We start from the raw sequence: 115,343 nt of genomic DNA on the forward strand, positions 1-115,343 counted from the left end.
ATCACCATCAAGATTAATTTCATCCTGAGATATACTCGATATAGAACCAGGGTCCGTTGTTGTGTACAGCGGATTCTTTACAGACGTATAACGGCCAAATGCTGCGGCCCTGAAATGCCGTTGCAAACTATCTATGGATAGGAACCGGTATTTTGCATAAAAGCCAAAGCCCTCGATCTTTTGAGATTTCTGATGCAAGTCTGAAATGTAGAAAGACGAATGAGCCATCAGGTTTTTTGATATGCCCAGCATGATTTCCGGGATAGTCCGGAGCCCCAGATCAGGCCCGGGAACCAGCTCGGTCGTCAGGCGCAGCCCGATCGAATTCCGGGGCATGTTGCTCGCGGGTTCGGTTGATACGTAGAGCTCCTGTGCATCCAGCTTCTGATTGAAGGCCAGATGTACTAATAAAAATACTAACAGCTTCTTCACACTAGATGGTTACATGGTAAACCCTCGCGCCGCCTAGCTGGCCGGTTTTATATCCGGGAGCTTTATTTCGGAAACATTCTTTTTAAAATTGTTGTCGGGAATGAAGCCTTTGTCAAGCAGCGTTATACGTGTCAGCCCATTTAAATTTTTGGCAGGGACATTCACAAACTGGTATGTATTCCCCCGATATTTATACTGGAAATTATTTGTGATTTTTACATCATCGAAGTTTACGGTGGCCACCAGTTTGCTGACGGAGAATCCGGCTCCTTTAACCTTGTTTTTTATCTGATCAAGATTTACATTTTTGTCTTTCTTAAACGTGACCACGTAAACGTTCTTGTTAAGGTCAGGTTTGATGTCGCTTACAAAGTCAAGGGTTTTCAGGGCCTTTTCTGTAGCAAGCTGACACATTGAACAGGTTAAACCGCTTACCTGTACATCTGCTTTAATAAATTGCGCCTGGGCGCTGCCAGCGATAGTCAATACTATCGCAATGGCGTATATAATATATTTTTTCATGATTATGATTTTATTGAATTAAACAATTAGTGTACAATGGTATACTAGTGTAAATCAATAAGATCAGATCCGGAAAACGCAGTTTTGGATGGATAGGGGGATTTGTAATTGAACAGGTGGTCCGCCGTACCGTAGCTTTGACGAAAGACGGACGGTTTCTCCATGAAAAGCAGAGATCCGTTGGTTAAGTATAAGAAGATCCAGGTTTGATACTGCGGGAGCTTTAGCAGGCTGGATATTCTGCTGTTCATCAGAGATCTTGATTTGAATATGCTCGTCTTTACAGCAATTATCAGGTTTGGTCCCTGATTCCGTAGGACAGCAGGGTTTTGGAGCCGTACGGTTGATACCAACATTGGAAACCTTTAACCCGCAAAAATGCAAGGTCAAAGCAAATCCGGCAGCTGTACTAATGTACACCAGCAAGAGGCTCAAAACTGCAATCTTCCGGATCATGATGCAAAATTAGTAAAATATGCAGGTTAAATATAATCTACAGGTCATAAAAAACCCCGCCCGGGTGTCGGGCAGGGTTGTAACAGATATATTATTGGTTTTATTGTCCGCCTGCACGCGCATCAGCTTTCATAGCTTCGTTTGCAACGATTACGATTTCCACCCGGCGATTTTGAGCCTTTCCGGAATCAGTGGTGTTATCAGAAATAGGTTCTGTTTCACCACGGCCCTCAGTTGTTAATCGTGAAGCGGAAATGCCTTGAGCCACCGCGTAACTTTTAACTGAAGCAGCGCGCCGTTCTGATAACCTGTAGTTATAAGCGTCGGTACCTGTTGCGTCAGTATGCCCCACGATCAAAATATTTGTTTGCGGGTTATTCTTTAAGGAGGTTGCGAGACTCTCTATATTAGCTCTAGCCTCACTTTTAAGTGCAGACTGATCGACATCGAACAGTATCCCCGAGTCAAACTTAACAATGATACCCTCGCCCTCGCGGATTACTTCTGCGTTTGGAACGGTTTGTTTGATCTCTTCAGCCTGGCGGTCCATTCTACGACCAATAACAGCGCCCGCTGTACCGCCGACGGCACCGCCTATAATAGCGCCGACTGCAGTATTACCTGCCTTCTTACCTATTATTGCTCCAATCGTACCACCGGCTGCAGCACCAATCACTGCACCTTTCTGGCTTTTAGTAGCAGTTGCGCAGCTTTGAAATAACATTGCTGAAGTTGCAAATGCTAATCCTAATGTTGCTATTTTAATTTGTGTACTTTTCATCTTATTGTTTTTAATTTTTAGGTTAATGGGAACTAACATGATCTCATAAATCTTTCATCAGGAAAGTTTCACCGTCAGGTTTGTTAATGTCATATTGAAATCAAAGTCAGTGCCAAAACTCTTTGAACGCTTAAAGAGTGTATTTTTGTGAAAATCTCATGAGCGACAAAGTCACGATTAGTATATTAGGTTGCGGGTGGTTAGGCTTCCCTTTAGCAACGAGCTTAATTGCAGAGGGTTTCCATGTTCGCGCCACAACTACTACTCCGGCTAAATTGGCGGTTTTTGAACAGACGGGGATTGACCCATATTTAGTACAGTTTTCGTCCCATGGAGAGCGACCGGATTTGAAAAATTTGTTTGCTGCGGATATTTTAATAATCGCTGTTCCACCGGGCAGGCGTGATCCGGCCGGCTTTGAAAATTATAGGGAAATGATTAAGCAAGTTTGCAGCTGTTTACCCGGAAGCAGAGTGAGCAGGATCATCTATATAAGTTCTACAGCTGTTTATAGCGATAATAATTCTATCGTAGACGATTACACCGATGTGGCACCCGAGTCTGAGTCAGGGAAATTGATTGTTGAAGCCGAAGCCCTGTTACGACAACAAAATATTAGTTTGGCAGTACTCAGGCTATCGGGCCTGATTGGACCAGGCCGCATGCCAGGTAAGTTTTTCGCCGGTAAATCTGAGATTCCCGGTGGGTTGGCGCCGGTAAATCTTATCCATCTGGATGATGTCATAGCTATTATCAGATATTTCGTGCTTAACCCTAAGACGGCAGGTGTTTATAACGCATGCGCACCGTCACACCCCGACAGAGCCAGCTTCTACACCTTAGCGGCCAGAAAGGAGGGCTTACCACTGCCACAGTTCATTTTAGAAAAAGAAAAGTGGAAGATAATTGCCAGCCATCGCCTGAAGGCGGAAACGGGTTATATTTTTAAAGTCCCGTCACTTATGAACTGGCTTAATTCCCTTCGGGAGGATCGTTAAGCTTGTGTTACTTGGAACTGCTATTGTTACCCGGCAATTGGTATAGTTTGTTTAATTTTGTAACATAATATATTATAGGATGAAAAAGGTATTTTTTTTAATAGCATTATTATTCGCCATTAAATCAGAGTCAAAAGCCGCACTGGCAGACTCCCTTGTAATCAAGAAAATAAATGAAACTGCCCGGCAGATCCAAAAGAAATATGCTCCGGATAAACGAACAGAATACTTCCAGATAAAAATTGTCAGTGAGGAGCCCTTGGTTTATATTGCGGAGACAAGCAAGCCCGAAGCTATTACTGAGATCAAAACAGTTTTTTCAGCAAACGGGATAAAGGCACAGATAGAGGAGGAGGTGTTCCCGTCGAAGGATCTTGGCGGAAAGATATATGGTGTGGCAAATATATCAGTGGCGAACAACCGGTATGCACCCTCACATTCTTCAGAAATGGCCACGCAAACGCTGCTTGGCACGCCGGTAAAACTTCTAAAAAAGGAAAAAGGTTATTATTTTATCCGGACACCGGACAATTATTTATCCTATTCTGAGTCAGCAGGGATAACTCCGATGAGCAAAGCGGAATTTGAAGCATGGCAGGCTTCAGACAAAGTTGTGTATACAACTGCTTATGGTCATGCATTTTCTGAGCCCTCAGAAGAATCCGCTACGGTATCCGACCTTGTTTCTGGTAATATTCTTCAGGTTCTTGGTCAGTCACGCGGTTTTTACCGGGTTGCATTTCCGGATAAGCGCATAGCTTATATCCCGGTGACAAAAGCACAATCTTATGTACAATGGGAGAGAAGGCCAAATCCAGATGCGGAGCAGATTCTTAAATCCGCCAGAACAATGCTGGGTGTACCCTACTTATGGGGAGGCACGTCAGCGAAAGGCGTTGATTGCAGCGGATTTACCAAAATCAGCTTCTTCCTGAATGGAATTGTTTTGCCACGGGACGCTTCGCAACAGGCATTGGTGGGTGAAAAAGTAGATATCTACGAGGCCGACACAGTAAATATAGCTAAGAGCCTTAAAAACCTGAGACCTGGAGACCTGTTGTTTTTCGCCGGGGATAAACGGACGATGAGAGTTACACATACAGCTCTTTACATCGGAAACGGCGATTTTATTCATTCTGCAGGCCTGGTAAGGATCAATAGCATGATCAAGGGATCCGAAAAATATGCAGATTTCGAATCAAGAACCTTGGTTAGTGCCAGAAGAATGTTAACTTCAATAGGAAAATCTGAAATTACCAGAGTAGATCATCACCCGTATTATAAACAATCTGCAGAATAAAGTTAAACTAACCAAACACACATATGAATATTTTTGTTGGAGGCCTTCCATTTAAGGTCGATGAAAATGAGCTAAGAGAGCTTTTTGAGAAATATGGAGAACTTACCTCGGTTAAACTGATCATTGATAAGCAAAGCGGCAGAAGCAAAGGCTTCGGTTTCGTGGAAATTGAAGATGACGCAGCTGGTCAGCAGGCGATAGATGAACTCGATGGAACCGAACTATATGGCCGTACTATCGGAGTGAGAATATCCGAAGACAAAAAACCGGACAGAAGATTTTGATCGTTTCGCATTCTCATGGCTGATGCGAGTGGTCGCTAAGCTCTTTAATGGGTGACGAAAAATATAAGATTGGCCGAATTTACCTGAATGTTGGTGTAGGATTCTCAGAAATACGCTTTAATTCCAAAGCCAAGCTTGAAAATATCCCGTAAGGGGAGATGTTCCCGGTTCTTAAACCAACTAACCGCGTAAAGTTCGTTTGTATTGAATTCGCCATACAACGCTACCTGTTCAATCCCGGTTTTTAGCAAGTTTTTGGGTGTATTTATCTTAAGTTCGGTGCTTGCAGACAGATGGAACCTTACAGCAGATGACCACCAATAATATCCATCCGGGTATTGATCTTTATTTAGCGTAGTATGAAATTTCCCGCCAGGGTGATGAGTAACAAAAAGACCAGGATTTATTGCGCTCCATGTTCCGAAGTTTCTAAGCCGGATGTTAATAGGACGGTAGGCGAACTTTGCAGCAAAAATATCTTGCCGTCCTCCTTTTGATTTTGGAACGTAGCCCCAAGCCAGATCAAGGCTGCCGTTTTTGTTTGTAAACAAATTATATCCAACGCCGAAAGCATTATAGCCGATACTACCAGCCCGCTGAACCATTGCTGTTTCAGGTATAAGGAATCGTTGCGCCATCAGGTCGGGCGCAGCATATAACATTATACAAAAGAACGAGTAACAGGTTGTTTTAAAATTCAACATCATAAAATTTAAAATTGTTATTAACTACCTCGACTACAAGGAAATGCCTGTTATAGATTGAGTTCGTGGTAATAACCGGCAGGTTTGGAGTATAGGGATATTTAATGCTTTCTTTATCAACATGTGCATTTAACACCGCATAGACTTTCCCATTGTCGGTGAGGATCTTGCCATAGTCTGCAAACAAATTACTATCGAAATCGCCGCTGGTAGGTGGTACATGTGCAATAGCAAAATATCCTGTCACCCCGGCTTCGGGCTGGAACTCTTTTTTAAGAAAGTTCAAATCCGGGACGGTACCGTTAAAATTATATTCCCTGCTGTTCGTATTGTGACAGACGAATTTTACACCCTTATAAATGAAGCTGAAATCGAGCTTTTCGCTATACATGCGCTGATAGACATACACGCCGTTGGCAGAATGATCATGGTTTCCTATCACCGCCAAGTATGGAACTTTAAGTTTTGCGTAGTAGCTTTCGATCCATTTGAATTCCTGAAGTAGTCCAAAGTCAGAAATGTCGCCGTTCAGTATTACGAAATCAATGCCTGGCGTGGCATTTACTTTATCGATGAATGTACCCAAGTCATCATAGGCTCTTTGCGAGTCTCCACTTAATACAAATCGGATCGTGTCGTCGCCGGTATTCTCCGCAATGCGTTTCAGATTGACGGCGTTGATATTTGAAGGGCTATATTTATCGAACTTCTGATTAGGGCTGTACTCCATCTTGCGGCATGAAGAGCTAAGCAAAACAAGAAGTGCGAAAAGGAGGTGCAAATTCAATCTCATTGTAAAATTATCGTTTGCTATTAAACTTCTATCTGTGATAATAGTTTTACCTGGGATACGTTAAGTGTTTCGCTGCCGTAACATTTTGATTATCATTTTGATAAAAAGGTGCATTGGAAGTGGAAATACTTATTTTTGTAAAACACAGAGATTTTATATCTGTTAAAAAAATAGATATCTTTATCTCATAACCAGTTGAAAAAACAATTTAACCACATGAAAAAACTAATCATTCTTTGCGGAGTTGTCTTTTTGTTTGCCGCGGTTGTCGCTTTTAAAGTTGATGCTCAGGCTGAGTTTAAATTCGAAAAGGAAACACATGATTTCGGCAAGATACCGCAAGGCAAACCTGTCAGCGTAGAGTTCAAGTTCACTAACATTGGCGACGAGCCCTTAATAATTAGCAACATTGAAAGCGTTTGCGGATGTACCGTTCCAAAGTATACGAATACACCGATATTAAAAGGCAAAACAGGAACCATAACCGTGACCTATAATGCGGCTGCATTGGCTCCTTTCAGCAAAGGTCTTACTATCAGGTCGAATGCAAAAACGCCGGTGAAAGTGATTTATATAAAAGGCGAAGTTGTAGAAGCTGCAGCCGAGTAAAGATCAGTAATATATGTTATTTGAAGGCATCCGCTCGTAACGGATGCCTTTTTGCATTATAATAGATACCGGCGTCACCCTGGTTCTCTTACTCATTGAGATCCCTTAACCTTCATTTGGAGCGTATAAACCGAAATATTCGATGTTATAAAAAGGAGATCTCTATTCACTCCACCGAAGCATACGTTGGCCGTCCATCCCGGCAAGGGAATATTTATAATTTTTTTACCCTCCGGATTAAAGACGGTTACGCCCTGACCGGTGATATATAAATTTCCCTTATTGTCCAGGGTCATTCCATCCGAGCCCATCGGAACGAAAAGCCGTCGGTTAGATAGGGTTCCGTTTTTGTTTATGTCGTATTTATAGATCTTCCGGTCGTTAATATCAGCAACGAAAGATTCTTGCCATTCGCAGAACCGATAATTCCATTTGGCCTGACGAGATTGCTATCAACCACCATTGCCTCTTTTTTTCCTCTTGGCAGATAGTACACTCGCTCGTCACTCAACTCCGGCTTTTTTCTGCCCCAGTAAGGACGTTGGTAGTAAGGGTCCGTAAAAAAAATACCACCCTTTTTATCAATCCAAAGGTCATTCGGCCCATTGAGCCGCTGGCCTTTATACTTATCTAATAGTATAGTTATCTTTTTATCCGGGCTTATCGACCAGAACTGGTTTTTTTCATCAGCTGCAGTTATCAAATTGCCTTTTTTATCAAAATACATTCCGTTTGAACGGCCGCTCTTTTCAAGGAAGACAGAAAGTTCGCCTTTTGTATCAAACTTCCATATCTTGTCGTTAGGCTGGTCGGTGAAGAATACATTTCCCTCCCGATCAACCGCGGGGCCTTCTGTAAATTTGAATTGCGATGAAATAAGTTTTGGTTTTGCTCCATCAGCAACCAGGTCGTCTAGCGTGTCCTGTTTGGTCACAGCGGACGCGGGCTCGCCGACTTTATAATTATCAAAGCCGATTGTATACGAACTAAGAGGTAATAGTAAAACTAAAAGTGCGTTTCTAACCGTATTCATCTTTTGGTCTTAAAGGCAGGGAGTTTTTCCCCCGTCAACCGGGACATTTATTCCATTTATGTAAGAAGCTGCGGGACTCGCCAGAAAGGCAATTGCTGCAGCAACCTCATGAGGTTCAGCAATGCGGCCGGCAGGAATTGTGCTTATCATGTCTTTTTGAACTTCTGTTTCGCTTTTTCCCTCTTTGTTCGAAATATTGCCAATTAATGACTCAAGCCTGCCGGTCATGGTGTAGCCCGGCAAGACATTATTTACCGTGATGCCAAAAGGTGCGAGTTCCATCGCCAGGGTCTTAGCCCAGCTGGCAACTGCTGCACGTACCGTATTCGAAACTCCGAGATCTTTCAAAGGAGTTTTGACTGAGGTAGAGATAATATTTATTATCCTGCCAAAGCCATTATCCTTCATTCCCGGGGAAACCGCCTGTACCAGTATCTGGCTGCAGATCAAATGGGAGTTAAAAGCCCTCAAAAACTCATCTGTGTCGGCGTTGATGGCGGGGCCTGCAGGGGGGCCGCCGGTATTATTTATGAGGATATCGATCTGCTTGTCATTTACATATTTTGTAATCACCGATCGAAGCTTCTCAGGATCAGAAAAATCAGCAACCAGATATTCATGTCCAAGCGTACCATGATCCGGGATATCATGTAATGTATCGTGCAGTTTTTCCTCGTTCCGTGCCAGCAAGGTTATATCTGCTCCCAGCAATGCAAGTTCTATTGCTGCGGCCTTGCCTATTCCTTGTGTGCTGCCGCAAACAAGGGCTCTTTTTCCTGTCAAATCTAGATTCATAGTTTTACGATAATACTGAGAAATATTCTTCAAGCTCGCTGAGCGTATTCGAATTAGTTGCAATATCCTTGATGATCCTGCCTTTCTCCATTAATAATATTCGCTCACAAACATCCGTCACATGATTCAGGTCATGGCTTGAAATAATTGTTGTGAGGTTTTTTCCACCACTCAGATCCTTTACCAGATTTTTGAGCCTGATCTGAGTACTCGGATCGATATTGGCGAATGGCTCATCCAGCATGAGAAGCTCTGGCCTTTGAAGAAGGCATGAGACAACCCCTACCTTTGCCTGGTTACCTTTCGAAAGGTCGCGGATGTATTTACCCTTGTTCAAAATCTCTCCGTTAAAGAATTCTGTGTAATTAAGAAGCTTCGAATCGACATGAGATTTACTTAGACCATACAGGCTCCCTATAAAGTAAAAGTATTCCTCAGGTGTCAGGTAGTCAATAAGAAAACCCTCATCCAGGTAAGAGGATGTATAATTTTTCCATTCCTCGGTTTCCGCAACATTTTTACCCTTAGATAATATTTCACCGCCGTCAGTCCTGATGAGGTCTAATATCATCCGGAATAGTGTTGTTTTACCGGCTCCGTTATTCCCGATAAGACCGACAGTTTCACCAGAACGTATCACAAGTTCGGTAATGTTAACGACTTTAACACCATTATATACTTTCTGTAAATTTTTTACTTCGATCATATTATTGATTCCTGAATCCTTCTGCAATGATGTAACGTTTGCGTTTAAAAAGATTAGCCAGCCTGGTCAGCCAAAGGTCCCGGGTCAAAATAAATGCCAGCCCGGTAACTCCAATCAAACCAAGACCTGCTTCGGGATAACCTAACAAACTGAACGGTAGGTAAATTATGTATGGCGCTATTAACAATGGTATAGAAAGAATAAATTGCGATGCGCCCACTCCTTCCCAGTTCATTGCACTACCTTTCGTTAAATCGATCCTTTTGTAATTCTGGTTGGCAAAATATAAGATCAAAACGGTATTAACACCCAGATTCCATACGTACATGATAAAATGTACAACGATAACCTTCCATCCAAAATAAATATAAGGGATGGTCAGGAGAAAGCAAACAGTTGAAAATATGCTGAAAAGCAAGAATTTCGATTTAAAAAAGTCTCTGGCATTCACTTTACTTGCCAGCAGGCCGTCAAAATGCCCGCTTTGCCAGCTAAACATAAACTGTCCGTAATTGATAATAAAGATCCCGGTCATGAACATACCACAAAAAATAGTGGACGCATATCCAAAGCCCGGTTTGGTGTAAAAGACTAGTCCATAAAGCATGAACATCGCGCACATAGTGATTACAGACTTCGATCTCTTATTTCGCCAGATGAGTTTGAGCTCATTCGCCGCCAGGTCGCCAACCATGCCAAAACGATCCAGGTAAGGGATTTCGGTACTCGATTTTAGAGATGTCTTAGACGATTGAAGCTCCTCAACATAAAGATTGCTTTTCAGGTAATTATGGTTGATTACAAACATCGCCAGTGCAAAAAAGACGCTTATGGCAGAGGTTAACGGCCGATCAACTATTGTATTAAACAGATCTTTCGAAATAGTTGAAAGGGTAATAGCCTTAAAATAAAACTCGAGTAGCCACACCACGAGCAAGATTGCAAAGAAGCCCAGCATCCAAAAACCGTTAAGGTTAACCTTGCGTTTCAGCCATAGGCTGAAGAAATGGTTAAACAAGGTGAAACCCAGAATACAGACAGCGTAACCCCAAAATGGTGGCCAACCATACTGTGTTACAAGTATTTTAAGCAGGAATGGAATTGTTAGAAGCAGCGGTGTAAGATTGAAGACCGTGAATAACGAAGTGATGGACAAGTAGTTTACTATTTGATTTTTCTTGATGGGAAGATGTAAATATGGCCTTACGCTCAGGGTAGGTAACTCCTGAAGTTGAAAACGAGTGAGTAAATCGATTAAAAAATAATAAAGAATAAAACTATTAAAGACCTGTAATGGGTCCTCGCCCGGATGTGTCTTTGTCAGGATCTTGTCCATGAAAAAGGCGACTACCAGGACGTTCAGTAAGAGATAGAACACCAGGACCGCCATTGTGGCCCTGATCGCTAAGCTCTTGCCTTTGTTCCTCGATCTCCAGAACGCTATCCACTGCTGAGATAAAAAACTTAAAGTCATTCCGAAAATTAGGAAAATTTCACGGTTTAGTTGTACCATTCAGAACGAAGACGATCGGCTAATAGTCTTGTTGCCCCGGGCTTAATACTTGTACTTCCCCTTCCAGAGAAACTTCAAACGTTCCCTGAGTTTTTCTTCCGCCGGATTTTTACCAGGGTCATAAAGCAGTGTGCCGCTCAACTTGTCAGGCATGTATTCTTGTGCAGAAAAATTATTTTCATGAGAGTGCGAATATTCATACTCCTTTCCGTATCCTATATTCTTCATAAGTTTTGTAGGTGCATTGCGCAAATGCAAGGGCACCGACTGATCGCCGGTCCGGGCAACCAGCTCCTGGGCTTTTCCAATCGCCTCATAACTGGCATTGCTTTTTGGCGACGAAGCAAGGTAAGTTACAGTTTGTGATAATATGATCCTTGATTCGGGAAATCCTATAACGTTAACCGCCTGAAAACAGTTGTTAGCAAGTAGCAGTGCATTTGGATTTGCATTTCCTATATCCTCCGAAGCCAGAATAAGCAGGCGCCGGGCAATAAATAGAGGGTCTTCTCCGCCAGCGATCATTCGGGCAAGCCAATATACAGCGGCGTTAGGGTCACTGCCTCGGATCGACTTAATAAATGCTGAAATAATATCATAGTGCTGCTCCCCGGCCTTGTCGTAAATGGCCATGTTCTGCTGAACATGTTTAAGAACAAGTTCGTTAGTTATAACGATTTCAGGCTTGTTTACTGCATTTACTACGAGGTCGAGCACGTTCAAAAGCTTGCGTGCGTCACCGCCCGAAAGTCTTAACAGCGCTTCATGTTCTTTGATGGAGATCTTCTTCGTCTTTAAATACTCATCTTCTTTCAGGGCTTTGTTTAAAAGCTCAACCAGGTCACCTTCCGAAAGATTTTGTAAAATATAAACCTGGCTCCGGGACAGCAGGGCTGATATAACTTCAAAAGAAGGATTTTCTGTCGTAGCGCCTATCAGTGTAACAAGGCCCCGTTCTACCGCGCCCAGCAACGAATCCTGCTGGGATTTGGAGAAGCGGTGAATCTCATCGATAAACAAAATGGGCAGGTTTTCATTCTCATCCTTGAGCCTTGACGCCTTTTCAATTACTTCCCTAATGTCTTTTACGCCTGAGTTAATCGCGCTAAGACTAAAAAACGGCCGGTTTAGTTGCTTTGATATAATAAAGGCCAGGGTTGTCTTTCCAACTCCCGGCGGACCCCATAGAATGAGGGACGGCAGGTTACCACTCTCTATCGCCAGGCGCAGAATAGCGTCTTGGCCGACCAGGTGCTTTTGTCCCACATAGTCGTTTAGACCCGTTGGACGCATTCGTTCTGCAAGAGGAGGAATAGTTGCCATTTACATTCCCATTTCTTTATCCTGGTAATCCTGTACATGCTTGAGGGCATTGGTTACCGAATCTGATATAATTGAGATAAGGGATCCCGGTGTTGCATTTTTTATAGCATGTTCAAAAGCCTTTTCACCCTCATTGATCACGGTTATATTAATGCCGGGTTTTATCTCACGCAGTCCTTTAGTTATGAGGGTGACCATATCTTCACGGGTCCTGCCACGCATGTATTTTTCCTGACAGATTATCACTTCGTCAAACATTTTAGCAGATATCCTGCCTATCTCGCAAATGTCATCATCCCGCCTGTCGCCTGTCGCAGAAATAACTCCGACACTCTTTTTGATATCGAGCGTGGATAGAAATTCACGTATACCATTCAGACCATCCGGATTGTGCGCGTGATCCACCAGAATCCTGAACTCTTTCATCTTAAACATATTCATACGTCCGGGTGTATGAGCTGTTGATGGTATAAATGTCTCAAGAGAAAGCCGTATGTCCTCAATTTTGAATCCCCAAACAAAGGCGGCAAGACTTGCTGCGAGGGCGTTCTCGGTCATAAAGCCAACGGTTCCGTTAAAAGTGATTGGAATGTGCGTGACCTTCTCTATGCGTATCTTCCAGTCGCCTTTCATAATTGTTATGTATCCGTTTTCATAAACAGCGGCAATGCCGCCTTTACGGCAGTGCTCTTTAACAACCGGATTTCTTTCGTCCATAGTGAAGTAGGCGAGGTTACAATGAACATTTTTGCCGATTTTAACACAATATTTGTTATCAGCGTTCAGAATTGCCCATCCCTCGCTCCTGACCGATTTTACAATCACTTCTTTCACCCTGGAAAGATCTTCAAGAGTATGTATATCGGAGATACCCAGATGGTCTTCCTGTATGTTGGTGATCACAGCGATATCACAGTGTCCAAAGCCCAGGCCGGAGCGCAGGATACCTCCACGTGCAGTTTCAAGGACAGCAAACTCGACCGTAGGATCTTTCAGAACGAACTCAGCACTTAAGGGGCCGGTGGTATCACCCTTAAGCAACATGGAATTCTGGATATACACTCCATCAGAGGTAGTATATCCAACCCTATATCCATTATTTTTCACAATATGTGCGATCAGACGTGTTGTTGTAGTTTTACCGTTAGTACCGGTTATTGCTATGATCGGGATGCGGGCTGATTTACCGGGCGGATAAAGCATGTCAATTACCGGGGCCGCGACGTTTCTTGGAAGCCCCTCACTCGGGGCCAGATGCATTCGGAATCCTGGTGCGGCGTTTACCTCGAGTACCACACCGCCATTGTCGGTAAGCAGTTCTGTCAGGTTCTCAGCCATAATATCGATTCCGCAAATATCCAAGCCGATTACGCGGGCAATTCGTTCGCACATGAAGACATTCTGAGGATGCACAAGGTCAGTCACATCAATAGACGTACCGCCGGTACTCAGATTGGCCGTTGACTTCAAGTAGATGATCTCACTGGCACCTGGTATACTTTCAAGAGTATATCCTTTTTTTTCAAGCAGGTCAAGCGTATCGCGGTCCACGCTAATTTCCGTCAGCACGTTCTCATGTCCGTATCCCCGTCTTGGATCGCTGTTTTCCATGTCGATAAGTTGCTGGATAGTATTTGCCCCGTCACCAATTATATGAGCGGGCACACGCTGGGCAGCCGCAACCATCCGGTTGTCTATAACCAGGACCCTAAAATCGTGACCTGTTATAAATCGCTCGGCAATAACCCGGTGAGAGTATTTCTGAGCAAATGCGAATGCAGCCACAGCTTCTTCACGCGTCTTGACGTTAATACTGGCCCCCTTACCGTGATTGCCGTTTAGTGGCTTAAAAACCAGCGGAAAGCCTATATTTTTTATAACCTCGTCGAGGTCTCCCTCTGAGGATATTGTAGAGCCCTTAGCCACAGGTATTGCCTGTTCGGTAAGAATACGCTTTGTTTCATCTTTATTTCCTGCAATATCCACGGCTATGCTGCTGGTCTTGTCTGTCATGGTAGCCCTGAACCTTACCTGGTTTTTCCCATAGCCCAGCTGGACGAGCGAACTGCTGTTCAGGCGGATGAAAGGAATGTTCCGGGCAACCGCTTCATCTACTATCGAAGCTGTGCTGGGACCAAAGCGTTCGCGTTCGCGCATTTTTTTCATCGTCATGATATCATGGTCAATATCATAATCAGCGCCGTCTATAACCGCCTGGGCAATTCTCACCGAAGCTTCCGCCGCATAAACACCTACTTTTTCTTCGATGTAGTTAAACACAACATTATAGATTCCGGAGGTTTTGGTCTCCCGCGTCCTGCCAAAACCCGTTTCCATCCCAGCAAGGGTTTGGAGTTCAAGCGCTATATGCTCAATGACATGGCCCATCCATGTTCCTTCTTCAACGCGTTCGAAAAAACCACCTTCATGACCCGGCGAACACCGGTGCGTATATAAGCTCGGGATAAGTTTTTCAATCCTGTCGCGGAAACCCTCAATCTTATTAGTCGGACTTTGCTCGAGCTCCTCAAGGTCTAAACGCATCTGAATTAATTTCCGGCGTCTCGCTGACCAAATGTTCGGACCTTTTAGCACCTGTATACCTAGTATTTTCATCTTTTAAAATTGTCTTCGGCTTTAACATACCTGTCGGTAGGAAGGATGTGCCCGAGCTTGCTTGATTTGATTTGTAATGATTAGTTAAAAAATTTCACACTATTTCCCGTTGGAATGGTTGTTGGAGTTAGATAAGTATGAAAACCAGTGTTAAGATATAAAGTTTCACCTGATAATGAAATTTTAAGAGGAAGATTTACGAGTCCCGAATAGAGCTTGGGGACCGGGGCTTCTAATAAACAGAGTCATATCTGATATTATATCGCTCACGCCTGTTGTGATTGTGGAAAAGTTTAATAAGTAATGCTTAAACTTCTTATACCCTGAATTTATATTTAGGTTTTTCTTTTGATAATATGTAATTACTATGGTTCCAAAGGGCAAACTCGTTATTATAGGTGGTGCAGTAGATCTGGGAAGTTCATTAAGCTATAACGAAAACATCAGCCACCCGCATTATATAAAGTTCTTTGAACAGGGGATACTCAGGCGTGTAATTGTTGAGTCAGCAAAAGCAGAAGATTCTGTTGTTGAAGTTATCACCACCGCGTCTCAAATCCCCGATATCGTTGGTACAGAGTATATTAAATCATTTAATCAGCTTCAGGTCAATAATGTAAACGTTCTTGATATCAGATCACGCACCGACGCCGCCAATCAGGAATATCTTGATAGGATAAGCAAGGCCGATGTTGTTATGTTTACCGGTGGCGATCAGCTGCGGCTTAGCTCGATATTTGGCGGAACAAAATTTCTCCAGATCCTTAAAAAACGTTATCGGGAAGAGGATTTTCTTGTAGCCGGTACATCTGCTGGTGCTGCTGCGGCTTCTACGAATATGATCTACCGGGGAAGCAGCAGTGAAGCTCTTGTTAAAGGCGAGGTGCAGATAACAGCCGGGCTTGGATTTATCGATTCAGTTATTGTGGATACTCATTTTGTTCAGCGCGGACGTATCGGGAGGCTTTTTTACGCTGTGGCCAGCAATCCCGGTATGTTGGGTATTGGCTTGGGCGAGGATGCCGGCCTTCTGATTACAGAAGGTAACTGGCTTGAGGCGATTGGTTCGGGCTTAACCATTCTTGTTGACGGACGATATATTAATGAAACCAGTATTTACGATGTCGAAATCGGATCGCCGGTTTCAATTGATGGCCTGCGTGTTCATGTAATGTCGCTTTTCGATAAGTATGATCTCGAGAAGCATGAACTGGCGATTAAGAAAGCATTAAAAGTTGAAGAGGGTGTGTTCCTGAAAGTTAAAGATTACGATAGTTAATGGATTCGAAGGTTATTATACATGGTGGGTTTTTCAGTGAGTCGCTTACAAACCAGGAAATCAAAGCGGCTAAGCAGCAGGCGCTTGGCGATATTGTGAAACAATCTTATGAATACCTGCAGACCCATACAGCTTTAGAAACATCGGTCTTCGCCGTTTCCCTTCTTGAGGACTGTGATCTTTTTAATGCCGGCCTGGGATCACAGATTCAAAGCGACGGCAAGATCAGGTTAAGCGCCAGCCTGATGGATGGAAAAAGCCAGAAGTTCGCCGGTGTTATAAATGTAGAGGATGTTAAGAACGCAATTCAGGTTGCTGAAAAGCTAATGTTTGAGGAAGACCGCGTTCTTAGTGACAATGGAGCACTAGAATACGCCCGTCAAAATGGCTTCGGCTATTTTAATCCCGAAACACCGCAACGCCGCAGAGAATACGAGCAAAAGCTGAATGCCTCAATTGGTTTAGGTACAGTGGGCTGTGTTGCATTAGATATCGAGGGGAATATTGCAGCCGCAACTTCAACGGGTGGTAAGGGGTTTGAGATACCCGGCAGGGTAAGCGACTCTGCTACAGTAGCCGGTAATTTTGCCAATACCATGGCCGGTATCTCCTGTACCGGTGTCGGCGAAGATATTGTCAGCGCTGGCTTATCAGTAAAAATTGTTACCCGGGTTACAGATGGAATGAGCCTTGAAGAAGCATCCCGAAAGTCCTTTGAGGAACTCAAACCATATAATGGCTTTGCAGGCATCATAGGCATAACATCGCGAGGCGAAATGTATCACACCGACTCCCATCCTTATATGGTATGGGCATCTTACGACACTGAATTGTCAGTTTTTAGCTGATTTTTCTACCCCGGATAATTTTAAAATTCTTCGTACGTTTGATAGGTTCAGTATTGAACTGAAATTGAGAAGATTAATTCCCGGCTGACCACCGGCTAACCATTAGTATTTCGTAATGAAACTAAAAATACTGGCCGTATTTGCCATCACACTCCTGGTTCTTAGTATTTCAGCCCAGGCATCAGCAATCGGCCCGGGCATGCAGCCTTCTTTAAAGGAAAATGAGCACTGGAGTATTAAGCCGAGGAGTTCAGTGTACGATTCACTTAAGATCGAAGTTAAAAAGACCGTATTACCTGCGAATGCAGATGCGCTGAAAGAATATATTAATGCGTTGCAATTCAGGGAGCTTTTTCAGGCCTCAGACAATCCTCTTCCGCCATTTCCAATTTCAGCCGGTATCTATAACGGATCTGTGGTTTCAGATTCATTAACTGCCGACGATCAGCTGTTATTATTGTACCGGAACCTGGGCGATCGCAAAGGAGAAGCGGGAATACTAAGTTCACTTGGAACACAGGCTGCTGTGAATGGTGAGATGGACAAAGCCCTGATGTTCTTTTACGATGCGCTTAAGATCAATACTGAATTCGATGATAAGCCGGGGATGATTAAAAACTACTTTAGTCTTGCCCGGATACACAGATACCGGGAAGATCTGGCTGAAGCCGTGAAGCTGAATGAGCTTATCGTGGAGCAAGCACTTGAGATTCGGAATAGTCGCTACCTGGGTGAAGCCTACTTAAACCTTGCCGGCTTATGGAATGCGCAAAAGAAACATAAGGCTGCAGAAGCTTTGATGCTTAATAAGGCCCTGCCCCTGTTTTGTTATAAACTACAGGACAAAGTGGGTGCGATGAAATGTTACGATCTGATGGCTGAGATTTTCCAAAGCCAGAAGCGTTATTCAGAAGCTAAATGGTTTTGCATCCAGTCGAATATGGTAGCGCGAAAAATTAACAACACATCGGGAATAGTTAATTCTTTGGTAAGTCTGGCGCATGTCAAAATGTCAATTGGCGACCATCAGCTTGCCCTGTCTGATTTCAGGGAGGCCGAGCGGCTTTCGATCTCAAACAAATACCAGTATAAACTGGTTGAAATAAAGAATGACCTGTCGAAAGTTTATACTGCAATGGGAAACACGACTGCCGCCAGTTCGGCATTAAATGAGTTTACCGTATTAAAAGACGCCATTTTGAAGAATGCGCTTTAGCGGAACATTTATTTTAACCCGTCTTCGCAGTCTTACCGGCATTTTGTACATTACACAAACATGTTACACGCTTTGAATATCAAATAGGTATTTGAGGGCGCTATATTTAAAATTTGGTACCAAATTAGATACCTTTTATTCTGCAATGGATTTTAAATCGTTTAAAGAGATGTTAAGAAGAATATCCCTGGCATTTTTACTTGTAGCTGCATTAGCCTGCCAGGCTGATCCGCGTATTACTGCCGCAGTTTCAGAAAATGACCTCAAACCTGATATACAACAGTCGGTCGAATCAAAATCAGTAGTTGAATTGCTCGAGCATTTTCATTATAAGAAAGTCGTAGTTGACGATGCCCTTTCATCACTTATTTTTGATGATTATTTAAAGGCATTAGACCCGGGAAGAAGTTATTTCCTGCAAAGTGATATTAATGAATTTGAAAAATACCGGAATACGCTCGATGACGATACCCGTGCGGGTGACCTCAGTGTAGCATTCTATATTTTTAATGTTTATCAGAAGCGGTTCAACGACCGCGTAAACTTCGCTTTAAAGCAGATAGATAAGAAATTTGATTTTGCTACGAATGAAAACTATACGTATGACCGTGAAAAGATGCCATGGCTCCAATCCCAGGCAGAATCCGATGATTTATGGTCAAAACGAATAAAATATGAGATTCTGAACCTGAAAATTACAGGTACTGATCCTGCTAAGGTTGCAGAGACTTTGAAGAAGAGATACGCCAACCAGATATCCCAGTCATCCAAGTTCAATAACCAGGATGTGTTTCAGATTTTTATGAATTCGTTAACCGGTTCAGTCGAGACTCATACCAGCTATTTTGTGCCAACCAGGGCCCAGGACTTTAACGAAGATCTCGCACGTACATTCGAAGGAATCGGTGCCCGTTTACAGCTTGAGAATGAAGTTGTCAAGGTAATGGAAATTATTCCTGGCGGCCCGGCATTTAAGGCCAAAACACTGGATGTAGGGGACCGTATTATAGCTGTTGCCCAAGGTAAAGATGGTGAATTCGTAGATGTAATAGGATGGAGAATTGACGTTACGGTTACTAAGATCAAGGGTCCGAAAGGAACAACCGTTCGCTTGAAAATTATACCCGCGGGTCAGGAGTTGTCCTCAACTCCAAAGATCGTAACGCTTGTGCGCGATAAGGTAGTTCTGGAAGACCAGTCGGCCAAGAAGGTTATCAAAACGGTTAAGTCGGATGGAAAGTCTCACAAAATAGGTATCATTCAATTGCCGGCGTTTTATGCGGATTTCAGAGCTATGCAGGCAGGCGACAGAAACTATAAGAGTACTACACGTGATGTAAGGATACTTCTCGACAGTTTGAAAAAGGAAGATGTGGATGCGGTAATTATTGATCTGCGGAGTAACGGCGGTGGTTCACTTCCCGAGGCTATTAGTCTGACAGGTCTATTTATCGAAAAAGGCCCGGTTGTCCAGGTTCGTGACAGAAGGAATAAAGTCGAGATCGACGAAGATGAGGATTCAACGGTTGCCTGGTCTGGCCCTCTGGCTGTTATGGTAGACCGTTTCAGTGCCTCCGCGTCGGAGATATTTGCAGGGGCTATTCAGGACTACGGACGGGGTATAGTCATTGGAAATCAGACCTATGGTAAAGGAACAGTTCAACAGGGTATCAATATGGAACGGGTTATTGGCGCAGCTGATAAGCTGATGCTTAAGGCTGCCCAGACTGCTAATAACAATAATGGCGGCGGTGCAATTGCACCTAATAAAGGGGTTGTTCCTGAGTTCGGGCAAATTAACCTGACCATGGCCAAGTTTTACCGCGTCAATGGAAGCAGCACCCAGCATAAAGGCGTGCTCCCTGATATCGAATTCCCCACTGTTTTTCCTAAAGATAAATATGGCGAGAGTTCAGAGCCGCGTGCCTTACCGTGGGATACAATAGCACCGAGCAATTATACTGTTGTTGCGAACCTTGAGCCGACAAAGGCCAAGCTTCTTCAACTGCATAATCAGCGGATGAAAACTTCACTCGAGTTTAAGAACCTTCAGGAGGATATTGCCGAATATGCAAGGCGTGACGCTGAAACTACTATTACTTTAAATGAAGATCAGCTTAAAAAGGAGCGTGATGCACAGGAAGCGAAGACATTAGCCCGTGAAAATCAGCGGCGTGCTGCCAAAGGCCTGGCACCTCTTAAAAAAGGCGAGCCAAAGCCGAAAAATGAGATAGATTTCATTCGTGATGAAAGCCTGCAGATCATGGCAGACTACCTCAACTTAAAATAAATGGAACCCCGCACGTGCGGGGTTTTTCATTGTAAACTATGTTCCTTTCCACCAGGTTCTAATCAGCATGACTCCGGGCCAGCAGATAATTTCAGATTGGTTTGCTGCGAAGCAGTGGCAGCAATTTCCTTTCCAGAAGGAAATGGAGAAGACCTTTCTTAAAGGCTATTCAGGTCTGCTGAATGCGCCAACCGGCAGCGGTAAAACCTTTGCGATGTTCCTGCCCTTTATATCAGACTATATCAACAAGCATCCGTATGATTATAAGGACCGAAAAAATAACGGCCTGCAGTTGCTGTGGATCACGCCTCTCAGGGCGCTTACCAACGATATCCGCAAAGCGATGCAATCGGTAGTGGATGACCTTGGTCTGCCATGGAAGGTAGGAAGCCGCACAGGTGACACCTCGGCAAAGGAAAAACAGGAATTACGAAAAAAACAGCCGGAAATATTGCTGACTACGCCTGAAAGCCTGCATCTGATGATCGCTCAGAAAGAATATCCTAAGCTGTTTGAGAATCTTCAGGCTGTTGTTATTGACGAGTGGCATGAACTTCTGGGGAGTAAGCGGGGTGTGCAGGTGGAACTCGGTTTATCCCGTTTGAAAAATCTTAATTTTCCCGGAAAGCCGAAGTTGAAGATATGGGGAATATCAGCAACTATTGGCAACCTGGAACAAGCTGCCGAGGTTCTTCTCGGTAACGCTTTCGATCCCGGTCAGGTCCGGCTTGTCCGTGCGAAACAGGACAAAAAAATAATTATCGAATCGGTCATACCCGCGAATATTGAGGAGTTTTCCTGGGCGGGTCATCTGGGTATCAAATTGCTCCCCCAGGTAATGGAGATCGTGGCAAACAGTAAAACGACCCTGATTTTTACAAACACACGGTCACAATCCGAGATCTGGTATATGGCTATCCTTGATAAGTATCCTGAATATGCCGGCGTTATGGCTATGCACCACGGCTCGCTCGACAATGAACTCCGTAACTGGGTAGAAAATGCACTGCATAATGAGATGCTACGGCTGGTTGTGTGCACCTCGAGTTTGGATCTCGGTGTTGATTTTCGTCCGGTTGATTCCGTTGTGCAGATCGGCAGTCCTAAGGGTGTCGCCCGTTTTATGCAGCGGGCCGGAAGGAGCGGGCATCATCCGGGCGCTACATCGAAAGCCTGGTTTGTTCCAACACACTCTCTCGAATTACTTGAGGGGGCAGCGCTGAAGCAGGCTATAGCAGATGATGTTTTCGAAAGCCGGGACCCAATACTCTTAGCTATGGATGTACTCATGCAGTATCTGGTAACTCTGGCGGTTTCTGATGGTTTTAAACCCCATGAGGTATTCAGGGAAATCAAAACGACCTATTGCTATGCCGATATGGAAGCCAGGGATTTTGGCCAGATGCTGGACTTTATAACCAAAGGCGGAAAAACCTTGTCGGCATATGACGAGTTTCTGAAGGTGGAGATCGAAAATGGCGTCTATAAGGTAAACAGCCGGAAAGTTGCCATGAGACACCGCTTGAGTATGGGTACGATCGTAGGAGATGTGAGTATAAGGATACGCTTCTTAAGCGGCGGCTATCTTGGATCAATAGAAGAGTATTTTATCACCAAGTTAAAAATCGGGGACACCTTTTGGTTTGCCGGAAGGAGCCTGGAACTTGTCAAGATTAAGGACATGACCGCTTTTGTACGCAAGTCGTCAAAGAAAAAGGGTATAATACCTAGCTGGATGGGTGGCCGGATGCCCCTTTCATCACAGCTGTCTGCAAAACTAAGGGAGAAGCTGAATGAAGTCGGCATCCTTATAAATAAGGGCATGGAGGGTAGAATGAAAACATCCAGAGGTCTGGACGTCGAGGTTAAAGCTCTCAAGCCCCTGTTTGAACTGCAGGCCAAATTATCCCGCGTTCCCTTAAGCTCTGAATTTTTGATCGAGAAGTTCCATTCGCGGGACGGATATCATTTATTCTTTTACCCCTTTGAAGGGCGACTGGTGCACGAAGGGATGGCTTCGCTCTTTGCCTATAGGATATCTCAGATCAGGCGCGCAAATTTCTCCATCGCCATGAATGATTATGGCTTTGAATTGCTTACCGACGACAGGATCTTGCTGGAAGAGGCGCTCGCAAATGGCCTTTTTTCTATCGACAACCTGCTTGAGGACATACAAAGGAGCCTTAATGCTAACGAAATGGCTCGCCGCCGGTTCAGGGACATAGCACATATTGCAGGTCTGGTATTTACTGGTTTCCCGGGTAAGGCTATGAAAAGCAAACACTTGCAAGCATCAACTTCATTGCTGTTTGAAGTTTTTAATGAATATGAAAGTGATAATGTCCTGGTCCGGCAAGCTTACCATGAAGCCATGCAGTTCCAGTTGGAAGAATTCCGGCTTCGGGCAGCGCTGCAGCGAATTCAAACCTTGAAAGTTGTCATTACAGAAAGCAAGCGCCCCACCCCCTTTGCTTTTCCAATTCTTGTAGATAGCCTGGGCCGGGAAAAGCTGATCACTGAAACACTCGAAGAAAGAGTCGCTAAAATGACCCTTATGTACAATAAAGATTAAGTCTCTTTTTCGTCGCCGATAATATTCATCATCCTGTTAATCATTGAGGTTTAGAAATCTGCCACTACTTTGTTCTTGCTACCTGAAAGGTAGGCAGATCTTTTCTACCGAAACGCAGACTAAACCCGTAGTAAACGTGGACTAAACGCGGACTAAACCCGGATATATCCCTGCTTACTACGAGTTTAACACGGGTTTATAAAGACATTATTTCAGGTTTTATATTGAAGCTTCCAGGGCGTTAATCAGCTATGATGCAAATCGATTTCAGGCTGCGTAACGGCCAATGGTCAATCTTCCGCTCAACACGTTACAAAATATCCCTCAAATTTTTACATTTGATAAAATAACCTTGTATTATGAAAATTAAACCGGTCTTATTATTCTCTGCCGGGGCATTAGCTTTTGCTTCCTGCAACACTGATAAGAAATCTGAAAATGATGTGCCTGTAAGGACCATCTTTTTTGAAAAGTCAGGCATGGACACAACCATCAGCCCGGGCGAGAACTTTTTTCTTTACGCTAACGGCCAGTGGATGAAAGAAACTGATATTCCAGGCGACCAGACAGGCTGGGGTTCTTTTTATACGCTTTATGAGGATAATCAGAAGAATTTAAGAGAAATAATCGAAGATGCCATTCAGGAAGACAACGCAAAAGGCTCTGCCGGGCAGAAGGTGGCCGACTTGTATGCCAGTGGAATGGATACAGTGGCTATTGAAAAATTAGGTTACGACCCGGTCAAGCCCTTACTTGAAAAGATCGATGCTGTACAGGATTACAAGCAACTGGTAAATCTCTCGGCTGATGGTTATAAAGATGGTGATGGCTTCCTGTTCGGTATCTACGTTGGTCCCGATGATAGGATCAGCACGAAAAATGCTGTAAATTTTAACCAGGCGAGTTTGAACCTTCCTAACCGGGATTATTATTTTAATGCTGATTCTGCCACGGTGAACATCCGTAAGGAATATTTGAAATACATTACGAAATTGTTTACCCTGACAGGTATAGATGCTTCGACCGCCTCGAAAAACGCAGAAGCTATCCTGAATCTCGAAACGTTGATCGCAGCATCCCATTCTACTCCTGTAGAACTCCGTGATCCAGTGCGGAATTATAACAAGTACGCTGTGGCTGATTTGCAGAAGGAACTGCCAGATATGAACGTTCGGGATATTTTAGACAGAATGCTTATCAAAACCGATACCGTCCTGGTGGGACAGCCGAAGTATTATAAGACCTTAAACGATCTCCTCAAGAACCAGCCGATCGATGTGTGGAAGGCAAAGTTAAAATTTAAAGCCATAAGTGATGCGGCACCCGCACTGAGTAAAAGCTTCCGTGATGCACGGTTCGAGTTTTATGGAAAAACCCTTAGCGGACAAAAAATCCAGACAGAGCGCTGGAAAAAGATGGTTGAGACAGTGGACGGCGGTCTCGGTGAGCTATTGGGGCAGTTGTATACCCAAAAATATTTTAAGCCGGAAGCTAAGGAGCGGATGCTCTCGCTGGTAAATAACCTGCAAAAGGTTTATAAATCCAGAATAGAGAAGCTGGACTGGATGAGCAACGAAACAAAGCAGCGTGCGCTTGCTAAACTGGATGCATTTACTAAAAAGATCGGTTATCCGGATACGTGGAAAAAATATGATGATGTAAGTATTGATAGAGGAGATTATTATAAAAACCTGCAATCTATTGCCCAACACGATTATAAAGAAATGGTTGCAAAGATGGGCAAACCGGTCGATAAAACGGAATGGGGTATGACCCCTCCGACTGTGAACGCTTATTACAATCCAAGTTTCAACGAAATTGTGTTTCCTGCCGGGATTTTGCAGTTTCCTTTCTTTGATTTTGGAGCAGACGATGCCATCAACTATGGGGCTATTGGAGCAGTGATCGGTCATGAGATGACACACGGCTTTGATGATCAGGGCCGGCAGTACGATAAGGATGGAAATCTTAAAGACTGGTGGACACCCGCTGATGCAAAACTGTTTACAGCAAAGGCAAATGTAGTTGTCGACCAGTACAATAAGTTTACGGTGCTGGATAATCAAAGGGTTAACGGCAGTCTGACGCTAGGGGAAAACCTCGCGGATATTGGTGGTGTGGCCATCGCTTACGAGGCGTTTAAATTAACTGAGCAGGGTAAGGGCGATGAGAAGATAGATGGATTTTCACCTGATCAGCGGTTCTTTTTGTCGTATGCGCAAGTCTGGAGAATTAAAAACAGGGATGAAACCCTGAGAATGCGTATTCAGGTAGACCCTCACTCACCAGAGATGTTCAGGGTAAATGGTCCTCTGTCAAACATGCCGGAGTTCTATAGGGCCTTTGATGTAAAACCTGGTGACAAGATGTATAAGGCCGAGAGTGAGCGGGTGAAGGTCTGGTAAAGAAATCAGGTAGCCTTTCGGATCTTTTTTTCAGCTATCTTTTTATCCTGCTGATCAGCTGTCGGTTCCTCCTGGACCGCAGCTTTTTCTGGAGAGAATTGCAGTTTGATGTAAATTGGAAAATGATCCGATCCACAACTTGGCAGTCGTTTAATATCAATCAGCGTAAAGTTATTAGAGCAGAATATATGGTCTAAAGGAAATCTTAGAAACAAATATTTCGCATGAAATGTATTAAAGAATCCGCGGCCTTTACGTGGGTCGAGCAGCCCGCTTATCTTTGAGAATAGCTCAGTTGTATAACTCCAGGCCACATCATTGAGGTCTCCGGCCACGATCACCGGGAGCTTACTTTTCTTAGCCTCTTTTCCAACCAGTAAGATTTCCTGATCGCGTTCGGTTGTGCGGGGATTTTCTGTCGGCACAGGTGGAGTAGGATGAAGGCCGTAAAAATTCACCTTGTCACCGGAGGGTAATTCTATAGTGGCATGAACTGAGGGTATATCTTTTTCGACAAGATATTTGACTGTGCCATTATGCAATTTAAACCTGGATAACAGCATCATCCCATAAGTATTTTCCAAAGGTACAAACAAATGGTAAGGGTAGATTTTATGCAATGATTCAAGCTGAGCAGCCCACCATTTGTCTGTTTCAACGAGCATGACTACGTCAGGATTCCTTGATTTTATGCAATTCAGATATTCCTTTGTTTTCTTATTATGCTGATAAACGTTTCCGATGAATAAGCCGATCTGTCTATCCGGATAGCTTTCGCTGGTGCCTAAGAGCTGTTTTTTACTTAAAATGGTGAAAGGGAAGACCTGGTAAGTCAAATGCAAGGTATTTAAAGCTAGCATGACAGCCACAACCTTGTCATGAAGAGATACAACTTCGAAAGTTAGTAACAGTAGAAGAAGTAAAACCACATTAATAAACAGTTTCTGAAGCCTGGGGTACTCGCAAACGCGGAAAATCCAGTAATCCTGACGAATTAGCGGAATAAGGGATATAATAATGACGACGTAGCTTCCGCCGATAAGCAGGCTTTTAGATGTTTCCAAAATAAGGTTTATAGTCAAACATACAAATAACACTTCGTATCATATTGTTTTCTCATGGCAGGCAAATTGCTTTAAATGTTTAAACAGAAAACTATGAACGTAAAAAGAACATTCGGGACTATTTTAACGATTCTGGGAATAATAGGCTTAATCTATGCTGCGGTTGGATTTGTACAGAATTCTGAAGGAGCGAAGTCTTTAATCGTATTCGCTGTGCTCGGAGTAATATTTTTCTTCACAGGGATAGGCCTTGTAAAAAATACTACAGACGTAGCGAAATAAAAAAGCATCGTACTAAAAAAAGTACGATGCTTTTTTATTGTGAACCAGATAAAATAATTATCTGGCGGATTTCTTATTCTCTTAAAGAAGCCAATAAACGGCCTCCTTTATAATAATATCTTCTCCAGTAGCTTTCATCCAGGTCGCTTATCATCACACCCTTACTGCTGGATGCATGTGCGAACTTATTATTGCCCATATAAACGCCAACGTGTGTAATAGAACGGCTCCCGATTTTGAAAAATACTAAATCTCCCTCTTTCAGCTGATCTTTATTGATAGGGTTGACCATGCTGAAAATATTTCGCGAATTGTTCCCGATAAGGGTACTGAAAACTTTATTGTATAGTTCGAAGGCAAATCCGGAACAGTCGATGCCTTTTTTAGATACGCCGCCTAAACGGTAAGGAGTTCCGATCCAGTCGTAGACAAATTGATATAACTTTAAGTTCGACGTCGCAGAAAGTGCAATGCCCATGATCTGAGAAAAATATTCGGTAGCCAGATTATCGGGATCCTCAATCTTTACTGTAGATTTTGGGTCCTTATTATTGGTTTGCGCCTGTACTGACACAAAAGAAATCATAAGTAGCATCGCTACAATTACTTTTTTCCCCATTTATTCCTCTTCGTTAATAGTTAAAAACAATACAGACTATGAACGCCCTTATACTGATAATATTTTCAGAATGTTACAATAGTAGGGCAAATTGTTTAAAAAAGCAATTATTAGTTCGTTTTTTAACACTTTTTTACATTTAGAATCTTCGAAAAAGGGCGTAACAAAGCCATAATGCTATTCTTTTTTTAGGAAGATATGGTTAGATTTGTCGTCCCTTGCGAGGGGTAAACAAAACAGACATCATCAGGAATGAGTGCAATAGAAATAACAAAGGAAACCTATCTTCAGTGGTACGAATCAATGCTGTTGATGCGGAAGTTCGAAGAGAAAGCAGGACAACTTTACGGGCAGCAAAAGATCAGAGGATTTTGCCATTTATATATTGGTCAGGAAGCGGTTATGGCTGGAGCGATGTCAGTACTTCGTCCGGACGACTCAATGATCACTGCTTACCGTGATCACGCACATGCCCTTGCAAGAGGAATGAGCGCAAATGAGGTCATGGCTGAACTATACGGCAAGGCAACCGGCTGTTCAAAGGGTAAGGGCGGTTCTATGCACATGTTCAGCAAGGAAAAGAAGTTTTTCGGCGGCCATGGCATTGTTGGTGGCCAGATCCCTTTAGGAGCAGGTATAGCTTTTGCTGAGAAATACAACGGAACGGATGCGGTAAACGTCACCTATATGGGCGATGGCGCCGTTCGCCAGGGCGCTCTTAATGAAACCTTCAACATGGCCATGCTATGGAAGCTTCCGGTAATTTTTGTTTGTGAGAATAATGGTTATGCTATGGGTACCTCGGTAGCCCGCACTACCAACATGACCGATATCTACAAAATAGGCCTGGGCTTTGATATGCCCTGCGCCCCTGTTGACGGTATGGACCCGGTTGCTGTTCATAATGCGATGGATGAGGCTGTACAACGTGCCCGCCGGGGCGACGGTCCTACTTTTCTTGAAATGAGAACTTACCGGTACAAAGGGCATTCTATGTCTGACCCGGCAAAATATAGAACTAAGGAGGAGCTCGAAGGTTATAAAGCTAAAGATCCTATTGAAGTTGTGAAGCTTGCTATCGAAGAAAAGAAATATGCTGACGAAGCATGGTTCGAGGAGATCGGTGAAAAGATCAAAGCCATTGTTGATGAGTCGGTAAGATTTTCTGAAGAATCACCTTGGCCTGATGCTTCCGAACTTTATAAGGATGTGTATGTTCAAACAGATTACCCGTACATACGCGACTAATTTATTTAATGAGACCCAATACTAATCTGGAATAAAGATGGCTGAAGTAGTTAGAATGCCCAAAATGAGCGATACGATGACGGAGGGAGTGATCGCTAAGTGGCATAAAAAAGTTGGTGATAAAGTAAAATCGGGCGATCTGCTGGCCGAAGTGGAGACCGATAAGGCCACGATGGATTTTGAATCTTACCAGGAAGGTACATTATTATACATAGGCGCGCAGGAGGGTTCTGCCGCACCGGTTGATTCGGTTATTGCTGTAATTGGTGCTGAGGGCGAAGATTATAAAGCTGCTTTGGAAGGTGAAGCGCCTGCTGCCGGGAAAGAAGAAAAGCCTGCCGCTGATGCGGCTCCTGAAAAGGGTGCGCAGAAAAATGAAAAAGCGGTTGACAAGCCGGAAGAAGCTGAAAAACCGGCTGAGGCCGCAGCAAGCCAAGATGCTTCGGCTGAGGGGGGTGATCCGGATGCGGCAGCTGCAGCTGTCGGTGCAACGGTTATACGTATGCCACTTTTAAGTGATACGATGACCGAAGGAGTTATCGCTGAATGGCACAAAAAAGTTGGTGACAAAGTAAAAAGTGATGATGCTCTTGCCGACGTGGAAACCGATAAGGCTACTATGGAGGTGATAGGCTACGCTGACGGCACCCTGTTGCATATAGGTGTAGAAAAAGGCCAGGCAGCCAAAGTAAATGAGATCATCGCAATTGTGGGTAAAGAAGGAACTGACGTTGCTCCTTTATTGAAAGGCGGTTCAGCGCCGAAAACTGCTGCTAAGCCTGCTGATACCTCCGAAAAGCCTGAAGAGGCGAGGGAGGACGCCTCCGCTAAACCTACGGCGTCTACGCAGGAAGTTCAAAGTGATTCATCTTCACGGGTAAAAGCTTCTCCTCTGGCGCGAAAAATTGCTAAAGACAAAGGCATAGACATTGAGCAGGTTAAGGGCAGTGCAGAAGGCGGCAGAATTGTTAAGAAAGATATAGAAGGCTTTACGCCATCAACTAAACAAGTTACTGAAGCGGCACCTTCAGCCACTCCATCGGCGTCTGATAAAGCAACTTCTGGTGCGGCGGCTGTAACCATACCTCAGTTTATCGGCGAAGAAAAGTATACGGAGAAGCCAGTTTCTCAAATGCGTAAGGTTATTGCTAAACGTCTTTCAGAAAGCTTGTTTACTGCACCACATTTCTACCTGACCATGGCGATCGACATGGACAGTGCGATTCAGGCGAGAAATAAAATCAATGAATTTGCTTCAGTAAAGATATCGTTCAACGATATCGTATTGAAAGCGGTAGCCATTGCGCTGAAGCAGCATCCAAATGTAAATTCATCGTGGCTTGGAGATAAGATCCGTTATAACGAGCATGTAAATATCGGAGTAGCAGTAGCCGTTGAGGACGGGCTGCTGGTTCCTGTTGTGCGTTTTGCCGACGGTAAATCACTTTCCCATATTTCTGCTGAAGTAAAAGACTTTGCGCAACGTGCTAAAGCTAAGAAATTGCAGCCTGCTGACTGGGAAGGGTCGACCTTCACCATTTCCAATCTCGGAATGTTTGGAATCGATGAATTCACAGCGATCATAAACCCGCCGGATGCCTGCATTCTCGCAGTAGGAGGTATCTCTCAGGTTCCGGTTGTTAAGAACGGACAGGTTGTTCCCGGTAATGTTATGAAAGTAACTTTAAGCTGTGATCACCGTGTTGTCGACGGAGCAACAGGCTCGGCATTCTTACAAACTTTGAAAGCATTGCTGGAAGAGCCGGTGAGGTTGTTAGTTTAGGTGTTAGGCAATAGGCTTTAGGGCTTGATATAATTCAAATGGAAATGCCGCTCATTTTGGGCGGCATTTCCATTTAGGTTTGGTTGGTCCTAAAGCCTATTGCCTAATCCCTATTCCTATCCGCGTAAGCAAATACCTTTTGCAAAAGCGGCGTGCTTCGTGCAGATATTCTGGTTCTTATTTTCAATTCTTCCTGTGCAATTTCAAAGAATATTCCGTCAATAGCTTTTCCGGTCACAAATGAACTAAGATCAGGATTAACCTTTCCCACCAAAGGAATTTTATTGTACGCTGTTATAGCATCTGACCAGTAACGGGTGGCTCCTACTTTCTGAAGACTGCTTTCAATGATCGGCCTGAAACGATCCGCAAGCTGTTGACTGGTCACTCGTTTAAAGTATAATGTCGCCGCATCCTGCTGGCCGCTCAATAAAATATTAGTAGCATCAGAGAAGGTCATTCCTTTAACAGCTGAGATAAAAATCGGCTTGGCTTCTACGGCTGCGGCCTCAGCAGCACGGTTAATGCTCAGGATCACATTATCGGCTAGTTTATTCAGCCCCACGCTTCTTAGGGTACGTTCAACTTTTTGAGCTTCTTCGGGGAAGAGTATTTTAACTGCAGCATTGGCAAAAAAGCCATCCGTTGCTGATAATTTATCCGAACTTGCCGATGTGCCGAATTCGAGAGCTTGTTTTAAACCCATAGAGATTTCAGTTGCAGTAGGATTTCCGAGACCAGCCTGGCTCAACACCTGGCCGGCCTGATTAAGGGTATCGCAACTTGTAAAAAATAATAATGCAAAAGCTGGCAGTGTGATCTTAAGGGATTTCATATTGTTTTTTTAAGAATAGTTCCAAGTCTGTTGGTGCGAAGGATCCATTAACGTTATCAATAACAGGTAGCAAATCTACTGCCATAATCCACAAATATTTTTTATACTTTAGATAATAAAGGCCTGAGAGATATTGAAGTTTATTCGAAATAAGTCCGGAAGCAATGAATTGAATGAGCAAGAATTGCTTCTTGAGTATCGTAGTACAGGAAATCTGGAGATCCTGGGCCAGCTTTATGAGCGATATATGCCCCTGGTGTTCGGTCTTTGTCTAAAATATTTCAAAGATGAGGAGCGGAGCAAAGATTCGGTCATGCAGATCTTTGAGGAACTGGTGAAGAAATTAAAGATCCATGAGGTGAGTAACTTCAAAAGTTGGTTGTACACCTTGTCCCGGAACTATTGCCTGATGGCGATCAGAACAGCTTCCAAACATGAATTTGTATCGATAGAGGAGAACATTATGGAAAACGAAGCTTTTGTGCATCTAGATATAGATGAGACGCGTGAAAGTAAACTCCACGTTATGGAGAAGTGTATAGAGAAGCTTCCTGCCGAGCAAAAAGACACCATCAGCCTTTTTTACCTGGAACAAAAATGCTATAAAGACGTTTCCGATATTACCGGGTATGACCTTAATAAAGTAAAGAGCTATATCCAGAATGGTAAGCGGAATCTCAAAATTTGTATAGAAAAGAACAGTGAAAACTAACTACTCGGATAGCTTAATGATTCAGCAATACCTGGAGGGTAAGCTGGACCCTGAGGTGATGCACCAGCTTGAGAAGCAGGCTCTGGAAGATCCGTTTTTGTGGGATGCGCTGGAAGGGTATGCTGAGTATAAAGATCCGGCTGCAAATCTGAGTATTCTTCAGCGGCAGCTCCATGAGCGGATCGTTCATCTGCAGGAGAATAAGAAAGTCTTCGATCTTAGCTGGCAAAGGTTAAGTATTGCCGCTGCCGCTGCTGTCATGTTCATTTCTGCAGGAATTTTGTTTTGGATGAACGGTTCGAAACCTAACGACAAACTGGCGTCAGAATCGAATAAGCCGGTTGAAGTTAATGTGATCGACAGAGATTCTGTTGAAGCCGTAATAAAGGCAGCAGACCAGAATGAAATCGCCGCGGTAAATAAGGGCCAATCCACGACCGAACAGCCGGGCGTGTCAGCATATAAACCTCGGGGCCTTCAGGGAAGAAAAACGGTTATCTCTCCAGAAGCAGAAAGCCAAGCTCCAAAACAGCAGGATATTCCTGATACCGCACTGATGGCACGGACCATGTCTTCTGCAACGGCTTCGGTGAGCGCCCGCCGTTCTGAGACGGCTGAGGTATCCGGTGCGTTAAACAAAGCGCCTGTCGGTTACACTGTTCAACCCAAGACCGGTTGGGAGGCCTACGGGCAATACGTTAGCCTGAATGCCGGGAAATTCAAATCAGAACCAGTATTAAAGGGTACAGTCTTACTTTCATTTGATATCAGCCCGAGCGGTAAACCCTCAAATATTAAAGTTATACGTGGTTTAAATGACGCTTATAATAAAGAAGCGATACGTATTGTTGAGAAGGGCCCTGATTGGTTATCACCGCCTGAGGGGAAAAAGATCGAACAACGTATTGAGATAAAGTTTGGGCCGTAATCCTTAGCTTTGATTTAAACTTACCGGTTATAAGATAATCACGACCATATCTTCACAAGACAAATCAAGATATTTGTGAAATTTTCCTTCGCCGGTATAAGATAAATTGGAACTAATGAAAAAACTATTGATCCTGATTCCGGTGCTTTTTGTAATTGCGTGCCGGCAAAAAGCTCCCGTTGAGACGAAAAATGTTATAAGGGGGAGTAAAGATGCTCATTCCTTTGCCAGGCCATCAGAAGCGATCGTGAAGCATCTTGATCTTGATATTAAGGTGGATTTCGAAAATAAATTGATCTCGGGTAAGGCATCGTGGTTAATTGATAATCTCTCCAAGGGCAATCAAATTGTTTTTGACACCAGGAATTTGGAGATCCGCAGGGTTACCCTGGGTGATGATGAGACAGAAACGACTTACAGTCTTGGTAATGACAATAAGTTTATGGGACGATCGCTCAATATTAAGATAGCTGCAGGTACATCAAAGGTTAATATTTATTATACAAATTCTGCCGATGCGGCGGCCGTGCAATGGCTGAATCCACAACAGACAGCAGGGAAGAAATACCCTTTCATGTTTACACAGTCGCAGGCTATTTTAGCCCGCACGTGGATTCCATGCCAGGACAGCCCGGGCATACGGTTTACATATAACGCAACAGTTGCGGTACCTCAGGAATTGCTCGCAGTAATGAGCGCAAATAACCCCCAGGCAAAAAATTCTAAGGGCGTTTACACATTCAGCCAGAAGCAGGCTATCCCTTCATATCTTATGGCGCTCGCAGTCGGTGATATCGCATTTAAAGCAGTGGATCATCGTACAGGAGTGTATGCGGAGCCTGTCACTCTACAGAAGGCGGCTTATGAACTGGCTGATATGGGTAAGATGACTAATGCAGCCGAAAAGATCTACGGCCCCTATAAGTGGGGACGTTATGACGTACTTATCCTGCCACCGAGTTTTCCATTTGGTGGTATGGAAAATCCGATGTTAACATTTGCTACGCCAACGATAATTGCGGGCGACCGCTCGCTCGTGAGCCTTATTGCTCATGAGTTGGCTCATAGTTGGAGCGGTAACCTGGTGACGAATGCTACCTGGAATGATTTCTGGCTGAATGAAGGCTTTACCACCTATTTTGAAAGGCGTATCGTTGAGGATGTGTATGGAAAGGATGAAGCGAGAATGCAGGAGCTATTGGGCTATCAGGGCTTGCAGGAATTAGTGAAGGAGATGGGAGCGAAGAATGAAGATACCAAGCTTAAAGCTAATTTTGATGGCCGCGATCCAGACGAGGGGGTAAGTGATATCGCTTATGAAAAAGGATATTCATTCCTCAGGACTATCGAAGAGGCTGTCGGTAGAAAGAAATTTGATAGCTTTCTTCGCTCGTATTTTGATTCGCATGCATTCAATTCTGTTACCACAGAAGAGTTCCTGGCTTACTTAGACAGTAATCTGATCAGGGGAGATAAGGAGATTCTCAGTAAAATCAATATCGATGCTTGGGTATATCAGCCAGGTTTGCCAGCGAACAGCCCTGCTGTAGGTTCCGAAAAATTTAGGGCGTTGGATACGCAAATAGCCCAATGGCAGAGTTCAGGAGACATTTCGGTGTTGAGTAAAAGGCTGTCCACAAATGAGTCATTATATCTGATCAGTCATCTTCCGGAAAATATCACCCTTAAGCAAATGGCCGGTCTGGATACGGTCTTTAACTTTACCCAGTCAGGCAATTCTGAAATCCAGGCGGCCTGGTACACACTCGCGGTACGTAAGAATTATAAACCGGCCACTCAGAATATAGAGAAATTTCTAACACAGGTAGGCCGGCGGAAGTTTTTAATGCCCCTTTACAAAGAGATGGTTAAGACGCCCGAAGGTAAGGAATGGGCTAAAAAGATCTACGCAAAAGCAAGACCGAATTATCATTCGGTAGCATATAACTCAATTGACGAAGTGCTGAAATAGTACATGGATCTGTATCAGTTGTAGGCGATCCGCACTTAGTTAACAAATATTAATGGACATATAATGTCCGGTATGATCTTATAAAGACTTGTTGTTTTTCAGGAGCTTACAAGAAAAGACTGAACCCCCAATATAAGAGTGCAGCAAGGGCAGCGGACACAGGAATAGTCAGCACCCACGCCCACATCAGGCTAATTGTAACACCCCAGCGCACAGCTGATACGCGTTTACTCAGGCCCACGCCAATGATCGCACCGGTGATCGTATGTGTGGTAGATACCGGGATCTTGAAATGTTCTGTCATGAAAAGGGTAATAGCACCGGCAGTTTCTGCAGCAACACCTTCCAGCGGCGTTACTTTGGTGATCTTGGTGCCCATAGTCTTAACGATCTTCCACCCACCACTCATTGTTCCAGCAGCAATTGCACTATAGCAGGCAATCGGGATCCACTCGGGGATATGATCGATATGTACCTTGCCAGCCTTAACGGTATAACCGACATGCAGCCAGGCCGACATAGTATCTACGCTAAGATTGGCATCTTTAAGGTAAACGATAACGGCTGCTGCAATGATACCCATAACCTTTTGAGCATCGTTTCCACCATGGCCAAGACTAAAAAGAGCAGATGAAACAAGTTGAAGTTTTTTAAACCACCATTCCGCACGTGAAGGATTGGCATACCGGCAAATATTTACGATAATGACGGTAATCAGATAGGCCATTAGCAAGCCGATAATTGGTGCAAGGACAATGAATGCAGCAATTTTACCGATCACTCCAAGGTTTATCACATCCAGGCCGCCATGGGCTACAGCAGCTCCAGCGAAACCTCCAATGAGGGTATGTGACGAACTGGAAGGGATACCGAACCACCAGGTAAGTAAATTCCAGGCAATTGCAGCCGTTACGCCGGCAAGGATCACAACAAGATTAATGTTCATTGTATCTGCCGTCTTGGCTACGGTATCCGCAACGTTCAGATCAAATATCCAGTAAGCTATAAAGTTGAAAAATGCTGCCCAGAGCACCGCCTGGAAAGGTGTAAGCACTTTTGTTGAAACTACCGTCGCAATTGAATTTGCAGCGTCGTGAAAACCGTTGATATAATCAAACAGTAGCGCTAAAATTATGACGACAATTAGTAATGTAAAACCCATAGAACTGCTTGGTTAACGTAATGTTTGGCTTATGCGTTTTTTACCAGGATCGACTCCATTACGTTTGCCGCGTCTTCGCACATGTCAGTTGCGGTTTCCAGCGCAGAGAGGACCTCTTTATATTTGATCAGGATAACAGCATCTTTTTCGTACATAAAAAGCTCGCCGACAGCCTTGTCAAATACATAATCAGCTTGATTTTCGATGCTGTTTATACGAACGCAGGAATCTGCAATTATTCGTACATTCCGAAGATCACGTAATTCATGAATTGCCTTATTTAGATCCTGGCAAGCCTGTAGAATTAAATTAGCAAGCTCTTTAATCGGAGGGGTAATAACAGTCACCTGGTAGAGCTCCATACGGCTGGCAGATCCGTGTATATAATCAGCGATGTCATCCAGTGCACTTGCCAGGCGGTGAATATCTTCCCGGTCAAACGGTGTAATGAAGTTTTTGCTGAGTTCAAGGTGTATTTGATGAGTGATCTCATCACCTGTGTGCTCAAGATCTTCAATATCCTTAAAAAGCTCTTTACGGCGGGTAAGGTCTTCTGTATTAACAGCTTCTACAAGCTTTTCGCCTAACTTGATGAGATTTTCGCTATCCTTTTGAAAAAGAGGAAAGAATTTTTTGTCTTTAGGAATAAAGTACTGGAAAATACTGTTAAGTGACATCTTATTGGGTTGTTTGAGATCAACAAAAATACCACACGAATGTTAAGTTAATGTTAACATTAAGAAAATGGTTACTTTATTCTTTCAAGGGTAAATCCGAAAGTGGAACCAATGTTTTCAGTACTTCTAACGGTTATCGTTTGCTGATGTGCTTCGATAATATGTTTGACGATGGCTAAGCCCAGGCCCGATCCACCGATTTCCCTGGACCGGCTTTTGTCTGTACGGTAAAACCGTTCAGAAAGTCGGGGGAGAGATTTTTCTTCGATGCCAATACCGTCATCGGTAATCTCGACCAGAATCTGGTCGTGCAGTTCAAAAGTTTTTATCGAAGTCGTTCCGGCGTATTTTCCATATTTAAACGAATTGTCGATAAGGTTTACAAGAACCTGTCTGACTTTTTCCCTGTCAGCATTGACCCATGTAGCATAGTTGTATTTTTCCTTAAACTCCATGGTGATATTGTACTTTTGCGCCACGAGTTCTAATGATTCAATAACTTCCCTGATCAGCTCGGTGAGATCAAATTTTTCATAATTAACCGGTATCTCGCCACTTTCCAGTTTCGATATCGAATCCAGATCTTTAATAAAGAAAGCCAGACGATCGACATTCTTTGAAGCTTTTTCCAGGAACTGCTTTGAGAGCTCAGGGTCATTTATGTCATCGTCCTGAAGAGCTTCAATATAGCCCTGAATAGCAAAAAGCGGTGTTTTCAGCTCATGAGAGATGTTCGTTAAAAACTCTCTTCTGAACTTTTCCTGTTGTTTAAGCTGGTCGATCTCGCTTTTTTTATCTCTTGCCCATTCCTTAACCTCCTGTTCCACATCGTGAATGGGGTCAGTACTGACATATTCGCCCAGCGCGTCTTTAAGGTCTTTTCCCAGTTTAAGATTGTGGATCAACTTATAGATCAATTTGATCTTACTGTAAACAAAGCGTTCTATTAAGTAATAAAATACCGCATAAGTGATTATTATTGAAACCGAAAAAGTAATTAAGAAATCAACCCATTTCTGCTGAAAGTAGAAATTGATTATCGACAAGGACAGCGCGACGGCAAGTGCATTAATGAAAACAAGAACCCATAATTTCATATGACTAATTTATATATTTAAAATCCCCCGTGCGTGTCTTTTTAGTAATGTTTTTGGTAAGGAATCATTGCCTCTAACAAACTCCCTCCCATTCTTGCATAAATTGTTTTAAGTAGGGAATTTACTATCGGCAATATCGTGAAGAAGCGCCGCGAGGTTGACGACAAGCTGGTCAACCTTTTCAGTTTTGGAAATCAACTTCGCATTATTGAAAACACGCTGAATATGCCACCAGTCGTGGCCTGCTTCAGAACCAGCCAGCCTGTCTTTTACGAATTTCTCTGTTAGCGAAATAATTTGTTTACTCCGCAGGTTTGGGATCGCGTTTGCTTCCTTCATATAATTCATATTCCAATAGCCTGCAATCAAGCTTTCCATTATAGAATTCCACACGTTTCGATGCCCTAAGGCCGATCTTTTTTGCCAGGTCTGGGTTCCCCGTAAAGATATAGCCCCTATAACCTTTACATTTTTGCTTCATAAAGTCACCGATACGCTTATAGGTCGCTTCAAGTTTTGAATGAACGCCGAGGCGTTCTCCATATTCCGGATTAAAAATAACTATACCCTGGCCGGCAGGTACTTCCGTTTCGGCAAAATCGCAAACAGAGAAGTCTATTAAATGATCCACACCTGCAGTCTTCGAATTTCTTTGAGATACATCGACAGCATCAGCCGAAATATCGGTAGCCACAATTCTCGAGGGTAATTCTTTTTTGGATTGATCTTTCAGCTTGCGTCTTTCACGGAAAAAAATTTCTTCCTCATATCCCAGTATGTGCATAAAGCCATAGTTCATCCTGAACAAGCCGGGGGATTTATTCGTAGCGAGAAGGGCTGCTTCGATTGCAAGTGTGCCCGACCCGCACATAGGAACTACAAATGGACTAACTCTGTCCCATTCCGTTGCCATTATCGCGCCGGCAGCCAGAGCCTCCAGCATAGGAGCCTTTCCAGGGATTTTACGGTAACCATGCTTTGCCAGCGTTTCGCCCGAAGTGTCAATAAATATCTCGGCATCATTTCCTTTCCAGTAAAGATGGATAACAGCCTTATTTGCATCGGAACCCGAATTAGGCCGGAGGCCTTTTTTCTCTTTAATGCGGTCTACGATTGCGTCCTTAACTTTAAGATTTGCAAAGAGTGGTGTAGTGATAGTTTCGTTATCGACTGTTGAGCTTACGGAAAAATATCCTGTAAAATCTATCAGCTCTTCCCATGCGATTTCCATGAGCTCTTTGTACAAGCGTGCAGGATTTTCGGCCGTGAATGTCTTGATCGAATAAAGGACCTGGCTTGCACAGCGCAGATTAAGGTTCAAGGGGATACAATCGTTGATTGTTCCTTCCAATTCTACCCCTGTACTGAAAGCCCGAACTATTTTATAATCCAGGCTCTCTACCTCACGCTGTAAATAAGGTGATAAGCGATTGTTACAGGTTATAATGATCTTACTTCTGTTGTGGAAAACTTGCATAATAATTTGCAAAGTTAACAATTAAAACCTGCCTGAATTTTATACTTTTACAAATCTATAAGGCCGGATTTGTTCCCCACCCCAGGGATGGTCCAAAGTCACAGCTGTAAAGATTAGAGAGATCAATTAATATAAAATAACCATGGACATCAAAGGAAAAGTACATGAAATCTCGCAGGTAATTACCGTGAGTGATAAGTTCAAAAAACGCGAACTTATATTGGAATATGCTGAAAATCCGACATACCCTGAATATGTAAAGTTTGAAGCAGTGCAGGACAAAGTAAACTTATTCGACAACTTAAAGGTGGGCGACCAGGTAGAGTTATTTTTTAATCTTCGCGGACGTCCATGGACAGACAAAACGGGTAAAACTTCATATTTTAACACACTTTCGGTATGGAGAATAAATCCGATTGGCGCTGCACAGGCTTCATCTTCCTCAGCCCCGGAGTACGCTGCGCCGGTGGATATTACATCAGCACCTGACGACGACGATTTGCCATTTTAATATTTAACTGCAGAGGACGCAAAGTTTGCATAGCGAATAAAAGGTTGTGTTAAAGTCGTCTAACTGCTTTGCGTCCTCTGCGAAAAACTTTGCGTCCTTTGCGGTTAAATTAATCTTATAAATTCAAAAGCCCCTGTCCGGAAATCCAGCAGGGGCTTTTAAATTATATATCTATAATCATTCTTTAATAATCCGCTTAACGAACCAGTTTCCATTCTGGCTTATAGTAATATGGTATACTCCGTTTTTCGGAAGCATGAATTGCTTAACATAGTGACCGTTGGAATTAGTTGCTTCATCCGTGAAAACGGCTTTCATCTCGCTATCAAGAATATTTACCTTGGCTGGACCTTTACCCGACATATTAAATGACAAGGTCATTTTTCCGCTTGAAAAGTTAGGGAATAAGGTCAGGTCGTTTACTTCGAGCGCTTTAGTTACAACCTCATTGCCAGTGATCTTCTTAAGGTGATCTTTACTGGCGTCACTTATCCTGATGCTCATATGGCTTGAAATGCCGTCCTTGTCCGTATAGTTATAATTGAACGACGATGAATTATTTCTTTCGGCAAAGCCAGGAAAGGCACGGCCCTCAAACCTCATGCCGGGCAATTCAACTCTTTCAAATGAACCCGGAAACCCGGGAATCTCATCACGGTGCATAGTAATGATGCGTTTCCTTAAATTGCTGTCGAGACCATCCATTTTGAAATCGAAGCGTTTCATTAAACTATCGGCGTTAAAGCTAAATCTTTTCAGGCTGTCACCGTTAAACTTGAATACCTTCAGGTCTCCTGGCGTATTAAAACCGAGGTCTTCGTTAAAATGATCCCGCCAAACTAAAACTTTCGGTTCTTTTCCATTGCGGCTTATTATGATATCTTTCTCGTCTCTCTGTATAACTACGTCATTATTTCCAGGGCGTAACGCTCCCCCACTGCGGAACCTTTTCTCCATTTCCTTAAATTCTTTGCGGAGCCTTTCACGTTCGCTTCTGTCGAGCTCGCTGAACTTCTTTCCGTTAACCGTTGTATCACCGTCGTTAATAATAACACTACGAGATTCGCCTTTGCTCTGAGCCAGAGCTGTATAATCAGGGCTTACGGTCGCGATGACAAAAAGGCAAAATAGAGATTTAAGTATATTCTTTTTCATATGATTACATTTAAGCTTAACAAAAATAAACTGCATACCACTCCGTTTTTGTTAAGGCTTTGTTAAAAAGTGTTAAAACTAAGTTGACTTATAGCTCGTTACGTATTTTTGTGATTGAATGAAGAGAAAAAGCATCAGTTTGATAATAGGGTTAATGACCGTTGCGCTTATCGGCGTAATGGGCATGCAGCTATATTTTTTCAGGGAATCGTATCAGTTACAGGAAAAGCTCTTTGATCAGTCTGTTCATGAGGCGCTGAGCAATGTGGTTGACCGTATTGAGAAAAGAGATGCTAACAGGTTCCTTGAAAGGAAGGCAGAGACTAGTATAGTAAGGTCCGCAAGAAAAACCCAAAAACCTGTTCCGGCAAAACGAATTGAAAAACCGGTTAAAGTAAATGCCAGACTTCAGCGCTCGTCGGAAGCAAGCTATCTGGCTGGTGAGCAAAGAAAAGCTGACAGTATTTTCAGAATACGGGATAGTATTTTCAGGGTGAGATACCCAAATGCCTGGATTATGGACGACGCCCTTACCGCGGATGAACTAAAGAATCCACAGTTTGACCTTAAGGTTGAAGTGACTGAATATATTGATGCATTCGGGCAACTAAGGGAAAGAGCCCATCAAACACTGTCCCGTGCCAGAAGCAACCTGGCTATTGTTGGTGGTTTAACTATCGGTGATCCGGTCGCTGCAGCTTTGAGAGATTCGGTTCGACAGTACATAATCTTTGATCCGATAGAAGGAGCTGTGTTGCGAACTATTCCCAAACCGAGAATTAAATACGTTCCGCCGCCGGTCCCAAAGACTGTATTGAAAAGCAAAGTTGAAAATGTAAACCAGTACCTGGCTGAAGAAAATAAAAGGGAGGACGTATTTAAGGATCTTGCTAAAGAGTATCTAACTACTCACGTGCCTTTGAATCAGAGAATCCATCCTCAAACATTAGATTCCATGCTAAGGACTGAGTTGATGAATAGATCCATTAACAGCGATTATGAATATAAGGTTACGTCTGCAAAACGAGATTCTCTGATCTTTACACGTGCTTCTAACCAGACTAAGTTTCTTCCATATAATAGCTATGAAACTCCTCTTTTTCCAAAAGATATGGTGAGGGATGCCGGAATGCTGACGATTACCTTTCCTGATAAGAACACAATAATTCTGGCCAATCTGACCGCTATGATGGGTCTGTCGGGAGGACTGTTGCTGGTCCTTATATTCTGTTTTGGATATACGATTCACACGATACTCATGCAGAAGAAATTGTCGGAGATGAAAACAGATTTTATCAACAATATGACTCATGAGTTTAAAACTCCGGTAGCCACAATTATGATAGCGAGCGAGGCTTTAAAGGATCCGGAACTTACTACTGATAAAACGCGTGTTGACAGACTGGCAAATATTATTTACGACGAAAACGTTCGTTTGGGGAGCCATATTGAAAGGGTGTTAAATATTGCCAAAATTGATAAAGGTGATCTGAAGCTCGAAAATAAGGAAGTAGAGATGAATGATCTTTTGTCGGCCATCGTGGATAGCATGTTCTTGCAGCTGCAGAAGCGAAACGCGACCATCGACCTGGAGTTGAATGCTGTCCAATCTACTGTCATGGGAGATGAACTGCATTTATCAAATATCATCTTCAATCTTCTTGACAATGCCAATAAATACAGTCCGCAAGATCCACAAATTAAGATCACTACGTTAAACTCGGGTAAAAATTTAATAATCAGGGTGTCTGATAAAGGAATTGGTATGAGTCGCGATCAACTGAGTAAAATATTTGATCAGTTCTACCGTATACCCACAGGAAATGTTCATGATGTAAAGGGTTTCGGTTTGGGTTTAAGCTATGTAAGCAATATTGTTAAGAAATTACACGGAACTATTAAGGTTAAAAGTGAAAAGGACAGGGGGTCGGAGTTTGAGATAAGTTTGCCGTTAAAGCAAGCCTGATCCAACTCATTGCTGCTGCAAAAGTTTAAACACAAAGGCCGCTAAGGTTGGCGCAGAGCTTGCAAAGCGACTTGATGTGCTTTGGCCAAAACTTACTATTGCACTATGCAAACTTTGCGCCCTTTGCGTTAAAACAGGCGCTTTATGTTAAAAAGATTTAAATGAAAAAAATTCTATTAGCCGAAGATGACCCTAATCTTGGCATGCTGCTGCAGGATTACCTTCAGTTGAAAGGGAAATTCGAGGTTGTGTTATGCCAGGATGGTGATGAAGCTCTGAAGGCCTTTTCAAAGGAATCATTCGATGTATGTATTTTCGATGTGATGATGCCCAAAAAGGACGGCTTTACACTTGGCAAAGAGATACGTAAGATCGACCCGAACGTGCCTATAATATTCGCAACGGCAAAAGCCATGATCGAGGATAAAGCCGAAGCATATAACCTGGGTGGGGATGATTATATCACTAAACCGTTTCGTATCGAAGAACTATTACTTCGCATCAATGCGCTGCTTAAGCGCATGTCATCGCCAGATAAAAGCGCAGCGGCAGATTTGCCCACTAAGTTTGACATCGGCAACTATAAGTTTGATTATACTGCACAAATGATCAGCAATGGATCAGATCAGCAAAAAGTATCGACCAAAGAAGCGGAGCTGCTCCGTTTGCTTTGTCTAAAGAAGAACGAGGTTTTAACCCGCGAGGAAGCGCTCATAAGCATCTGGCATGATGATAATTATTTCAATGGGCGAAGCATGGATGTTTTCCTTAGTAAATTACGGAAATACCTGAAAGAAGACCCAAAGGTGGAGATTATCAATGTGCACGGGAAGGGGTATAAACTCCTCGTCAATTAATTTAGTTATACGTTGTAGGTTTACGTTATACGCCTGGGCGGGAAAGCTACTGTGTCTTTTTAATACCTTGTCTCAACGACTAGTCAGGTGTGGTACGCTGTAAAGAAAGCTTACAACGTACGACTTATAACGTACAACTTAAATAACAAGTCCTATAGGTCAAATTTAATTCCCTGTGCCAGGGGCAATTTATCCGAATAGTTTATTGTATTGGTCTGTCGGCGCATATAAGCCTTCCATGCATCTGATCCCGATTCACGTCCTCCGCCTGTTTCTTTTTCACCGCCGAATGCACCGCCAATTTCTGCTCCCGACGTGCCAATATTTACATTGGCAATTCCGCAATCAGAACCTGCAAAAGACAGGAACTGCTCTGCCTCGCGAAGATTAAGCGTCATGATCGCTGATGAAAGTCCTTGAGGAACTCCGTTTTGCATTGCGATTGCTTCGTCAAGTGTTTTGTACTTCATAAGGTATAAGATTGGGGCAAAAGTCTCATGCTGTACAATCCCGTATTCATTTTTAACCTCTGCGATGCAGGGTTTAACATAACATCCTGATTCGTAACCTTCGCCTTCCATAATCCGTCCTTCAACAACAAAGTTGCCACCTTCATTTTTACATTTTTCAATGGAATCAAGATATGCGTTTACGGCATCTTTATCTATTAAAGGGCCTACGTGGTTATTTTCATCGAGGGGATTACCGATCTTTAATTGCCCGTAGGCTTTGACAAGCTTGTCCCTGAAATTATCGTAAACGCTTTCGTGGATTATTAATCTCCGGGTAGAAGTACATCTTTGCCCGGCAGTACCTACGGCGCCGAATACGGCTCCTACAAGAGACGTCTCAAGATCAGCGTCTTTGGAGATAATGATTGCGTTATTGCCGCCCAGTTCGAGCAGGCTCCTGCCAAGACGTGAGCCAACTGCAGCTCCCACAGCTTTTCCCATACGTGTTGAGCCTGTAGCTGAAACCAGCGGAACGCGTTTATCATTACTCATCATTTCACCAATGGTCCGGTCTCCAATGATGAGGCACGACACGCCTTCAGGTACATCATTAGCATCAAATACCTTTTGAATAATATGCTGACAGGCAATAGCCGTCAATGGAGTTTTTTCGGACGGTTTCCAAACGCAAACATTACCGCATGCCATAGCCAGCGCAGCATTCCATGACCAAACTGCAACCGGGAAATTAAATGCGGATATAATGCCTACGATGCCAAGCGGATGCCATTGTTCATACATCCTGTGTGCGGGCCTTTCAGAATGCATAGTAAGGCCATAAAGCTGGCGTGACAAGCCTACGGCAAAGTCACATATGTCTATCATTTCCTGAACTTCTCCGTACCCCTCCTGGAGACTTTTCCCCATTTCATAGCTGACTAATTTTCCGAGGTCATCTTTTTTTGCCCGCAGTGCATCTCCTAATTGGCGAATTACTTCTCCTCTTTTCGGCGCTGGCCAGGTCCGCCATATATAGAAAGCATCTGTAGCCGTCTGTATGACATTATCATAATCTTTTTTGCCCGCAAATTTAACGGAAGCGATCTCTTTCCCGTCGACTGGCGATACTATAGCCCTGGTATTACCCTGTTCCGAGCTCTTCCAGGTTTTGCCCGTGCTGCTCGATTCATTAATTTGCTGTATTCCAAGGCTCTGCAAAAGGTTTTTTATATCTAATTGCATAAAATTTAGTATTTTTGTCAAAGTTAAGCATTTCTCTCAAGGCAGCTAGGCCTGAAAAGGTTTTCCGAATTCTTTACGGCTTAGTAATTTATTTTCAGACAATTAACTGCGCGGGTGTCAGGATGTGGAAAAATAAAGCCGGTAGAGTTACCGAATAGCTTTAAATTGATGGAAATAAATCCGGTGTGCTTTTTGAAAGTATCCGGTGAACGTTCTTAATAGTATTGTTTTAGGATGGAAGAAGATTTTGAGTTTGATTTTTCCGAAGATCCCAGATTTTCGGTTGAAAGATATGAAGAGATGATCCGTAACCAGGATCAGTATTTTTTTGATGCGCAGGCATTTGAAAATATTATTGAATACTATATTGAGAAAAACGATCCGATAAAAGCGCTGCAGGTAGCTGAGTATGCGATAAATCAGCACCCTTTTGCGGCAATATTTTCTATAAAGCAGGCGCAGCTTTACGTAGCTACTAACCAGTTTGAACTCGCTTTCGAGTCATTAAGTAAAGCGGAGACACTCGAACCCTCCGAGGCAGATATCTATACCATCCGAGGCAATATTTTCGAAGGTCTTGAACGCCATGAAGAGGCCCTTGAGAATTACGAAAAGGCTTTGGGCCTGGCTGAGACTACTGATGAGATTTTGTTGCACATTGCATATGTTTACCAAAGTATGGGCGATTATGAAAGCTCGGTAACTTATCTGAAGCAATGTTTACAGCAAAATATGGAGAATCAGGATGCTTTGTATGAACTGGCTTTCTGTTATGATGTACTCGATAAGCAAGAGGAAAGTGTTAAGTTCTATCAGCAATACATCGATAATGAACCCTATTCGTATGCTGCGTGGTACAATCTTGGAAACGCTTTCAATAAGATGGATCTGTATGAAAAGTCTATAGATGCATATGATTACGCGATCCTGATCAAAGATAATTTCGCTTCAGCATACTTTAACAAGGGGAATGCCCTTGTTCATCTCGATCGTTACAGCGAGGCTATTGATGTTTATAAACAGACATTTGAGTATGAACCACCTAGCGGGGATACCTATTGCGCTATAGGGGAATGCTACGAGAAGCTTGAGCGGATGGACGAAGCACGGTCCTACTATAAGAAGTCGGTTAAACTCGACCCCAGCCAGTCAGATGCCTGGTTTGGAATAGGCGTCACGCTTGATTTCGAGGAACGCTACTTTGAATCCTTGTATTTTTACAAGAAAGCACTGGAGCTTGATGATAAAAATGCTGATTATTGGTTTGCAATCGCAGATGCACAATATAAACTTAAACAATTAGGTGAGTCAGAAAAGGCTTATGAAAAAGTACTCGAGTTGAATCCGGTGGATGTTGAAGCCTGGCTTGATTATTCTTCGATACTTTTCGAGCAGGATAAACTGAGCTCGGCGATTGAAGTGATCTCGGAGGGTATCAAGAACAATCCTGATGCAGCCGAACTTTACTATCGCATGGTGGCATATCTTTTCGCTGCGGGCGAATACAGCGAAGCTTTGGTGTATCTTGAAACAGCATTGAATACCGATCCGGAAAAACATCATATTCTTTTTGAATATCTTCCCCAGCTTCATGAGAACAAAGTTATCGTGGATATTATAAACCGCTATACACGTTAAATTCATAATAAATTTGTTCAGACTTTAGGTTTTGATTTTTTTTATGAGATTTGCACTTAGTTAGATGAGTAGTGATTCTTCAGAATTTAATTTCATGCTAGTCTCATTTGATGATCCAAAACCAATAAAATTAAATGAATTATATATTGAAGAATATTCCTGAACGTACTCAAAAGCCGCGTGTAAACGGTCTTACGATGGTTATGGATAAAGGCTTGAGTGTGCGTGAAGTTGAAGATTTTCTCGAAGTTGCCGGGCCGCATGCCGACATTGTGAAACTAGGCTGGTCTACTTCCTACGTTACTCCAAACCTGGAAAGAAAATTAAAAGTCTATAAAGATGCCGGAATTCCGGTGTATTTCGGAGGAACCTTATTCGAAGCATTCATAATCAGAAATCAATTCGACGATTATCGCAGGATTCTTGATAAATACGGGATGGAACTGGCTGAAGTGTCAGATGGTTCTATAGAAATTGCTCACGACGAGAAGTGTGAATACATCAGAAAACTGAGTGAACAAGTAACCGTTATATCAGAAGTTGGCTCAAAAGATGCCGCCAAGATACTGGCCCCGTATAGATGGATCAATTTGATGCAGGCCGAAATAGCCGCCGGTGCATGGAAGGTGATAGCAGAAGCCAGAGAAGCTGGAAATGTAGGAATTTTCAGGGATTCGGGCGAAGTCCGCCAGGGCCTGATAGATGAGATACTTACTCAAATTCCAGCAGAAACAATAATATGGGAAGCACCGCAGAAAGCCCAACAGGTCTGGTTTATCAAATTAATTGGGTCCAATATAAATTTAGGCAATATTGCCCCTGCAGATGTTATCCCGGTTGAAACCCTCAGACTTGGTCTCCGAAGCGACACGTTTGATCATTTCCTGAATTTCTAAACACAATCCTTTCTGCAGCGTTATCTATCGGAATAAGAAACCATCCAATGAAGAAATACGGACTGATCGGGTATCCTCTTACGCATTCATTTTCAAAAAAGTACTTTTCAGATAAGTTTGCTAAGGAGGGTTATAGCGATCGCGAATATGAGCTATATCCAATTCAAAACCTGAGCGATCTTCCGGAACTAATAAATGATACTCACGATCTTTGCGGCCTTAACGTTACAGTACCGCACAAAATAGGCGTGATGTTTTATCTCGACAAGATAGATCCGGCTGCAAAAGAGATCGATGCTGTAAATTGTATTAAAATTGTGAACCACCAACCAGTTGAGGCATTTTTTAGCGGTGAATTATCATCAATGAAAGTTCGTCTGGAGGGATATAATACAGATGCATTTGCGTTCGAGGCGTCCCTTAAGCCGCTGCTCAAAAAGCATCATCAAAAGGCCCTGATCCTGGGTAACGGCGGCGCCGCCAGGGCGGTGGCTTATGTCCTCGGTAAACTGGATATTTCTTACAGACTGGTGTCGCGGAGGGCTATTGGAAAGCAACTTAAGTATAAACAGCTCACAGCAGATGTGATGAAGGAGCGCTTACTGATCATTAATACCACTCCGCTGGGAACAGCCCCGAACATCGAGGAATGCCCTGATATTCCTTATGATCTTTTAACGTCCAGGCACTTGTTATACGATCTCGTCTATAATCCAGCTGAAACAGAATTTTTAAAAAGAGGAAAGGAAAAAGGAGCTGCCATCAAGAACGGACTCGAGATGCTTCACCTGCAAGCTGAGAAATCGTGGGAAATATGGAATAGCTAATCTAAAATGAAGATACCCTGGGTATACAGCCTGTTAATTTTATGTCTAATCCAGGTCTCTTGTAACCAGGATTATTCTCCTAAACCGCGCGGATACTTCAACATAACATTTCCCGAAAAAAAGTACCAATCATTTACCGGCGATTGTCCGTATAGCTTCGATTACCCTATATACGCAACAGTTAATCGGGATACCAAAAGGGATGCGAAGCCATGCTGGCTTGATGTATCTTACCCGGAATTCAACGGTAAGATCCATTTAAGCTATCAGCCTGTTGGATCCACTGAACAATTTAACCAACTTGTCGAAGATGCCCGGACGTTTGCCTTTAAGCATACAGTGAAGGCTACGGCGATAGATGAGGGCATAATTTCCTATCCCGAAAAAAAAGTCTACGGTATCTATTACTCCATTGATGGAAATACGGCATCATCCGTACAATTCTTTCTCACAGACAGTACAAAGAACTATCTTAGAGGTGCTTTATACTTTAATGAGCAACCCCGTTTGGATTCAATCCAGCCCGTGTTAGACTTTATTAAAGAAGATATCGATGTGATGATTAAATCGTTCAAATGGAAAAAATGAAAGACTACCTTTTTGTAAGCCTGTTTCTTTTCATATCTGTTCCGGCAGTGGCCCAGCTAAATGCGGATGAGAAGAAGATCATTGACTATGTTAACAGTCATTTAAAGGAAACCGAGCAATTATTGATTGAGTCGGTGAACATAAACAGCGGTACATTAAATGTCGAAGGCGTAAAAAAAGTTGGCAGCCTGTACAGAAAGGAGTTTGATAAAATAGGCTTTAAAACCGAATGGGTTGTTCTTCCGGATTCTTTGAAGCGTGCCGGCCATTTGGTAGCAACAGTAAATGGTACGCAGGGGAAAAAGCTTTTTCTGATAGGCCATTTAGATACTGTTTTTGAGCTTGACATGGCTTTTGCACCTTACACTAAGTTGAATGATTCGACGGCTACAGGGCAGGGAGTTAATGATATGAAAGGTGGTAACGCAGTGATGATAGGGGCATTGAAAGCACTCAGTTCCCTCGGCTTACTCAAAAATACTACTGTTATAGCTTATTTTACCGGCGATGAGGAAAGTTCAGGATTCCCTCATCATGTTGCGCGGAAAGATTTCATAGATCGTGCGAAAACCACGGATATTGCTCTTGGTTTTGAAGGAGCTCAAGGCTTAAGTACAGTAGCTGTTGCCCGCAGGGGTATTGGAGGCTGGGTTCTTAATGTTGAAGCGAAGACAGGACATTCTGCGGGTATTTTTAGTGAGGGAGCAGGATATGGTGCTATTTATGAGGCAGCGAGAATTATCAGTGAATTCAGGACTCAACTGGCGAACGAAAAATATCTGACATTTAACCCCGGGCTAATAGCCGGCGGGTCGGAAATTAGTGTAGATCGCGCAGCTGCCAGAGTGGAAGCGGTCGGAAAAACTAATATTATTTCCCCGGCAGCATACGTAGCCGGCGATCTGCGTTTTATTTCACAAGCCCAGCGTGACCGTGCCCGGGAGAAGATGCGTGCTATTGTTGCTCAAAGCCTGAACGGTACAAAATCCACAATATCATTCTCTGATGGTCTTCCAGCCATGGAGCCTTCCGAAGGTAATTATAGGTTGGTGCGTTTTCTGGATAGTGTCACCAAAGATATGGGAATTGGCCCGACCAAGGCTGGCGATCCGGGTTCCCGGGGGGCAGGAGACATATCTGATATTGCCAAATATGTTGATTCACTGGATGGTATGGGTGCATCGGGAGGTGGGGCTCATAAACCTGGCGAAACCATAAATCTTAAAGAATTTCCTTATCTGATCCAGCGGGCCGCAATTATGATCTACCGTCTGACCCGTGAAAATGCCAGTATAAAATAGCAGCGCTAAGCGGCTATTTTTTTTAACAAAACGGCGGCAAATTGATATTTTTATTTTATGATCAACATTAAGTACTTCGTATGTAATCCCTATCAGGAAAATACATACCTGTTATACGACGACAGCCGCGAATGCGTAATAATTGATCCCGGAATGTATGATGGAGATGAGCAGAACAGGGTCTTAAAATTTATCGCTGAAAACGATTTAAAGCCGGTTATGCTTCTTAATACTCACTGTCATATAGATCATGTGCTCGGCAACAAATTTATTTATGATACCTACGGTTTGCTTCCTCAGTTTCACAAAGGTGAGGAACCTGTTTTGAATGCAGTTGTCGCTTATGCGCCGCAGATGGGAATAAGGTATGAAGTTTCTCCGCTGCCGGAAACTTATCTTCCGGAAAGCGGGACAATTACTTTTGGTAATAGCAGCCTGGACCTGATATTTTGCCCGGGTCACTCACCTGCACATTTGTGTTTTCACAGCAAAGAGTTCAAAATTCTTATTGGAGGCGACGTTCTGTTCTATCAAAGTATTGGTCGTACCGATCTTCCTGGTGGCAATCATGAACAGCTTATCTCGAATATCCGCCAAAAAATATTCACACTCGATGACGATTGCCGGGTATATCCCGGGCACGGACAATCTACAGTGATAGGGTATGAAAAACAATTTAACCCTTTCCTGACTTAGCGGATTAAGAAAAGAATATAGATTGAACACTTCCTATTACATAGCTAAGAGGTATCTTTTTTCAAAAAAGTCAGTTAACGCAATAAATTTCATATCCGGAATTTCAATGCTGGGCGTATTTGTGGGGAGTGCCGCGCTCATTATTATCCTGTCAGTATTTAACGGATTCGAGACGATTGTACTTTCGATGTACAATACATTCAGCCCAGAGTTAAGAATTGAAGCCACCAAGGGTAAAACATTTGATTCTTCAGAGGCCCGCTTTCTTATTCTCAAAAATGACAACCGGGTCGAAAATTACACCGAGGTATTGCAGGAAAAAGCACTCGTCCGATATGGGAAGAGCCAGTCGATCGCGCTTGTTAAAGGAGTTGGAGAGGGATATATGGAGGGTCGGGCTAACCTGGATTCGGCAATGTCAAGCGGGAGCTTCACGCTTGGAAACGGCGATGAAGATATGGCCGTGATAGGCTCTGCCATACAGAATTACCTTTCCGTTAATCTTAATGACGAATTCCGGAGCCTCGATATTTATTCGCCAAGGAAAGGTGCTGCCGGTTCGATGAATCCTGCTGACGAGTTCAATGTGATGTCTATTCATCCCTCAGGAGTTTTTTCGGTTCAGCAGGAATTTGATAATATGATAGTGGTTCCACTTCGTTTTGCCCGCACCTTATTGGGTGAGGATAAGCGTGTATCACAGATAGAAATTAACACCAAAGCCGGCGTGTCTATAAACAGCTTCCAAAACGAGGTCAGTAAAACTCTGGGCAAGGATTTCGTGGTTAAAAACAGAAGCCAGCAAAATCAGCTTTTATATAAGATATTGAATTCGGAAAAATGGGCGATATTTTTGATCCTGACGTTCGTGCTCATCATTGCAATCTTTAATATTATAGGGTCCTTAACAATGCTGGTGATCGACAAAAAAAAGGATATCGCTATTCTTAGTGGTTTAGGAGCCGATAATTTCCTGATACGTGGGATATTCTTTATAGAGGGAATGATGATCTCTATGATAGGGTGCGTTTTGGGAATGGTGGCCGGTTTAATATTTTGCGTTCTCCAGCAACAACTCGGATTTATAAAAATGGCGGGTGCTAATCTGTTGATCGATTCGTATCCGGTTGGACTAAAAGCAAGTGATTTTATCCTGGTATTCGGAACTGTCTTGCTTGTTTCACTCATAGCCTCGTTCATCTCATCCAGGCTTAGTGTCAAAAATATGCGAAGTCTTCGGGACGATCTATAAATAACTGCCTTTGGAAAGATAATTCTTAACGTAATCAGCCACGCCTTCCTCAAGTGTGTGAAATGGTTTCGGATAACCTATGGATCTTAATTTCTCCATACTAGCTTCGGTAAAGTATTGATATTTTTCGCGAATATCTTCAGGGGTTGGAATGAAAGAAATATCTACTGGTCGCTCCAGGGCTTTGAAAGTATTCTTAGCGAGATCAAGAAACGTCCGTGCGCTACCTGATCCCAGGTTGTATACTCCAGAATCCTTGCGGTGATGCATCAGGAAATATAAGACATCTATAACATCCTTTACATAAACGAAATCGCGCATTTGTTCGCCATCCCTGAAGTCGGGATGATGCGACTGAAACAGCTTCATTGTGCCAGTGTTTTTAATCTGATTGAAAGTATGAAATATCACGGAGGCCATGCGACCTTTATGGTATTCGTTGGGTCCGTATACGTTGAAGAATTTTAATCCGGCCCAGAAATAGGGTTTTTTTTCCTGAACTAACGCCCATTTGTCAAATTCGTTCTTTGAATCGCCATAAGGGTTCAACGGCTTTAACAGGGGTATCTTGTTTTCGTCATCATCATAGCCGTGTTCGCCGAGACCGTAGGTGGCTGCTGAAGACGCATAAACTAAAGGCAGGCCAAATTCGACGCAGATATTCCAGACCTCTTTTGTATAATTAAGATTTAAGCGATCAAATAGTTCGACGTCTGTTTCGGTAGTATCCGTGCGCGCACCGATGTGAAATACAAATTGTACAAGCAGTTGATTTCGCCTGAGCCATTCCGGGAAGTCATCCCGGTGGACTTGACCGGAGTATCGTTTGCCTTCAAAATTTTTATTTTTTCCTGGATTTGAAAAATCGTCTACTAATATTACATCATAAAATCCCTCATCGTTTAGTTTTTGGACTAAACAACTGCCTATAAAACCCGCAGCACCAGTTACTATGATCATTTCAAAATGATTAAATAATTACAAAAATAAACTTTGTTTAGTTTCAGGAATGATCCCCTTCTTTAAGGCTTCGCTGAAGAATATTCCCACCGCCCTGCGTCCTTCATCGCCCAGATCTACGGAATACTTATTGACATATAATTCAATATGCTTGTACATTACCTCTGTACTCATTTCCTGTGCGTGTGAACGGATGAATTCAAGGCCTGAGAGAGGATTTTTTATTGCAAATCTGACGCTCCGCTGAATAATACGATTTACTTTCTCTTTAACTTCTCCAGGAAGTGACCTTTTGATCATGATACCACCTAACGGGATAGGAGCAGACGTAAGTTTCTCCCAATATTCTCCCAGATCTATAATTTTTAACAAGCCCTTGGATTCGTAGGTGAAGCGATTCTCATGAATAATAACTCCCAGGTCGATATTCCTGTTTAACAAGGCTTGTTCAATATCCGAGAATTTCATTTCAACCTTATTTATTGCTTCCGGAAAGGCCAGACTGAGCAGGAAATTAGCTGTAGTATATTTTCCCGGAATTCCAATTTTTAGTTCCTTGATGTGCGAGCTGAAATTTTCAATACCTTCCTGTAAAAAGGACGGATTGTCGCAGATCAGGAGCGGACCCACACCAAAACCTAAGGCACTTCCGGCATGCAGCAAAACGTAATTTTCCGTAAGATATGCGTACGCATGATAACTCAACTTTGTAACATCCAGCTCGGTTCTAAATGCTTTCTGGTTGAGTGTTTCCACGTCTTCGTATGAGACATCAAAAGTAAGGCCCTCGGTATCGACTTTTTGATGGATCATCGCATCAAAAATAAAGGTGTCGTTCGGACAGGGTGAAAATCCCAGGCTTAGCTTCATTTTTCTAACAGATCAATAATTGTTTCGTTGAGGTTCTTCACCGCAAGGCCAATATTCCATTTTTCATGGTTTCTACGCTCTACGTAATTGGATATGGCTCGTATCTGTATGCCCGGAATACCGCACTGTTCACAGGCATACAAGAAAGCGGCGCCTTCCATGCTTTCAATTTGCGGGCTAAAACGTGCTATAGCTTTTGCTATGGAGAATTCGTTACCGTGCACCTTATTAACAGTAATCGCGTTCACCTCCCGCAGGCCCCCGGTTGCCAGGCCAGGATGCGGATGAGACACTTGTGAGCTTATTCCAAGACCAAGATGATCAAATGAGATAAATTCATCGCCATCCTCAGCGCCCAGTTCAGCAAAAGTGTCTGTTTTGACTAAGCATACTTCGCCAAGTTCTAAATTAAAGTCGAAGCTACCGGCAATGCCAATATTTATTGCAAGATCATAAGTTTGCATTGTCAGGTGTTTGCCCATAGCGTATGCAGTGGGCACCATTCCTGCTCCTGTAATAAGAACGTTTGCGGAATGCTTCCCGATATTCGTAGTCTCACTTTCGCTGTTAATTTTAAAGGCCGACAAAAGTGGCTGGATCTCGGGTGCGGTAGCAGCAACAAGCAATAGCTTCATTATCCAAAGTTACGCAAATCGCTTAATTTGTACTTAAGTCAAGTTTTACTTTAAGTATATTTGCATTTTAATTTAGTGAAAATGATTTACATTACGCGGAGAGAGAGATTTAACGCAGCACATAAGTTATTCCGTGAAGACTGGAGTGACCAAAAAAACCTGGAAACATTTGGAAAATGTTCGAATCCGAACTGGCATGGACATAACTATGAATTGTTCGTCACCGTTAAAGGCGAGATAAATCCGGAAACGGGTTTTGTTGTGGACCTGAAAGAACTGAAAACTATTATAACCTCATACGTTACAAGCGAACTTGATCATAAAAACATTAACCTGGACGTAAGTTTTATGAAAGGCAAGCTAGCTTCTACCGAGATCCTTGCCGTTACAATTTTCGAAAGGCTTAAGCCATATATTGAGAAGCAGGGTGCGCAATTGCACAGCGTAAAGTTGTTTGAAACTGAGAATAACTCGGTAGAGTACTTTGGAGGATAAAAGATAAAGCATGGATCAGAAGCAAGACATCAACGAGGAACAGATCGACGGTTATGTAAAGATCGATAGGTACGACCAGGCGAAGATTGAAAGGATAGCATCCCATTACGAATCGATCCTGAGCGATCTCGGGGAAGATCCCTCTCGCGAAGGTCTTTTAAAAACTCCTGAACGAGTGGCTAAGGCCCTTCAATACCTCACCCATGGATACGATGCTAAACCAGAGGAAATCCTTCGATCAGCGATGTTCCGGGAGGATTACAGCCAGATGGTAGTAGTGAAAGACATCGAGGTTTTTTCTATGTGCGAGCACCATATGTTACCTTTTTTCGGTAAAGCACACATTGCATATATTCCGAATGGGCATATAGTAGGATTAAGTAAGCTTCCACGCGTAGTCGATTCGTTCGCCCGGCGCCTGCAGGTTCAGGAGCGCCTTACCAACGAGATCCGGGATTGTATTCAAAATACCCTGAAACCGGCGGGAGTGGCTGTTGTTATCGAGTGTAAACACTTGTGTATGTCTATGAGAGGAGTCCAAAAACAAAATTCGGTAACGACTACTTCGGCGTTTACAGGCGAATTTGTCAATGAGACAACTCGCAGTGAATTTTTAAAACTAATAGCATCAAACCTTAACTAAAACCAAACTTTATCTATGAAGTCATATTTGTTTCCGGGACAGGGAGCCCAGTTCGTTGGGATGGGCAAAGATCTTTACGACCATTCTGAAAAGGCAAAGGATTTATTTGAAAAGGCTAATGAAATATTGGAGTTTCGGATTACCGATGTTATGTTTGGGGGAACTGACGAGGACCTCAAACGAACAAACGTTACTCAGCCGGCCATTTTTCTTCATTCGGTGATCCTTGCAAAAGAACTTGGTAATGATTTTCAGCCTGATATGGTTGCGGGACATTCGCTTGGTGAATTTTCTGCGCTCGTTGCAGCTGGTGCCTTATCTTTTGAAGATGGACTTCGCCTGGTAGCTGCCCGTGCAAATGCAATGCAAAAGGCTTGTGAGATCAGGCCTTCAACAATGGCCGCTATTCTTGGTCTCGACGATTTTACTGTCGAAGATATATGCCAGCGCGTCAGTGATATTGTCGTTCCGGCCAATTACAACTGTCCGGGACAGCTTGTTATTTCCGGAACCATTGAAGGAGTAGATAAAGCATGTGAACTGTTAACTCAGGCAGGGGCTAAACGGGCTATAAAATTGAATGTTGGCGGCGCTTTTCATTCTCCCCTGATGGAGGCTGCGAGGGTTGAACTTCAAGCCGCCATAGAAGCTACATACTTCAACGAACCAGTTTGTTCTGTTTATCAGAATATTGATGCCAAGCCCTATAAGGATGTGGCAAGCATTAAGCACAATCTTATTAGCCAGTTAACCGGAGCGGTAAGATGGACACAAACCGTTGAAAGAATGCTGCAGGACGGTGCCACGTCTTTTACTGAGGTTGGCCCCGGTAATGTTTTACAAGGTTTGGTCAAAAAGGTTGATCGTACTGTCGAAACATCGAGCGCATCTCTCAGTTAGATTTATAATATAGCAAGAGGCACAGTCTTTGTGCCTCCTGGTCTTTATATGATTTTTACTAAATCGATTGTCTTTGAGCGGAAATTTTAAGATTCGTTTACTCTTATTAATGCTGGCAATAGGCTTTGCATGCACCGCTTTGACAATAGGTTTTACGATTAATAAACGAGAGATCCTTCAACTCGATGCTCAGAAACTAGAGAGCCGGCTTCAGGAAAAGGAATCATATGTCAGGCAGTTTATTAGTAATCCTGCTATCACTGATTCTCTTAAAAACATCACAAAGAATGAAGCATGGGCCGAGCACCTGATTTCTGAAATAGGTCTTAAGAAGAATATATACGTCCAGACATTTGAAAATGGTCATCTAACGTTCTGGAACAGTATAAAAGTTGTCCTCGAGACAGACAGTCTTCTAAAGGAGGGGTCAACATTTATTCCGTGGGAAAACGGTTATTACGAAGCGGTTAAAAAATCCTGGGGTACCTTCTCCGTGGTGTGCTTTATCCCGGTGATGGCGCGGTACCCCTATCAAAATGAATATCTTAGGAATGAATTTTCCAGGGAGCTTATTTCAACGAATAATCTCGATATAGCCTCCTTAAGTGACAGAGAGGTTTTTAACATCCGGAATATCGATGGTAAATATCTTTTTTCGGTAAAGCTCAGGCCCAGCGTCACAGACACATTTTACATTTCCCTCGAATTATGGATGTGGGTGCTATCGGCGATATTTACGTTCATCTTCGTGACCCATTTATGTGTTTCTATTGCTAACAGGGGCTATGTCCGGTTAGCGGCTCTTCTACTGATAGTGTGCTTTCTGGTATTCAGGCTATTGGATCTGGAGTTCAGATGGTTCGCCAACCACTTCGATATCGAGATTTTTAACCCAAAGCATTATGCGTCTAATTATTTTTTCCCCTCAATAGGCGAACTTTTAATAAATGTCCTTGCTCTAACCTGGGTATTATCTTTTATTCATTCTTATCGTTTCCAACTCTTCAAAACCGAAAAGCCTTTGGGCAAACTTCAGAGTTCCGTTATTTTCATAATAACGGGCTTAATTGTTTGTTCATTAGCTGTTGCTACGAATGAAGTGTTTTTCGGGCTTGTAACCAATTCCAGTATCAGTTTTGACGTGACAAATGTCCTGAACTCCAATTGGCTCAGTTGGCTAGGCATTGTCATTTTTTGCTTTGCAATTTTCAATCTATATCTCATAATTGACTCAGCAATTGTTGTTTCAGATACTTTAAATCTCAGTAATCAGGATCGCCTTCTGATGTTCTCAGGTGGGCTGTTTGTGGTTTTTATCGATCGGCTGTTCTTTTCTGATTTTACAATTTTCTTTCTCATTTTTGCTGTACTCCTCCTCGTCTCAGCCTGGTCCTATTACCGTTATGACCGAAAGTTTAATCCCGGAGCTTTTATAGTTTGCCTTGTGATATTTGCGGTTATTGGCTCGTTAAAACTTTCGAGATTTCAGTTTTTAAAAGAACGCGAAAACAGGAAGCTTCTTGCTGCCAAATTAGAATCTTCAGGCGATCCAAATGCCGTACTGCTCTTTTTTAATATTGAGAAAGAGATCCTGGGAGATAAGTTTGTAATAGATTATTTTGAGAATCCCCTGGCAAGTCATAGCGCGTTAAATAACCGTCTTGCTAAACTATATATGGCGGGCTATTTATCTCGCTACGATTTTCAATCTTATGAATATGACAAACAAGGTAAGCTGTTTAAAGGCGATGGTGGTACAGCGCTGACAAGTTTTAAAAATCTTGTATTAAAGGGTTCGGTAAAGGTTTCAGAATATTTCTATAGAAAAAATAACACTTTCGGTTTCCAACATTATTTTGCTTTATTACCTGTAAGAGATAGCTCGGAGGTTTTGGGGACTCTTGTCCTGGAGCTGACGTCAAAGCGGCTCGAGCAGATGGGTGCTTTTCCGGAGTTGCTGGTAGATGGAAAAATTATTGAGGACGTGCAGCTTAAGGATTATTCATTTGCCTATTATAATGACGGCCGTCTGTTAAACCAGCAGGGAAAGTATGTTTACAATCTCCAGAATTACGATTTTAAGGGTAAAATTAAAGATTTTGTTTTCGTTAATAATGTTGAAGGCGGAAAGGAATACAATCACTTAATTTATCAGCCAAATCAGCGGAAGCTTATTGTTGTCAGTAAAGAAGTAAGCAGTCTGTTAACACAGTTGGCTTCAGGCTCATTCATATTTCTGGTACTGCTATTTTTTGCCGTTCTGGTTTACCTTCTTCATTGGCTTTGGTACAGTGTCCATAACTATAACCTTAGCTTCCGGAACTTCCGGTGGAAATATCTCATTACAACAAACAGGGTGCTTTATAAAACCAGGATTCAATTTTCAATGGTTTTTGCAGTTGTCGTGACCTTGCTTGTTACAGGATTAATTACTTTCTATAACATAAGTAAGCAGTATCGTGAACAACAGGAAGAAACGGTATTAGACAAGATCAATAAAATTTCTGAGGGATTTAATAAGCAATTAGCTGCTACTGATGTGCTTGCTATCAACGAGCAGGCCGAAGTAGCATTTAATACTTTTGCCGATGTAAATGGGGCCGATCTTAGTCTTTATGATCTTAACGGAGGGTTGATCCACTCGACTCAGCCAAAGATATATGAGAATGGCCTGGTTGCCAGAAAGATGAACGCCTTATCTTACTTGTACCTGGACAGACTGCAAAAATCGGAATATATCAATACTGAACAGATTGGTGATCTGTCCTACCTGGCGGCCTATGTTCCATTAAGAAATAATAAAAATGAGCCTATAGCGTACCTCGGCCTGCCGTATTTTTCTAATGAACGAGATTACGAGGACCGGATCGGACTATTTCTCAATGCGATCATAAATGTATATGCACTCGTTTTTGTAGCCATTGGCTTCTTCGCGGTGTTCGTTGCAAATCGTATTACAGGCCCGCTCACACTTATCCAGAAGAGCCTGAGTGAAACCAAGATAGGGAGAAAAAATGAACCCATTTCCTGGAAAAGAAATGATGAAATAGGCAATCTGATAAAAGAATATAATACCATGATCGCCGCACTGGAAGAAAGTACTCATAAACTCGCGCGGTCTGAAAGGGAAACGGCCTGGCGTGAAATGGCAAAACAGGTGGCCCACGAGATAAAGAACCCACTCACCCCGCTTAAGCTAGGAGTTCAGCTACTTGATAAATCGTGGAAGGAAAAGGATCCTAACTTTGATGCGAAATTTGAAAAATTTAGCAAGTCCTTTATCGAGCAGATTGAAAGCCTTGCGCATATTGCATCAGAATTTTCGAATTTCGCTAAGATGCCTGAAACAATTCTTGAAGGAGTATATCTTAATGAAATTATTACCCAGTCTATTGAACTTTATCGCCAGTCGGAGCATACAACAATAAAATTTGAAGACAATTGCGGCAAAAAAGTTTTTGTTAAAGCCGACAGAGATCAGCTTTTAAGAAGTTTTAATAATCTTATAAAAAATGCAATAGAGGCTCGTCAGGATAATGTCCGGAGCCTCATAGACATTGTTATGCATTGTGAGGAAAACGATGTATTTATCGAGATCAGGGACAATGGGTCTGGGATTCCCGAAGCATTAGGTCAGAGTATTTTTACCCCAAACTTCACCACCAAAAGCTCCGGAACCGGCCTTGGTTTAGCTTTCGTGAAACAGGCCATCGAAAATATAGATGGAACCATCAGCTTTAAAACATTGCCGGGAGAAGGTACGACTTTCTTTATAAGATTGCCGATGGTCAACATTATCTCATAATGCTCCCTAAAACTCTGCTGACTATACTAACTATCTCAAACTAATTGTACCCCGGCCCATTGTAAAGCCGTCGGTATATAGTACAACTGTATATGTTCCTTTCTGAAAATCTCCCGGATTTGCCCAGTCTATCGAATATACTTTCCCATCGTTGGCAAACTCAATAGCGGTTTTATATGTGTATTGCAGCTCTTCGTCGTCTGAAGTAAACAAGCCGCCGTTATTTGAGATGATGAGGTTTCCGCTGGGGTCTATAACCCTGATAAATACTTCATGAAGTCCTTTTTCAGCTATAGAATTGTTTACCACAGAAAAGTTGATCCGGATTTTTTCAGCGGTACTTGCGCGTGTTACGCTGCTTTCTCTACCGTTATTTCTGATCTGGAAAGCACTTACAGAAACATTTCCGGTTTTTAATGCCGCCGCAGCCTGAACCTTGGTGTTAAGCTCCTGGTTTTGTCTTTCGAGGTCATTGGCTTTAGTTCCGATCGAATCTACAGCTGTTTTCAGTACATCCCGCTCAGTTGATAGACTGGCGTTTTGTTTTTTTAACTCAGCAATGTCGGCGTTGTATTTCGTGACGAAATAGCGTAGTTGCCTGATATCTTCTTGGGCTTTTACAAGCTGGCCTTGTGTAAGTTGTCCTTTTTTTAATGCCGCTCTGAGCTCCTGGATCTTTTCCCGCGCTATGGTTTGCTCATTCTGCATTTGTTCAGAAAGCTTAATATTGGTGCTTGAGGCATTATCTAGTTCAGCCTCAATCTTATCGATGTCAGTTTGCATCCTCGTCTTTTCATCGCTAATTGTAACTATACGATCATTCGCTTTTTTGTCTTTAAAAAACAGATAGGCATTAGTGCCAAGTAAGGCTAATATGACAACGACTAAAAAATAGATCTTATTTGAGTCTTTACGGATAGGTTGTTCCTGGTTTTGGTTCTCCATGTTCAATGTTTGGTTTAATTAGTGTCCATGTAAAATCGGTAATCTTTAAACTTCGATACAGGCAATTTTATTGTTTCCTCTCAGCACGAAGTTAACAATCCTGAATTGGATTGTGGTATTTAGACTCCTAAATCAAGCGGGTTTTACGATATTGGCTGGATAAATGACTATTAACAGCATAAATTCAGAAAAACGCCGTTATAGCAATAGTTAGATAATTATCTTTGCAGCTTAATTCCAGGGGCTAATTATATGTTCAAAAAGCTATTTTTCTTTTTCTTTTTATTTATCGCCGCAAGTGCGTCGCTCGTTTTTTCACAAGTTAACTCCTCACCTAAGCGCGAATTTCGTGGTGCCTGGGTAGCAACAGTAGCTAATATCGACTGGCCTTCAAAACCTGGATTGAGCACCGAGTTGCAAAAAGCCGAGCTTCTCAGGATCCTTGATGATCATAAAAAAACCGGTATCAATGCGATTATGTTCCAGGTCCGCCCCGCAGCTGATTCTTTTTATGGTAAAGGGAGGGAGCCCTGGAGCCGATATTTGAATGGTGTTCAGGGAAAAGCTCCAAGCCCATACTACGACCCTTTAGAGTTTGTTATTACCGAAGCACATAAAAGGGGAATGGAACTTCATGCCTGGTTCAATCCCTACCGGGCTACACTGAATCTGATCGATTCCCATACTAGTCCGCAGCATATTACCAAGCAAAAACCTCAATGGTTTTTTATATATGGCGGTAAAAAGCTATTCAATCCCGGTGTTCCCGAGGTTCGGGATTATATAGTTCAGGTGGTATTGGATGTGGTTAGGAATTATGATATCGATGGCGTTCATTTTGACGATTATTTTTATCCTTATCCCGAGGCAAATCAGCCTATTCGCGATAGCGAAACATATTATAAGTATGGAAGCGGATTTAAGAATGTTGAGGATTGGCGCCGCAATAACGTAGATACATTAATCCATGTGCTGTCTGATAGCATACGTACCGCCAAGAAGCATGTAAAATTTGGGGTCAGCCCTTTTGGTATATGGAGAAACCTTAGCCAGGATCCGGAAGGTTCGGAAAGTAACGGGTTCGACGGATACAGCAAATTGTATGCGAATGCCAGGAAGTGGGTTCAGGAAGGTTGGCTTGATTATATCAATCCCCAGATCTACTTCCCGTTCGGATATAAGGTTGCACCATATGATAAATTAGTTGATTGGTGGAGTGATAATACATTTGGAAAACACTTGTACGTTGGGCAGGGTGTGTACCGCTCTATGGAAAACAGGCCGGGCTGGAACGACCGCAGGCAGATACCGGACCAGATCAGATATATGAGGAGTAATCCCCGGGCTCAGGGAAGTGTATTCTTTAGTTCTAAATCAGTCACAAATAATATGGCCGGGGTGAAAGATTCTTTGCGCAATGATTTTTACCGTTTTCCAGCACTGCAGCCGGTAATGCTGTGGCTGGATGTTATTGATCCTAACCCACCATATGAACTTGTTGCTAAATCGCTCCCAAATGGGGTGCAATTGAACTGGAAAGAGGGGACCGTATCAGAAGACGGCGATAAAGCATACGGTTACGTCGTCTACCGTTTTGACAAAGGGCAAACTATAAACATCGAAAACCCGGCGAACATTGTGAATATCAGTTTTAATTCACTTGACACCTCCTTTGTCGATACAGCAGTAAGTGCTAACAAGAGCTATATATACGTTGTTACTGCGATCGACAGGCTTAAAAATGAAAGCTCCGTTTCTAACACAGCAGAAATTACGGTGCTTAGATAATATAAAAAAGAGTCCGGAATCAAAATGCCAGGCTCTTTTTTGTAATGGAGCTACCTGGTCTCGGGAAGCAGCACCAGCCGGATATAGTTATTTCCGCTCAGGTATTTGATGGCAGCGGCTTTCAAGCTTTCAGGGCTAAGTTCTTTTAACGAAGCGAGATAAGTTAATACTTGTTTTGGATCTTCTTCATTCTGTAACTGGTTGTTAAGATAGCCCAGCCAGAACCCATTATCTTTTAATTGGGTTTCCGTTGTACGGGTCTCTTCAGCGATGAATTTTTCGATATCTACTGCTTGCGGCCCATTCTGTTTAATCTTATTAATCTCATCCAGGGTGGAATTGATCAGCTTCTCAACATTTTCAGGGGCACTTCCAAAAGTAATAGTTATCGAATAACGTCCCTGAGGAAGCTTGCTATAGGAAGCTCTCGCTCCTACACCATATACTCCGCCCTCATCTTCACGAAGGCGCTCGATCAGCTTAATCGATAATACTTCAGCCAGGGCATCAAGCTGATTATTGTTCGTTTCGTTATAGATATAATCCCCGCTAAATACAAGGCGTGTACTAGCCTTGGGCTCCTGACCCTTGTATACTTTTTTATCAATCTTCCCTGCAGGGATTTTAATGCCAAGATCTTTTGCACTTTCTTTCCTGTTTGTGGAAGGAAGAGAGCCAAGATATTGTTCGAGCAGAGGTTTAATTGCTTCTAAATCAAAATTCCCCACAAAGGTGAATGTAAAATCACTTGCATCAGCGAACCTATCCTTGTAAATTTCAAAAGCACGATCCAGGTTAATCTGCTCGACCTTTTTAAGCGAAGGTCCTGTTCTTCGGATGTTGTAGCTGCCTAAGATGGCTGAGACTGAATCCGCAAATACACTATTTGGGTCATTCTCCCGATTTGCCAGTCCCCCTTTAAGTTGTGCAATTATTCCCTTAAATATATCGGGGTCCTTACGGGGATTAGTAAAGTACAGATACGTCAGCTGAAGAGCTGTTTCAAGATCTTTCGGTGCAACAGACCCCGAAATTCCCTCAGAACGCTCACTGATATATGGCCCTACCGACACTTTTTTGCCAGTAAGTAATTTGGGAAGCTGAACCGGGTTGAAATCTGCAATTCCCCCACTCCTGACTATAGTAGTCGCGTATACAGCCGACTGATAATCCGCGTCGCTATAAAGTGAGCTGCCTCCAGGACTAAAAGCTGTGAAGCTTATTTCATCATTTTTAAAGTCGGTTGGTTTCAGAACCACTCTCACGCCGTTGCTAAGTCTAAGCTCCGTTATGCCTAACTCGGCGATCTTGTTTTCAGAAGTTATTTTTCCCCCCGGCAGTTTTTTGTCCAGCAGCGGTTTATCCGATACCTGATCAACGAAAGCCGTAAGATTCTCCTGGTTTACATTGTTTATCCAGGCATTTACAGTTGTTTCGTCCGGCAAACCATCCCTGTCTTTTTCCGGACCCATGATGATTACATCACGGTTAACATCAGTGATATATTTTTTAGATAGTTGATTTACGTCCTGGAGGTTAATACCGCTTATAAAAGTTTGCGCCAGTTCGTATTCATAAGCAATTCCGGGGCTGGCCTCCTGGTCGAGGAAGTTTCTTACATATTCGTTTACCAGCTGGTCTGATGATGTTTTATCTTTTTCTTTAAGGGCAGATTCCATATTTGTCATGTAAGACTGCTTCGCACGGTCCAATTCAGTTTGAGTAAAGCCAAATCTTTGGATCCGTTCGGTCTCCGTTAGTACAGCTTTGAAGCCCCTTTCAAGTTCGCCGGGTTTGGCAACCACAAAGGCGTTATACACGTCAAGTCCGGCCAGAAACCCGCCTATGTTAGCTCCTCCTTGTAAAAATGGCGGATCGGCTTGTTTACTTAACTCACTAAAACGCGCGGCTACCATTTGATTGAAAAGTGATCTTACAATACTATTCCTGTAGTCTGTTTTAGTGATAAGTTTAGATTCGGGATGCTTTATCAGAATTTGTGCGACTGTAACCGGGAATTCCTTGTCGGTGACAACCATGAATTGATTTTTATTGATCAACGGGATAGTATAGCTGGTTCTCGGACGTGGTTTTGCGGGATTTCTCAGGTCGGAGAACTTTGCCTTGATCGTGGCTTCCATGGCATTTACATCTATGTCGCCCACAACGATCAGTGCCTGCATATCGGGGCGATACCAGTCTTTATAGAACTGCTGGATGGTGGCTGGAGTAAAGTTTTTAAGAACTTCCTCGGTCCCGATCGGCAGCCGGCTGGAATAACGTGAGTTATTAAAGATCATCGGCAGATATTTATCCTGCAATCGTTGTTGTGCGCCTTTTCCTAAGCGTTTTTCCTCCAGAACAACTCCGCGTTCCTTATCAATTTCTGAAGGATCAAGAGTCGCATCCTGGGCCCAGTCACGCATGATCTGAATTCCATTCTTGAGAATTTCAGGATCATCGGAAGGAATAGGAAGCTGGTACACTGTTTCGTCAAAACTTGTGTAGGCATTTAAATCTGCGCCAAATCTAACGCCTGCCTTTTGGAGATAATTTACAAGATCGTTTTTGGGAAAATTCTTCGTACCGTTAAAACCCATATGCTCGGTAAAGTGAGCAAGGCCCTGCTGATCATCATTCTCAAGAATAGACCCAACTTTGTTTACCAGATACAACTGCACCCTGTTTTTGGGTTCAACATTCTTTCGGATATAATAAGTAAATCCATTCGGAAGCTTCCCCGTTTTGATTGATGGGTCAAGAGGGATTATCTCTGACGCCGGCGCCTTCGCAGATTTTGCAGTGGTTTGGGCGTAAACAATACCGGGGACCGAAATCCATAGCGCAACCGCGCAGAAATATATTTTCAACTTGCTATTCATAATATTATAATTGGTGTTGTCGTGTAGTTTAAACCTTAATAATTATTTTTTTCCTATACATCCACCACAGGATGACGAGCCAGATCAGGACAAAAGTGACTGCACTGGCAAGCGATGCATTAATCGGGGATAAATACGGTGTGAAATAGGTTTGATATACCCATTCTTTCGAACCCATTGTCGACCCGTCAGGCATTTCAACTTTAATCATATTGAGAGTGCGCGGGATCAGACCTGATAAAAAGAAGACCGTTATAGCATTAACTCCATACACAACGAAGGGAGTTGTGCCTTTCTTATAACCCTGAACGTCAATTAACCAGTAGCATAAGGCTAAACCCAGAGTCGCAAGTCCGCCAGTGTATAAAACAAAGGAGCTGGTCCACAAGGCTTTGTTGATAGGAAAGAAAAGATCCCATACGAGTCCGAGAATAACAGCCAGCATTCCGATAGAAAACATCCAGGAGATTTTGAATGCGTCTGGTTTGTCCTTCCTTTTAAGCCATGAGCCAACGAGCACGCCAAACAAGCCTGTTGCAATTGCCGGCAGAGTACTGAGCAGACCCTCAGGATCCCATGTCCGCGCAGAGCGCCATAAGTGTGCCTCCGTAAGTAGAGTTCTGTCAAGCCAGGCACCCAGATTAGTTTTCTTTTCCAGGTTGGCATAGCCCACACCAGGAACTGGAATGGAAACCATGATCAGCCAATATCCGATCAATAAGCTGATCATGATCCTAAGCTGTGTTTTAGGCGTCGTTTTAATAAATATAATTGCAGAAATAAAAAACACGATGGCGATCCGCTGCAATACTCCCGGGATCCGGACTGTTTTGAATGCTTCAACCGGATCGGTAAAAACTGTGGGATACAGAGAAAGGAACAAGCCCAGTCCAAATAAAATAACAGCACGCTTAAACGCAGTAAGTATAAGTTTTGAATGCTTTACCTGATTTTTTTTAGAATCGAGCGCGAAGCTAATTGACACTCCGACAATAAACAGGAAAAATGGAAAGATCAGATCTGTAGGAGTACATCCATGCCATTCTGCATGTCTTAACGGTGCGTAAATATGTGACCAGCTTCCCGGATTATTTACCAGGATCATCGCTGCTACAGTGAGACCCCTGAAAACATCAAGAGAGAGTAATCTTGCGGGGGAAGTTTGTATAATTGCAGATTCAGCCATTAGGGTTACGTTGATTGAATATTAAATCTGCATTTTTTTTAGGGAAAATGAAAGGGTTGGGGGAAATATTTGGCTATGAGCTATGAGCCATCAGCTTCTGGCGGATCTTCTATTGGATTTACTGCAGTCTATCATTTTATTGAACTGGAAAATTAGCTCACAGCCCACAGCCCACAGCTCATAGCCCACAGCTCATAGCTCACAGCCACTTCAGCGCCTCTTCATCCTTATTTTCTTCGCACAACTTTTTCAGCTGTTCCTTCAAATCGTTGCTTATGGCCTCATATTTTTTCTGACCGTAGAGATTCTTCATTTCTTGCGGATCGGTTTGAAGGTCGTACAGTTCCCAGAAGTTTTTATGATTATAAAAACGGATAAGCTTGTAACGGCTGGTACGTATACCAAAATGCCTTAAAACACTATGTTCGCCAGGGTATTCATAAAAATGGTAGTAAACTGACTTGCGAATTTGGGCTTTGGGATCTTTCAATAACGGCATCATTGACTTCCCCTGAATCTCTTTAGGGATTGAAACACCGGCTGCATCCAGGAAAGTCGGGGCAAAATCAACGTTTGATATCATCTGTTCTGATACCCTGCCCGCCTTTATAACACCAGGATATCTGATGATCAAAGGCGTACGCATGGACTCCTCATACATAAAGCGTTTATCGAACCAGCCGTGTTCACCCAAATAGAAACCCTGATCCGAAGTGTAGACAACAATTGTGTTTTTAGTCAGGTCATTTTTATCAAGATAATCCATTAACCGGCCAATATTGCGGTCCAGGGACAAAGTCGTACTGTAATAATCCTTCATATACCGCTGGAACTTCCACTCAGTTAAGTTCTTATTGCTAAGGCCTTGTTTCAGAAAATCCCGTTCGATGAGGTCATAATAAGCATTCCATTTCTGCTTCTGCACTGGATTCATCCTTGCCAGAAATGCAGATGCGAGACTGTCAGGATCACTTTTCATCTTAAGATCATAACCCAGCTTCATTGTCTTTTCTATAGACATATCTTGCATGGCAGCCGCGATACGGTTGTCATAATTGTCATAAAAATTGGCGGGTAAGGGGAAGGTCACATTATCAAACTTCCCGAGGTCCTGAGTATCTGGCATCCACGTACGGTGGGGGGCTTTTTGCCCCACAACCAGGAAGAAGGGCTTTGCTTCGTCCCGCCGGTCCAGCCAGTCAAGGCTCAGGTCGGTAGTAACATCTGTGCAATATCCCTCAATGCGGGTGGTGTCACCCTTCATGCTTATAAAAGAGGGGTTGTAGTATTGTCCCTGACCCGGCAATATGTTCCAGTAATCAAATCCCTGCGGATACGAGAGGAGATGCCACTTGCCAATCCAGGCCGTCTGGAAACCGGATTCTCTCAGCCGTTTGGGAAATACATCCTGGGAAGCATCAAACTTATCGTGGTTATCTCTAAACCCGTTGATATGGCTGTATTTTCCCGTAAGCAAGGTGGCACGACTTGGACCGCAAATCGAATTCGCAACAAATGCTTTGTTAAATATAGCACCTTGTTTGGCAAGGCGGTCAAGATTGGGGGTTGCCCCAAGCTTTGAGCCATAAGCCCCGATAGATTGAACAGCATGATCATCCGTGATAATGACGACAATATTGGGCTTTGAACATTGTTGCGCCGCAACACCAGCTCCAATAATTGACAGGGCCAGGAGTAAAAATGCTGTTTTTCTCATAAAGATTCAGATCAGTACACCCAGCGCACAAAGGCCTCCATAGCCTCATATTCAGCCAGTCCCAGCCTGTCGTATGATTTGGCGGTTTCGCGGGTGCGGTCTTCCGCACGTACCCAGAACTCCCTGGCATCATCGCCCGGAAACACCGGCCGGTCCTTTTGCGACTGGTGCTTGAATATTGCAAAACGCTTCCGTTCAACTTCCTGAGGTGAAAGCGGAACCGCCATCTGAATCTCGTGGGTATCAAACTCGTGCCAGGCTCCACGATACATCCAAAGCCAGCAATCCTTGATCCAGGCTTCGTCCTTCAAGCGATTTAAAGCCTGGGTTATTATGTCAAAACAAACCTTATGCGTGCCATGTGGGTCCGCAAAGTCTCCTGCCGCGAAGATCTGATGGGGTTTCACTTTCCTAAGCAGATCCATTGTAATCAATACATCATCTTCCGAAACAGGATTGCGCTCTGTCTTGCCGCGATCGTAGAATGGCAAGGCCATGAAATGAATATGATCATCGTCAAGACCGGCGAAGCGAGCGCCACTAATAGCTTCACCTTTACGGATAAGACCCTTTAAAGTTTGGATCTCCTTAGTGTCGGCCTGATTCGGTTGTTTACTATTAAGGAATTTACGCATTGATACATATAGCTCATCCAGCTTTTGGGTATCAATGTCTATAGCCTTACTGAAGTCGCGCGCAAATTCTACGAAACGAAGAGCATCATCATCCCAAACAGCTGTATTCCCCGAGGTCTGATACGCCACGTGAACATCATGACCCTGGTCAACCAGGCGGATAAAAGTACCGCCCATGGAGATCACATCGTCATCGGGATGGGGTGAGAAAATTATTACGCGTTTTTTATCAGGGGTTGCACGTTCAGGGCGCTGACTATCATCTGCATTTGGTTTTCCACCAGGCCATCCGGTTATTGTATGTTGGATCTTATTAAAGATATCAATGTTAATATTGTAAACAGGCCCCTTTTCGGTAGCCAGTTGTGCCATACCATTATTATTGTAGTCCTCTTCAGTTAGTTTGAGTACAGGCTTATTAAGGTGGTTGGCGAGCCAGATAACAGCTTTCTTAATAAGAGAACTATCCCATACGCAATCTTTCACAAGCCATGGAATATTAAACCGTGTGAGCTCTGAGGCAGCATCCTGATCAAGGACAAATTCAACATTCTCAGAAAGCTGCAGGTAAGTTGCCGGAACGTCTGAGGAAATTTCTCCCTCGACAGCTTTTTTAATAATGGAAGCTTTCTTTCTGTTCCACGCCATCAAAACAATCTCACGGGCTTTAAATATCGTTCCGATACCCATTGTGATTGCTTTGGTAGGTACATTTTGTTTACCCCCGAAGTCGCGGGATGCATCACGGCGAGTCAGGTCGTCAAGAGTGACCAGCCGGGTGCCTGAATTTGGTGCGGAACCAGGCTCATTAAATCCAATGTGGCCGGTACGTCCAATTCCCAGAATCTGGAGGTCCAGACCGCCAAGGTCTGTTATCTTTTTCTCATAATCCAGGCAAAAAGCCGGTATGTCTTCAATTTTCAATGTTCCGTCCGGGATATGAACATTGTTCATGTCAATATCAATATGATCAAACAGATTTTCCTTCATAAAGCTCACATAGCTTTGAGAAGATGTAGGTTTCATTGGGAAATATTCATCCAGATTAAATGTGATAACGTTCTTAAAACTTATTTTTTCTTCTTTGTGAATTCTAACAAGTTCTTTGTAAACTCCTATAGGAGTTACACCAGTTGCCAGGCCAAGGATCGCATTTTCGCCATTTTGCTGCTTTTTTTGGATCAGATCGCTAATGCGGCGCGCGACCTTCTTAGAAGCAATATCACTATCAGGGTAAACGGTAACAGGTAATTTTTCGAAGCGGGTCTCTTCAAGTAAATTTAATCGAGCCATGAGGGACAGACTTTATTAGGTGAGACGCAAATATAAAAAAATTAAACTTCAGGGCTTGTCATTGTGCCTTTTTCGTTTTCCGTCAATATTTATGCGTTTTTATGCGGAAATTTTATTTTTAGAGAACTGAGTTATAGAGTTGATAATTTTGTAGCGTAACGCAATATTTACATACTTAGTGTACTCTGTACACATGATAGAGGTTCGTGACAACATTCTTTTCGATGTAATAATTTTAAAATAATTTGGCAAATAACCGCAAATAGAGTTAGTTTTACCCTGAAAATTTGGACAATCCTGCAATAATCCGAAGAGTTGAGTAGTGTACGAACAAAGTATTAAGGACATTAGTATGATATACTACCCATACTATCCTATGAAAAACGAAATGCTTATTATTCACCAAAATCGATTATTAAATCACAATTATTTACATTAATCCCATTTAAATGAGAAAAATTTACTCTTCCGGATGGCCAAAACACGTTCTGGCATTCGGTCTTATGCTTTCTTTAGTTATTCTCTGTGCCCAGGCTAATGCTCAAGCGCGCAGGTATGTAATTAGCGGAAAGGTAACAGACGCTAAAACACAGGAAACGCTTCCGGGAGTTGCAGTAAGATTGACATCCACTACATCTGCAATTTCGACTAATATTGATGGTAACTACTCCCTTACAGCCAATGTAGCTCCGGGACAGTACACAGTTTCCTTTACTTACATTGGTTATCAGACGATTTCCAAAACAATTCAGCTTGGAGCGCAGGAGGCTGTGACGCTGAATGCTGAGATCAGCCAGGCAGCTGTAGGTCTTGATGAAGTCATCATAACCGGTACCTCTGAGGGAACAACCCGTCGTCAGTTAGGTAATTACGTTGGAACCGTGAGTGGTGAAGACCTGAACAAAGGCGCTGCTGGAAATGTTCTTACAGGACTTCAGGGTAAAGTAGCCGGTGCACAGATCACTCAAAACCAGGGAGACCCGGCGGGTGGTATGTCGGTTCGTTTGCGTGGTATCAGCTCTGTAAACTCATCTTCCGATCCTCTTTATATTATTGATGGTGTTATTGCCAACAATGGTACTTCAGGTGTAACGGATAACCAGCAGAACAGACTTGTTGATATTAACCCTGCCGACATTGAGCGTATCGAGGTTCTGAATGGCGCAGCGGCTGCAGCGATCTATGGATCACGTGCAAATGCCGGCGTTGTTCAGATCTTTACTAAGAGAGGAACTGCCGGCGAGCCTGTTGTCAGTTTTTCATCAACTTACACAAACAGCAACCTTCGTAAAAAACTGCCAGTGAATATGGCGCCGGTGAAATTCGGCGGACCAACTGATGGTCCGGGAGCATTAACTCAGGATATCATCAGTTTGGTTGGCGGGGTTCTTCCTACAAATACTACTCCGGTAACCCGTTACGATTATCAGGACTATATCTTCCGTAACGCCAGTGGCGTTGATAACAACTTCTCCGTAAGCGGAGGCGGTGAGAAAACCAAGTTCTATACTTCAGCTTCTTACTTCACCAATCAGGGTATCGTTCAGAATACAGATTATACCCGTTTCGGACTTAGAGCTAACGTTGATCAGACCCTTGCTAAATGGGCAACTTTCAGAGCTGGTTTGAACTTTGTACGTAGTGATGCAAATGAGAAACCATACGGAAACGGACTTATTGTTCCGGTAGGTATTCAATGGATCATCGCAAACTTCCACGATATCCATAAACGTGATGCTTTGGGTAACCTTCAGGCTGTTGGTGAAAGAGGCCGCGTTAACCCGGTTTCGATCATTGAGGATATTAAACAACGTCAGTTCACTAACAGGGTTCTTGCAAATGCCGGATTTAAGTTATTCCCGGTTAAGAACCTGACTGTGGATTATAATATCGGTATAGACAACTCGGCTCAGGAAGGTACTCTTTTTGTTCCTCCGTATACTTACAACGTGAGTACAGCAGATGGTTCATACGGTGGTGGCCCGACTCTTGATCCGGCTCAGAACGGTTTTGCAAGCAAGCGCACTGCCAGTCAGTATCTATTTAACAACGATTTAAACATTACTTATGATTTTGCAATAACAAGTAAGATCAGCTCTACCAGCCAGGTTGGATACTCTTACCAGTACCAAAACGCTTCAAGTAGCCAGGTTCAGGGCCGCGGTTTAGCGCCATTCGTTGAAACTGTGGGCGGTGCTAGTACTCAAGGTGTTTTTGGAGACGGTCGAAGTGAATTCGCTGTTGAAGGAGCTTACTTCCAGCAAAACTTTAAAGTGAATAACAATTTCTTCCTAACCGGTGCGGTTCGTGTCGACGGATCAAGTGTTTTCGGTGAAAATCAGCGTAATCAGACTTACTTAAAAGGAAGCGGTAGTTACGTTCTTTCTTCTACCAAGTTCTGGGAAGGACTCGGTGTGTCTTCCTGGTGGGACGTATTCAAAGTGCGGGCTGCTTATGGGGAGTCGGGAAACTTAACTGGTATTGGTGCCTATGAAAGACTGAACTCTTACAGCACATCGGCCTATCTTGGCAGAACTTCTTTTACGTCAAGCAATCAGCAGGCGAACGAGGATGTTAAGCCTGAACGCCAGAATGAGTTCGAGATCGGTACTGATTTATTCTTCCTTAAAAACAGGATAGGTGTTACTTTCAACTATTACAACAAGAAAGTAAGCGACCTTTTATTATCAAGACAGATCGCTCCAACCACAGGTTTTACCAGCAAACTGGATAACTTTGGTTCATTAGAAAATAAAGGTATCGAGTTAATGTTAACCGGTTCACCTGTAAGAACAACTGACTTTAACTGGGATGCAACCGTTATTTTCAACAGAAACAGGAACAAAGCGACTAATGTTGGCGCAGGAGTAACTGCATTTGCAAATAGTTCATCCGGCCCGGTTTCATTGATCAACGGCCAGCCTCTGGGCTTGTACTATGGAACTTACTTTGCGAGAGATGCGCAAGGAAACTTATTGCTTAATGCGGCGGGGCTTCCACAAACAGAACGTGGTGTTCAAACCAGCCCAACCAACCCGACACCTCAGCGTGATGCTGCAGGGCAGCCGACAGGAACAGTTTTGCGTAAGGTTATTGGTAACCCTAATCCTGACTGGAATGGTTCACTTGTAAATGAATTAAGCTACAAAAAATTAGGATTCAGATTCCAGATCGACACTGAGCAGGGTGGAGAAAGATGGGCTGCTGACTGGAGAACAGCGCAAGGTGTTGGAGCAGGTAAAGTTGCAGAAGCCGAGCATCTTGGAAAAGTTCCACGTGGTTATGTTAATGCTAACTACAACATCGAAGAGTGGCGCTCACACCAAGGCGATTGGGTAAAACTGAGAGACGTTTCCTTAACTTACCGCGTAGGTGCTGTTTCTAAATATCTGAAAGATCTCACCCTTAGCGTTTCTGGAAGGAACCTGATATCATGGGATGATTTTGAAGGTGGTTATGATCCGGAAGTTAACTCAGGCGGACAAAGTTCAATTGTTAGAGGTATCGATTTCGGTGCAGTTCCTGTTCCAAGATCTTTCCACTTTGGTTTACAGGCTAAATTTTAATAATACGTAAAATGAAAAAGAAATATATATCATATTTAATGCTGGCAGTTTTAGCCCTGAGCTTCACCGGCTGTGTTAAGAATTATTCAGACCCCGCGCGGGCAACTCAGGATGATGTAAATACCAGCACAAAAGGTCTTACAGGAGTTGCAGTATCGCTTCAATCGCGTTACGCTGCCGGCCGTGGAAATATTTACAATACTATTACTGCGAGCGGATTCCTGGCGAACGAGCTTGTTCTGCTTAACCAGGGTAATACAGCTGAACTTCAGTTAAGCCTCGGCGGAACGTCGCTTGATGGTGGCAATACCTTGCTTAGTAATCTTTGGTCGAATAGCAATAAAATTGTATTCGACGCTAACCTGGTTATTTCCAATTCTGCCAATATCGCTGATAAAGCTCTTGTAAGCGGCCTCGTTGGCTATGCAAGTATCTTCAAGGCTTTAGCGATGGGTGATATGGCGGCTTTTTGGGAGAAGATCCCGGCTGGCACAGGTGAAAATGTTACTTTCATCACACGCGCCGAAGCCTATACAAAAATCGTTGCAGATATTGACCTGGCACTTGCTAACATTGCAGCGACGCCTATCAGCACTGCCTTTTTGGGAACTATTCCAGCAGGAATTGACATACCTAATACATTGCGCGCGCTGAAAGCAAGATATGCTTTGTATGGAGGGAATTTGCCATTAGCCCTGGCAACTGCTAACTCTGTTGATTTGACTAAAAAATCGTCTTTTCAACATAACGCGACAATCAATCAGAATGGAATTTTCGTAGCCGTTACAGGTACTAATAACCTGTGGCAGCCTATCAGCAATACTTTGGGCCTGCCTGCAGGTTTAACACCAGATGCTGCTGATAAACGTATTCCATTCTACTTGTCAGAGAATCTTACTATTGCACCAAGATGGCGCATGGCCGGATTTGCTTCAGCTCTTACTTCAGAATGGCCTGTATATCTTCCTGGTGAGATGACTCTTATCAAGGCAGAGGTTTATGCACGTCAGACAGCTCCAGACCTTGGAAACGCTCTTATCGAACTTAACAAGATCGTAACTAAGAAGCCGGCAGCTGATCCGTTCGGTGTTGGTGCCGACCTGACTCCTCTTGCCGGGTTGAATGCTACCCAGATCATAGCCGAGATCTATAAGCAACGTTCTATAGAAATGTTCTTGTCTGGTCAAAGATTGGAAGATTCTCGTCGTCTGGGAAGACCTCAGGCTGAAAGAAAACGCAATTTCGTAAATTACCCTTTCCGCGAAAGGGATCAGAATCCGAACACGCCAACAGATCCTACATTTTAACTAATGATAATCGAAAAAAAGGGAGCTTATGCTCCCTTTTTTTATACACGGAATATGAAATCATATAGCCTTATTTTAATTTTTATTTTCGCCAGCTGTATGGGATTGAAAGCCCAGACCCTGAAAATAATGTCTTACAATATTCATGTGGGGCAGGATGGGGCCAACAAGGACCAGTTGAAAAATATAGCTGAATTTATTAAGTCTTCCCGCGCAGATATTATCGGCCTGCAAGAGGTCGATAGCGTATGTAACCGTTCCAATAAGGTGGACCAAATGAAATTTCTCGCTGAATATACCGGGATGCACTATGCTTATGCCCGTCATTTTGCTTATGATGGAGGATCCTACGGGATTGGAATTCTGTCGCGGTACCCCTTAAGTGACATCAAAGATCATCGTGTTATCCTTACAAGTGATGGGAAATCGGATGCAGCAACTAGGGCCTTGTTAACCGCTGCAATATCGCCGGCTGGCAAAAAGATTACTTTCGCAACTGTGCATATGGACTATCGGGATTCAAGATCACGTGTCGCCCAATCAGATGAGATGGTAAGCTTGTTCAAAGGGATGAAGTATCCCGTCATTTTGACTGGTGATTTTAACGCTATCCCGGGCACTAAAGAGATCCTAAATCTGGAAACCATCTTTACAGACACTGGGGTGAACTCAGACTTCACGTATCCGGTTGTTAATGCAAGCAAGAAGATTGATTTTGTGATGGTAAGTAAAGCCCACCTTAGCAAAGTGAAGAAGGCAGAGGTTTCTCCGGTCGCTTTTTCAGATCATCTGCCCATCATCTCGACCGTCAAAATTAAATATTAACGTTTCAGGGGGTGTCAATAGCTTTTCGTTGCGGCTATATTATTTTTGTATTACCCTCATATGGCCGTAATTTCGGATCTGTGGGCGATAGGTCAGTAATCAGATAGTCTATTGTACTCAGAGAGCAAACCTTCATCTTCTTAACGGAATTCAGTTTTTCGCTTATACACATAATCGCGATTCTCGCAGAAGCCTTTATCATGGCTTTTTTAACCTGCAGTACCTCCCATTCAGAATCAGTTATCCCTTCCTTAAGGTCAATGCCATTCGTCCCCAGGAAGCAAAGATCTACACCTATCTCCGAAAGATCAGAAATTGTTTTTGCACCCATATTTACCTGGGCATTTTTGTTAAGAGTTCCGCCTATCAGATTTACCGTTAACAGCTTCTTCTCAGCGAGTTCAAGAGCAACGACCGGACTTATTGTGAAAAAGGTTGCTTCCAGGTCGTCCGGGACCAGCCTTGCCATCTCAAGCATGGTTGTACCTCCGCCGGTAAGGACTGTCATACCTTCCGAGATCAGGCCTATAGCTTTCCGCGCAACTTCCTTTTTTGAATCCTGCGCATAAACATCTTTCTGCTCGTAGGGGAAATGAAAAGACTTCGAAAGTGCACCTCCGTGGACTTTAATGATTTTGCCGCTTTCTGCCAGCTCATTCAAATCTCTCCGAACAGTATCCTCTGAAACCTGCAATTGCAGTCCCAAATCTGACGAAAGTACCTTGTTATGCAGATTTATCTGGCGTATTATAAAAGCGTGCCGCTCCTTTTTTAGCATCCCTGTAGTAATTATATTCATTTATAGTTCTTATTCCTCAACCCTAATGTTGCGGTTTTTTTCGGGAAAGCCAAATTTTGTGTCAAAAAAATGATTTTATAGTAGATATGCTAAAATTCGAATTTGACTCAAGATTCCGCTTTATTTTGCGTTATCATGCAGTATTGATGTTTGAACATTTAATGACACATCACAGGCCAGAACTCCCAATAAACATCATTTAGGAGTTATAAATGGCCATTTCTAAAAAATTAATTTTGCCTCTAGCTCTGAAAATTTTGATCTCAAATGGCATCAGTTATTTTTTTCTGCTTTTTCTTGCGTTTTTATGCAATAAATGCCAACTTAGATTAGTGTAACAAAAACGAAACAAATAATTTCCAAACTATCTCAATTCTTTACAACTATGAAAAAATCATTACTACTATTAGTGATGAGTTCGTTGTTATTTATTACCTCCGCCGTAGCCCAGGAAAAAATGGTTACGGGTACGGTGACAGACAACGACAAGCTCACACTCCCGGGCGTATCGGTTAAAATTAAGGGAACCGCAACCGGCGTATCAACAGATGCCAACGGAAAATACTCAATCCGGGTAAACCAGGGCTCCGTACTCCAATTTACCTTCATCGGTTCGATGCCGAAGGAAATTACCGTTGGGGCTCAAGATGTGATAAATGTCACGCTTATTGCTGATACCAGGTCGCTCGACGAAGTCGTTATTGTGGGTTACGGCACGCAAAAGAAGGCTACCCTTACAGGGGCGATTTCTACAGTTGACGTTGATAAGGTTCTGGGTTCAAGGCCAACCACGGATGTTGTTCGTGCCCTGCAAGGAGCAGTGCCTGGCTTGACAATTACTTCTCCGAGTGGCGCTTTGGGATCTAACCCAAGTATTCGTTTGAGAGGAATTTCCGGTTCACTGAATGGCGGAGGTGCACAGCCGCTTATCCTGCTGGATAATGTCGAGATAACTGACCTGCAAAATGTAAACCCGGATGACATCGAAGCAATTTCTGTTTTGAAGGATGCAGCCTCAGCTTCCATCTATGGAACACGGGCGGCCTGGGGTGTAATTTTAATAACCACCAAGTCTGGAAAAAAAGGAGCTCCTACGAGGATCAACTATTCAAATAACATATCATTTGCCACACCGACACAGACTCCTGAAATGGCAGGGGCAGCTGAAGGTGCCGAAATGGCCTTAATAGCTTTTAGACGTACAAATCCAACCTTACCACGTTACGGAGTGGTAGGTATGTATGTGGATGATATCGCTGTTCAGAAAATGCGTGAATGGAAGCAGTTATATGGAAGTCAGGATTTGGGACGGGAGATGGTTCTTGGTCGCGATTTTGAAATCAGAGACGGTTTTTTCTTCCCTTATCGTGAATGGGATCCCGGAAAAGAATATATGAACAAATGGTCTCCGCAGCAAAAACACGATCTGTCTTTTAGCGGTGGAAGTGAAAAGATCAGTTATAACTTTGGTGCCGGCTACCTGGGTCAGACTGGGGTCTTGAAAGTAAATCCGGATGAATTTAGCCGCTATAACGTGACTTTGAGCTTAAATTCGGATATCACGAATTGGTTTAGCGCAAGAGGCAGGACAATGCTATCCAACACTCTTACTACCCAGCCGTATTCATTCAACGGAGATACCTACGATCCATTGTACTATCTCTACAGATGGCCAAGCCAGTTCCCGTATGGCACTTACAACGGCTTGCCCTTTAGAAATGCTGTGGAAGAGGTAAGGCAAGCTAAAATGTCTGAGGACAGAAATAATTTTTCAAGAATCGCTGTAGGCGGAACATTTAAGATTGTGAAAGGCCTTACCGTAGATGCCGACTATACTTACAGCGGGGTAAACGGCAGAGGCCGTCAAACCGGAGGAAGTGCTTCGGCTATCGACTTTTGGTCTACCGGAGCTCAATTGACATACAGGCCGTTTACAACAGCCACTCATGACCGCGTTATTTATGATTCTGATTGGATAGCTTCTAACAATGGCAGGGTTGTAGCTACCTATCAGAAAAGTATAAAGGACCATGCGTTCAAAGTGATGGCAGGTGGCGAAGCCGAAACTTTTGAGTACGCTTCTCAGCGTTCTGAACGCCGTGGCCTTATGGATCCAAATAAAGGTGAATTGGGCTTGACATCAGGCGATCAGTTTACCAGCGGTTCACATGGGCATTGGGCCACTAGCGGAATCTTTGGAAGACTGAATTACACCTTTAAAGACAAATATTTGTTCGAGGTGACCGGCAGGTATGATGGATCGTCACGATTTCCTGCAAATGACCGCTTTGCATTCTTTCCTTCTGTTTCAGCAGGTTATGTAATCACTGAGGAGAAATTCATGAGCTTCGCGAGGCCAGTTCTTTCCACCTTGAAAGTCCGCGGATCATGGGGTACAGTAGGACATCAGAATGTTGGGAATGCATTCCTGTCTTTGATGTCAACAAATACTTCAGGATGGCTGGTAGGCCCTACTAACATGATCGGAGTCAGTACTCCAAGCATTGTGCCGCCTTCCCTGACATGGGAAAAAGTTACAGATTTAAACTTTGGAGTGGATGCCAGGGTATTCGAGGAAAAATTAGGAATTAGTTTCGATTGGTATACACGCACCACCAGCGATATGATCAGCGCGGGGGTTACGTTGCCAAATTCGTTCGGTGCGTCAGCACCGCAGAGAAATTATGGTGAAATGCAGGTTAAAGGTTGGGAATTAGCGCTTGATTTTGCCCACACATTTGGAAACGGGTTGCAGCTTAATCTAACCGGATCTTTGTCAGATTTTCAGGAAAACCTAACCAAATTTGCCAATACAACCAAAACGGTTGGCAGTTTTTATGAAGGATCGAATCTGCGAGACATATGGGGGTATCAAACTGACCGCCTGTTTACCAATGACGATTTTCAACAAGATGCAACGGGGAACTTGATCATGGTAAACGGCAGATATGTGTTAAAGCCAGGCATACCGAGTCAGGCACAATTTGAAACTGCATCGTTCTTCTTTGGTCCCGGCGACGTGAAGTTTAAGGATATAAATGGTGATGGCGTGATCACAAGAGGCGCAAACACTGTAGATGATCCAGGCGATCAGGAAATTATAGGTAACTCAACGCCAAGATATCAATATGGCCTGAGACTGGGGACTAACTGGAAAGGCTTTGATTTTGATATTTTCTTCCAGGGTGTAGGCAGCCGGGACCTTTGGGTGCATTCACCGGCGACAGTACCTGGTGTGGGTATTGGTGAAGGTTGGTATGCGTCTCAACTTGATTACTGGACTCCGGAAAATCCAGGTGCATTTTATCCACGGCCTTCCAACGTTGGGCAAACTGCCAATACAACTAACTTCCTGCGTCAGACAAGGTATCTTCTTGATATGTCTTATTTAAGAGCTAAGAATCTGACATTCGGCTATACCCTTCCTAGCCGGATAAGCGAACGGGTCAAATTAAACAAAGCCAGATTATATTTTAGTGGTGAGAACCTTTTCGAGAAAGATAACCTGGGTGACATAAGTATCGATCCCGAAATGGATTACACAACTCTCGGTAGTAATGATCCAAGAACCTTCGGTCGGGTTTATCCATATCGCAGATCGTTCTCATTTGGCCTTCAGGTTACATTATAATTAATCAGAAAAATATGAAAAAGTATATAATTTTATTTTTGCTATGCCCATTGTTCCTTGTCACCGCGTGTAAAAAGGACCTTCTGGAAAAGCTTCCTTTAGACAGGCTAACAGATGAAGATTATTGGTCAAGTGAAGCTAATGTCCGGACATTTGCATGGAATTTTTATCCACGATACTTCCAGGGCTATGCTTCTGGGTTTGACTTAACGTGGGGCGGATTCTTTACTGGACAATCTTTGAATGATGATGTTGCAAGCAGTTCCAGGTTTACTCAGGTAACGCCAAGTTCAAATGCAACCTGGTCGGGTTCATTTTCATGGATCAGACGTGCTAATCTCTATATAGACAGGATAAAAACTGTACCCATGTCCGACGAAGCCAAAAAACACTGGACAGGAATTGCCAGGTTTTTTCGAGCCATGGAATATTCTAACAGGGTGAACGACTTCGGTGATTTCCCTTTCTACAGTGAGGTACTTGAAGAGAATGACCCTAAGCTTTATAAGCCCCGTGATCCTCGTGCCCTGGTAATGGATAGCGTGCTTGCTGATTTTCAGTATGCTGCCGCAAATGTCCGGGTTTCCGATGGCGATAAGACTGTTATAAACCGTTATGCTGTATTGGCAAGGATGTCGAGAGTATTTCTTTTTGAAGGTACCTGGCAAAAATATCATGTTGGAAATGACGCGAAAGCAAAGGAATATTTGGAGGCTGCAAAGTGGGCAGCTAACGAAGTAATAACAAAAGGCAATTATGTAGTTGCCGCAGATTATAGAGGTTTATTCAACTCAGCAGATTTATCGGGTAATCCGGAAATCATTTTGTATCGCCGGTATGAAACCGGTTTGTTAACCCACAGTCTGATGAGCTATGTTAATAAGGAATCTCAGACCGGGTTTACCAAAGACGCGATCGATTCTTATTTAGCCAAAGATGGTTTGCCAATCAAATTATCTCCGCTTTATTTGGGTGATAAGGCAATTTATGCAGGTAGTTCTAAAAAATCTGCTGCTATGGTAAATCGTGATCCCCGCATTAATGAAACTTTTGCTGATAGTTTGAGAATATCCGGGCATGTTACTGAGTATGGATTATCAACCAGCGGATATGCTGTAGTTAAATTTTTAGATGAATCTGTAAGGAACCAGGCAGAAGGTTTATCTTCAACTAATATTTCTGACTCACCCGAAATGCGTTTTGGGCAGGTGCTGATAAATTATGCCGAAGCATGTGCTGAACTGGGAACTTTAACACAAGCAGACCTTGATAAGTCTATTAATAAACTGCGGGCGAGGGCAGACATAAAAATGCCGCCGCTTCAGGTGATGGGAACACAGCCGGCTGTAAATGGTAAAGTTTATGATGATCCTGATAGAGATCCGGCCGTGCCATCTTTAATCTGGGAAATTCGCCGGGAAAGACGTGTAGAATTAATGGCGGAAGGCTTCAGGTACGACGATCTCAGGAGATGGAAAAAGCTTGACTATGTTGATCAGCTTAAAAATAAGGACGCAAACCGCGGAGCGTGGATTAAGAAGGCCGACTATCCGAAGTCTACAGCAGTTATGATTGAGGGCAATGCGCCGGAAGGATACATCATTCCAATCCAGTCGGCTGCCAGCATCAGATTATTTGACAACCCAAGAGTTTATCTCTCTCCTATTGGCCCGGATCAAATTAAATTATACAAGGATCAGGGAGTTGAGCTTACACAAAACCCTGGTTGGTAAAATTACTAGTCGGTTAAAGACTGACCCCTACATTTACTTATAAGAACCCCTGTCAGAAGTGACAGGGGTTTCTTTTAGGCTCAATAGTTCTAGAATATTTTATATCCCAGGCTAAGATGCCATAAGTTTGTTTTCTGATCGTACTTCTTGGTCTTATTAATATTGCTTATGCCGGCTTCATATCTCACATCGAATGTAAGTTTCGAGATGTCCAGGCCCGCACCTCCTTGAATGCCCCAGGCCTGATCTTTGTAATTCCTGAAGTCTTTGATGTCCTGGGATGCAGTAGCAACCGGCTCTTCTTTATCCAGCATAAACGAAACGACAGGCCCTGCCATAAAGCGGAAATTAACCGGCCCGGCTCCTACTTTTGTCCCAAGCAATAATGGCAGGTCCAGTGTGGTGAAATTTATCTTCTCGTCACCGCTGTATACCTGCGCTGCGGTGGGGTAGTTACTCCCTTTGCTTCCAAGGTATAATTCCGGCTGTAAATATAGTCCCCCCCCACCTAATCGTGCGAATACACCCGCCTGGAAACCTGTCCGGTTTTCCTCAGCGGCTATATCTGACTGAAGTTTGGAAACGTTCAGGCCCGCCTTGATCCCGAAATCGAATGATGGTAACTGGGCCATAGCTGCTATGCCCGTTGAAAGTATTAGACAAGTAATTAATGTGATCTTCTTCATAATTTTAGGTTTTTTAATATGAGATCAAGTCCCGTACCATAAAGACGCATTTTTAACAAAAAAGTTGCTTTTAATGCAATTTTGTAAATCAATTGGCATTTATCGCTATAAAAGCTAATTTTGTACAAATTCAAATCATGGCAGAGATCAGTATCAGCAATTCAGAGTGGGAACGTTTAAAGCTTAAGGTTAAACGTAAATACAATCACTTGGACGAGGCCGATTTAGCTTATCAGGAAGGCCAGGAAGAGCAATTGATCAGCCGTCTGATGTCAAGGATCAAAAGAAACAGGGAATATGTGGTATTTACCCTGAAAAAAGGCCTCGTTAATATCGAAACCAACAGACTGTAATTCCTTTATTACAAGACTCAGGTTAAGTTTTCTGATAGAGACTATACTAAACAATATAGGTTTTTCGTACTTTTAATTATCATAGTTATATAGTATGAAGCAATCTTCGGACTCCAGATCTAATAAGCCGGCGTACAAAAGAAATATCCTTCTCGGGGCGGTTGCAATTGCCCTGGTTTCCTTATCATTCGTTGAGGATCTGTTTCAGGTTTCCAAAAACCTCGACATTTTCGCGTCTGTTTATAAGAATCTGAGTATTAATTACGTCGATAATGTTAATTCATCTAAAATGATGAAAACGGGTATTGATGCCATGCTGGAAGAGCTGGATCCATACACCGAGTATATTCCTGAGTCAGATATTGAAGATTATAAACTGAAATATGTTAGTACCCAATATGGGGGCATTGGTGCCACCATATCTAATCGTGACGGAAAAGTAATAGTTGCCGACCCTTACGAGGGTTTTCCGGCGCAAAAAGCAGGCATACGAGCCGGGGATCAAATACTGGAGATTAATGGTGTTTCATTAAAAGGTAAAGCGAACGACCAGGTTAGCACCATGCTTAAGGGTTCTAAAGGAACAGCCGTTAAGCTCTTGCTTATGAGACCCGGTACTCCGAAAGAAATAGAGATTAATCTTCAGAGAGAAGAGATCAGGCAGGATAATGTACCCTATTACGGAATGCTGGAAGGTAACGTTGGATATATTAAACTGGATAAATTCCTGGAAAATTCAGCACAGGAAGTAAAAAGTGCGCTCCTGGATCTCAAAAAGAGCGATTTGAAAGGATTGGTGCTTGATCTCAGGTACAACGGCGGCGGTATCCTGCAGGAAGCTGTTAAGATCGTCAATCTTTTCGTCGATAAGGGTGTCACGGTTGTAATCCAGAAAGGGAGAAATCGTGAAAAGTCGATTACTTATAATACATTCAATACGCCTGAAGAAGCAACGCTGCCATTAATTGTCCTGGTGAATAATCGTTCAGCTTCTGCATCCGAGATAGTTGCCGGTTCCCTGCAGGACCTGGACAGGGCAGTGGTTATTGGCCAGAGGAGCTTCGGAAAAGGCCTGGTGCAGCAAACATTTAATCTTCCATATAATAGCCTGGTTAAGGTTACAGTTGCTAAATATTATACACCGTCAGGCAGATGTATCCAGGCACTCGACTACACCCATCGCGACAGTGAAGGAAGTGTGGTTAAAGTGGCGGACTCCCTGATCACGGAGTACAAAACTAAGGCAGGAAGATCAGTATACGATGGAAGCGGAATTTACCCGGATGTTTTTGTCAAGCCGGTTAAATACAGCCTTATTACGCAAACATTAGCTTCAAAGTATTATATATTCGACTACGCAACGCTTTATCGCAATGAGAGGGCCTCGATTCCTGATGCCAGGACCTTTAAGCTCACTGATGCAGAATATGCTAAGTTTATAGCGTACCTGTCAAACCGGGATTATAACTATAACACAAGGACAGAAAGAATCCTGAATGAACTTCGCGATGAAGCTGAGAGGGAGGGCAAGATGACCGATATCAAAACGGAATTTGACGCCTTGAAAGCGAAAGTATCGTATAGCAAGAAAAATGATCTCACACAATTTAAAGAGGAGATCAAGAAAGTCCTTGAGGCCGAAATTGTATCCAGATATTTCTTTGAAAAAGGACGTCTTGAGCAGGGTTTTAAATATGACGCAGATTTGAGTGAATCACTTCGGATCATTAATAATAAAACTGTCCTGGCCTCAATCCTTAACGGCGAGGGAAACTATAAATCTATTGGAAAGCCGGGAGCCGATTTTTCAGCGAACGCACAGTGAGATACGAGCTGTGAGCAATGAGCTCCGGATTTCCGACGCTTAATGATCATTTATATAGTGCAACCGGGATATGCCCCATCTGAAAGAACCCCGTAGCTCACAGCTCATTTCTCATCGCTGATATCTCAACCCCATATTATATAGCATAAACGCCCACTTATCCGCCTGCTCCTCGATTATTTTGGCAGTAGGCTTGCCAGCACCGTGACCGGCATTGGTTTCAATACGGATCAGCGCCGGACTTGCACCATTGTGATACTCTTGTAAACGCGCCGCAAATTTAAATGAGTGAGCTGGTACTACGCGGTCGTCGTGATCTGCAGTAGTAATCAGCGTTGCCGGATAGGATACGCCAGGCTTTAATGCATGATACGGTGAATATTTAATAAGGTATTCGAACATTTCCTTAGAATCTTCCGCGGTTCCATAATCGTATGCCCAACCGGCACCGGCGGTGAACTTATTATAACGAAGCATATCCAATACTCCCACTGCGGGTAGGGCAACTTTAAACAGGTCGGGTCTTTGGCTCATCACCGCAGCTACAAGCAGCCCGCCATTCGAGCCACCCGAAAGTGCGAGATAATCTTTTGATGTGTATTTATTGCTGGTCAAATATTCAGCAGCAGCGATAAAATCGTCAAATACGTTCTGCTTATTCATTTTCGTGCCGGCCAGGTGCCATTTTTCACCATATTCGCCGCCACCACGGAGATTTGGTACCGCATAGATCCCACCCTGTTCAAGAAGTACAATATTCGAAGTGCTGAACGCAGGTGTCAGGCTTACACTGAAACCGCCGTACCCATAAAGAAGTGTGGGGTTTTTACCGTTAAGTTCGACACCCTTTTTGTGCGTAATGATCATGGGTATCTTAGTGCCGTCCTTAGATGTATAGAATATCTGCTTGGAGACATACAGGGAAGGATCAAACGAAACGCCAGGTTTTTTATACTCCACAGACTGTCCTGAGGCAATGATATATCTGAAAATGGTTGGAGGGTAGATATAGGAATTGAACGTGTAGTACAGTTCTTTCTCCGCTTTCTTGGCGTTAAAGCCGCTGGCCGAACCCACCCCCGGGAGTGTAACAGTGCGTTCAAGTCGACCCTCCATATCATATTGCATGACCAGGGAAGTTGCATCTTTCAGATAATTAGCAAAAATCTTCCCTCCGGCAGTACTTACATTCAATACGTTTTCCGTTTCCGGAATCAGGTCTTTCCAATTTTCGGGCGATGGGTTTGACGCGTCAACCGTCACAACCCGGTAGTTTGGAGCATTTAAATTAGTGTATATGTAAAGCTTGCCATCGATATTATCGATCACATAGTGCTCATTATCGAAGTTATTCACGACGTTAACAATCGGGCTTCCCGGTTTCGAGAGGTCCTGTATGTAAAGCTCATTACCGGTAGTTGATTTAGCGGCAGTAATGACTAAGAACCTGTCGTCTTCAGTAACGCCCCCACTAATATACCTCCTGGGGGTTTTGTCTCCGCCAAAAACAAGCATATCATCCGACTGCTTTGTACCGATTTGATGGAAATACAACTTATGATACTGAGTTAACCCTGAGAGTTGGCTTCCTTCGTTTGGTTTATCGTAGCTGCTGTAATAAAAGCCTTCTTTTCCCTTCCATGATAAGCCTGAAAACTTCACGTCGATCATAGTGTCACCAACCTGTTTCAGATCGGCGGTGTTTAGCACAACTACTTTACGCCAGTCGGATCCTCCTTCGGAGAGCTGATATGCAGCCATACCGCCGTCTTTGGTGAATTCTATTCCCGCCAGCGACGTTGTAGCGTCTTTAGAAAACTTGTTAGGATCTAAGAACACCTCCGGAGTGCCTTTGTCCTTTTGCCTGTATAAAACATATTGATTTTGTAAGCCATCGTTTTTGTAGAAATAGGTGTAGGCTCCTTCCTTAAACGGAGCGGTGAACTTTTCGTAATTCCATAATGTTTCCAGCCGCTTCTTGATATCAGAGCGGAATGGAATTTTAGACAAATAGTTTTGTGTGACCTTGTTTTCTGCTTCAACCCAGGCTTTTGTATCCGCGGCCCGGTCGTCCTCCAGCCACCGGTATGGATCTTTAACCGGAGTGCCGAAATACGTGTCTGTAACTTCAACTTTTTTTGTTTTAGGGTAGTTCATTGTATTTGGATCGGGACTGGTATGCTGGGCAGTGGCGTTGTATGAACTCATCAAAGCAAAGCCTAGCAGGCTGAATGTTTTTATTGGTTTCATAGCAATTGGTTAAGTACCAAATTTAAGAAAAGCAAGGAATAAAAGGCGTCACCGATTCTGCAACATTCGCGGCACCGGCTTAAAACAAAAAAGCCCCTCATTTCTGAAGAGCTTTGCTAATGGTTCGAAACTCGAACCCGTCCCAACCGAAGGTCGGGATGACAGGACGGCATTCTAATCAACTGCGCTAGATTCAAAACTGGACAAATAATTCCTGCTAGATCTTACCAGTGTTTGTATCTGTTTATGGCTGTACTTCTTCAATACTTTTTCTCTTTTTAACCCGTCACGTTTGGATATATGAAACTCGAGATACACTATTGCCCAAGGAAATTTGTTTCTGGTATAAGTTGACTCGCCCTTATTATGTTGCCGTAATCTTCTTAAAGGATTTTCTGTAAACCCTTTATAGTAACTCCCATCCCTGAGGGACTGTAAGACGTAAATGTAGAATGCCACCACAATTGATCTTTGGAACAAATATGAAGGAAATCTTAACGTTTTTATAAGTAGGGTCAAGATACTTATTCTGCGGTTGAGCTCGAACCGAGCCGCATCTATGTAAAAGGCAGAGTTTTGAACTCGTGGTCCGTAGTTCTAATGTCTTTGATCTTTTAATAACTGTTATATCGCATAGCAACTTAAGCTTTTAGCCCCGAATACATACTAACTCTAGGTCACGATGCCATTGCGGGGGCTTCAGTAAAATGTCTTAAATGCAAAAAAGCCCCTCATTTCAGAAGAGCTTTGCTAATGGTTCGGAACTCGAACCCGTCCCAACCGAAGGTCGGGATGACAGGGCGGCATTCTAACTATAGGTCACGATACCATTGCGGGGCTTCAGTAAAATGTCTTAAAACAGAAAAGCCCCTCATTTCTGAAGAGCTTTTTGCGGACCGGACGGGACTCGAACCCGCGACCTCCGCCGTGACAGGGCGGCATTCTAACCAACTGAACTACCGGTCCGTAGTATTAGTATTCTTAATTTTTAATAGTCGCCGTATCGCACAGCAACTTAGTTTTTACTATATCTGCTTTTCAAGCTAATCCTGAAAAGCTCAGGAAAGATACAATTTATTTTGTGATCCCGCTGGGATTCGAACCCAGGACCACTACATTAAAAGTGTAATGCTCTACCAGCTGAGCTACGGAATCATTATTAGAACTACTTTTGAGATGCTTTTTCTTAAAAGTGAGGCAAATATACGGCAATAACCCTTACAGTGCAAATAATAAAAAGCTTAATTTGTTGCCAGACCTTAATCTCCTAATATTCAATCAAAAACAATGAATTTTCGGAATAGTTTTGCCTGATCTCCCTGTATTGATCAGGCAAATGAGCCTTCCTTCATCTTTTCCGCATTCTCTGCAAGCTGTAATTCGTCGATGATTTCCTGGATGTCGCCGTTCATTACGTTCGGAAGATTGTAAATTGTAAGCCCGATCCTATGCTCGGTAACCCGGCCTTGAGGGTAGTTATATGTCCTGATCTTCGCCGACCTGTCGCCGGTGGCCACCATAGTCTTGCGTTTCTTCGAAGTTTCCTCCAGCATTTTTGCATGCTCAAGCTCATAAATCCGGCTTCGCAGAACAGCGAACGCCTTATCAAAATTCTTAAGCTGTGATTTCTGGTCCTGACACTGGGCCACGATGCCGGTTGGTAAGTGAGTTAAACGCACAGCAGAATAGGTTGTATTAACCGATTGCCCGCCCGGTCCTGAGGAACAGAACAGATCTTTTCGTACATCATTCATGCTGATCTGAACATCGAACTCATCTGCTTCAGGCAAAACAACAACGGAGGCTGCTGAGGTATGCACGCGGCCGGCAGTTTCAGTGTCGGGAACCCGCTGCACCCGGTGGACGCCTGATTCGTATTTCAACTGTCCATATGCATCCTCGCCGTTTACATTAAAAACAACCTCTTTATAACCTCCCGCAGTGCCCTCGGTAACATCAACCACCTCCATTCTCCATCCTTTACGTTCACAGAAACGGGTATACATACGATAAAGGTCGCCGGCAAAAAGAGCCGCTTCATCGCCACCAGTACCGCCTCGGATCTCCACAATAGCATTCTTGCCATCTTCAGGATCCTGAGGGATAAGCATCATCCGGATCTTCTCCTCTAACTCCTCCTGTCGGGGAATGAGTTCTTCAAGTTCCATCTTAGCCATCTCCCGCATCTCCTCGTCCTTTTCAGTGGCGAGCAAGCCTTTGTTGGCTTCGATGTTACTCACAACAAGACTGTAGACCTTATATTCGTCCACAATTTTGGTAAGGTCCTTATATTCTTTATTGAGCTGGGCAAAACGCTTCATATCACTCATGGTAGCCGGGTTGCTTAGTTCCCGCTCCACATCCTGCCAGCGCTCTTTTATTAATTCTAGTTTATCTAACATCTCTTACAGCGCAAAACCTGTTAAATGGCTTTGCTAATATTTTACAAAAATACGGGTTTTTCATCATTTTATAATTGTTTTTTATCTACTATGAAGCTATCATGAGCATGCATCACCGTAGCAAGCCGATGCTAATGATGGTTTCGGATAATAAATTAATCGCGATAAGAACAGGAATATTCTATGACTGTATGGCTCGGGCCAGATCGCGTTCGAAATACTCCAGTTTCAGATTTTCACCGTCAAAAACAGCATAGGAGTTATATATTAACCATTCACCAAGATTAATATACCTGCTGTTACCCAAACTGAGGTCGAGGGGAAGGTGCCTGTGACCAAAGATCATATAGTCGAAATGATCCTGTTGAAGCAGTTCCTGAGAATATTTATATAACCATTCCTTCCCGGCATCCTCGAAGACTTCCTCTTTAGCATTTTGAGCCCTGCTGCTCTTCGACCAGCGCTGTGCGATGCCAATTCCCAGGTTAGGATGAAGGCGGGCGAAAAGCCATTGACATACTTTGCTGCGGAAGATCTTTTTCAGGATCTTATACATCTTGTCGCCCGGGCCAAGCCCGTCGCCATGATGAAGGTAAAACTTCTTACCGTTTCGTTCCATGATCAGCTCGTCCGAAACGATCTTAATTCCCATTTCCTGTCCGAAGTAATCGAACATCCACATGTCGTGATTACCCTTAAAAAAAGTGATCTTAATGCCTGAATCACTTAATTCGGCAAGCTTGCCCTGGAAACGGATGAAGCCCCTCGGAATAACCGTGGCATATTCAAACCAAAAGTCGAATACATCACCCATGAGAAAGATTTCAGCGGCGTCTGCTTTTATTAGATCAAGCCACCGTACTATCCGGTCTTCACGCTCACGGCTGCTCTTCCTGTCCGGAACCCCTAAATGAAAATCTGATGCGAAGTAAATCTTAGTGCCGGGCATGAGATCAAAAGTACAAAATTTTAATATCCTGACCTCAGATCAGGTCAAATGCCCTGGCATATTCGCCCAATTCGTAATACGAGTTAGTATTTAGTTTTTGTCTGATGTTCAGCTCTCTCTCCTCCGTCATTTCGTAAAAATAGGGAATTCAAACCAGAGACGTTGGAATGTTTTTGTGTGATGTATCTCTGCCTATATCCCAAGGAACCTCTTCAGGTTGCCCGACCTGATCATTTCCTTAGTGTCTTCATCTGCCTCATCAGGCCTCAGCGATTCTATTCGCAGCAAGCCGGTAGCATAATCCAATACCGGTGAGTGTGTTCCGAAACAGAACTTCTCCCTGCCGTAGGTTTTTAAAAGCCCTCCAAGATCCAGCACATTACGCCCGGATGTGTCCATAAGCACATTGCTTTTCTTAATCAGCTCGGTATCTTCTTCATTCAAAGCAACGTTGTTTGCCAGGTTTACTATAAGATATTTTGCATCCGGCACTTCACGGATTATGGGCATGACGTCGGCAAGCCTCCATTCTTTTTCTACATCAAGCCAGGAGCTCGGGCGGCTATCCACCATCCGCAAGGATAGCGATACAGGCACACCACGGTCGCGGGCCATTTTAACCAGCTCGATACAGGCTGGATTTGAAAGCTCGTAGCCATGATATATAGGATGAAGGCGTATCCCTTTCATTCCAAAGCGGCCGATAGAGGTCTCGAAATCTCCCTTCCATCCGTTGTATATCGGGTTGATCACCGCGAATGGAATAAAACGGTTCTGGTAGGCTTTTTTGGAACGGATCTCCTCATACAGCTCTTCGTTGGCAAACTGGGTATTCTTATAAAAGATACCATTCAGGCTGCTGACTACCGACATATCGGTGCCAAATTCCTCCATCCTCTCAGACAGGGCAGGGAAGTTATTATACTTTAATTGAAGAAATGGCCAGTGGCCGATGTATGAATTGCTATCAACCAACATGTTTACCTGCCTTTCTTAATATATTGTTATAGTTGTCAAAGAATATTTTCCTGCGTTGTGCATCAGTCATTTTTGCTGATATAATATGACCTACTCCCTGGTAGAAGCTGTTGTCGCAGCCAAACAGCAGCCTGTCTTCGCCAATATACCTCAGCGCGAACTCGACCATATTGGCTATGTTATTACTCCCCGAAAGATCGACGTATACATTTGGCGAATGCTGCAATGCCTTACATGCATCTTCCCAGTCGACCCCGCCGGCCGTATGCGCGAACTGGAACATAGCTTCCGGGTAACGTTTTGCTATCTCCACGAAGTCTTCCGGAATTGAAATGTTTTTGGGCTCTCTCGCATTATACTTGACACGCGCCTTACCGATTGGTGAATGCATCAGGATGATCAGCTTCAGGTCTATGAACTTTTCAATGATCGGATAGAATAGCGGGCTGTTTATCTTAACGTGGTTATAGAGCTTCATGCCGGTAAAGCCAAGGTCAACACAGCGCTTGATCTCTTCCATCGACTCTTTTTTGTAGGTGGGATTGAGGGTTAACTGCCCCAGAAACCTATCCGGGTGCGCTTTAACCGCTCCAATTATCGCATCGTTACATGCCCTGAACTCTTCAGGTAGTCCCTTGCTGCCCGGAGCCATAGGTTTGGATATTACCAGCTTGTCTATTCCGAGACGGTCGGCATAACTGATGTTGGAAGCATTCGTTGCTCCCGCCAGGCCGAAGTGCGCATGTGAATCAATCTTGCGATATTTTTTTACTTCGGCCATCAGGTCGATCTTTTTTGCGGCTTCTGCCTCCACCCGGGATTCTTCTTCCCGGCCGGAACCCATAAGGGTATTACCTAAGAGAATACCAGCCGCCGAAGCTGCTGTACCTCCCACAAACGTTCTGCGGTTTATTTTGAACATATCTACTACTTAATTTACTGTGCTCCGAAAGCCTGTAGGCATCAACGGGCACGTACCCACAAGATAGAAGTTTCCATGGAAATGGAAGATAATAATTTTAAGAAAGTTGTTTTTTCTTTAAACCTCGGAAGAATCGTAAACCACAACCTTCGACCAAAGATGGCTATAGTCTTTTACGAACGCCAGATGTATAGGATGGACCTGGTAAGCAGCTTCTCCGGCAATATCACTAAAGAGCGTCAATGCTGATACTCCCCATGAGTCATCCACTACCGGGCGCTTATCGGTTGCGGCAACCACGCCAATTAGAAGTTTTCGTACCGACTCGATCTTTTGAAGGGTTTTGAGGCCCCTTATCAGCTGTGCGCGATCTTCTGACGAAGCTGGGTTTTTAAGCCAGAAGTAAACCTGGTGTGCGATGACTTTCTCTTCTGCCACCATGGCCGTCGCCGGGCTTAGTGTTGTAACAGCTGCTAAGCCTGCGGCCGACGCAATGAATTTTCTTCTGCTGGGTGTTTTCATGGAGTTTGCACGGTATGGTACTAACCTAGCATTTTTTTTTAATAAAGCAAACGCGGGTCTCACGCCGGCTGACCCAGGAATTAACACACCAGCTCCTGTTTGATTTAATTTATCTGGGAAGAAAGACCGCTCACTATGCTGTAGGAAGTGTGAACCAAAACGTGCTACCTTGTCCTAATACGGAATCTACGCCAATCGTACCCTTGTGGCGTTCGATAATTTGTGCTGAAATATAAAGGCCCAGGCCCAGACCTGAGAATTGTATACCGGAAGGATCGACCCGGTAATACCGGCCAAAGAGATGCGGAAGTTTCTCAGGGGGTATTCCAATCCCGAAATCCTGCACCGAGGTTTTTACCATTCCGTTCTCCCGCGCAACCTTTAGTTTTATAGTTTTCGAGTCGGGGGCATATTTTACCGCATTGTTAACCAGGTTAACAACAACCTGGTCTATCCGCGGGTAATCTGCGCATACTTCGACTTCCTCGTCGCCTTCAAAAATGAAGTTGTAGCTCGAATCGGCTTTTACGTGATTGCAGCAGTCATTTATAAGCGTTGAAAGATTAAACTTGGTTTTGTTCAGCGGAAGCTGGCCATGCTGGATCTTTGAAACGTTCATCAGGTCTTCTGTCAGGTAAAGTATCTTGAGCAGGTTCTTGTTGGCCTTATCAAGGAATTCAGGAATTTTTTCCGACCCCGGATTGGAACTTACTATTCTCGAAAGCAGCTGCATGGACGCCTTGAGAGAAGTAAGCGGGGTTTTTAATTCATGGCTCGCTATACTGATAAACTCGTCTTTCTGCTGGGATATTTTCCTCCGGTTAGTAACATCCATGAAGGTACCGATGCCCCCCACCAGGTTTCCATACCGATCGCGAAGAGGTGCCGCATTCAGTGAGATATAAAAGCGTTCGGCGTTTTTAGGCTGCACAGCAATTTCATAATCATAAACTTCCTTACCGCGGGCCATCATAACCATTATCGGGTGCTCTTCGGCTGGCAGGTCACTGCCGTCTATCTTCAGGTTTTTCCATTGATCACAGCCGAAAATGGTCGTCAGCTTTTCGTCTTTGCTGCCGCACAGGATCTTTTGAGCCATCGGGTTGGCGTATGTCAGGCGCCCTTCCAGGTCTACAATTACAACTCCCTCAGCCATTGTTTCAAGTATCCGGGTTAACCGCTCCTGGTTATTTCGCAGATCTTCCTCGATCCTGGTTTTATCGCTGAGTGTTATTTCGAGCTCCCGCGTACGTTCCTTAACCGTGGCTTCCAGGTTTGAATTCAATAAGCGCGCTATTTTCTGTGCTTCTTCCAGTTGCTCATTTTTTTGCACCAGGATCTTTTCTGTTTCTTTTTGACTGCTCAGATCAGTCAGGATCATGCTCATGGAAACACCTTCGTCCAGATCCAGGGTTTTCATAGATATCAATACCGGCAAACCGTTGGAGGTTGAACTCCTTAGTAAAAGTTCTGCCTTAATGTTTTGATCCCAGGCTCTTAATATCAAGGCCCTGAAGGTGTTCTGATATTCTGGTATAATGAATTTTACGAATTGTTGCCCGATCACTTTTTCCAGCGGCAGGCCCAGCATGGTAGCAAATTGTGAATTAGAGTAAAGGATGAGGTTATCTTTGTTTAAGGTAACAGCGCCCTCTGTCATCTGCTCGATAAAGATCCGGTAAGTATGGTCCGCGCTTTTAAGCGAGTATACCTGGTGACCGTCCTTGTTTTTTACAACAAGGGCATCTACCTCGCCTGAACGTATCGCCTCAAGAGTGTCATTCGACTCCTCCAGTTGAATGCGGACCTCATTCAGCTCTGCCAGCAACTCTTCATATGACTTTGAACTTTTCAAGAAATCAAATTATGTTAATCCCAGACCCTTTAAAACTTTTTCTCTCTCCGACATATCGCCTATAAGTCGTCTGACGGGAAGAGGCGATTTCTTTAACAGCAAAGGCACGGCAGCTACGTCTTCGGATTTTACCAGCTGCGGCTGCTGATGGATATCGATGATCTCCAGCTCATATCTCCCCTTTAAATGCATTTCGCAAATATTCCGCAGATTATTGATAGCCTTAACTGAATTTGATGAAGTGCCTGAAACGAATAGCCTCAAAATATAGAATTCTTCGGTTGGGACGCTCTCATCCATGGTAAAATTCTGCATGTTCGCTGTTTTACAATTGCCTGATATCCAAACCCACTAATACCTTTTCCTGATTGGAAAGATCCCCGATAATCTTTCGTACTGGCTCCGGCACTTTCTTTACAAGAGTGGGGATAGCCAGGATCTGGTCTCCCTCAGCGAGCTGGGGATTTACCAGCAGGTCGATAACCTCTATACTATATTGTCCTTTAAGATGCTCTTCACAGTATTTCTTAAGGTTATTGAGTGCGGTAACTGACCGGGACGTCTGTCCGGCTATGTAAAGCCGTAGTTGATATGCTTTTTCCACTATTTTCCTTTCTTATTTTTAGAGCTGCTACTCGCTTCAGTGGCTGCGCGATATTTGCTGCCCTTGCGAAGCTCTGTTATTTGCTGCCGGTTTTGTTCCAGAACCTGCCTTTTTAACTCCTCTTCTATATAAACTTTGTTTAATTCTTCTTCCGCGGATTCAAATTCAGTTTTCAAAGCTTCGATCTTAGCCTCAAGAAGCGACCGTTTTCTGACCAGTTCCCGGTCTTTTCTGCCGAGGGCATTGGTATGCAATATCCGGCCCGTTTGTTCCTGCAGGATCTGTGCCTCCCGGGCAGAGCCCGTAAGAATTCCCTCAGGGCCAAGATATACGTCGATAAGGTCGAGGCCTTTCTCAGTGATCACAAACTCGCGGACCTGGTTAGAATGAGCCATCCCCCTCGATTTCATGATGTACAAGCCGCGGTTGCGCTCTCCGTTTGATTCTATATCGCGGATAAGTATCCAGGCGTCAACCAATGAAGAGACACCCTCGTCTGTTTGCTCGTTGACAATGTTGTTCAGGCTCAGGGCTGTAAACAGAACCGTTATCTGTTCCGACTGAAAATAGTCGATCAGCCTTACCAGCATTGATTTTACTTCACTGACCGATCCTACCGTGATCAGGTTTGTTATCGGATCCAGTACTACGACACTGGGCTTAAACTGCCTGATGGCTTTATGAATAGCTACCAGGTGCATCTCCAATCCATATAAGGTCGGCCTGGAAGCATAGAATTGCAATAAACCTTTATTTACATGTTTTTGCAGGTCCATGCCGATCGATCTCATATTACGGATAATCTGTTGCGGCGACTCTTCAAAAGCAAAGAAAAGTGTTCTCTCATTGCGCGCACAGGCGGCATTTACAAAACTGGCAGCAACACTTGTCTTACCGGTACCGGCAGTACCCGATACCAGGATGCTGCTGCCCCGGTAAAACCCGTCTTTCGTAAGCATTTTATCTAAAGCGGGTATTCCCGATGACACACGCTCGGAAGAAACGGCCTTATCAAGGTTGAGTGATGTAACCGGTAAAACAGAGATCCCATCTTCATCTATAAGGAAAGGGTATTCATTTGTTCCATGGATCGATCCTCTGTATTTGACGACGCGTAAACGTCTTGTCGAGATCTGGTCTACAACGCGGTGGTCGAGTAGTATAACACAGTCCGATACATATTCTTCCAACCCTTGCTTGGTCAGGGTTCCTTCTCCACGCTCGCCCGTAATGATGGCAGTTACGCCTTTGTTTTTAAGCCATTGGAATAACCGGCGTATTTCAGCGCGTAGAATGGCCTCGTTTGTCAGGCCTGAAAATAAGTTTTCAATGGTGTCAAGTACAACACGCCGGGCACCTATGCTGTCAATAGCATAGCCCAGGCGAATAAAAAGGCCGTCGAGGTTATATTCACCGGTTTCGTGAATCTCGCTTTTATCAATATGGACGTAATCAAGCCGTATCCTTTTTTCGGCTTCGAGTTTCTTCAGGTCAAATCCCAGGGAGGCCACATTCGCCGCCAGTTCATCAGCTTTTTCTTCAAACGCCATGAATACGCCCGGTTCATTATATTCCATGGCACCCCTGACAATGAATTCCAGGGAAAATAATGTTTTGCCGCAGCCCGCGCTGCCGCAAATAAGAGTCGGTCGGCCGGTTGGTAATCCCCCTAACGTAATTTCATCAAGCCCGCTTATTCCGCTGGGACTTTTGGGAATTGAAACAGCTTTAAATGCTTTTTGAGGTTGTTTCGCGTTTTTAACCATTTAATTTAGATATATATCTTGCAATAAGTTTTAGTTAATAATGATCAACAAAGATATATCCTGTCTGTTTTTTCTTCCGCCCGGTATAAAACCCCATTTTTGTTTTTTTTTAATTTAAGTGCGGGTAATTATTGTATCCCGGTCATACCATTCGTTATTCTCCCGGTGTTCTGTCCTTATTACCATACTATGCCTTCTGAAAAACAGGTCAGTGTAGTCTTTTTGGTTCAAAAAAAAATCCCGTGGGGACGGGATTTCTTTTGTTGTTTAACTTTTAACTGAGGAAAAAGAACGATCTTATGGTTTAGAGGAATAAGATACCAGGATAAGTGCAAAAAGCTTGCCAGCCGGATTTTCGGGATATCGCCGCTAAGTTTTTTGAGTTACTGAGATTTTACGCGGATAATAAACTTCTGTTAACGACATACGGGGCTGAGCCCTCTTGATGTCGGCGCCTTACATAAGATGTTCCGAACTCACTGATCTGCTTTGATGCCGCATTTGCATAGAATTAGGAAAAGGGTATTTGAAATATCATTTTAATTTTCTACTTTGTATTTAAAAGTACTTTATATTTAAATAGTTTATTGCTTGTGTTGCCAGCGCCCTTCTTAATCCGGATCTGGTAATGTACAGGTCTTTTGAGAATGGTTAATAGATGAAAAAATTTGAAGAGTTATACCATTCCGCCAGAGCCGACAGATGGATGCAACGCTTTGCAGTGTTTTGTCGTGTCGCACTGGCAGCCAGTTTCATACCTTCAGGTTATGTAAAGATTATGGGCGAGCGATTCACCAGCCTCTCGTCCAACAACCCCTTAGGGCATTATTTCGACGCGCTTTATCTCACGGGATACTATTATACTTTTCTTGGAATTGTACAGATTATCACAGCGGTATTATTGCTGATTCCAAGAACTTCCTTTCTCGGGGCACTTTCTTATTTCCCAATAATCCTTAATATAGTTGTTCTTACTTACGCCCTGCGATTCGACGGTACCCGGATCGTTTCTTTGCTTTTGCTGGCTAGCGTGTTTTTATTGGTTTGGGATTACAGACGTCTGAAGCTTATTTTCTCAGTTAGCGATAAGAAGGAAGACCATGCCGTCCAGGCAAAACCGATGGGTAGAAAGACCCGCTTTTGGTTTTTCAGTGGATCTTTTTGTGCTGTAGCGTTTGTGATTGTTATAAACAGTTATTTATATGAGCTCCGTCCGGGCAACGCTATGGGCGAATGCCAAAGCCAGTGTGAGGATAGCAGGAACCCGGCTGCATGTGAAGCTTTTTGCGACTGCATACATAACGCGGGCCAGTCTCTTGATACTTGCTTGGCTATCTTTGATAAGGCAAAAGACGTTGTCAGGCGGTACTGAACCAGTACCGAACCAAGTATTCTTGAATAGTTAAGTTCCCGGAAACCGCGATTATCTTTCGCTTTGAAAGAGACCTCCGGGTCTCTCTCTTTTTGGCTGTAATGCCAGTATCCTTAGTAAAGGGTTTAAGCCCTCAATTAATAAAATATGCATGCTTGGTGTTGATTACACACTTTAATTGCGATATTGCTTTTGAAACTTAATCGAAATACCGGTTCTGATGTGTGGAGGCATTGAGTATTAACACTATTAAACAGCTGCATATTACCTCTTAATAAATATAGCTAATGAAGCACATGACTAATTACCGCTGGACCATTTGTTCTCTGGTATTCTTTGCAACCACTATCAATTACCTTGACAGGCAGGTGATCAGTTTACTGAAACCCGTGCTGGAAAAGGAATTTTCCTGGAGCGAATCAGACTATGCAAATATCGTTGCTGCTTTTCAGCTTGCTTACGCGTTGGGTATGCTGGGGATCGGTAGTGTGATCGACAGGATAGGGAGCAAGATGGGTTATGCGATCTCTTTGTTCTTATGGAGCATCGCCGCTATTATGCATGCTTTTGCCAGAACTACCTTTGGATTTGGCGCTGTCCGGGCAGCTTTGGGTGTAACAGAGGCGGGTAATTTTCCAGCGGCTATTAAGGTGGTAGCAGAATGGTTCCCCAAAAAGGAAAGGGCACTTGCAACCGGTATCTTCAACTGCGGGACCAATATCGGGGCTGTCATCGCACCCCTGGTAGTGCCCTGGATCGCCATAACCTATGGCTGGCAAATGGCATTCATAGCTACCGGTGCAGTTGGTTTCGTCTGGCTCATATTCTGGTTTCTCATGTACGATTCGCCGGCTAAGCATAAACGCGTTTCGGAAGCCGAGCTGGCACATATTAACAGCGATCCTGATATGGACGCTGCTGTATTGGATAAGAATGAACCTGCCATTCCGTGGACTAAGCTTCTCACTTACAAACAAACCTGGGCGTTTGCAGTTGGTAAGTTCCTGTCTGACGGCGTCTGGTGGTTCTTCCTGTTCTGGCTCCCTGCATTTTTAATTGCTGAGTATGGCCTTGAGGGTACGGAAATTAGTTTCCCTGTGGCAGTAGTATATATAATGGCAGGGTTTGGAAGTGTGCTGGGCGGCTGGCTGCCAATGTGGTTTGTGAAAAGCAAAGGCTGGAGTATGGTCAGAGCGCGGAAAACATCGATGCTCATCTATGCGATATTTCCATTGATGGTGATGTTTTCACAGGAGGCCGGCTCCTATAATATGTGGTATGCGGTCATAATCATTGGTATTGCGGCGTCTGCTCACCAGGCCTGGTCAGCAAACATTTTTACCACAGTTTCTGATATGTTCCCCAAAAGTTCCATCGGAGCGGTAATTGGGATTGGGGGAATGGTAGGTGGCTTCGGTGCTATCGCCGTCGCGAAAACTGCAGGGCTGCTTTTAGATTATTACCGGGCACTGGGCGAGGTAGAAACGGCATATTATATACTGTTCCTGTTCTGCGGAACAGCCTATTTGATCGCGTGGTTTTTAATGTTCAGGGTACTGGTTCCCAGGATGACGCCTATTCAGGATCTATAATTTAAAGTGAAATTGATTTTTTTCTGCTAATTTAAAAGCGGAATAATTCAGTTTCATCTTATCCTATTAATAAATGACCGGCCTGGCCGGAAAAAATGAAATGACATGAGTAAAAAAGCAGAATCCCGGCGGGATTTTATCAGGAAAACAGTAACCGGGGCAGCAGCACTATCCTTCGGTGGAATATTGCCCGGTTTCAGTGCAAGCAGTTACAACCGTATTCTCGGTGCAAACGAACGCATTAAGATAGCATCGATGGGAGTTAACTCCCGGGGTCTTGCGCTTGCAAATAACTTTGCAGCGCTAAAGGATTGTGAAATATACAATATCTGCGATGTAGACAGTCGCGCTGCCCAGGTTTGTATTGACAGCGTCCGGAAGATCCAGGGTACAAGCCCGACAGCAGTACCTGATTTCAGGAAAGCCCTGGAAGATAAGGATGTGGATGCACTTGTTGTAGCCGCGCCGGATCACTGGCATGCACCTGCAGCTTTGCTGGCCTCAGCCGCCGGAAAGCATGTTTATCTTGAAAAGCCATGCAGTCATAATCCTCACGAAGGGGAATTGCTGATGGCGGCAGCTCTGAAATATAAGAATGTAATTCAGATGGGTAACCAGCGACGCTCATGGCCAAATGTGGCTAAGGGTATTGCGGAGCTTCACGCAGGAGTGATTGGCCGCCCCTATATGGCTAAAACCTGGTATACCAATAACCGGCCGTCAATCGGGGTAGGTAAGAACGTGCCTGTGCCAACATGGCTCAATTACGATCTGTGGCAGGGCCCGGCTCCGAGAGTGGCTTATAAGGATAACCTGATACATTATAACTGGCATTGGTTCTGGCATTGGGGAACCGGTGAAGCCCTGAACAATGGAACGCACATGGTCGACCTTGCCCGCTGGGGTCTTGGTGTTGATTATCCGACACAGGTTAGCTCCAATGGTGGTCGCTACCGCTATCAGGACGACTGGGAAACTCCCGATACCCAGGTAATTAACATGGAATTTGGGAATAACTCTATGATCACCTGGGAAGGAAGAAGCTGTAACCCGCAAGCTATAGAAGGTGCGAGCGTAGGGGTTATGTTCTACGGTGAAAATGGCTCCATGCTGATCACCGGCGGCAATGCGTACACGATCTTTGATTTAAAGAACAAGATCGTAAAAGAGGTGAAAGCTACTTCAGTAGTAAACACCAGCAGTCTGACAAGCCCTTCGCAGGCCCTGGATGCTTACCATCTTCAAAACTTCTTAGATGGTATCAAAGATGGTAAACCTCTTAACGCCGACATTGTTAGCGGACATAAGAGCACGCTGCTGGTGCAGCTGGGAAATATCGCACAGAGAACCGGAAGAGCCCTGGATATAGATCCATCAAATGGACGTATCAGGAACGACAAGCAGGCAATGAAGCTCTGGAAACGTGAATATGAAAAAGGCTGGGAACCTAAAGTTTAGCAGTAAATGAAAAGATCGATTTATATTTTAGGTTTAACTTCTGTCCTGGCGGGATCAGGATGCAGCAGTGATAATAAAAAGGAAGGCGTGCAGGATTCGGCCACAGTAAAGCTGATCACCTTAGATCCGGGTCATTTTCACTCGGCATTGGTGCAGAAATCAATGTACAATGGCGTAAGCCCTGATGTGCATGTTTATGCTCCTGAGGGACAGGAACTGCAGTCACACCTGAAGCTCGTTGATAATTATAACAAGCGGGAAACTGATCCCACCAAATGGAATGAGAAGATCTATACCGGCGCCGATTTTTTTGAAAAAATGCTGGCCGATAAATCCGGTAACGTCGTAGTTATCGCGGGCAACAATCAAAAGAAGACCGAATATATCAGCCGCTCTGTAGATGCGGGCTTTAATGTACTGGCCGATAAGCCGATGGCCATAGATTCCGACGGATTTAATAAGCTGGTATCGGCTTTTGAAACGGCAGAAAAGAATAAGGTGCTGTTGTATGATATCATGACAGAAAGGTATGAGATCACGAGCATGCTGCAGAAGGAAATAGCAAACAGCCCGGAAATATTCGGACAGCTGGTTAAAGGCACCGTGGAAAATCCTGCTGTCGTTAAAAGAAGCGTGCATCATTTTTACAAGAATGTTTCGGGTGCGCCCCTCGTAAGACCGTCCTGGTTCTTTGACGTCAATCAGCAGGGAGAAGGTTTGGTCGATATCACCACTCACATGGTCGACCTCATTCAATGGGCATGTTTTCCGGATAGTATCCTGGATTACAAAACCGACATTGAAGTTAAAACTGCAAAGCGCTGGCCAACAACCATTAGCCGCTCGCAGTTTGAAGATGTAACTCAAAAGAAGGAATATCCCTCCTATCTGTCGCCATACGTGAAGGGCGATTCTCTTGGCGTTTATTCGAATGGCGAGATCAATTACACCATAAAGGGTATCCATGCCAATGTTTCCGTGACCTGGGATTTTAAAGCTCCTGAGGGTACAGGTGATACACATTACTCCATCATCCGCGGAACTAAGGCAGACGCGATCATCATGCAGGGTAAGGATGAGGCTTATAAACCGGTTCTTTACGTGAAAACGAAGGCTGACCTGACCAAATTAAATGCAGTAAAGCAGCTTAAGGAGAAATATAAAGGTCTTGAGTTTAAGCCTAAGGGAGCAGGTCTGTGGGAAGTTTTCATCCCGGCAGAATACAAGGTGGGCCACGAGGAACACTTTGCACAGGTGACCAAAGCTTACCTGAGTTATCTTAAAGCCGGTAAACTTCCGGATTGGGAAGTTCCTAATATGCTTGCTAAGTACTATACTACTACGCAGGCCCGGGAAATCGCGCTTAAGAGCAAATAGCTAGTTGATCAGGCCTTCACGGCGGTAATAGGCCATAGAAAGCCTGATCATCTTATTATAAGTCCGCATCCCCGCGGGTTGCTTATTGGCCTTCAGGTAATTATCATAAAAGATGCTGCTCAGCCGGGCAGCATCTCCCTGATATCTGGTCCAGTATTCGCGCTCTGTTTGCAGATCTTCAAGCACAGCAGGCAAAATCTTTCCCCGCATTTTTTTAAAAGCTATACTGTCGACCCGCCACACTTCGGCCATAAACTCTTGTGCAGCCAGATAATAGGCCGAATATTTCAATAGGGCGTTTCCGGATGATTTTCCTGCAATGAAGCCAATGAAATTAGCTTCATCCTCAGCCCCGAATCCCATCTGATGGGCCATCTCATGACAGGCAACAAAAGGCCTCGTAAATACAGGCATTAAACTATTGAAATGGGCTTCACCTGTAAAGGGATTGTAATACCCTGCAGTACCAAGATAATTCAACAACGGACTCAACAGGCTTTTCTTAGCTGCTGGCTTAATAGCCGGAAGCGGCGGGTTAAATGTTTTCAGGCTGTTGATAGCTTCGACCGCAGGTTTTAGTATTTCCTGGTTTGAAACTGACATATCTTCGTTCCTCAGGACCTGACGACTCGTATTTGCAGAATCGATAAGCATGGACGTGACGGTTAAAAGCTGTTCCTGGTCATATTCATAGTTCTGCAAACCCAGTCTCTCAGCGGCAGGCTGCCTGAAATAGTTAAGCGCCCACAGGAAATAAAATGCACAAACAGCGATCTGCAGTTTCACGATAAAGCCGAGGAACAGCAGGCCTGCGTGTCGAAATTCCTTTTTTGCCAGGAACCGCACCAGCCGGTAAAGTCCGCTTAGCAATAAGCCTATGATTATAATATACAGGAGATCGCCGACGCTAAACGGGACGTAGTTAAATAGAAATTGTACCCCGCCACGAATCAGCCTGTAGAGCCCCTGTGAGTAAAAGGCTTCAGTAAAGTCAGGATAGGCTTTCAGGCTAAAGATCAGGGCCAGGACAAGGGAGCATGCAGCTACCCATGTCAGCCCGCGTTTTAGTCTGCTCTTGTCACTCATTGTTGCAAAATAGATAATTCCGGCCGGAATTTATGTTCATAGCGTATAGTGACAATTATTCTTACTTTTAGACGCTTTAATATAAAAGCTATACCACATGATTTCAATAAAGAACTACCAGGAGTTTGAAGCTTATCTGGGAAAAGATCTCGGCGTGTCGCCGTACCACAAGATAGATCAGCAGCAGATCAACCAGTTTGCCGATGCAACGCTTGATCATCAGTGGATCCATACCGATGCTGCCAGAGCTGAAAATGAGGGACCCTTTAAAGCCACTATAGCTCATGGATATTTAACCCTTTCCCTGATCCCTTATTTATGGAAGAAGATCATCGATATCCAGAATCTTAAAATGGAGATCAATTATGGCATAGAAGACCTGAGGTTCGGGCAGGCCGTGGTGGTTGGCAGCGAGGTGAGGTTAAGCGTAAACCTTAAAGCGATTGCTAACCTGCGTGGGATAACTAAAGTGACTATCGGTGTAGAATTGCAGATAAAGGATCAAAAGAAACCTGCTTTTGCAGGTAACGTAGTGTTTCTTTACCATTTTATAGATTAACTCAGGAGCCTGCCTGCGCGTCAATTATAGCTTTTAACTGGCTTGCCTGGATTACTCCTGACTGGCGCCATTTAGCTTCACCATTCTTAAAAAGTATTAAGGTGGGAACGCTTTGGACATTATAATGCCGCGCGACCGCGGGATTTTTATCTATATCTACCTTAAGTATTCTCGCTTTGCCGCCAATCATCCCTTTTAGCTGTGTCAGGATGGGCGCCATCATTTTACAGGGGCCGCACCACTCGGCCGAAAAATCGACCAGAACGGGCTGGTCTGATCCTATTATCTCATTAAATGCTGACATAATTACTTTTTATATATGTTAATAATAGCGGCGATGGTAATTGGGTTTCAATTGTCTGTTAAAAACCATTAGCTGCAAAACAACGTATAAAGAATATACTTTTACGTAACTATTTTCAAGAGTATTTGTTTACCTTAATATTTTAGCCGTTACCCAGTATATGAGTTACACCGCCGATCAGTTAATTAGTATCATTTCGGTCGTCCCCAAAGCCATTGCCGTTGTAGATAATAATATGAAGTACGTGGCTGCTTCCCACCGGTGGGTTGAAGATTACGGACTTCAGGGAAAAAACCTTATCGGCGAATCACACTATGATCTGTTCCCTGAGATCGGCGACGCATGGAAGGCCATACATTCCGAATGTCTGCGTGGTAAAGCTCAAACGAATCCACAAGATAAGTTTGTCAGGCTTGATGGTACAGTTCAATGGTTAAGATGGGATGTAAGCCCCTGGTTGGATCCCGAAGGGAATATTTTGGGTATGGTGATGTATTCTGAGGATATTACTGCCCAGATAGAAGAAGAGACCCAAATGAAAAGGGTTTTGGACCTCTATGAAGAGACTAATGAGGCTGCCCGGATTGGCTCATGGGAGCATGATTTGATCACGGGGACTATATTCTGGTCGCCTATGGTAAAGCATATTTACGAAGTTGAAGAAGATTTTATCCCCAGCCTCGAAAAGATCAGGGACTTTTTGAAAAAAGATTCTGATAAGGCTCAAATGGATTCAGTAGTTGATGAGGCTGTTAATGAACGGAAGTCATTCGATATTGACCAGGAAATAATTACAGCTAAGGGTAAGGCCTTATGGTTACGGGTAAGGGGTAATCCGCAATTTAAGGATTCAGAATGCATACGTATTTCAGGAACAATTCAGGATATTCAGGAATTAAAGCTGCAAAGTATGCTGCTGAAAGACAGTGAAGAGAAATACAAATCCATTATTGCCAATTCGCTAACTGCACATTTCCTGATCCACCCGGACGGTCGTATCCTCGAAGCTAATAAAACTGCCCTGGATATGTTTGGCTACACCATCGACGAAATGCGGACGCTGGGAAGGGCTGATCTTTTGGATACGTCGGATCCAAATCTCGCGGCCTACGTAAAAAGGCGCGAGGAAACAGGATCTGCTGAGGCAGAACTGACCGGTATACGCAAAAACGGGGAACGCTTCCCGCACGAGATCTCGTCGGTTTCCTTTACCGACTCAAATGGTATCCGGCGGACCAGCGTATCGATGGTGGATATAACGGAAAGGAAAAGAGCCGAAGAAAACCTGAGATTGAGTGAGGCCGAGTTTAGGGCCGCTTTCGAGTACTCGGCCCTGGGAATGTCACTTATGGACATTGATGGCAGATGGATCAGGATAAATGAGAGCTTCTGCCGGATCTTAGGTTACACCAACCGGGAACTGATGTCGCGCTCTTTATATGAATTAGCCCATGCCGATGATCGTGACAAGGACATTCCATTTGTAAGGGAGGTTTTAAGCGGGTCGAAGAAATCATATCACCTGGAAAAGCGTTACATTCATAAGAACGGAACAGTGGTTTGGGTCCACCAGGCCAGCTCTGTGGTTCATGACATCGATTATAAACCATCGCACTGGACCGTTCAGATCCAGGACATCACGGAGCAGAAGGCTGTTGAGGATGCGTTAAGAGAGGAACGTGAGCTGTTGCGTACCCTGATTGATAATATCCCCACCGCTGTCTTTATTAAAGATCTTGAATCCCGCAAAATGCTGGTGAATAAAGCAGAGTGCGATTTTATGGGTGTTAAGGACGCTTCAGAGATCCTGGGCAAAAATGATTTTGAACTCTTCCCAATAGATTTTGCACGTATAACTGTTGCGGAGGACCAGGAGGTTTTTACAACACGTAAGCCGATAATAAACCGCGAAAAAGTTATAACCTGGATAGACGGCCGCACGAGGTGTCTGCTGACCTCTAAAATTCCCCTCTTCGACAATGGCAAGATATCCGGCCTGCTGGGTATCACTTACGATATCACGCAGATCAAAGTAGCGGAAAGTGCACTTCTAGAAAGTGAAAAAAAGTACCGGAGGATATTTGAGAATATCCAGGATGTATTCTACCAGACTGACCAGGAAGGAATAGTGACCGAGATAAGCCCATCAATAGAGAAACACTCAGGATATTCCCGCGAGGAGGTTATCGGCAAGCCTGCAACCGATTTTTATTATAACCTGGAGGACAAGGAAGCATTGGTTGAATCCATCCGGGCAAATCGTATGGTCAGCGACTTCGAAGTGCGCCTGAAGACGAGATCCGGCGAGCGCAGGTACTCTTCTGTGAACGCCCAGTTAATTATACAAAATGGAGAAATAGTAGGTACGGAGGGCAGTATGCGTGATGTGACCGACAGGAAGGCCCAACAGGACTCATTACAGGCCTTGAACAACGACCTTAATACGCTGAACGACCAGAAGAATAAGCTGCTGTCCGTAATCGCTCATGATCTGAGAAACCCGATAGCGGGTTGTGTCGGTCTGCTTGAGGTTGTGTTTATGGATATTGAAAACACCAGCAAGGATGAGCTGGTAGAATACATGCAAATGATGCAGAAAGGGGTGTTGAATGCTCATGAACTACTTGAAGACTTGCTCGAGTGGGCAAGGATCCAGTTTCACTCCGTAGATTTTATTCCAACGCGCGTTGATGATCTCGCAACAGAGATAAGACACACATTGAAAAAGTTAGAGCCGATTGCCGAAGCGAAGCAGATCCAGCTGAAGCAAGAAATGGCCGAGGGGATGTCTATTGATGCAGATAAGCACATGCTGGCGTCCATCATACGCAACCTGGTAACTAATGCGATTAAGTTCACCAATCAGCACGGACAGGTTGTAATAAATGTCAGACGCGAAAAGGGCGGATATTTGTTTTCTGTTCAAGACAATGGGGTAGGGATATCAAAAGAGGATATAGCCAAGCTGTTTAGCAGCGATACGGGCTTTAGCTCATACGGTACCCTTGGAGAAAAGGGTACGGGAATGGGGCTTGTATTATGCCGTAATTTCGTGGAAAAACACGGCGGTAAGATCTGGATCGAAAGTACGGTAGGCAAGGGCAGCACTTTTTATTTCAATATCCCCGACCAGGAAAAACTACACTGAAGGAACCTGGGAATTGTATAGAGCTAAAGTCTCCTTTAGCTCTTTTTGTTGTGAATATCTTAATTCTTCTGATTATAGTTTTCCTCTCAGAAGGTCATCACGGATATCTGTTAAACCTACACGGTCCATTCTTGCCAGATAGTCGGACGTTTCTGAATAGTATTTCTGGATATGTGCCCGGTACGAATCTTTATTAACCGTTTTAAGCTTTGAAATTATAAAGCTCTGGAACAAAGCGTAGTCAATAACAGATTGTTTCCAGTCGGTGTAGAGCGCATGACCCCTGTTTATCCCGATAGCAGACGTAGGTCTGATCTCGGCCATCTTCATACCAAACAGGTTGTGGTTTTCTTTGAAAATAGCTGAGGTGAAATTACCTGTTTCAAGTCTGGCCTGCGATAATGCGATTTCCGGATACTTGATCTTCAGCTCTTTCATAAGAGCCACGAGAGCTTTCTCAGAAAAATCATTTGGTACACCAACGTTTTCAGATTGTTTTGTTTCTACTGGAGATGCGGTCAGAAGCCCCTTTGTCGGGTAAGCAAATCCTACTCCATAACCGATAGCTAATACCAGTACATGATAGAAATATTTCTTCATAATTGTTCTTTAAATAAGGAGGTACTCCTTAGTTAATTCCTCAGTTAATTAGGTCGTGACAGAAGCGGTTTAGGAAGGAAGGTTGAATCTAAAACGCAATAAATTGCCGATTATTTCCGCGGATATGTTTTTTCTGGGCCTGCCGGATAACCCGGAACGCTTGGCCGGGGACAGTTGAGCAGCAGGAGATTTGAAGATAGTTTGCTTCTATACTGCCTAAACAGGGATTTAGGAAATCCCTCAGATAAAACACCCCTCTAAAATGCAAGACTAAGCCGGCGTATCAGCCAACATGTTTGTGACGGGAATCTGACAATCGCTCTAATTCTTTTGAGGGGGAGTGATCATAATGTGGGCACGGTGAGATCCCGGATCCATTAACCAGGGCATGCCTGCAACATCTGGCTTGGTAGGCAGGCCTGTGCTTTCCGGAGTAGCATAGGGGATATAAATAACATACCTTAGAAAGCCATCTTTTACAGTGCCGGCAGCAGGATCGAAATTCTCGGCCTTTGCCGTATAGACATATAAGGTTGTGGGCTGTTTCGGCATACTGAGTTTACCCGACTTTACTTCTGCGTCACGTATATCAGTTGCTTCTTTCGGCGACTTGCCCGAAAGCTTGAGATCCCTGCCGCGCTTCATAAACGGTTCCAGATCCTGGTGGTAACTGGCAACATTCAGACCGGCGATCTTTGGGTCGTCAGAAAGACAGATCATCTCATTTGATCCTTTCCTTAATTCAACCAGCTCACCTTTCTGATTATATCCAAGAACCGTTGCTTTATCGCGCTTGTCGGCCGGTGCGGCTAAAACCGCAGTTTTAATTTGAACTTCGGCAGAGGGTATCATTTGTGAGAATGCAGCTGATCCCGCGGATAGTAGTGCGAGAGAAAATATGATTGTTTTCATAGCCTGATATTAACAGCACATTTGCTTATTAATATTAGCTTTTTTTCTGCTGAATAACAAATTAATTATCCTGCCGTCTCGTCTGCGGGCTTGATAACTAGTTTTACAGAATCGTCGGATACAACTACAAGCCGCTCTTTATAAAGACTGCCAATAGCCTTTTTAAATGCCTTCTTGCTAATCTTCAACTGGTTATAAATATCTTCCGGTGAACTTTTATCTCCCAGGTTGATGATGCCACCGTTTTCTTGCAGTTCGATCATTAAGCTGTCCTTCAGGTCGAGGATGTGCCTGAAACCGATAACCTGCAAACTAAGGTCGATTTTATTTTCCTCGCGTATCTTTTTAACAAAGCCCCGTCTTACATCACCAGGCTGCAGGTCTTCAAATACTTCATTATGATAAAGTAATCCGGCGTATTGCTGATTGATGATGGCGCTGTAGCCCAGGTCGCTTTCATCGAAGATCAGCAAACTCACTTCGTCTCCTTCTTCCAGGTCGTGTGAATCCTGGTCGATAAAATCGGTCAGGCGGGATGAAGCGGTGATCCGTTCATTTCTTTCGTCCGTATATAAGAAAACCACATATTTCTGGCCTATCTTCATGGGGCGCTTCTGCTCACGCTCGGGAACGAATACGTCCTTGCCGATACCCATATCAAGGAAGGCGCCCTGCTCGTTGGTGTCAACTACCTCCAAAAAAGCAAACTCATCAACCATTGCCAGGGGCGTTTCAGTGGTCGCCATCAGGCGGCCGTCACTATGGATATAAACGAAGACATGGAGGTTATCTCCAAGTTCAATATCCTGCGGCGCATGCTGATAAGGTAAAACAACTTCTTTCTCACCATCGGTAAGGATCAAACCAGCGTTTGTTTTCTTTATGAACCTGAGTTCGTTGTATTTTCCAATATCTATCATGCCGGCGTTAAGAGTCTGATGCGGGGATTAATAATTTTCAAAGATACAAAACAGCGGGCTGCTTTATTGTCTGACAATTTATCATCCAAAACAAAAAAGCCCCCGGTTGTCCGAGGGCTTTTTAATTGAAAGATTTGGTTAGTTACCTGAAATAACACCGCAGCCAATTCTGCTTCCGGCATTACCTGTAGGTTGTGTTGTATAATCATCAACGCCAGAGTGTACAATAACTGCGCGGCCGAGGATATTTGTCTTGTCATCGCCGCCAATTGTCCATCTGTCGGAAGAAACGGTTACAGATCCTGAGCCTTCGGCATCCAGCTGCACATTACCTATATCGCCCGAGTGATAAGCTGCAGAACCCCACTTTCCATGTGCTTCATTGGTGGGATTCCAGTGGCCGTGTGCGCCTTTCCCGGCGTCACCGCAATCGCCATGCTCATGTAAATGAACGGCAACTGTTTTGTTAGCCATCTTCGGAAATTTCACGTTAAGGCTCAGTTCTACGGTGCCGTCATCCTTTTTGGTGAATTGCGCAGTACCGCTTCCTGCTGTGTCGGTTTTGGTAGCAGATATGTCTGCATGAGCTTTATCAGCCATGCCCATCATCCCGCCGGTTGTATCGGTGCCCATGCTGTCAGCATGCATAGTTGAGTCGTCAGTAGTGCCGGTTTTGTTCGTGCTGGTGCAGGCTGCCGTTACTGCAATAAAGAATGAGAGGGCAAGCCATAATGTTGTTTTTTTCATAATGAGGTTTACTGGGTTTAATTAATAACAAATTGATGTAGATAAGGTTTTACAAATATATCATACTAAAGGCTACCGCCTGTAACAATAGTGTCCGGTCTGAATTGCCAGGATTCCTTTATCTCATATAATAAGGATATTTTTGTGGTTAAATAAGACTCCATTGGCTAAAGTATTATTACTTACTCCCCCGTTCACCCAATTAAACACACCGTACCCTGCTACGGCGTACTTAAAAGGATTCCTGAATACCAGGGGTATTTCATCTGTACAGGCAGACCTGGGGATAGAGGTGATACTCAGGTTGTTCTCGGGCGATGGCTTAACATCGCTTTTTGACTATGCCGGAATATATGGAGCCGAAGTGAGCGAAAATGCGCGGCGGATACTGGCTTTAAAAAGCCATTACATCAATACCATAGACGCCGTGATATCATTTCTTCAGGGCAGGAATCCGACCCTGGCGCACCTGATTTGTATGGAAGATTTTCTTCCCGAGGCCTCCCGCTTTGATCAGGTGGAGGAGCTCGACTGGGCTTTCGGCACTATGGGCAACCAGGATAAGGCGAAGCATCTTGCAACCTTATATCTTGAGGATATCTCCGACCTGATCGTTGAATGTGTGGATCCGAACTTCGGCTTTAGCAGGTATGCTGAGCGGCTGGGCCGTTCGGCTTCAAGTTTTGACGAACTTTATAGCTACCTCCGGCTCGATAATACCTATACTGATAATTTGCTTATCACCATACTGGAAGAAAGGATGGCAGCGGTCAGGCCACAACTTGTTTCATTTTCAGTGCCCTTCCCCGGAAACCTTTATGCGGCCTTTCGTGCTGCGCACTGGATAAAACGTAATTATCCCACTGTTAAAATAGCTATGGGAGGGGGCTTCCCTAATACCGAACTGCGTTCCCTCTCTGATCCCCGGGTATTTGAGTTCTTTGATTTCATTTGCCTCGACGATGGGGAAGCCCCGATAGAGCACCTCGTCGAGTTTATAGACGGGAAACGAAATATCAGTGACCTTAAAAGAACATTTGCGTTGAAAGACGGAGCCGTGATCTACTATAACGGAAGCACGTCAAAGGATTATAAGCAATTCGAGGCAGGCACACCCGATTACAGCGACCTGCTGCTTGATAAATATATTTCCGTTATCGAGATCGTCAATCCGATGCACCGTATGTGGAGCGACGGACGGTGGAATAAGCTGACAATGGCCCATGGCTGCTATTGGGGTAAATGCACGTTCTGTGATATTTCATTAGATTATATCAAAGTATATGAGCCTATCGCAGCAGGTTTGTTGTGCGACAGGATGGAAGAGATGATACTGCAAACCGGGCAAAATGGGTTTCATTTTGTAGACGAGGCTGCTCCTCCCGCTTTAATGCGGTCTCTGGCCCTTGAAATCCTCAGGCGGAAGCTTACCGTAAGCTGGTGGACCAACATCCGCTTTGAGAAAAGCTTCACCAAAGATCTTTGCGTGCTCTTAAAGGCTTCCGGTTGCATCGCTATTTCCGGCGGACTTGAAGTGGCCTCAGATCGCCTGCTGCAGTTAATACAAAAAGGTGTTACTGTTGAGCAGGTGGCCCGTGTTACCAATAATTTCACCTCGGCCGGCATTATGGTTCATGCATACCTGATGTATGGATTCCCCACACAGACGGCGCAGGAAACTATCGATTCGCTCGAAATGGTTCGCCAGATGTTTGAATCCGGCATCCTGCAGTCTGCATTCTGGCATCAGTTTGCCATGACAGCCCATAGCCCTGTAGGCATGTACCCGGAACAGTTTAACGTAAATAAAGTCAGCAGCTCCATCGGGAGTTTTGCCAACAATGATATCGTGCATGAGGATAAAGTCGGAGCCGATCATGAGCTTTTTAGCTATGGGCTCAAAAAGTCACTGTTTAATTATATGCATGGGATCTGCTTCGACCACCCCCTGCAGAACTGGTTCGATCATAAGGTTCCGCGAACTAAAGTAGCGCCTGATTTTATTGAAAAAGCTATTAGTGCAGATGGTGCCTTCTTCGTCAAGCCGGATGCCAAGCTCGTCTGGCTGGGCTCAAAGCCATCAGTCAGCACCTTTATAAAAAGCAAAAAAGGGAAGCAATGGCCAACAGCTGAACTCGCTTTTTTTGATAAGAAGTCACAGTTTGCTATCCAGGTCGAAGAGTTTTACTCCGACTGGCTGCTTAACTTTCTGGATGAGGCGAGTCCAAATAATCCTGAGCGGCTTACTTTTCAAAAAGCTAAAGAGAGCTTTGAACAAGTAACCGGACATGACTTTGAGCCGTTCTGGTATAGTAAACCGCTGAATACCTTAAGGCAGTCGGGCTTGCTGGTGCTGTAGTTAATTAACGCAATAAGATAATACCTTACTTAATTTACACCACCTTTTCGTGTAGGAGAACGCTGCGCCGGCCATGCACCAGGCTTCCCGGTACGCGAATCTACAGGTAATATACTTTTATCGCGCGGAGTCTTTTGAGGATCCTCACTTGCCATGTAAACCAGGATAGCGGTAAGGATGGCATTGTTCTGAACATCATCAAACACGATCTTATCATACGTATCACGGTTGGTATGCCAGGTATAGTTCCCGTATGACCATCCCAAAGAGCTCAATGAAAAGCCTGGAGCGCCAGCTGCTACAAATGAAGCAAAGTCAGAGCCGCCTGAACCAGGAGTACCAGGGAAGGTAGTTTGTATCTGGGAACGGATAGATTCAGGAACTGCAGCCAGCCAGCGTGGCAGGTACTCGGAGGCGTGCTGGAATCCCTGCCCGCTTAAAGTAACCACCCGGCCTGTGCCATTATCCTG

94 protein-coding genes and 2 tRNA genes (2 of these 96 cut by a window edge) are annotated in these 115,343 nt (G+C 43.7%); 45 read left to right on the forward strand and 51 right to left on the reverse strand.

Annotation, left to right across the window (positions count from 1 at the left end; translation table 11 throughout):
- The 4 genes from P2W76_RS14125 to P2W76_RS14140 form a co-directional block, all read right to left on the reverse strand.
- Positions 1-432, reverse strand: the 5' portion of a protein-coding gene (locus P2W76_RS14125) for a hypothetical protein (RefSeq protein WP_276348492.1). 411 nt of this gene lie to the left of the window's left edge; the window shows 432 of its 843 coding nt (coding positions 1-432); its start codon is at positions 430-432; its stop codon lies off the left edge, out of view.
- Between the two features lie 33 nt (positions 433-465).
- Complete coding sequence (locus P2W76_RS14130) at positions 466-954, reverse strand: heavy metal-associated domain-containing protein (protein ID WP_276348493.1); 489 nt, start codon at positions 952-954, stop codon at positions 466-468.
- 63 nt (positions 955-1,017) lie between these two features.
- A complete protein-coding gene (locus tag P2W76_RS14135; RefSeq protein ID WP_276348494.1) occupies positions 1,018-1,410 on the reverse strand; it encodes a hypothetical protein in 393 nt (130 codons plus the stop codon).
- A 100-nt stretch (positions 1,411-1,510) separates the two neighbouring features.
- Positions 1,511-2,191, reverse strand: a complete 681-nt coding sequence (locus P2W76_RS14140; protein WP_276348495.1) for an OmpA family protein — start codon at positions 2,189-2,191, stop codon at positions 1,511-1,513.
- Positions 2,192-2,349: 158 nt separating this feature from the next.
- Here P2W76_RS14140 and P2W76_RS14145 point away from each other — a divergent pair, with 158 nt between their 5' ends.
- The 3 genes from P2W76_RS14145 (at position 2,350) to P2W76_RS14155 (ending at position 4,773) form a co-directional block, all read left to right on the forward strand.
- Positions 2,350-3,189 (forward strand): SDR family oxidoreductase, encoded by an 840-nt coding sequence (locus P2W76_RS14145; protein WP_276348496.1) that lies wholly within the window; start codon positions 2,350-2,352, stop codon positions 3,187-3,189.
- A 79-nt stretch (positions 3,190-3,268) separates the two neighbouring features.
- A complete protein-coding gene (locus tag P2W76_RS14150) occupies positions 3,269-4,489 on the forward strand; it encodes a C40 family peptidase (protein WP_276348497.1) in 1,221 nt (406 codons plus the stop codon).
- 23 nt (positions 4,490-4,512) lie between these two features.
- Entirely contained in the window at positions 4,513-4,773 is a 261-nt protein-coding gene (locus P2W76_RS14155; protein WP_276348498.1) for an RNA-binding protein, read from the forward strand.
- Between the two features lie 104 nt (positions 4,774-4,877).
- Here P2W76_RS14155 and P2W76_RS14160 read toward each other — a convergent pair whose 3' ends face one another.
- Together P2W76_RS14160 and P2W76_RS14165 are read right to left on the reverse strand one after the other, a co-directional pair.
- On the reverse strand, positions 4,878-5,480 hold the full coding sequence (locus P2W76_RS14160; RefSeq protein ID WP_276348499.1) for a hypothetical protein: 603 nt from the start codon (positions 5,478-5,480) through the stop codon (positions 4,878-4,880).
- Positions 5,464-6,270 carry a metallophosphoesterase gene (locus tag P2W76_RS14165; RefSeq protein ID WP_276348500.1) on the reverse strand — a complete coding sequence of 269 codons (807 nt, stop codon included), beginning with the start codon at positions 6,268-6,270 and terminating at the stop codon, positions 5,464-5,466. The genes P2W76_RS14160 and P2W76_RS14165 overlap by 17 nt, the downstream gene beginning before the upstream one ends.
- A gap of 216 nt (positions 6,271-6,486) precedes the next feature.
- Between P2W76_RS14165 and P2W76_RS14170 the strand changes: the two genes are divergently transcribed.
- Positions 6,487-6,879, forward strand: coding sequence for a DUF1573 domain-containing protein (locus tag P2W76_RS14170; RefSeq protein WP_276348501.1), 393 nt, complete (start codon positions 6,487-6,489; stop codon positions 6,877-6,879).
- Positions 6,880-7,231: 352 nt separating this feature from the next.
- Here the strand turns inward: P2W76_RS14170 and P2W76_RS14175 are convergent, their stop codons facing one another.
- The 6 genes from P2W76_RS14175 to cphA form a co-directional block, all read right to left on the reverse strand.
- On the reverse strand, positions 7,232-7,912 hold the full coding sequence (locus P2W76_RS14175; protein ID WP_276348502.1) for an SMP-30/gluconolactonase/LRE family protein: 681 nt from the start codon (positions 7,910-7,912) through the stop codon (positions 7,232-7,234).
- Between the two features lie 9 nt (positions 7,913-7,921).
- Positions 7,922-8,707: an SDR family oxidoreductase gene (locus P2W76_RS14180; protein WP_276348503.1), complete on the reverse strand. Its 786-nt coding sequence runs from the start codon at positions 8,705-8,707 to the stop codon at positions 7,922-7,924.
- Positions 8,708-8,711: 4 nt separating this feature from the next.
- A complete protein-coding gene (locus P2W76_RS14185) occupies positions 8,712-9,413 on the reverse strand; it encodes an ABC transporter ATP-binding protein (protein WP_276348504.1) in 702 nt (233 codons plus the stop codon).
- A 1-nt stretch (position 9,414) separates the two neighbouring features.
- Complete coding sequence (locus P2W76_RS14190; RefSeq protein WP_276348506.1) at positions 9,415-10,887, reverse strand: DUF5687 family protein; 1,473 nt, start codon at positions 10,885-10,887, stop codon at positions 9,415-9,417.
- An 81-nt stretch (positions 10,888-10,968) separates the two neighbouring features.
- Positions 10,969-12,249 (reverse strand): replication-associated recombination protein A, encoded by a 1,281-nt coding sequence (locus P2W76_RS14195; protein ID WP_276348507.1) that lies wholly within the window; start codon positions 12,247-12,249, stop codon positions 10,969-10,971.
- The gene (cphA, locus tag P2W76_RS14200) at positions 12,250-14,865 is read right to left on the reverse strand and encodes a cyanophycin synthetase (RefSeq protein ID WP_276348508.1); all 2,616 of its coding nucleotides are present in this window, start codon (positions 14,863-14,865) and stop codon (positions 12,250-12,252) included.
- A gap of 367 nt (positions 14,866-15,232) precedes the next feature.
- Between cphA and P2W76_RS14205 the strand changes: the two genes are divergently transcribed.
- From P2W76_RS14205 to P2W76_RS14230, 6 genes are all read left to right on the forward strand, one after another.
- Complete coding sequence (locus P2W76_RS14205) at positions 15,233-16,144, forward strand: cyanophycinase (protein WP_276348510.1); 912 nt, start codon at positions 15,233-15,235, stop codon at positions 16,142-16,144.
- Entirely contained in the window at positions 16,144-16,992 is an 849-nt protein-coding gene (locus P2W76_RS14210) for an isoaspartyl peptidase/L-asparaginase (RefSeq protein ID WP_276348511.1), read from the forward strand. Before P2W76_RS14205 ends, P2W76_RS14210 begins: the two co-directional genes overlap by 1 nt.
- A gap of 115 nt (positions 16,993-17,107) precedes the next feature.
- Positions 17,108-18,208, forward strand: coding sequence for a tetratricopeptide repeat protein (locus P2W76_RS14215; protein ID WP_276348512.1), 1,101 nt, complete (start codon positions 17,108-17,110; stop codon positions 18,206-18,208).
- Positions 18,209-18,377: 169 nt separating this feature from the next.
- Positions 18,378-20,498, forward strand: coding sequence for a carboxy terminal-processing peptidase (locus P2W76_RS14220; protein WP_276348513.1), 2,121 nt, complete (start codon positions 18,378-18,380; stop codon positions 20,496-20,498).
- Between the two features lie 67 nt (positions 20,499-20,565).
- Positions 20,566-23,070, forward strand: coding sequence for a ligase-associated DNA damage response DEXH box helicase (locus tag P2W76_RS14225; protein ID WP_276348514.1), 2,505 nt, complete (start codon positions 20,566-20,568; stop codon positions 23,068-23,070).
- A 359-nt stretch (positions 23,071-23,429) separates the two neighbouring features.
- Positions 23,430-25,475, forward strand: coding sequence for a M13 family metallopeptidase (locus P2W76_RS14230; protein ID WP_276348515.1), 2,046 nt, complete (start codon positions 23,430-23,432; stop codon positions 25,473-25,475).
- 5 nt (positions 25,476-25,480) lie between these two features.
- Here the strand turns inward: P2W76_RS14230 and P2W76_RS14235 are convergent, their stop codons facing one another.
- A complete protein-coding gene (locus P2W76_RS14235) occupies positions 25,481-26,539 on the reverse strand; it encodes an endonuclease/exonuclease/phosphatase family protein (RefSeq protein ID WP_276348516.1) in 1,059 nt (352 codons plus the stop codon).
- 93 nt (positions 26,540-26,632) lie between these two features.
- Between P2W76_RS14235 and P2W76_RS14240 the strand changes: the two genes are divergently transcribed.
- Positions 26,633-26,821: a hypothetical protein gene (locus P2W76_RS14240; protein ID WP_276348517.1), complete on the forward strand. Its 189-nt coding sequence runs from the start codon at positions 26,633-26,635 to the stop codon at positions 26,819-26,821.
- A 73-nt stretch (positions 26,822-26,894) separates the two neighbouring features.
- Here the strand turns inward: P2W76_RS14240 and P2W76_RS14245 are convergent, their stop codons facing one another.
- A complete protein-coding gene (locus P2W76_RS14245; protein ID WP_276348518.1) occupies positions 26,895-27,440 on the reverse strand; it encodes an NlpC/P60 family protein in 546 nt (181 codons plus the stop codon).
- Between the two features lie 252 nt (positions 27,441-27,692).
- Between P2W76_RS14245 and pdhA the strand changes: the two genes are divergently transcribed.
- Together pdhA and P2W76_RS14255 are read left to right on the forward strand one after the other, a co-directional pair.
- Positions 27,693-28,688, forward strand: coding sequence for a pyruvate dehydrogenase (acetyl-transferring) E1 component subunit alpha (gene pdhA / locus P2W76_RS14250; protein WP_276348519.1), 996 nt, complete (start codon positions 27,693-27,695; stop codon positions 28,686-28,688).
- A 37-nt stretch (positions 28,689-28,725) separates the two neighbouring features.
- Positions 28,726-30,471, forward strand: coding sequence for a pyruvate dehydrogenase complex dihydrolipoamide acetyltransferase (locus P2W76_RS14255; protein ID WP_276348520.1), 1,746 nt, complete (start codon positions 28,726-28,728; stop codon positions 30,469-30,471).
- A 103-nt stretch (positions 30,472-30,574) separates the two neighbouring features.
- Here the strand turns inward: P2W76_RS14255 and P2W76_RS14260 are convergent, their stop codons facing one another.
- Positions 30,575-31,306 carry a DUF4197 family protein gene (locus tag P2W76_RS14260; RefSeq protein ID WP_276348522.1) on the reverse strand — a complete coding sequence of 244 codons (732 nt, stop codon included), beginning with the start codon at positions 31,304-31,306 and terminating at the stop codon, positions 30,575-30,577.
- A 133-nt stretch (positions 31,307-31,439) separates the two neighbouring features.
- Between P2W76_RS14260 and P2W76_RS14265 the strand changes: the two genes are divergently transcribed.
- The 3 genes from P2W76_RS14265 to P2W76_RS14275 all read left to right on the forward strand — a co-directional run bounded on the left by P2W76_RS14265 (position 31,440) and on the right by P2W76_RS14275 (position 34,918).
- Positions 31,440-32,018, forward strand: coding sequence for a sigma-70 family RNA polymerase sigma factor (locus P2W76_RS14265; RefSeq protein ID WP_276348523.1), 579 nt, complete (start codon positions 31,440-31,442; stop codon positions 32,016-32,018).
- On the forward strand, positions 32,008-32,946 hold the full coding sequence (locus P2W76_RS14270; RefSeq protein ID WP_276348524.1) for a TonB family protein: 939 nt from the start codon (positions 32,008-32,010) through the stop codon (positions 32,944-32,946). Before P2W76_RS14265 ends, P2W76_RS14270 begins: the two co-directional genes overlap by 11 nt.
- 115 nt (positions 32,947-33,061) lie before the next feature.
- On the forward strand, positions 33,062-34,918 hold the full coding sequence (locus tag P2W76_RS14275) for a M1 family metallopeptidase (RefSeq protein ID WP_276348525.1): 1,857 nt from the start codon (positions 33,062-33,064) through the stop codon (positions 34,916-34,918).
- Between the two features lie 106 nt (positions 34,919-35,024).
- Here P2W76_RS14275 and P2W76_RS14280 read toward each other — a convergent pair whose 3' ends face one another.
- The 5 genes from P2W76_RS14280 to P2W76_RS14300 form a co-directional block, all read right to left on the reverse strand.
- Positions 35,025-36,080: an inorganic phosphate transporter gene (locus P2W76_RS14280; RefSeq protein WP_276348527.1), complete on the reverse strand. Its 1,056-nt coding sequence runs from the start codon at positions 36,078-36,080 to the stop codon at positions 35,025-35,027.
- A gap of 29 nt (positions 36,081-36,109) precedes the next feature.
- Positions 36,110-36,757: a DUF47 family protein gene (locus P2W76_RS14285; RefSeq protein WP_276348528.1), complete on the reverse strand. Its 648-nt coding sequence runs from the start codon at positions 36,755-36,757 to the stop codon at positions 36,110-36,112.
- A gap of 71 nt (positions 36,758-36,828) precedes the next feature.
- On the reverse strand, positions 36,829-37,854 hold the full coding sequence (locus P2W76_RS14290; RefSeq protein WP_276348529.1) for an ATP-binding protein: 1,026 nt from the start codon (positions 37,852-37,854) through the stop codon (positions 36,829-36,831).
- Between the two features lie 108 nt (positions 37,855-37,962).
- Positions 37,963-38,193 (reverse strand): HD domain-containing protein, encoded by a 231-nt coding sequence (locus P2W76_RS14295; RefSeq protein WP_346429835.1) that lies wholly within the window; start codon positions 38,191-38,193, stop codon positions 37,963-37,965.
- Positions 38,156-39,331 carry a class I SAM-dependent RNA methyltransferase gene (locus P2W76_RS14300; protein WP_276348530.1) on the reverse strand — a complete coding sequence of 392 codons (1,176 nt, stop codon included), beginning with the start codon at positions 39,329-39,331 and terminating at the stop codon, positions 38,156-38,158. Before P2W76_RS14300 ends, P2W76_RS14295 begins: the two co-directional genes overlap by 38 nt.
- A gap of 142 nt (positions 39,332-39,473) precedes the next feature.
- Between P2W76_RS14300 and P2W76_RS14305 the strand changes: the two genes are divergently transcribed.
- Complete coding sequence (locus P2W76_RS14305) at positions 39,474-39,842, forward strand: DUF3127 domain-containing protein (RefSeq protein ID WP_276348531.1); 369 nt, start codon at positions 39,474-39,476, stop codon at positions 39,840-39,842.
- A 177-nt stretch (positions 39,843-40,019) separates the two neighbouring features.
- Here P2W76_RS14305 and P2W76_RS14310 read toward each other — a convergent pair whose 3' ends face one another.
- Complete coding sequence (locus tag P2W76_RS14310) at positions 40,020-40,997, reverse strand: T9SS type A sorting domain-containing protein (RefSeq protein ID WP_276348532.1); 978 nt, start codon at positions 40,995-40,997, stop codon at positions 40,020-40,022.
- A gap of 118 nt (positions 40,998-41,115) precedes the next feature.
- On the opposite strand from P2W76_RS14310, the gene P2W76_RS14315 reads away from it, so the two are divergent.
- A complete protein-coding gene (locus P2W76_RS14315; RefSeq protein WP_276348533.1) occupies positions 41,116-42,963 on the forward strand; it encodes a HAMP domain-containing sensor histidine kinase in 1,848 nt (615 codons plus the stop codon).
- Between the two features lie 161 nt (positions 42,964-43,124).
- Positions 43,125-43,820 (forward strand): response regulator transcription factor, encoded by a 696-nt coding sequence (locus P2W76_RS14320; RefSeq protein WP_276348534.1) that lies wholly within the window; start codon positions 43,125-43,127, stop codon positions 43,818-43,820.
- Positions 43,821-43,972: 152 nt separating this feature from the next.
- Here the strand turns inward: P2W76_RS14320 and P2W76_RS14325 are convergent, their stop codons facing one another.
- On the reverse strand, positions 43,973-45,514 hold the full coding sequence (locus tag P2W76_RS14325; protein WP_276348536.1) for an aldehyde dehydrogenase family protein: 1,542 nt from the start codon (positions 45,512-45,514) through the stop codon (positions 43,973-43,975).
- A gap of 234 nt (positions 45,515-45,748) precedes the next feature.
- Here P2W76_RS14325 and P2W76_RS14330 point away from each other — a divergent pair, with 234 nt between their 5' ends.
- The 7 genes from P2W76_RS14330 to P2W76_RS14360 all read left to right on the forward strand — a co-directional run bounded on the left by P2W76_RS14330 (position 45,749) and on the right by P2W76_RS14360 (position 52,712).
- Positions 45,749-47,152: a tetratricopeptide repeat protein gene (locus P2W76_RS14330; RefSeq protein WP_276348537.1), complete on the forward strand. Its 1,404-nt coding sequence runs from the start codon at positions 45,749-45,751 to the stop codon at positions 47,150-47,152.
- A 134-nt stretch (positions 47,153-47,286) separates the two neighbouring features.
- Positions 47,287-48,048, forward strand: a complete 762-nt coding sequence (locus P2W76_RS14335) for a phosphosulfolactate synthase (RefSeq protein ID WP_276348538.1) — start codon at positions 47,287-47,289, stop codon at positions 48,046-48,048.
- Between the two features lie 47 nt (positions 48,049-48,095).
- Entirely contained in the window at positions 48,096-48,875 is a 780-nt protein-coding gene (gene aroE, locus P2W76_RS14340; protein ID WP_276348539.1) for a shikimate dehydrogenase, read from the forward strand.
- 6 nt (positions 48,876-48,881) lie between these two features.
- Positions 48,882-49,463, forward strand: a complete 582-nt coding sequence (gene gldD, locus P2W76_RS14345; protein WP_276348540.1) for a gliding motility lipoprotein GldD — start codon at positions 48,882-48,884, stop codon at positions 49,461-49,463.
- Positions 49,451-50,764: a M20/M25/M40 family metallo-hydrolase gene (locus tag P2W76_RS14350; RefSeq protein WP_276348541.1), complete on the forward strand. Its 1,314-nt coding sequence runs from the start codon at positions 49,451-49,453 to the stop codon at positions 50,762-50,764. Before gldD ends, P2W76_RS14350 begins: the two co-directional genes overlap by 13 nt.
- A gap of 57 nt (positions 50,765-50,821) precedes the next feature.
- On the forward strand, positions 50,822-51,460 hold the full coding sequence (locus P2W76_RS14355) for an MBL fold metallo-hydrolase (protein WP_276348542.1): 639 nt from the start codon (positions 50,822-50,824) through the stop codon (positions 51,458-51,460).
- 106 nt (positions 51,461-51,566) lie between these two features.
- Complete coding sequence (locus P2W76_RS14360; protein WP_346429836.1) at positions 51,567-52,712, forward strand: FtsX-like permease family protein; 1,146 nt, start codon at positions 51,567-51,569, stop codon at positions 52,710-52,712.
- Here the strand turns inward: P2W76_RS14360 and rfaD are convergent.
- The 3 genes from rfaD to mqnB are packed head-to-tail and all read right to left on the reverse strand — an operon-like array spanning position 52,707 to position 55,177.
- Positions 52,707-53,672: an ADP-glyceromanno-heptose 6-epimerase gene (gene rfaD, locus P2W76_RS14365; RefSeq protein ID WP_276348544.1), complete on the reverse strand. Its 966-nt coding sequence runs from the start codon at positions 53,670-53,672 to the stop codon at positions 52,707-52,709. The genes P2W76_RS14360 and rfaD overlap by 6 nt on opposite strands.
- An 18-nt stretch (positions 53,673-53,690) precedes the next feature.
- Entirely contained in the window at positions 53,691-54,542 is an 852-nt protein-coding gene (locus P2W76_RS14370; protein WP_276348545.1) for a 1,4-dihydroxy-6-naphthoate synthase, read from the reverse strand.
- Positions 54,539-55,177, reverse strand: coding sequence for a futalosine hydrolase (mqnB, locus tag P2W76_RS14375; RefSeq protein WP_276348546.1), 639 nt, complete (start codon positions 55,175-55,177; stop codon positions 54,539-54,541). Before mqnB ends, P2W76_RS14370 begins: the two co-directional genes overlap by 4 nt.
- An 81-nt stretch (positions 55,178-55,258) precedes the next feature.
- On the opposite strand from mqnB, the gene P2W76_RS14380 reads away from it, so the two are divergent.
- The 4 genes from P2W76_RS14380 to P2W76_RS14395 all read left to right on the forward strand — a co-directional run bounded on the left by P2W76_RS14380 (position 55,259) and on the right by P2W76_RS14395 (position 61,020).
- Complete coding sequence (locus P2W76_RS14380) at positions 55,259-55,672, forward strand: 6-carboxytetrahydropterin synthase (RefSeq protein WP_276348547.1); 414 nt, start codon at positions 55,259-55,261, stop codon at positions 55,670-55,672.
- A 10-nt stretch (positions 55,673-55,682) separates the two neighbouring features.
- Positions 55,683-56,315: a GTP cyclohydrolase I FolE gene (gene folE, locus P2W76_RS14385; protein WP_276348548.1), complete on the forward strand. Its 633-nt coding sequence runs from the start codon at positions 55,683-55,685 to the stop codon at positions 56,313-56,315.
- A gap of 15 nt (positions 56,316-56,330) precedes the next feature.
- Positions 56,331-57,215: an ACP S-malonyltransferase gene (gene fabD, locus P2W76_RS14390; protein ID WP_276348549.1), complete on the forward strand. Its 885-nt coding sequence runs from the start codon at positions 56,331-56,333 to the stop codon at positions 57,213-57,215.
- Between the two features lie 73 nt (positions 57,216-57,288).
- Positions 57,289-61,020, forward strand: a complete 3,732-nt coding sequence (locus tag P2W76_RS14395; RefSeq protein ID WP_276348550.1) for an ATP-binding protein — start codon at positions 57,289-57,291, stop codon at positions 61,018-61,020.
- A 30-nt stretch (positions 61,021-61,050) separates the two neighbouring features.
- On the opposite strand, the gene P2W76_RS14400 is transcribed toward P2W76_RS14395, so the two are convergent.
- The gene (locus P2W76_RS14400; RefSeq protein WP_276348551.1) at positions 61,051-61,965 is read right to left on the reverse strand and encodes a hypothetical protein; all 915 of its coding nucleotides are present in this window, start codon (positions 61,963-61,965) and stop codon (positions 61,051-61,053) included.
- A 252-nt stretch (positions 61,966-62,217) separates the two neighbouring features.
- Between P2W76_RS14400 and P2W76_RS14405 the strand changes: the two genes are divergently transcribed.
- Entirely contained in the window at positions 62,218-63,753 is a 1,536-nt protein-coding gene (locus P2W76_RS14405; RefSeq protein ID WP_276348552.1) for a family 10 glycosylhydrolase, read from the forward strand.
- A gap of 50 nt (positions 63,754-63,803) precedes the next feature.
- Here the strand turns inward: P2W76_RS14405 and P2W76_RS14410 are convergent, their stop codons facing one another.
- From P2W76_RS14410 to nagB, 4 genes are all read right to left on the reverse strand, one after another.
- A complete protein-coding gene (locus P2W76_RS14410) occupies positions 63,804-66,635 on the reverse strand; it encodes an insulinase family protein (RefSeq protein WP_276348553.1) in 2,832 nt (943 codons plus the stop codon).
- Between the two features lie 28 nt (positions 66,636-66,663).
- A complete protein-coding gene (locus tag P2W76_RS14415; protein WP_276348554.1) occupies positions 66,664-67,821 on the reverse strand; it encodes a heparan-alpha-glucosaminide N-acetyltransferase domain-containing protein in 1,158 nt (385 codons plus the stop codon).
- Positions 67,822-68,020: 199 nt separating this feature from the next.
- On the reverse strand, positions 68,021-69,538 hold the full coding sequence (locus P2W76_RS14420) for a sulfatase (protein WP_276348555.1): 1,518 nt from the start codon (positions 69,536-69,538) through the stop codon (positions 68,021-68,023).
- Between the two features lie 11 nt (positions 69,539-69,549).
- A complete protein-coding gene (nagB, locus tag P2W76_RS14425) occupies positions 69,550-71,466 on the reverse strand; it encodes a glucosamine-6-phosphate deaminase (RefSeq protein ID WP_276348556.1) in 1,917 nt (638 codons plus the stop codon).
- Between the two features lie 449 nt (positions 71,467-71,915).
- Between nagB and P2W76_RS14430 the strand changes: the two genes are divergently transcribed.
- The 3 genes from P2W76_RS14430 to P2W76_RS14440 are packed head-to-tail and all read left to right on the forward strand — an operon-like array spanning position 71,916 to position 77,164.
- Entirely contained in the window at positions 71,916-75,032 is a 3,117-nt protein-coding gene (locus P2W76_RS14430; RefSeq protein ID WP_276348558.1) for a SusC/RagA family TonB-linked outer membrane protein, read from the forward strand.
- An 11-nt stretch (positions 75,033-75,043) separates the two neighbouring features.
- Positions 75,044-76,339: a RagB/SusD family nutrient uptake outer membrane protein gene (locus P2W76_RS14435; protein WP_276348559.1), complete on the forward strand. Its 1,296-nt coding sequence runs from the start codon at positions 75,044-75,046 to the stop codon at positions 76,337-76,339.
- 54 nt (positions 76,340-76,393) lie between these two features.
- The gene (locus tag P2W76_RS14440) at positions 76,394-77,164 is read left to right on the forward strand and encodes an endonuclease/exonuclease/phosphatase family protein (protein WP_276348560.1); all 771 of its coding nucleotides are present in this window, start codon (positions 76,394-76,396) and stop codon (positions 77,162-77,164) included.
- A 34-nt stretch (positions 77,165-77,198) separates the two neighbouring features.
- On the opposite strand, the gene P2W76_RS14445 is transcribed toward P2W76_RS14440, so the two are convergent.
- Positions 77,199-77,942, reverse strand: a complete 744-nt coding sequence (locus P2W76_RS14445; protein WP_276349275.1) for a DeoR/GlpR family DNA-binding transcription regulator — start codon at positions 77,940-77,942, stop codon at positions 77,199-77,201.
- A gap of 406 nt (positions 77,943-78,348) precedes the next feature.
- Between P2W76_RS14445 and P2W76_RS14450 the strand changes: the two genes are divergently transcribed.
- Together P2W76_RS14450 and P2W76_RS14455 are read left to right on the forward strand one after the other, a co-directional pair.
- Positions 78,349-81,594, forward strand: coding sequence for a TonB-dependent receptor (locus P2W76_RS14450; protein WP_276348561.1), 3,246 nt, complete (start codon positions 78,349-78,351; stop codon positions 81,592-81,594).
- A 14-nt stretch (positions 81,595-81,608) separates the two neighbouring features.
- On the forward strand, positions 81,609-83,327 hold the full coding sequence (locus tag P2W76_RS14455) for a RagB/SusD family nutrient uptake outer membrane protein (RefSeq protein ID WP_276348562.1): 1,719 nt from the start codon (positions 81,609-81,611) through the stop codon (positions 83,325-83,327).
- A gap of 89 nt (positions 83,328-83,416) precedes the next feature.
- Here P2W76_RS14455 and P2W76_RS14460 read toward each other — a convergent pair whose 3' ends face one another.
- Positions 83,417-84,013: a porin family protein gene (locus P2W76_RS14460; RefSeq protein WP_276348563.1), complete on the reverse strand. Its 597-nt coding sequence runs from the start codon at positions 84,011-84,013 to the stop codon at positions 83,417-83,419.
- Positions 84,014-84,150: 137 nt separating this feature from the next.
- Between P2W76_RS14460 and P2W76_RS14465 the strand changes: the two genes are divergently transcribed.
- Together P2W76_RS14465 and P2W76_RS14470 are read left to right on the forward strand one after the other, a co-directional pair.
- Positions 84,151-84,366 (forward strand): hypothetical protein, encoded by a 216-nt coding sequence (locus P2W76_RS14465; protein ID WP_276348564.1) that lies wholly within the window; start codon positions 84,151-84,153, stop codon positions 84,364-84,366.
- Positions 84,367-84,460: 94 nt separating this feature from the next.
- Positions 84,461-86,191, forward strand: a complete 1,731-nt coding sequence (locus P2W76_RS14470; RefSeq protein WP_276348565.1) for a S41 family peptidase — start codon at positions 84,461-84,463, stop codon at positions 86,189-86,191.
- A gap of 111 nt (positions 86,192-86,302) precedes the next feature.
- Here the strand turns inward: P2W76_RS14470 and P2W76_RS14475 are convergent, their stop codons facing one another.
- The 12 genes from P2W76_RS14475 to kaiC form a co-directional block, all read right to left on the reverse strand.
- On the reverse strand, positions 86,303-88,399 hold the full coding sequence (locus P2W76_RS14475) for a prolyl oligopeptidase family serine peptidase (RefSeq protein WP_276349276.1): 2,097 nt from the start codon (positions 88,397-88,399) through the stop codon (positions 86,303-86,305).
- A 934-nt stretch (positions 88,400-89,333) separates the two neighbouring features.
- A tRNA-Asp gene (locus tag P2W76_RS14480) sits at positions 89,334-89,407 on the reverse strand.
- Positions 89,408-89,523: 116 nt separating this feature from the next.
- Positions 89,524-89,596 (reverse strand) — tRNA-Lys (locus P2W76_RS14485).
- A 173-nt stretch (positions 89,597-89,769) separates the two neighbouring features.
- The gene (gene prfA, locus P2W76_RS14490; RefSeq protein ID WP_276348567.1) at positions 89,770-90,843 is read right to left on the reverse strand and encodes a peptide chain release factor 1; all 1,074 of its coding nucleotides are present in this window, start codon (positions 90,841-90,843) and stop codon (positions 89,770-89,772) included.
- 181 nt (positions 90,844-91,024) lie between these two features.
- On the reverse strand, positions 91,025-91,792 hold the full coding sequence (locus tag P2W76_RS14495) for a UDP-2,3-diacylglucosamine diphosphatase (RefSeq protein ID WP_276348568.1): 768 nt from the start codon (positions 91,790-91,792) through the stop codon (positions 91,025-91,027).
- Positions 91,793-91,984: 192 nt separating this feature from the next.
- Complete coding sequence (locus P2W76_RS14500) at positions 91,985-92,770, reverse strand: amidohydrolase family protein (protein ID WP_276348570.1); 786 nt, start codon at positions 92,768-92,770, stop codon at positions 91,985-91,987.
- Positions 92,760-93,692, reverse strand: a complete 933-nt coding sequence (locus P2W76_RS14505; protein ID WP_276348571.1) for an amidohydrolase family protein — start codon at positions 93,690-93,692, stop codon at positions 92,760-92,762. The genes P2W76_RS14500 and P2W76_RS14505 overlap by 11 nt, the downstream gene beginning before the upstream one ends.
- Before the next feature lie 117 nt (positions 93,693-93,809).
- Positions 93,810-94,214, reverse strand: coding sequence for a Dabb family protein (locus P2W76_RS14510; RefSeq protein ID WP_276348572.1), 405 nt, complete (start codon positions 94,212-94,214; stop codon positions 93,810-93,812).
- A gap of 133 nt (positions 94,215-94,347) precedes the next feature.
- Positions 94,348-96,069 (reverse strand): ATP-binding protein, encoded by a 1,722-nt coding sequence (locus tag P2W76_RS14515; RefSeq protein WP_276348573.1) that lies wholly within the window; start codon positions 96,067-96,069, stop codon positions 94,348-94,350.
- A 9-nt stretch (positions 96,070-96,078) separates the two neighbouring features.
- Positions 96,079-96,384 carry a circadian clock KaiB family protein gene (locus P2W76_RS14520; RefSeq protein ID WP_276348574.1) on the reverse strand — a complete coding sequence of 102 codons (306 nt, stop codon included), beginning with the start codon at positions 96,382-96,384 and terminating at the stop codon, positions 96,079-96,081.
- 10 nt (positions 96,385-96,394) lie between these two features.
- Positions 96,395-96,673 (reverse strand): circadian clock protein KaiB, encoded by a 279-nt coding sequence (kaiB, locus tag P2W76_RS14525; protein WP_276348575.1) that lies wholly within the window; start codon positions 96,671-96,673, stop codon positions 96,395-96,397.
- Positions 96,673-98,439 (reverse strand): circadian clock protein KaiC, encoded by a 1,767-nt coding sequence (kaiC, locus tag P2W76_RS14530; RefSeq protein WP_276348577.1) that lies wholly within the window; start codon positions 98,437-98,439, stop codon positions 96,673-96,675. Before kaiC ends, kaiB begins: the two co-directional genes overlap by 1 nt.
- A 658-nt stretch (positions 98,440-99,097) precedes the next feature.
- Between kaiC and P2W76_RS14535 the strand changes: the two genes are divergently transcribed.
- The 4 genes from P2W76_RS14535 (at position 99,098) to P2W76_RS14550 (ending at position 104,238) form a co-directional block, all read left to right on the forward strand.
- The gene (locus P2W76_RS14535; RefSeq protein ID WP_276348578.1) at positions 99,098-99,811 is read left to right on the forward strand and encodes a hypothetical protein; all 714 of its coding nucleotides are present in this window, start codon (positions 99,098-99,100) and stop codon (positions 99,809-99,811) included.
- A 287-nt stretch (positions 99,812-100,098) separates the two neighbouring features.
- The gene (locus P2W76_RS14540) at positions 100,099-101,403 is read left to right on the forward strand and encodes an MFS transporter (protein ID WP_276348579.1); all 1,305 of its coding nucleotides are present in this window, start codon (positions 100,099-100,101) and stop codon (positions 101,401-101,403) included.
- A gap of 105 nt (positions 101,404-101,508) precedes the next feature.
- Positions 101,509-102,861 carry a Gfo/Idh/MocA family oxidoreductase gene (locus P2W76_RS14545; protein WP_276348580.1) on the forward strand — a complete coding sequence of 451 codons (1,353 nt, stop codon included), beginning with the start codon at positions 101,509-101,511 and terminating at the stop codon, positions 102,859-102,861.
- 6 nt (positions 102,862-102,867) lie between these two features.
- A complete protein-coding gene (locus tag P2W76_RS14550; RefSeq protein ID WP_276348581.1) occupies positions 102,868-104,238 on the forward strand; it encodes a putative oxidoreductase C-terminal domain-containing protein in 1,371 nt (456 codons plus the stop codon).
- On the opposite strand, the gene P2W76_RS14555 is transcribed toward P2W76_RS14550, so the two are convergent.
- A complete protein-coding gene (locus tag P2W76_RS14555) occupies positions 104,239-105,324 on the reverse strand; it encodes a DUF3810 domain-containing protein (RefSeq protein WP_276348583.1) in 1,086 nt (361 codons plus the stop codon).
- A 97-nt stretch (positions 105,325-105,421) separates the two neighbouring features.
- Between P2W76_RS14555 and P2W76_RS14560 the strand changes: the two genes are divergently transcribed.
- Positions 105,422-105,883 (forward strand): MaoC family dehydratase, encoded by a 462-nt coding sequence (locus tag P2W76_RS14560; RefSeq protein ID WP_276348584.1) that lies wholly within the window; start codon positions 105,422-105,424, stop codon positions 105,881-105,883.
- Between the two features lies 1 nt (position 105,884).
- On the opposite strand, the gene trxA is transcribed toward P2W76_RS14560, so the two are convergent.
- Positions 105,885-106,187, reverse strand: coding sequence for a thioredoxin (gene trxA / locus P2W76_RS14565; RefSeq protein WP_276348585.1), 303 nt, complete (start codon positions 106,185-106,187; stop codon positions 105,885-105,887).
- A gap of 160 nt (positions 106,188-106,347) precedes the next feature.
- Between trxA and P2W76_RS14570 the strand changes: the two genes are divergently transcribed.
- Positions 106,348-109,335 (forward strand): PAS domain S-box protein, encoded by a 2,988-nt coding sequence (locus P2W76_RS14570; protein WP_276348586.1) that lies wholly within the window; start codon positions 106,348-106,350, stop codon positions 109,333-109,335.
- A gap of 72 nt (positions 109,336-109,407) precedes the next feature.
- On the opposite strand, the gene P2W76_RS14575 is transcribed toward P2W76_RS14570, so the two are convergent.
- The 4 genes from P2W76_RS14575 to P2W76_RS14590 all read right to left on the reverse strand — a co-directional run bounded on the left by P2W76_RS14575 (position 109,408) and on the right by P2W76_RS14590 (position 112,514).
- The gene (locus P2W76_RS14575) at positions 109,408-109,935 is read right to left on the reverse strand and encodes a glucosaminidase domain-containing protein (RefSeq protein ID WP_276348587.1); all 528 of its coding nucleotides are present in this window, start codon (positions 109,933-109,935) and stop codon (positions 109,408-109,410) included.
- A gap of 321 nt (positions 109,936-110,256) precedes the next feature.
- The gene (locus P2W76_RS14580) at positions 110,257-110,847 is read right to left on the reverse strand and encodes a hypothetical protein (protein ID WP_276348589.1); all 591 of its coding nucleotides are present in this window, start codon (positions 110,845-110,847) and stop codon (positions 110,257-110,259) included.
- A 65-nt stretch (positions 110,848-110,912) separates the two neighbouring features.
- A complete protein-coding gene (locus P2W76_RS14585; RefSeq protein ID WP_276348591.1) occupies positions 110,913-111,767 on the reverse strand; it encodes a S1-like domain-containing RNA-binding protein in 855 nt (284 codons plus the stop codon).
- Positions 111,768-111,905: 138 nt separating this feature from the next.
- Entirely contained in the window at positions 111,906-112,514 is a 609-nt protein-coding gene (locus P2W76_RS14590; RefSeq protein ID WP_276348592.1) for a superoxide dismutase family protein, read from the reverse strand.
- A gap of 163 nt (positions 112,515-112,677) precedes the next feature.
- Here P2W76_RS14590 and P2W76_RS14595 point away from each other — a divergent pair, with 163 nt between their 5' ends.
- A complete protein-coding gene (locus P2W76_RS14595) occupies positions 112,678-114,873 on the forward strand; it encodes a radical SAM protein (protein WP_276348593.1) in 2,196 nt (731 codons plus the stop codon).
- Positions 114,874-114,902: 29 nt separating this feature from the next.
- Here P2W76_RS14595 and P2W76_RS14600 read toward each other — a convergent pair whose 3' ends face one another.
- Positions 114,903-115,343, reverse strand: partial view of a M20/M25/M40 family metallo-hydrolase gene (locus P2W76_RS14600; RefSeq protein WP_276348595.1) — the final stretch only. 1,113 nt of this gene lie beyond the right edge of the window; the window shows 441 of its 1,554 coding nt (coding positions 1,114-1,554); its start codon lies off the right edge, out of view; it ends in the stop codon at positions 114,903-114,905.

Origin of the sequence: Daejeonella sp. JGW-45 (assembly GCF_029360805.1) — a bacterium.
Classification (GTDB): domain Bacteria; phylum Bacteroidota; class Bacteroidia; order Sphingobacteriales; family Sphingobacteriaceae; genus Daejeonella.

Excerpts from the sequence above, each read along its gene's own strand:
- P2W76_RS14130 (WP_276348493.1), bottom strand. The coding sequence starts at position 954 with ATGAAAAAATATATTATATACGCCATTGCGATAGTATTGACTATCGCT.
- P2W76_RS14135 (WP_276348494.1), bottom strand. The coding sequence starts at position 1,410 with ATGATCCGGAAGATTGCAGTTTTGAGCCTCTTGCTGGTGTACATTAGT.
- P2W76_RS14140 (WP_276348495.1), bottom strand. The coding sequence starts at position 2,191 with ATGAAAAGTACACAAATTAAAATAGCAACATTAGGATTAGCATTTGCA.
- P2W76_RS14145 (WP_276348496.1), top strand. The coding sequence starts at position 2,350 with ATGAGCGACAAAGTCACGATTAGTATATTAGGTTGCGGGTGGTTAGGC.
- P2W76_RS14150 (WP_276348497.1), top strand. The coding sequence starts at position 3,269 with ATGAAAAAGGTATTTTTTTTAATAGCATTATTATTCGCCATTAAATCA.
- P2W76_RS14155 (WP_276348498.1), top strand. The coding sequence starts at position 4,513 with ATGAATATTTTTGTTGGAGGCCTTCCATTTAAGGTCGATGAAAATGAG.
- P2W76_RS14160 (WP_276348499.1), bottom strand. The coding sequence starts at position 5,480 with ATGATGTTGAATTTTAAAACAACCTGTTACTCGTTCTTTTGTATAATG.
- P2W76_RS14165 (WP_276348500.1), bottom strand. The coding sequence starts at position 6,270 with ATGAGATTGAATTTGCACCTCCTTTTCGCACTTCTTGTTTTGCTTAGC.
- P2W76_RS14170 (WP_276348501.1), top strand. The coding sequence starts at position 6,487 with ATGAAAAAACTAATCATTCTTTGCGGAGTTGTCTTTTTGTTTGCCGCG.
- P2W76_RS14175 (WP_276348502.1), bottom strand. The coding sequence starts at position 7,912 with ATGAATACGGTTAGAAACGCACTTTTAGTTTTACTATTACCTCTTAGT.
- P2W76_RS14180 (WP_276348503.1), bottom strand. The coding sequence starts at position 8,707 with ATGAATCTAGATTTGACAGGAAAAAGAGCCCTTGTTTGCGGCAGCACA.
- P2W76_RS14185 (WP_276348504.1), bottom strand. The coding sequence starts at position 9,413 with ATGATCGAAGTAAAAAATTTACAGAAAGTATATAATGGTGTTAAAGTC.
- P2W76_RS14190 (WP_276348506.1), bottom strand. The coding sequence starts at position 10,887 with ATGACTTTAAGTTTTTTATCTCAGCAGTGGATAGCGTTCTGGAGATCG.
- P2W76_RS14195 (WP_276348507.1), bottom strand. The coding sequence starts at position 12,249 with ATGGCAACTATTCCTCCTCTTGCAGAACGAATGCGTCCAACGGGTCTA.
- cphA (WP_276348508.1), bottom strand. The coding sequence starts at position 14,865 with ATGAAAATACTAGGTATACAGGTGCTAAAAGGTCCGAACATTTGGTCA.
- P2W76_RS14205 (WP_276348510.1), top strand. The coding sequence starts at position 15,233 with ATGGTTCCAAAGGGCAAACTCGTTATTATAGGTGGTGCAGTAGATCTG.
- P2W76_RS14210 (WP_276348511.1), top strand. The coding sequence starts at position 16,144 with ATGGATTCGAAGGTTATTATACATGGTGGGTTTTTCAGTGAGTCGCTT.
- P2W76_RS14215 (WP_276348512.1), top strand. The coding sequence starts at position 17,108 with ATGAAACTAAAAATACTGGCCGTATTTGCCATCACACTCCTGGTTCTT.
- P2W76_RS14220 (WP_276348513.1), top strand. The coding sequence starts at position 18,378 with ATGTTAAGAAGAATATCCCTGGCATTTTTACTTGTAGCTGCATTAGCC.
- P2W76_RS14225 (WP_276348514.1), top strand. The coding sequence starts at position 20,566 with ATGACTCCGGGCCAGCAGATAATTTCAGATTGGTTTGCTGCGAAGCAG.
- P2W76_RS14230 (WP_276348515.1), top strand. The coding sequence starts at position 23,430 with ATGAAAATTAAACCGGTCTTATTATTCTCTGCCGGGGCATTAGCTTTT.
- P2W76_RS14240 (WP_276348517.1), top strand. The coding sequence starts at position 26,633 with ATGAACGTAAAAAGAACATTCGGGACTATTTTAACGATTCTGGGAATA.
- P2W76_RS14245 (WP_276348518.1), bottom strand. The coding sequence starts at position 27,440 with ATGGGGAAAAAAGTAATTGTAGCGATGCTACTTATGATTTCTTTTGTG.
- pdhA (WP_276348519.1), top strand. The coding sequence starts at position 27,693 with ATGAGTGCAATAGAAATAACAAAGGAAACCTATCTTCAGTGGTACGAA.
- P2W76_RS14255 (WP_276348520.1), top strand. The coding sequence starts at position 28,726 with ATGGCTGAAGTAGTTAGAATGCCCAAAATGAGCGATACGATGACGGAG.
- P2W76_RS14260 (WP_276348522.1), bottom strand. The coding sequence starts at position 31,306 with ATGAAATCCCTTAAGATCACACTGCCAGCTTTTGCATTATTATTTTTT.
- P2W76_RS14275 (WP_276348525.1), top strand. The coding sequence starts at position 33,062 with ATGAAAAAACTATTGATCCTGATTCCGGTGCTTTTTGTAATTGCGTGC.
- P2W76_RS14280 (WP_276348527.1), bottom strand. The coding sequence starts at position 36,080 with ATGGGTTTTACATTACTAATTGTCGTCATAATTTTAGCGCTACTGTTT.
- P2W76_RS14285 (WP_276348528.1), bottom strand. The coding sequence starts at position 36,757 with ATGTCACTTAACAGTATTTTCCAGTACTTTATTCCTAAAGACAAAAAA.
- P2W76_RS14290 (WP_276348529.1), bottom strand. The coding sequence starts at position 37,854 with ATGAAATTATGGGTTCTTGTTTTCATTAATGCACTTGCCGTCGCGCTG.
- P2W76_RS14295 (WP_346429835.1), bottom strand. The coding sequence starts at position 38,193 with ATGAAGGAAGCAAACGCGATCCCAAACCTGCGGAGTAAACAAATTATT.
- P2W76_RS14300 (WP_276348530.1), bottom strand. The coding sequence starts at position 39,331 with ATGCAAGTTTTCCACAACAGAAGTAAGATCATTATAACCTGTAACAAT.
- P2W76_RS14305 (WP_276348531.1), top strand. The coding sequence starts at position 39,474 with ATGGACATCAAAGGAAAAGTACATGAAATCTCGCAGGTAATTACCGTG.
- P2W76_RS14310 (WP_276348532.1), bottom strand. The coding sequence starts at position 40,997 with ATGAAAAAGAATATACTTAAATCTCTATTTTGCCTTTTTGTCATCGCG.
- P2W76_RS14315 (WP_276348533.1), top strand. The coding sequence starts at position 41,116 with ATGAAGAGAAAAAGCATCAGTTTGATAATAGGGTTAATGACCGTTGCG.
- P2W76_RS14320 (WP_276348534.1), top strand. The coding sequence starts at position 43,125 with ATGAAAAAAATTCTATTAGCCGAAGATGACCCTAATCTTGGCATGCTG.
- P2W76_RS14325 (WP_276348536.1), bottom strand. The coding sequence starts at position 45,514 with ATGCAATTAGATATAAAAAACCTTTTGCAGAGCCTTGGAATACAGCAA.
- P2W76_RS14330 (WP_276348537.1), top strand. The coding sequence starts at position 45,749 with ATGGAAGAAGATTTTGAGTTTGATTTTTCCGAAGATCCCAGATTTTCG.
- P2W76_RS14335 (WP_276348538.1), top strand. The coding sequence starts at position 47,287 with ATGAATTATATATTGAAGAATATTCCTGAACGTACTCAAAAGCCGCGT.
- aroE (WP_276348539.1), top strand. The coding sequence starts at position 48,096 with ATGAAGAAATACGGACTGATCGGGTATCCTCTTACGCATTCATTTTCA.
- gldD (WP_276348540.1), top strand. The coding sequence starts at position 48,882 with ATGAAGATACCCTGGGTATACAGCCTGTTAATTTTATGTCTAATCCAG.
- P2W76_RS14350 (WP_276348541.1), top strand. The coding sequence starts at position 49,451 with ATGGAAAAAATGAAAGACTACCTTTTTGTAAGCCTGTTTCTTTTCATA.
- P2W76_RS14355 (WP_276348542.1), top strand. The coding sequence starts at position 50,822 with ATGATCAACATTAAGTACTTCGTATGTAATCCCTATCAGGAAAATACA.
- P2W76_RS14360 (WP_346429836.1), top strand. The coding sequence starts at position 51,567 with ATGCTGGGCGTATTTGTGGGGAGTGCCGCGCTCATTATTATCCTGTCA.
- rfaD (WP_276348544.1), bottom strand. The coding sequence starts at position 53,672 with ATGATCATAGTAACTGGTGCTGCGGGTTTTATAGGCAGTTGTTTAGTC.
- P2W76_RS14370 (WP_276348545.1), bottom strand. The coding sequence starts at position 54,542 with ATGAAGCTAAGCCTGGGATTTTCACCCTGTCCGAACGACACCTTTATT.
- mqnB (WP_276348546.1), bottom strand. The coding sequence starts at position 55,177 with ATGAAGCTATTGCTTGTTGCTGCTACCGCACCCGAGATCCAGCCACTT.
- P2W76_RS14380 (WP_276348547.1), top strand. The coding sequence starts at position 55,259 with ATGATTTACATTACGCGGAGAGAGAGATTTAACGCAGCACATAAGTTA.
- folE (WP_276348548.1), top strand. The coding sequence starts at position 55,683 with ATGGATCAGAAGCAAGACATCAACGAGGAACAGATCGACGGTTATGTA.
- fabD (WP_276348549.1), top strand. The coding sequence starts at position 56,331 with ATGAAGTCATATTTGTTTCCGGGACAGGGAGCCCAGTTCGTTGGGATG.
- P2W76_RS14400 (WP_276348551.1), bottom strand. The coding sequence starts at position 61,965 with ATGGAGAACCAAAACCAGGAACAACCTATCCGTAAAGACTCAAATAAG.
- P2W76_RS14405 (WP_276348552.1), top strand. The coding sequence starts at position 62,218 with ATGTTCAAAAAGCTATTTTTCTTTTTCTTTTTATTTATCGCCGCAAGT.
- P2W76_RS14410 (WP_276348553.1), bottom strand. The coding sequence starts at position 66,635 with ATGAATAGCAAGTTGAAAATATATTTCTGCGCGGTTGCGCTATGGATT.
- P2W76_RS14415 (WP_276348554.1), bottom strand. The coding sequence starts at position 67,821 with ATGGCTGAATCTGCAATTATACAAACTTCCCCCGCAAGATTACTCTCT.
- P2W76_RS14420 (WP_276348555.1), bottom strand. The coding sequence starts at position 69,538 with ATGAGAAAAACAGCATTTTTACTCCTGGCCCTGTCAATTATTGGAGCT.
- nagB (WP_276348556.1), bottom strand. The coding sequence starts at position 71,466 with ATGGCTCGATTAAATTTACTTGAAGAGACCCGCTTCGAAAAATTACCT.
- P2W76_RS14430 (WP_276348558.1), top strand. The coding sequence starts at position 71,916 with ATGAGAAAAATTTACTCTTCCGGATGGCCAAAACACGTTCTGGCATTC.
- P2W76_RS14435 (WP_276348559.1), top strand. The coding sequence starts at position 75,044 with ATGAAAAAGAAATATATATCATATTTAATGCTGGCAGTTTTAGCCCTG.
- P2W76_RS14440 (WP_276348560.1), top strand. The coding sequence starts at position 76,394 with ATGAAATCATATAGCCTTATTTTAATTTTTATTTTCGCCAGCTGTATG.
- P2W76_RS14445 (WP_276349275.1), bottom strand. The coding sequence starts at position 77,942 with ATGCTAAAAAAGGAGCGGCACGCTTTTATAATACGCCAGATAAATCTG.
- P2W76_RS14450 (WP_276348561.1), top strand. The coding sequence starts at position 78,349 with ATGAAAAAATCATTACTACTATTAGTGATGAGTTCGTTGTTATTTATT.
- P2W76_RS14455 (WP_276348562.1), top strand. The coding sequence starts at position 81,609 with ATGAAAAAGTATATAATTTTATTTTTGCTATGCCCATTGTTCCTTGTC.
- P2W76_RS14460 (WP_276348563.1), bottom strand. The coding sequence starts at position 84,013 with ATGAAGAAGATCACATTAATTACTTGTCTAATACTTTCAACGGGCATA.
- P2W76_RS14465 (WP_276348564.1), top strand. The coding sequence starts at position 84,151 with ATGGCAGAGATCAGTATCAGCAATTCAGAGTGGGAACGTTTAAAGCTT.
- P2W76_RS14470 (WP_276348565.1), top strand. The coding sequence starts at position 84,461 with ATGAAGCAATCTTCGGACTCCAGATCTAATAAGCCGGCGTACAAAAGA.
- P2W76_RS14475 (WP_276349276.1), bottom strand. The coding sequence starts at position 88,399 with ATGAGTTCATACAACGCCACTGCCCAGCATACCAGTCCCGATCCAAAT.
- prfA (WP_276348567.1), bottom strand. The coding sequence starts at position 90,843 with ATGTTAGATAAACTAGAATTAATAAAAGAGCGCTGGCAGGATGTGGAG.
- P2W76_RS14495 (WP_276348568.1), bottom strand. The coding sequence starts at position 91,792 with ATGCCCGGCACTAAGATTTACTTCGCATCAGATTTTCATTTAGGGGTT.
- P2W76_RS14500 (WP_276348570.1), bottom strand. The coding sequence starts at position 92,770 with ATGTTGGTTGATAGCAATTCATACATCGGCCACTGGCCATTTCTTCAA.
- P2W76_RS14505 (WP_276348571.1), bottom strand. The coding sequence starts at position 93,692 with ATGTTCAAAATAAACCGCAGAACGTTTGTGGGAGGTACAGCAGCTTCG.
- P2W76_RS14510 (WP_276348572.1), bottom strand. The coding sequence starts at position 94,214 with ATGAAAACACCCAGCAGAAGAAAATTCATTGCGTCGGCCGCAGGCTTA.
- P2W76_RS14520 (WP_276348574.1), bottom strand. The coding sequence starts at position 96,384 with ATGCAGAATTTTACCATGGATGAGAGCGTCCCAACCGAAGAATTCTAT.
- kaiC (WP_276348577.1), bottom strand. The coding sequence starts at position 98,439 with ATGGTTAAAAACGCGAAACAACCTCAAAAAGCATTTAAAGCTGTTTCA.
- P2W76_RS14535 (WP_276348578.1), top strand. The coding sequence starts at position 99,098 with ATGAAAAAATTTGAAGAGTTATACCATTCCGCCAGAGCCGACAGATGG.
- P2W76_RS14540 (WP_276348579.1), top strand. The coding sequence starts at position 100,099 with ATGAAGCACATGACTAATTACCGCTGGACCATTTGTTCTCTGGTATTC.
- P2W76_RS14545 (WP_276348580.1), top strand. The coding sequence starts at position 101,509 with ATGAGTAAAAAAGCAGAATCCCGGCGGGATTTTATCAGGAAAACAGTA.
- P2W76_RS14550 (WP_276348581.1), top strand. The coding sequence starts at position 102,868 with ATGAAAAGATCGATTTATATTTTAGGTTTAACTTCTGTCCTGGCGGGA.
- P2W76_RS14555 (WP_276348583.1), bottom strand. The coding sequence starts at position 105,324 with ATGAGTGACAAGAGCAGACTAAAACGCGGGCTGACATGGGTAGCTGCA.
- P2W76_RS14560 (WP_276348584.1), top strand. The coding sequence starts at position 105,422 with ATGATTTCAATAAAGAACTACCAGGAGTTTGAAGCTTATCTGGGAAAA.
- trxA (WP_276348585.1), bottom strand. The coding sequence starts at position 106,187 with ATGTCAGCATTTAATGAGATAATAGGATCAGACCAGCCCGTTCTGGTC.
- P2W76_RS14570 (WP_276348586.1), top strand. The coding sequence starts at position 106,348 with ATGAGTTACACCGCCGATCAGTTAATTAGTATCATTTCGGTCGTCCCC.
- P2W76_RS14575 (WP_276348587.1), bottom strand. The coding sequence starts at position 109,935 with ATGAAGAAATATTTCTATCATGTACTGGTATTAGCTATCGGTTATGGA.
- P2W76_RS14580 (WP_276348589.1), bottom strand. The coding sequence starts at position 110,847 with ATGAAAACAATCATATTTTCTCTCGCACTACTATCCGCGGGATCAGCT.
- P2W76_RS14585 (WP_276348591.1), bottom strand. The coding sequence starts at position 111,767 with ATGATAGATATTGGAAAATACAACGAACTCAGGTTCATAAAGAAAACA.
- P2W76_RS14590 (WP_276348592.1), bottom strand. The coding sequence starts at position 112,514 with ATGAAAAAAACAACATTATGGCTTGCCCTCTCATTCTTTATTGCAGTA.